Below are 109,598 nucleotides of genomic sequence, written 5' to 3'. Positions count from 1 at the left end.
TACGACCATCATCTATAAGGCGGCAACTCGCAGTCCGTCCCTTCCTGTAGGTCCACAGCTAAAGAAGCAAAACGAAGATGCAGCAAAACTAGGGGGCAGTCCTAATCCCAATCCCAAAGACCAAAAAGAAATTAGGAGAGTACTCAAGCAGTACGAATCAGTTCGCGACAAACAGAAACTATAATATGCTAACAAGTCGTGTCATACAATTCCGATAGGCTGTGCCCATCTCCATCGTATGCACTCGGCGTTAGGCGAAAGAATGAAATACATACCCCTCTACCTACTCTCATTCATTTTGATCGGTTGCACCACAGTGACTGAGTATTACGAGACAACCATTTCACTCACGGTACGTGACCAGACGACGAAGAAACCTTTAAAAAACATCACTGTCTACTTTGTTCATCACGACCCCTTCGGCGCAAATCATAGGTTCGGTCCATTCAGCACCGACAGCAAAGGCCAAGCGCACATTGAAATTCCATCAAGAACGATTAAAAACAAAGGAATTTCTTTCTCAGAAGATAGATATGAATTCGAATTCCTCCGAGATGGATTAAGAAAAGCCGTCGTACGAAACTATGATCCAGATTCTGGTCTAGATCCTGAGATGCAGATTGAAAATATAAAACAAAGAGTGCCTAACAAGGCGGTCGATACAACGGCGGCAAACGCTCGCCTCTTTGACGACGACACATCGAGGAGATCTACCAACCCAGACGCGGAGGCGACGACCTGAGCCGCCGCGTATCACCTCGACGATAGCTAAAAATGGAATTTAGCGATTGGATACACTGGCCTAAGCGAAACGCACTAAATGGAATTCACCATCCAGGTGTCTACGCTATTGCTATCTCGAATCGTTCCATCAACGAAAAGCCCTTCGATTACATTCCACAGATAGCATACTTCGGCATGACCAACTCTCAGGGAGGCCTTAAATCGAGACTCAAAGCTTTTGAAAACACGATAGCTGGAAAAACCGGACACGGAGGAGCACAACGATTCATCTTCAAACATAAGGATTACGATTCTCTGACTCCCAGGCTTTTCGTATCAATCCATCCAATTGATTGCGATGTGAACTCTAAGGAACCAAAAGATTTAAGAAAAATGGGAGACGTTGCTAAACTTGAATACGAGTGCTTTGCTCGTTTTGTCGAGCGATTCGGGAAGCTACCTGAATTCAACGATATGAAGCTATCACCAAAGAAATAACAGCTAACAAATCGGCTCACGCAACGAGCGCAAGCACTCGCCGTGTGGCCTCGACGTTGGCTAACAAAATGAAATCGAAACAGAAACTACCCCCGCTCTGGATAAAGATCTTCTCTTGGATCTTCCTTATGTTTGCACTGATTCCAGTTTCCTACCTATTGAACCGACCATTTGCATCGAGTGGAGGCAGGGTATCTGCTTTTGGGTTACGAATCGTCAACACCGGTGACGCTGAAGTTTGGTTCCTCAGCCTCATAGGCATTCTATTTCTAGGATCATTAACCGGACTTTTCATATTAACGAAACGATCTTTTGCATATGATTTCGGTCTGTTTTATTGTCTGACCGCGGTTGTAGTTACAATAACGGCACATGCAGTGGGCTTCAGCCCAAATCCCTTCATCCCCAAATATCACGTCTTGGATATTGCCGTTCAGTATCTCTTGTTATCTGCCTTCCTCTACCATCTTGCTATCAACCGATCAAATTGGCGAGCAACCTCAGCCAGCAAATCGCTTCAGGCAACGGGGACGAGCCCCGTCGCCTGAGCTTGGCGATTCGACGAAGAAAATGAAGAGATTAACGATAGCGACATGGATCCTAACGATCTTCACAGCAATCTCGTCGATACCAGCTTTCAACCAAAGAGATCAAGACGAACCATACTTACTGATCACACTAACGCTTTCGACATTTCTCCTGATTTTCATCTCCTATTACTGGATCCAATGCTTCAGAAAAAGTAAAGAAGGAAGCCTACCGTATTCCGCGCTAGGATTCTTGCCTGTTTGGATCCTATGCGGCCTGAATATCCCGATGAGTTTATACTGGTTTACTTTTGCAGGAATAAAATGACTAGGTCGAGCAAATCGCTCCAGGCAACTGCGGCAAACGCCCGCCTCTTTCACTACGACCCAATGAAGATCAACGACCCCAGAAATTTAAACCGTAACCTAGGCCTTGTCGCCTGAGCTCAGCGTTAGGCAGAAAAAATGGAATTCATAAAGTCAAAGGTGTGGCAAGAAGCCGAAAACGAAATCGCTAGCATATTCAAATATAAGATATGCCCAATGTGCGATGTCACAGCTTCAGCCCGAAAGGAAGAAATGGAGCTATCCGGATTTTCTACCGAAACAATTATCGAAGAGTTCAAGCGAGACGAACGCATTATTAAGAGGTTTAGCCAAAACTGGCTCATTAACTGCAAGAGAAAGAACTACGGAGACGAATGGAACCCCGAGGAAGGAAACCAGCAGGAAGATATCAACGCGAAGCTCGTAGGTATTGGAGAGGGATTTCTACTTATTCACATGCTTTTCTACCTTCACGCGAAACTGAAGCCTGACAGCCTTCTTGATTTCCTGAAAAAAAGAAGAATCCCACATGCCAAGAAAACAGCCAAAGACATCGTTAAAGTCTTTAATGAATCACTAAACGAAAAAATAGCCTAACAAATCGTAGCAGGCAACGAGCGCAAGCGCTCGCCGCCTGTACTCGGCGTTAGCCAAATATAATGATAGAACAAATCATAAGATCAATCGGAGGTCTAGCAGGCATTTTTAACATCCTCGGAGCTTTGTTTGTCATCTACCTAGCAATTCGCCACAAGAAGATCTTGGCGAAATACAATCATAAGCTTTCGATCCAGTTGGAGGCATTCAGGTCGACGCTTGAAACCGAGAAAACCAAACACTCAGTAGTTTTCACACGTCTCTACGAAAAGCGAGAAGAAGCCTTATTGAAACTCTGGAAAGCCTTGATACACTTGAGACGCGTATCCCTCGACGCGAGTGCCGTTTCACCACGTTGCACACTAAAAGAGTTCCTAAAAATCGCCCAAAAAACCAAGGAAGACTTTGAAATGGTTGAATTTTACTTCCCGAAAGAGTTCTGTGAAGACTGGTACAGTGCGATAGAAGATATCCAGAATTCAACATACCCAATTCTTCAGATGAGAGAAAAGCGAACAGACGACTGGGAAAAAGACAGGTTATCACTGAAGAATTCTGTCGACAGATTTATCAGAGTTTGGGATTCCACGAAAGAACCTCTTAGGCTACGAATTCAAGAACTGATAAAAGTAAAAGAATTGGGCTAACGAAGCACTCCAGAAAACGAGCGCAAGCGCTCGTCGTCTGAGCTCGGCGTTAGGCAGAAATAAAAAGGAAGAACATAGTCCCCAAAATCATCCTAGCTTGCGTAGTCGTGCTAGCTGGTGGAGTTGGGCTGTTCATCTACTCCTTCACGCTCTACGGCCTAACAACGAACGAAACCGACTCAGGAATCGAACTGCAGACTCTCTGGCTAGGAGACTACTACGCACCAGTTGAAATACTCGAAATTGAAGACGAAGAACAGAAGACGGTTTTACGGCTCACCCCTAACTCTGAGAATGCAATGCTTCACACCTTAGTCATCGATCTCGGAAGAAATGAATTTAAAGGCATGTATTTGAAAGACTACGACATTGAAGGAAGAGATTGCGAATTCCGAAGCGGCATCGAATACACTGCTTACGTCAAATGGCCTAAGCAGAAAGCAAAGACTATATTCACACTAAACTAATTAGACTAACAATGCGCAGCAGACAACGTCGGCAAGCTGCCGCGTCTGTGCTTAGCATTGGCAAAAAATAGATGAAAACAATCTTCTCCATCTTGTGGGCAACCTTCCTTGCGTTGAGCCTTACAGCATCCGCTTCGATTTACGCTCCTGACGTAGAAGCGCACAAAGTATTTCTCACGGTGGCTAAAGAAATAAGCGGAACCACTAGCTTTACGCTTTTCGTAGCAGCTAGCCGCTTTTCACATCCAGACGAGCTATTTGAAGGGAACGAAAACAAAGCGAAAGAAATAGATGGATATGTGTTTTACGAAGATCCGATAGAGCTTTCCCATTTAGACATTATTAGGATACAGGATCTATTTTCGAAGCCAGAGTACTTTGAGCCATATACGACTGGAAAGTTTTGCGGTGGGTTCTATCCTGACTACGCAATTTTCTGGAAAAGAGGTGGAAGAGGATTTGTAGCCTACGTCTGCTTTGGCTGCGGCGAGATAAAAGCAAAAACGGATAAAGGAAGCACGATGGTTGATATGACAAAAGAAGGACGAAGTGAGTTCGTAGAGGTCTTATCGAAATTCGGCAAACTTCACAAAAACCAAAAATAATGCCAACCAGACGGTGCAGACAACTCGCGCAAGCGCTCGCGTCTGACCTCGGCGATATGCAGGAGATAACAGACAAGTTACCCGACTGGGCGATTCGACTTCTTTGGCCAGCAGCTTGGCTGAGGCGCAAGCACGCTGGCTACTTCAACTACTACGGCGTCATCGGAAACTCGCGCATGCTCAGCCAGTATTGGTTTGAAAGCCGGCGTATCGCCTTCGCCAGCCTCAACCGCAGGAGCCAACGCCTCAGCTACAGCTGGGCAGGCTTCATTCAGATGTGGCAGACGCTGGGAATAGGAGGTCCGCGCATCGAGGAAAAGCCTCGCGCCAACCGTCCGCATTTAGCATTCTCCCAAGCATGATTCCGACCCGCCCGACCTGCTGCGCGACCGTCCAGAGGAGCCCTGTGCGAGAAAACCGCACGCAGGGATCTGCGAGGGGGCTAGCCGGTATCGGCTAGTCCTACCTTAATTCGAGAAAAGAAATGAAGTTCACCGCCACAGTCTGGGCCCAGCGCGTGCTCGGCGTCTCCGGCATTAGGTATCTGAGGTTGGAAAGTTGCTACTTACTCTAGCTGCCTCTTTGATTAACGCGTTTAGGAAGCGCTGATGAATGAATTTTGAACCCTCGCATTCAGATACTCCTGATGCACTTGTCCGAGCAATCGATTCGAAACGATCCTCGCCTAGGAGTGCGTGCATAAGCTCGAAAAAGTCCTCGTAGCCGGAAAATTGGATACCTTTTCTCTCTAGCTCCAAGATCTTGCTTTTTGAGAGTTTTTTTGATGAGTTGTGATGAGTTGACGGCTCAATCAATCTCATTTGAGAGGTGTATGACGTTTTCGTAGCGGTAGTTCGATCTTCTCTCGAGGCGACCCTCTCTTCCCAAAACAATAGCTTGTAGTCACGGCGATCAATTGTCTCTTTGATTGAGACGCGTAGCACTCCGTCTAAGGTTTCAGCTCCGTCCAACTGCCTAATAACTGAGGCGGAATGTTGTAGGAAGACCTTTGCTCTGCTCGATTTTGCTGGAGGAACGCGAGCGGACACCTGTTGCAGGATAGATTCAGCAGTGATTTCGTAGGGTGTGGATTTGGTTCTTCCAGCTGCTCGATATGGGATATAGGAGTATATTGCTTGTGCTAAGTTGCTCCTCATTGATTTTAGCACGTCTAGCCTGATTCGAGAAAGGTTACACCAGTCTTCCAGAAGATCAAAAAATTCGGGGCTGAGCGTTATTCGATCAAGTTCGAGATCGAGTTGAATGCCATCTGCCTCTTTAGCGTCGGAACGTCGAATACCCTTCTGGTGTACCTTTATGTCACCGATTATTGTAAACATCTCGCGTCTGGTTTCGTGGCCATTTCTCCACTCTCTTGATATCCAGGTGTCTCTAAGATCAAAGAGTATTTCCAAGAGGTTCCGACAGAACTTTCCTCCGCAACTATTTGCATACCGCCGGCTGAACTCGTAAATCGAGAACTCTATGTCGCGACCCTGAGCCCGTTCGCGAAATGAGAGAAGCGCGAAGCACGCTCGACCATGGCGAATATCCAATGCGGGCGATGGCCGATGATTGGTGGGGTGTTCGACGCCAATGCCCCACCGGACATCACCAATGTTGAGGTATCGAGGTTTATCTTGTGGTCTTGCAGCAAAAAATGGAGCAGATACTAAATCCTTAGGAACCCTAGGAGCGATGGATTCGTTCAGGGGTTCCTTGTTTTTGGAGATCATGATTTCAGTGGTGGAATAATACGAATAACTATTATCACCCCAAGGCTTATTGAAAGCCTAAAGCCTCCAATTTATCCGTTTTGAGGTGGCCTCAATGACATTGCGACAATCCATCCAATGGAATTTCACCAACTGTTTGTTAAAATACACCAACCGTTTGTTAAAATATACCAACTGTTTATTAATGAATTTGTAGGTAAAAATTGGATTTTGGAAATACACCAACCGTTTGTCACAAATATCGAACATAAGATTGAATCGCACACCAACCTCTCCTTGCAAAATGGATTTACCTCCCCTCGGAAGTCGTACACCAACCTATTTGCTCCGACACACCATGAGCGTTTTTGTGCAGGGTGACGCTTGAAATGTGAAGATCGAAATGGAGGGCGGGTCGGCGGGGGGAGTTTCTTGGCTTGGGGAACGGAGTTTTGCGTTGCTGTGGCAGTCGTTTGGTGGTTAGGTTTGGGGTCTATGATCGATGCCATTAAGAAAGTGATGCTCGCTGGGGTTGGCGCCGCGGCGATGAGTGCGGAAAAGGCAGAGAAGGCCTTGAGCGAGTTGGTCGAGAAGGGGAAGCTCTCCGCGACTGACGCGAAGGACGCTGCGAAGAAGTTGGCCGACGAGGGCAAGCAGGAGTTCGAGGAGGCTTCCAAGTCATTGGAGGAGCGTTTCGACTCGATGCTCAAGAAGTTGGGCCGCGGCCAGGCGGAGCGTATCGAAAGCTTGGAGACGAAGCTCGCTGCGGTGGAAGCTCGGTTGGCGGCGCTCGAAAAGGAGTCGCCCGCCAAGGTGGCCGACTAGGCTTTCCTCCGTCTCTTACGTGAATCCTTCTTTTGACGGCGTGGGGCTTGGGAGGCCTCGCGACGTGGTTGTTTTGTATCCTCTAGTCTACTTCTTATGTCGATAAAGCCTTTCGAATTCATATCCAATGCGGTGAGGGCCAAGGAGATCGTTACGGTTTTGGCGCGTTATGGATTTGCGGATTTGCTGCAGAAGCTGGACTTGCCGCCGCGCTTGCTGAGCGCCTTGGGGAAGATTGCTCCGGAGAAGCGTAGCCAGTGGGAGCGGCTGCGGATCGTGATGGAGGAGTTGGGACCGACCTTTATAAAATTTGGCCAGTTGCTGAGCATGCGGCCGGACGTGGTGCCGGAGGCGCTGATCAAGGAGTTGAGGAAGCTGCAGGAGGAGGTGCCGCCTGTATCCTTCGATCAGATACGTCCAATCCTGGAGGAGGGGCTGGGGCAGGACTTGAACACGGTCTTTTCGGATTTCGAGGAAGTCGCGGTGGCGGGGGCTTCGATGGCCCAGGTGCATCGGGCGCGACTTTTGTCGACCGGCGAGCGGGTTGCGGTGAAGATCCAGCGGCCTGGCTTGGAGAAGGTGATCGATGCGGACTTTGACATCTTGATGTGGCTGGCGCGGCAGGCCCACGAGCGGATCGAGGATCTGCGGCCGATCAACTTGCCGGATGTGCTGGAGGCGATGCGTGACGGATTGGAGCGGGAGCTGGATTTTCGCCGGGAGGCGCGGGGGCTTTCGTTTTTTTCGCGACACAACGCGTATCCGGAGGATGTCTGCGCCCCGAAGATCTACGACGACTTTTGCACGCGTCGGGTGTTGGTGATGGAGTGGATCGAGGGGCGGCGCTTGGAGTCGCTGGTACCCGGGAGCGAGGAGGCGAAGCGGCTTTCCTACGTGGGGGCGCGGTCGCTGTTTAACCAGATCATGATCGAGGGTTATTTCCATGCGGATCCGCATGCGGGGAATATCCGGGTGCTGCCGGACGGGAAGCTTTGCTTTTTGGACTGGGGGGCGACGGGGCAGCTGACGCAGCGCATGCGCTACGGCTTGGTCGACTTGTTTCGGGCGTTCGTGAAAGGGGATGCGGAGCAGGTGACGCGGATCGGCATCAACCTGGCGGATACGGGCGAGTCGATCGACAGGCGTCGCATGGAGCGGGACGTGAACCTGGCTATCCGGGAGCACTACAATGCGGACACGGGCGAGGGCGACGTGGGGCGGGCGATCTTGAGCTTGCTGTACGTCTTTGGTCGCAACGGGATCGACTTGGCCCGTGATTATTCCTTGATGGCGAAGGCGATCCTTTGCGTGGAGGAGACGGGGTCGACTTTGGACGAGTCCTTTAACCTGAAGGACGAGTTCGAGCCTGTACTGAGAAAGCTGGTACAGGAGAGGCGGAATCCGAAGCGGATGGCGGAGTCCTTCCGGGATAGCTTTTTGTTAGGAGTGGAGCAGTTGCAGGGGATGCCGGAGGAGGCCTTGCGAATCCTCAAGAAGATCGAGAAGGACAACTTGAAGGTGAACCTCCAGCATCGCGGGCTGGAGGAGTTGGACGACACGATCAGCGACGCGAGCAACAAGATAACGCTGGGCATCATTATCGGCTGCTTGCTGGTGGGCTCTTCCTTGATCGTGACCTCAAAGACGCCGCCGATCGTATTTGGGTTCCCGATACTGGGGATCGCTGGCTACGTGCTGTCTTTTCTTTTGGGGCTGTACGTGGCCTTCGATATCTTGCGCGGGCGGCCGAAGTGATTCTTTTGGGTTCTGGGTGAGGAGGGATCTTGCGGCTCGGTGGGGTGGCTCCATCCAGAATTTTCTTTTCTCGGGAGGCGGGGTGGGCATTGTTCGGAGCCATGGCGAATGCTCCCTTTATCTACGTTTCCGGTCCCGACGACTACTTGGCCAGTCGCATGGCGAAGGATATCTGGGCGGAGCTGAAGGCGGACGTTACGGATGACTTCTCGATCGAGGTGATCAGCGGCCAGGCTGGCAAGGTGGACGAGGTTGCGGAGGCGGTAAACCGTTTCCGGGACGCGGTCCAGACGATGGGCCTTTTTGGCGGTCGCCGGGTGGTGTGGCTCAAGGACGTGACGTTTTTGGCCGACAATCTGGTGGGCCGGGCGGAGAGCACGGTGAAGCTGTGCGAGGATCTGCAGGAAATCTTGGAAGCCATCAATCCGGAGGAGGTCGGGGTGTTGATTTCGGCCTCTCCCGTGGATCGACGGAAGCGCTTTGCGAAGTTTCTCGAGAAGTCGGGCGACTATCGTCCGTCGGGTGGCGTAGACTCCAAGGGCGGCGGCGTAGATACGCTGGTGGCGGCCCTGAATCGGGAGTGCGAGGCGATGCAGGTCACGATCGCTCGGGATGCGGTGGAGGTTTTGATCAGCAAGGTAAATGGGAATTCCCGCTTGCTGATCGAGGAAACCCGCAAGCTCGGGACCTACTTGGGCGAGCCGGGCAAGCAGATCACGAGCAAGCTGATCGAGGAGCTGACGCCGAATTTTGGCGAGGGCGACTTTTTCGAGTCGACGGAGGCGTTTTTCGCGCGGGACATCAATTGGACCCTTTCGGCATTGCGGCGGCACTTTTTTAGCGGGAACGACGCGAGACCGGTGATTGCGTCCTTGCAGAATCGCAATCGTCTTTTGATCCAGCTGCGGGCCTTGCTCGATGGCGGCGAGATCTCGGCAAGCGGGTCGAGCATCAGCAAGCCGATGTTCGAGAGGGCGGCGGCCAAGTATGCGGATTTCTACGACGGCTTGAAGACGAAGAGCGGGTACAACGTTTTTACGCAAAACCTTTGGTACATGGGTAAGCTGATCGGGGCAGGGAAGTTTCCGCCTTTGAAGGCTTTGATCGATCATCAGCTCGAGTTCATCCGGGCCTTCGAGGAGATCGTGGAGCGGCCCAACGAGCAGGAGGAAGCGTTGCGGGCGATGGCGATTCGCTGTCTGGCCTAGCGTCCTCGATGGGGACTTCGCTGTTTATCGACGGAAGCTGCGATCCGAATTCAAAAATCGGATACGGAGCTTTGCTTCGTCTGGATGCGGGCGATAGCCGGTCCTTGGTGGAATTGAAGGGCGAGGTGCGGGTAAGGCGTTTTTTTCCGTGCGGGTCTTCGTCTTTGGAACTGATGACCTTTCTTTGGGCGATTGGCGAGCTTGAGGAGGGGGCGGGGCGCGTGTCGGTTTTCACCGATTCGCAGACAATGGTTTCCTTGCTGGGGCGGCGGGCGGATCTGGAGGCGTCCGGGTTTTGCTCGCGGAGCGGGAGGGCCTTGTCTCAGGCGGTCTTGTATCGAGATTTCTATGACGTTCTAGACGGCCGTGAAATCGAGTTGGTCAAGGTGGCTGGGCATGGGCCGAAGGCTGGGAAGTCTCGAGAGGAGCTCCTGTTTGCGCTGGTGGACAGGGCTTCGCGGCGAGCTTTGAGGGAGTCGGCGCGAGCGTGAAGCTAGCGGGGCGGAGCTTGTCCGAACTGCTTCTGGTACCTGGATTCCAGGGCGGCGACTTCGTCGGGGCGGATGCGGGCTTGCTGGCGGACTTGGGCGAGCCATTTGTCGGCCGCTGGCTGGTCGGCGCGCAGGATGGCGTCGAAGACCATGGTGGTGAGAGCGATGGGGTTGTTGGGTTCGCGGAGGAGGGCTTCGCGCATCTGGGCGATGCCTTCTTCGATGCGTTCCTGGGCGAGGTAGGCTCGGGCGAGCTCGATGTAGCCGACGGCTTCGTGAGGGCGCAGTTCTATGGATTTTTCGAAGTAGGGCAGGGCTTGATTGAAGCGCTTGAGGGCGAGCAGGGCTTTGCCTTTTTCGATGTTGAGGGAGGGGGAGTTGGGTGCGGCGCGCAGGGCGGCTTCGAGGGTGCGACGGGTGAGGGTGGGGCTTTGGCGGCGCTGGGCGATGTCGATGAGGGCGAGCCAGGCGTCGGCGTAGTCCGGCTGGAGTTCGACGCAGCGGCGGTAGTGCTCTTCGGCGCGTTCGAGGTCGTCAAGGGCGAGGTAGGCGCCGCCGATTTGGTATTGGAGGGTGGCGTTGTCGGGATCGAGCTCGACGGCTCGCCGCATGTAGCGAAGGCCTTTTCTGAGGTCTCCTTGGTGGGCGACCCAGCCACCGGCGATGGAGACTTGGTAGGCGTCGTAGCAGTCGTCCATGAGGGAGAGGGACCAGGGGTCGGGAATGTCGGCGTAGCTGCCCCAAGCGGTGTTTTGCAGGACGCGGTTCTCCAGGTGGGGGAGGTTGAGCTTCTTGTAGACGTCGCCCAGGAGGTCGGCGCCGATTTGGTAGTTAGTCGTTTGCACCGCTTTTTCCAGATGGGTTCTGGCGAGGGGGTAGTCGTCGCGGGCGATGGCGACGCGGGCGAGCCCTACGAGGGCGTAGGCGTTGGCGGGGTCTTGGGAGAGTGTTTTCTGGTAGGCGGATTGGGCTTCTTCGAACTTGTTTTGCTTAAGGAGCGTATCTCCGAGGCGGATACGGGCGGGGGTATAGTCGGGGGCGAGCTCGCTGGCGCGAGCGAAGAGGGGACTGGCTTCTTCGAGCTGGCCGTAGCCGGCGAGGATGCGGGCGAAGAGGTAGGGCCAGCGGGCTTGGTCGGGCTCGGCTAGAACGAGGGCGGCGTAGCATTGCCAGGCTTCACGGGTGAAGCCGTTGGCATGGTAGAGGCGGCTGAGGGTGGCGAGTCCTTCGATAGGGGTGGGGCCTTCTTGGGCTTGTGTGGTCGCTTTTTGGATACGGGTGAGCAGCTCTTGGTTTTCGATGGAAGCGGGGATGGGGGGAGTCGCTTCGGAAACGAGGGCAGCGGTCTTGCTGGACTTTTGCCAGAGGAGGAATGCGGTAGCCAAGCCGGCGAGCGCGAGCAGGATGGGGATGAGTTTCTTCAAGGGGAAAGGGGTGGGGTGGGGTTATTGGGGCCGCCAGATCATGAAGCGGCTCATGCGTTCGTAGGGTTGGTAGGCGTGAAGTCCGCCGGAGACGATGCTGTAGCGACCGCTGCCGTCGAAGTCTCCGGCGTCGATGCTGAGGAGCTGGATGGGCTCGTGGGCGAGTACGGTGGCTTGGAAGTTCATGCGTCCGTCGTTTTCGTAGAGCATGAGGGATTCGGCTTGGGGATTGGACCAGTCGTTGAAGCTGGATAGGGCGAGCAGATCCGTATCGCCATCGTGGTCGATATCGAGGGCGACTGGCGAGTAGGCGCCGCCGAGGTCGGCGATGCGGTGGTACTTGAAGTAGCCGGAGCCCTTGTTTTCGAGCCATTGGATGCCGTGCCAGGGGCGGGGCCCGGGGACGGGGTTGGGGCCGAAGCCGTCTCCATTTGTGAATACAAGGTCGGGTTTGCCGTCTCGGTTGAGGTCGGCGGAGGACATGCCGGATACGGCGTAGTCGTCGTTGGCGGAGCCCCAGATGACGCGGCTTTTCTTGAAGCTTCCGTTGCCGTCGTTTTCGAAGAGGTGGATTTCTTCCCACTGTTGGGAGACGAGGGCGGCGAAGTCGAGCCAGCCGTCTCCGTTGTAGTCGTCGACGGTGACGTTGATGGTGCCGGAGAGTTGCAGGACGGTTTGGGACTCGAAGTTCCAGTTGCCGAGGTTTCGCATCCATCGGACTTCGCCTTGGTCGTATCCAAATTGTCCTACGACGAGGTCGAGGTCGCCGTCCTTGTCGAGGTCGGCGGCGCGGGCGTCGGTGACGCGGTCAACTTTTTCGAGCAGGATGCGTTGGGTGAAGTTTTGGGAGCCGTCGTTTTCCAGCACCATGAGGGTGCCGATCTTGTCGTTGTTGGGGAAGACGATGTTCATGCAGGAGACGAGCAGGTCGAGGTCTCCGTCGGCGTCGAGGTCGTAGGCTTCGGCGTGCACGGGGGCTTGAGCTTGGGTGGCGATGACGATCTCCTGGAAGCTGCCGTCGGGGAGCTGGCGCAGCCAGATCACTTCGCTGTCTTTGGCTTCGCAGCCGATGGCGTCGAGGCGGCCGTCTTGGTCGAGGTCGACGGCACGGACGTGGGTGACCCAGGGGCGTCGGTCTCCGATGGGGGCGCCGATCTCGCTGCCGGCGAAGCGCTGGAGGTCGACTTGGGTTTCGGCCTTGGGGGGCGGCGGGAGCTGGAGGTCTTCCTTGGAGGGAGCGCAGCCTCCGAGGGCGAGGAGAGCGGCGGCGATGCTGGGGAGCGTGGGGCTTATTTTCATAGGAAAGCGGGATGGTGGAGCAGGATCGTCGCGGTGTGAATGGAGAATTGGAGTTTTTTTTGCGGCGGAGCGGCTGGGGCGGCGCTGCGTTTTTTTGATCTGTAACATTTAGTTTCGAGGGTTGGCGCGGCCGTTGCTTTATCCGGGGTGCTTGGAGAACGAATCTCCCGGCGAAACTAAAACCAATTGAAAGGATATCAAATGAGCACGCACGCAGTTAAAGGGACCACAGTTGTAAACGGAACTTCCACCGTTGCGGCCCGACAAGCGAGCGACTTGAAGATGTCATTGAATCGACAGTTGATGGGGCTCCTGGACGCGACGATGCGCGAGACGTGGTTGCCGATGGGCTTTCGGGTTTTGGTGGTTCAGGAATTTCCGGCCATGAGGCGAACGCTCGAGAAGGGCCACTTTCGCAGCACGGCGCTTCGCTCCTATGTGGAGAGCTTGTTGGAGGAGGCGGAACCGTACCGCGTCTTCGCCAAGCGCTCGGCGGCCCTGCTTGCGCTGCGCGGCTTGCAGGCTGACTTGATGAGCGCCGAGCTTGCTGCCTAGCAGGTTGTATCGAATTTTCAGTTACGGGGTATAGTGGGTCGTGGCGCTGATGTGGCGCTGCGGCCCATTTTTTTTGTTTCATCGCCCAAAGCGGCGTTGCGGGGCGGATTCCACTGCTTTTGCGGATGAACGCAGTTGTTTAGAATTTTCCGTTGAGGGATTCGCTGTATCCGGTGAGTTCGGTGTAGGCGAGGCCGATGCGATTGCCGTTTTCGTCGAGGACTTGGCAGGTGCCTTCCCAGTAGACGAATTCGCCGATGCTGCCGATGAGCTCTTGGTCATCGGCGTAGGGTTTGATGCGCAGGCTTTGGTTGGCCCATGAAATTTCGTATTCGACGGGGTAGGACGCTCCGGACTTTTCGCTGCTCCAGTGGCGGATGGGCGTCCAGCGGAAGGCGTTGCCTTTGTATTCGGTTTTTTGGCCGTCGGGGGCGATGAGGGTGAGGCGTGAATTTGGGTCGATGGCGCCGTCTCGGCGGCGCATGACGTAGGCCATGAGTTCGCTGCCGTCGTCGAGGATGAGGCTGCTCCAGTTCCAGCCGATCTGTTCGGAACTGAGCTGGCTGGAGCTGAACTCGTGGTCCATCCAGGCGAGGCCGGTGAGGGGCGTCGAGGTTTGCTGATTTTTGAGCGTGCCGGTGACTTCGAGTCGAGTGAAGGTGATGTAGTGGCTGGCTGCTCCTTTTTCGTCACCTTTTTGCGAATAGCCGTTTTCGCCGAAGAGGGTTTTGGGTTTGGCGGGGGTGAGGGTGAGGTCGAAGCTGCCGATGTCTTTGAGGGAGAAGCGGGTTTTCATTTGCTCGCTTTTCGGGTCGAGCATGCGGAGGTACCAGTTTCCGTTGTAGAGGTCGAGGGTTCCGCTTTGGGCGGCGGCGTTCCAGTCGGCGGAGTTGAGGCGCTCTTCGTGGAGGAAGCGTCCTGTGCGCTTGTCGGTGACGGCGGCGTGGGCGAGGTAGATTTGGGTGGCGGGGGAGGTCGGACTGTCTTTTTGGGCGGAGCGGAAGAAGGTGATCTGGAAGCCGAGGGCGTGTTGGGGGGAGTCGAGGTGGCCGGTGATGTACCACCATTCGGTTTTGAATTCCGGGTGGCTGCTATGGTCGCGGGGAAATTCGAGCTGGGCTTCGGGGCGGGCGATGGCGAAGCCGGTATCGGCTTCGACGGGGAAGGGCTCCGCAGGGCTGGCGGCGGCGAGGGCGAGGCTGCAGAGCAGGGTGGCGGCGAGCTGTTTCATTCTTCGGTTTGCAAGGGGAGCTTGGCGGACCAGCGGCCTACGAAGTAGGAAACGGTTCCGGCGCCGGCGAGGGTGAGGAGGCTGAGTCCGGCTAGGGTTATCCAAGGAATGGATACATGGAGGGTCCAGCCGAAGGATTGCTTGTTGATGATGAATACGAGGGTCAGTCCGAGCAGGCAGCCTAGGAGGAGACCGGCCAGAATTCCGAGGCTGGCGAGGGCTAGCCCTTCCCAGAGGCTGGAGCGGGCGATGGTTTGCACGTCGAAGCCGATGCGCTGGAGGGTGCTGATTTCGCTGCGACGCTCGATGAGCAGGGAGGCGAGCATGGAGCCGAGACCGACGACGGAGATGAGCAGCCCGATCGCTTCGAGGGCGTAGGTGATGGAGAAAACGCGGTTGAAGATGCGCAGGGTTTCTTCGCGAAGCCAGCGGTTGGTCATGGTCAAGAGGGCGGGTTGGGCTTCGCGGAGCTCGCGTGCGTAGGCGTCGATTTGCTCGGGGTTTTCGAGGTGGAGGGCGACGGCGCTGGGGCGGGCGGTACCGGCTATGTTTTTGAAGGTTTCCTGATCGATGGCGAGGCTTCCGTTTTCGTTTCCGTAGTCGGCGATGACGCCGATGATGCGGAGTTCCCGCGGCCCTTGGGCGGTGGGGAGTTGGAGGGAGTCGCCAACGCCTTTTTGGAAGCGGCTGGCGAAAGCTTCGTTCACGGTGGCCGTTTTTCCGTTTTTGAGTTCGAGGAGATTGGTGGGGCGTTTGATCCAGGTGGTATGGTCGATGCGGTGCAGGTAGTCGGTGTCGAAGCCGATGAGCTGCGTGGGCAGATTTTGGATACGTGTCGATGTTCGATAGATCACGCCGGAATCGCTGACGCGGGGATCCTGTGTCAGCTTTTCGATGATTTTCGGGCTGATGCCGGGAACCTCGTGCGAGGCGCTGACGGATTTCGGGCGAATGAAGAGGTCGGCCTGCAAGGTGTTCCCGATCCAGGCCCGTACGGTTGATTCGAAGCTGCCGATGAGGAAGATCATGGAAGCGGTCATGCCGACGGAGAGGATGACGCCGGCGAGGGCGAGGCGGTGTCGGGTGACGGGAAGGCGAAACTGGCTGAGGGCCAGACGGAGGCTGGGTGAGCGCTTGCCAAGTTTGAGGCAGAGCTTTCCCATGGATTCGAGGGCGAGGGATGCGAGGCTGGCGACGAGTCCTATGAGGGTGATGGCGAGGGCGTAGCCGCCGACGGGAATGGCGTGTCCGTTTTCGGCTCTCAAGGGTGGTATCGAGTAGGCAACTACGGAGAGGATCGAGAAGGCGAGGGCGGCAAGCCAGTAGGACTTTCTGGAATAGCTGGAGCGATGGTTGCCTTGTCGTATGGTTTCGACGAGGGGCGCTCGGGCTGCTTGGCGAGCGGGCCACCAGCCGGCGAGGATGCAGAATAGGATGGTGAGGAACCAAGCGAGAGCGGCTTCGGGGATCGAGTATTGGTGGGAGATGGTGCCGGCGTTGTAGTATAAGGTGTTGATGGTTTGGCCGACCATTTCGGTGGAGACGCGGGCCATGGCATCGCCGAAGAGGAGACCGAGGCCGCCGCCGAGGAATCCGATGAGGCAGGCGTCTGCGAACCAGAGGAGGCGTGTGAGCTTTGTGGATACGCCAAGGGAGTGCAGGGTGGCGACTTCGCCTTGGCGGCGGGCGACGGTGCTGTCCATCGCTTGGAAGACGAGGCAAATGGCGACGAGGAGGGAGAGGACGGAGAGGGCGCGGAGGTTCATGCGCAGGGCGAGCGTCATGGTGGCTCCGGTTGCTTGGCGTTGGCGTTGGGATTCGATGACCCAATTGCCGGGATTAGCGTTCTGGAGGCGTTTGAGGGCGGCTTCGATTTCGCCGGCGGATGGTTCGGGATCGGTCCAGATGATGTCGACGCGGTTGGCGTGCAAGGGTTTGGAGAGCAGCTCGCTGAGGTCCCGCCAGTCCATAACGAGCACGTTGGAAGCGGCTTGCCTCTCTTGCTGGAGCTGGGGGAGTTCTCCGATCCAAGGGAGTTCCACAAGCTGGTCTTCGAGGTAGAGGCTGAGGGTGCTGGATGTGTCCCAAGAGAAGGCCCGGGACGTTTCGGCTTGGGCGTAGACGCCGCGAGGGCGTTCTTCTGTGGCGGGGCTGGCGTTGAGGAAGGTTGATTCTGCGTGATGGCGGAGGAGGAAGTTGGAGGCGGCCAGGAGGTCCATGCCGATCACGGTGAAGATTTCTTGGGAGGGGGAGATGTCGGGGCGGTTGGCGAGACGGGCGCTGGCGACGATTTGGGGAACGAGGGTGGCTTCCGTATCGAGCAATGCGATACGCAGGGCGCGGAGGTCGGCGAGGGAAAGTTCGGCAAGCGAGGGCGTGACTACGAGCTGGCTTTGGCCGGAGACGGTTTGGGCGAACTGGTCGAAGCTTTGGGTCGAGGCTCGGTTGGCTAGGCCAATAGCGAGGAAGGCGCCGGTACCGAGGGCGACGATGGATACGAGGAGGGTGAGCTTTATCCAGTGGCGTATCCAATAGCGGATACCGAAGCGCCAGAGCAGGCTGGCGAAGAGCGAGAGGTTCATCGCTAGTGGTTTGGGGCGGCTGTTTCGGTGAGGGCTCCGTCGACGAGGTGGAGCTGGCGTTGGCAGATGCTAGCGGCTTCGTCGCTATGGGTGACCATGAGCAGGGCGGCACCTTCCTCGTCGGTCAGTTCGCGCAGGAGTTGGAGCACTGCGGCGCCGGAGCGGCTGTCGAGGTTGCCGGTCGGTTCGTCGGCGAAGAGGATAGGCGGGCGGTGGGCGATGGCTCGGGCGATGGCGACGCGCTGCATTTCTCCGCCGGAGAGGGCGGCGGGAAAGGCGTCGGCGCGGTGGCTGACGCCCATGCGTTCGAGCAGGGCGTCGACGCGTTCGCGGCGTTGCTGCGAGGGGTGGCCGAGGAGCTGGAGGGGGAGTTCGATGTTTTCGCGAGCGGTGAGGGTGGGCAGCAGGTGGAAGAACTGGAAGACGGTGCCGATCTTTTGGCGGCGGCAGTGGGCAAGTTGCTCGGCGTCGAGCTGGTCGAGTCGCTCTCCTCCCAGCCAAATGCGACCCGAGTCGGCGGGCAGGACGCCGCTGAGGCAGTGCAGCAGGGTGGACTTGCCGGATCCGGAGGCTCCGAGGAGGGCGAGGCGTTCGCGAGGCTGGAGCTGGAGGTCGATCGCGGCGAAGAGGGGGCGCGGGCCGAAGGCCTTGGCGAGTTGCTCGCAGCGAAGCGGAGGTGGAGTGCTCATTTTTAGGATTTAGTTATTGTGAATCATGCATGAATCACGTAAAGCTGTTCGTTGTTGGTTTTTGTATGGCGATATTGCCCGTTGAATTCAAGAATGAATTAGGTATGAATAACTTTAGTCAATTGAAGAGGCGTGGGAGAAACGGGCATTGCGACGAGGATATCAGAGCGCGCGGGGAAAGGAATACGTGATGGTGCGGTTAGGGATGTTTTTGTTGGCGGTGTTGCTGCAGGGGCAGCTGCTGGGAGAGGCGGAGGCTGAGCGTTCTCTGGAGAGCGTTCGGTGGGAGCATCGCGTTTTGGCGTACGTCGTTTCGTCGGAGGCAGAGCGGATCGAGCTTGAGCAGGCTTTGGTTCGTGGGGCGGAGGCCTTGGAAGATCGGGACCTGCTGTTGGTGAGCTTGGGTGAGATCGAATTGGAATGGGATCGTTCCTTTCGGATGAGCGCCGAGGAAAAGTCGCGGTGGAGGGAGCGGTGGCAGATCGAAGAGGGCGTGAGCCAGTTCGTGTTGGTCGGCAAGGATGGCGGTACGAAGGCTTTTCAGAAGGGGGAATTGCAGCTCGAGCTGCTTTTCGAGCTGATCGATAGGATGCCGATGCGGGCGGCGGAATTGAGGGATCGCGAGGGCCGCACGGAAAAGTGATGGTCGGAATAGCTCTAGCAGGAGAGACGAATCGAAGCCAGTGGTTGAAAGCTGGATACGGATCTGCGGAGGTGGGCCTCGTCTCCTTGGAGGTCATGTTGCAGGTATATCTGCTGGAGCTCTACGTCTCTGCGGGGTTGCGTCCGGCTTTAGTGGGCTTGGCTTTGGCTTTGGCGGTGTTTTGGGATGCGGTGAGCGATCCAGCCATGGGGGTGCTTTCGGATCGGACCCCGGCGCGGGGAGCTCGGGGCAAACGTCTTGGATATGTCTTGTTGGGTGCTCCCTTGATGGCAGTGGCGTTCGTGTGCCTTTTTTCGCCGAGCGCGGATGCGGACGAGACAGCTCTCTTTTGGCAACTTTTGTCGTGGTATCTCATTTTGAATACAGCTTTCACCATGGTGGCGGTACCGTACCTCGCTTTGATCAATGACTTGGCGAAGGGCTCGAGGGATCGAGCGGGCTTTTTCGCATGGAGGTTGATTTTCAGCGGGGCGGGTTTGATCGTGGGCTTGTCGATTCCGCCGTTGGTGGCCTACTTCGCTGGGGTTCGTTTGGAAGAAGGGGCGGGGGCGCTGTTGTTGGAGAATCGCAGCGAGTCGGCTTGGTGGATTGCGGGGGTCGGGCTCTTTTTCTCGATGGTGGCGGTGGTAACGATTTGGCGGACTGCGGGTAGTTGTGTGTCGAATACGTTTGGAAAGGGAGGGAGAATTTTGGACGGGTTCAAGTCCGCCTTTGCCTCTCGGGGCTTTCGTTGGGTAGTGGTTGCGTTTGTGTTTATCGCGATGGGGCGGGCTGTGAATGGGAGCCTTGCCCTTATCTTCTACAAGGGGACCTTAGGGTTCTCGGATGGGGAGGTGGCGTTGGCTTTGATCGGCTTGTCGGTGACGGTGATGGCGGGTACGCCCCTTTGGGTGAGGTATGGGAAGCGATTTGGAAAGCTACGCTTGGCGGTTTTCGGCTCCCTAGGGCTGACGGTTATGACGGCGGTCGCCTATCCCCTGATGCCGCCGCAGAGTGTGGTTCCAGTATTGTTAGTGGTCGTGTTTGGCGGGCTGGCGGCGTCGAGCGTGGTCCTGTTGGAGGCCTTGTTTTCCGATGTGGTGCAAGAGGATGGGGATAGCTCGCAGCTGTCCTTGAACGGGGCGTACTACGGCCTTTGGCGCACGGCGACGAAGATGGCTCGGGCCTGCGGACTCGCGGTTTCGGGTGTGTTTTTGTGGGCGATCGGTTTTGAGGAAGGGGGCGTCGAGCAGGCTTCGTCGGTTTACCGTTCGGTGGCCTGGGCTTTTGGGCCGGGGGTGGCGGTGTTTTTTGGAGCGGGAACCTGGGCGCTTTGGTTCATGCGTCGGGAGGGAATTGTAGTGGAAGGAGATTCGGTATGAGCGAGAAAAATTGTTTTGTGGTGGTGGGAGCGAACGGGGCGATCGGGAGCGCCTTGGCTCAGCGTTTGTTGAAGGCACGGCATGCTGTGGTGGCTGCGGTTCGGGATGAGGAAAAGGCGCGGGAGAATGCTAGCCTGGAAGGAGCTCTGCTAGTTGAGCACGAGGCGACTGATTGGAATGCGTATCCAAACCTTTATGACAAGGCGGAGGATGCTTTTGGTTCGATTGATGGGGTGGCGGTTTGCGTGGGCTCGATTCTCTTGAAGCCGGCCCACTTGACTGGGCGGGAAGAGTTCGAGTCGGTGCTTTCGTTGAACCTGGCGAGCTGTTTCGCGGCGATTCGTTCGGTGGCGAAGCGCATGATGAAGTCGGGTGGTTCGATTGTATTTTGTTCGTCGGCAGCTGCCCAGCGAGGGTATCCGAACCACGAAGCGATCGCTGCAGCCAAGGCGGGAGTGATTGGATTGACGCTCTCGGCAGCGGCGACCTATGCCAGCTATGGGATTCGGGTGAACTGCGTGGCTCCGGGCTTGGTTCGTTCGAAGATGTCGGAGCCGATAACGGGCAATGAAATGGCGTTGAAAGCGTCGCAGTCGATGCATGCGCTTGGCAGGATCGGAGAGCCCGAGGAGGTGGCGAGCGGCATGGCGTGGCTGCTCGATAGGGAGCAAAGTTGGGTAACGGGGCAGGCGATCGGCATCGATGGCGGCCTTGGTTCGTTGTTTAGCAAGAAGCGTTAAGGGAGGAAGCGTTATGAAGTGGATTTTGATTTTGGGACTGGTGGCGTTTGCGGGCGTCTTGCTGTTGGCGTGTCGGAAGAGCGGCGGGGAGCGGCCGAACCAAGTTTTGGCGGAGTACGTCGACTTGGAGCGCTTTATGGGGACGTGGTACGTGCATGGGTACACGCCGACTCCCTTGGACAAGAACGCCTACAATGCGACGGAGACCTATGAGTTGGAGGAGGATGGCAAGATCCAGACCACTTATCGTTTTCAGAAGGGCGGCTTCGACGGGAAGTGGAAGACGATGAAGCCGCGGGGTTGGGTGCATGATACGGTTAGCAATGCGGAGTGGCGGATGCGTTTCTTCGGAGTCTTCACGGCCCCCTACTATATCCTGTATGTGTCGCCGGACTACAAGGAGACGGTGATCGGCCATCCGGACAAGGACCTGGCCTGGGTGATGACGCGTTCCGCGCAATTGGGGGATCGGGACTACGAGCGGCTGCTGCTCGAGTTGGCCCGCCGGGATTACGATTTGTCGAAGGTGGAGCGGGTTTCGCACAGCGAGCTGTAGATCTGTTTTGCGGGGAGGGGGCAGCCGTTGCCTTACGTTTGAGGTTGGCAGGAGCCCCGGATCGGATTTGTTTTGGTGGATGCCCGATCCTGCCGAAATTGTTGAGTCCTTTCCGAGCTTTTTGCCCTTGTTGATCACGTTGAGCGTGGTGGCGGGCATTTTGTTGGGGACGCGCTGGTACTTCACGAAGCGGGAGGCCAAGTTTGGGAAGCACGACAATTTCACGCGTCCTATCGTGATGCTGGTGATGACGGCGTTTGCTCTGGTGGCGGTCATCATTGCCCTTCCCTTGGACAACGGCACTAAGGATCAGCTGTTGGGCTTGTTCGGTTTGGTGATGACGGGGATCATCGGCTTGTCTTCCACGACTTTCGTGGCGAATGCGATGGGCGGTTTGATGATTCGTTCGATCGGGTCTTTTCGCTCGGGGGATTTCGTACGGGTGGGCGATACCTTTGGCCGCGTCTCCGCGCGGGGGCTTTTCCACACGGAGATCCAGACGGAGGATCGGGATCTGACGACTTTGCCGAACCTATACCTGGTGACGAATCCGGTGACGGTGGTGCGCAGCTCCGGGACGATCATCTCAGCCAGCGTTTCCTTGGGCTATGACGTGCATCAGGCGACGGTGGAGCCCTTGCTGTTGGAGGCGGCTCGCAGCACGGGCTTGGAGGATCCCTTTGTGCGCGTGATGGAGCTGGGCGACTTTTCGGTGGTTTATCGGGTGGCGGGGCTTTTGGTAGAAGTAAAGCATTTGGTGAGCCGTCGTTCACAGCTGCATATCAATGTTTTGAATACGTTGCACAATGCGGGGATCGAGATCCTGTCGCCCAGCGCGATGATGCAGCGGCCATTGAAGGATGGACAGCAGATCATGCCCAAGTCTGCGCCGATTCCAGTCGCTAACAAGCCGCCGGAGGACGTGCCGGAGCAGCGGATCTTCGACAAGGCGGAAGAGGCGGAAACGGTGGAGCGCTTGGTGTTTCAGCGCGATCAGCTTGTGAAGGAAAGGGTTGAGCTCGAGAAAGGTTTGAGCGGGCTGCCGGATTCGGAAAAGGAAGTGGCGGAGAAGCGTATACAGTTTTTGGAGACGGAAGTTCAGCGGATCGATGCTCACCGGGAAGCTCTTGAGGGGCCGAGCAAGGAGGGGGCATAGATGGTGGGAGGCTTTTGTTGGGGGGAGCGTTGCCTGAGGAGGCAAGGAGGATTTGTGAGGTTGAGTTGATTGTAAAGTGGTCTGACCACTATAAGGAGTGGTCAGACCACTGGAGGTTGCTTTTGCTTTTTGAGGGCATCGCCAGAAGCTGGGGAGTAGCTGTGGGGAAAGGTGAGGGGTATTTTGAAGGGCTGCGGCTTGCGGCGTGTGGCAAGTTTTTGTGGCGATGCGGGGTGTCGCGAACAGCCTTGGAGTTTTGGACTACGTCTCTCTGGGTGACAGCGTTGTGGGATCCTGCAATGCGGTCGCGGGCTAAAGCTCCGCGCTACGGGATCCTGCAATGTGGGATCGGGCTTTCGCGTTTGCGGCCATGCCTGTGGACAATGAGGGTGGCCTCGGAAGCTCCGCGCTACGGGGGGGGATTATTCGGTGGTGAGGGTGGGGGCTTCTTCGGGGGATGCTTCTTCCTCGATGGTTAGGACTTCGGATTCGGCTTCGAATTCTAGGATCTTGTCCATGAGGATGTGGGCGGCTGCGAGATCGTCGTCCCAGGAGAGCGCGTAGAGGAGCTCCGTTTTGGCGGCGTCGTACTCTTGGTGGAAGTAGTAGAAGTAGCCGAGGACGAAGTGGGCCTTGAAGTCGCGGGGATAGCGTTCCACCCACTGCTCGAGTTGTTGGGTGTGTCGCTCGAGATCTTCGGAGCGTGAGTAGATCTCGCTCAGGTTGACGTAGGCGTCGGCCCATTCGGGGAAGAGGTCCATGCCGCGTACGATGTCGTCGAAGGCGGAGCGGTAGTCCTTGACTGCGATCTGAGCTTGAGCGCGGGCGAGGTGAATGAGCGCGTTTTTGGGCTCGCTCTGGCTGGCTCGCTTGAATTGTACCAGCGACTCGTAGTAGCTCCCTTTGGCGAAGGCGGCGTAGGCTTTGGCGAGGGTATTGCTGGAGCGGAAGATGTCGGTGGGGGCACCGCGGTCGAGGTACTCTTGGTAGGCCCAGTCGGGGATGTTGCGGTTGCGGTAGTCTCCGAGGTCGACGAAGAAGTAGAGACTGTCGGGCCGGTTCATGGTGTAGTAGCTTCTTGGGTACGCGTGCCAACGACCGGAGAATTGGTAGTGGCCGCAGTTTGAACTGTGTACGTGTTTGTCGGAGCTGACGATGAGCCAGCGCCCTCCGTCGTACATGTGTTCGCAGTGGTCGGTGTGCACGTGGGTGTGGGGGAAGTCGTGCCAGCGGTTATCGTAATAGTAGTGCCCGCAGCCGGGACCGTGGATGTGGTAGCAGGAGGTGTTGTGCCAGAAGCCGTCGTAGTAGTAGTGCCCGCAGCCGATGTGGTGGCGGTGGCGGCTGCCGGAGTAGGTGAGCCAGACCCCGTTGTCGTAGAAGTGGCCGCAGCCGATTCCGTGGACGTGGCCGATGGAGAAGGAGATCCAGGCTCCGGAGTGGAAGTGGTGTCCGCAGCCGTCGTGATGGCGGTGGGCGCGGGGGAAGTCGTGCCAACGGTTGTCGTAGAAATGGTGTCCGCAACCGGCTCCGTGGCGGTGGTGGTGCTTGTCTACGTGGTGATGGCGCGTGGTGTGGTTGCCGTGGCGATCGTTGCGGGGATGGGTATCGGTGCGCTCGTGTTTGTTGCGCTCTTGCAGTTGTTGCTTGAGGGTGGTCTTGGGATGGGCGGCGGTTCGCTGGTGGTCGTGCTTGTGGTCGTGGGAATCGCTTTTGCTTTCTACATTGCGGAGGGCTTGCTGCCGTTCGCGTTCGCGTCGCTGGGCAACGGTGGTCTGGGTGGAGCGGCGTCGGTCGATATAGACGGTGCGGGCTACGTCGCGATTTTCATGGTAGCTTTTTTCGACGGTTTGCGGGCGGCTGGAGCGATTGGTCCTTTCATTCCTTTGCGGACCGATGTGGCTGCTCTGGACGTGGTCGCGAGTGGAAGTCCGCGTGGCGGCAGCGCGTGTCGTATTGACTGTTTGGGTACGGGTGCGGGTGGAATCGATGCTTTGGTTGCGGGATTGGGAGGCGATATTGGGGGAATTGGCGCTGCGGGAGTTGCGGTTTTGCGAGTCGCGATTGCCTCGGGAGGCGGAGGATACGGTTTCCCGGCGGGAGCGGGTGGAATCGGATTCGGCCCGGCTTTCGCTGCGTTGGGGGCCGACGCGGGTTTGGGTGGCCACGTTGCGGGGAACGGTAAGGGTGGGGGCAGTGCGAGGTTGGGTCCGTTGGACGGTGGTGGTTCGGGTCGTGGTCGTGCTGCGGGGTTCTTGGGTCCGGCTAGCCGAGGCTCGGTTTTGTGGAGTCCGATGGGTGTTGTTGTTTGTGGTGGCGGTGGAGACGCGCCGCTGTTGCGGCGTGGTGCGGCTCGGCGTGGCGCGAACTTCGGGGGCGCTTCGGACGGGGGGCGTGGTTCGTTGGCTGACGCGTGGTTGGCTGACGCGTGGTTGGCTGACACGAGGCTGGCTGACGGTGGGGGCGCTGCGAGTGGGCGGGGGAGTGCGAGTGGCTTGGCTGCTGGAGCGGGAGGGGCTCTGGGGGCGGGGAGGCGTTGGGCGTGGGGCGGGTTGGGCGCGACGGTGGGAATCGTTCGAGCTGTTGGAACTGGAGCGGGTGGAGCTGGAACTGCTGCGGTTGGAATTGCGGCTGTTGTTGTTCGAAGGGGGTGGAGTCGGAGGTGGAGTGGGGCGCGCTTGGGGGCGGCGTTGGGGGGCGCGGGAAGTGGAGCTTTGGGAAGTGTTGGACTTGCCTTGGGTTTCGCGGGATTTCCCGCCGGCTTCCAGGGCGCTGTAGGGGAGGGGCAGGAGCAGGGCGGCTAAGGCGAAGACTAGGAAGGCTTTAGGGGTGGCGAGAATGCGGTGCTGAGCGGGTGTGTGCATGGTTCGATGGGTTCCGTTTTTTGTGGGCCTTGCTGTCTCTTTAGGGTGGGTGAGGCTGGTCTCGTCGCGTGTTCGCATGGGGGCTGCGTTTCGACGCGGAGCCTAGTGAACAAGAGACGATGGCGCTGCGCCCTCTATTCACTAAAAAGCGGGAAAAGAACGCGGGGTGGCGGGCGCTGCGGATTGTAGAAGCGGTTCTACTTTTTCTTTCGCTTGGCCAGTAGGGCTACTTTTACGGCGAGGTCTTGGACCATGAGGGGGCTGGTTTCGCGGCCGTAGCGTTGTTGGGAAAGGGATTGGCGGGTCTCGATCCAGATGGGGTCCTGGGATAGCTCGTGCTCTTGCAGGAGCTGGTCGAGCTGAGCGAGAAGGCGCCCTGCTTGGTGGCGGAGCTGGAGTTCGGGAGTCGCGGCCTGTGGTTTCTTGAAGCGCATGAGGTAGGCGATGCCGGGAATTACGATAGCGAGGATGGCGAGCAATGCGAGCCAGGGTGGGTCTTGTTTTTCGGCGCTTGCTGGTGGAGTTGCGCTTAAGGCGTCGTTGGCCTGCGAAAGGGGAGTTTCCGGTGGCGGCGCGACACGTGGTTCGGATTTGGGGGACGTGAGGGTGGATTTCGTGGAGGAGGGAGGGATGGAGTCGGACGGGGATGGCGGGGCGTCTTGGGAAAGGGCGGACTGGACGAGGCTGGGGCTGGGGCGCGGTGCGGACACGGGATCCTGGGCGTTCCTTTCGGGGAGCGAGGGAGTTGAGGCCGCGGGAGGAGCTGCTGGGGCTGTTTCGTAGGGCGAAGCGAGGGCGTCTTCTTCAGGCGTTTCGGGGTCGACGGCTTGGCTTGCTCGCTTTTCGCTGAGCAGGAGCTGTCGGAGGCTCTGCGGGTTTCGGTCGTTTACGTATTGTTCGGCGCGGCGAATTTCGGCTTCGCTTATTCCGGGGGTCGGGTCGAAGCGTATCCATTGATTGGATTCGTCGAGGTATTCGACCCAGGCGTGGGCGTTGCGCTGGCGCATGATGAAGCGTAGTTCCTTGCTGTCGAATTCGTCGGAAGCGAAACCGCCGACGACGCGGGCGGGGATTCCCCGGCTTCTGGCGAGCAGAACGAAGGCGGCGGCGTAGTTGGAGCAGAGGCCGGGGCTTTTGTTTTCGAGCCAGCGGACGACGGCATGGCCGGGGCCGGGGGGAATGTCGACGAAGTAGGAGTAGGGGTGTCGATTTGCGAAGTAGTTGCCGAACCGATACGCGAACTGGCGGGTGGGCGAGCGGCTGCCGCCCACGCGTTTGGCTAGCTTTTCGAGATAGTTGCGATCCTCTTCGCGGAGCGGGATTTCGAGCATGCGTTGGCGATAGGCTTCGCTGGCGCTTGCCTTTGTTCGGTCGCGGTCGGTGACTTCGAGGTCGGCTTCGAAGACGCGGTAGGTGAGCGGCTCGGGGGAGCGTGGGGCGATGGCGACGCGTTCTTCGGGGTAGATGTTGAGGGTGGTTTCTTCGTAGACTTGGATCCGTCCGAAGGATTCGGGAAGCGGGAGGGTGGCGCTGCGTCTGCGGTCTGCGGTTATGGTGAGGGAGCTCGCTTCGCTTTTGCTTTGGCGAAAGCTGCGTAGGACGAGGGGGCTTTGGGGGTCGACGGGGATTGTGACGCGTCCGTCTTGGCCGCGGATGGCTCCGAGACCGAATCGGTCGACTGTATCCAGTACGTTGCTACGAAGGTAGAGGCGCCTTGGGGCGGCACGGGTAGAGTCGAGCTTGACGATGGCGAGGGCTTCTTCGTTGAGGAGGGCGGATACGTCGCTGCCTTCGAGGTTGAGGGCTTGGGTGATGGCTTTTTCCGGTTGCTCGAAGGCGTCGAGAAATTGCTCGAAGTCTTCGGTTGGGGAAGCGGGGGAGGCGCCGGGGTCGGGGCTTGTTTCGGAGCTGGAGGCGAGATCGAAGTTGCTGGCGGAGTCGGGAGTGGCGAATTCGTCGGGGAGGGCGTCGCCGTAGCCGATTCCGTCGGGGATGCCGGGATTGAGGCCGGCAGGGGTGGGCGGGTTGCTGGGGTCGAAGCTTCGGCCGCTTTCGGAGCGGGGGCCCGGTTCGGACAGGCGGGGAAACTGGGAAGCGATGTTGCCAGGCGTGGCGGGGGAGGGAACGCGGGAGCTGGAGTCGCCGGCTCGGTTGCGGGCGAAGGGGCCGAGTCGGTATTCGTAGTTGTCGGGGTCGTAGGGGCGGGCCTGGCGTTGCGGGGTGGCGGAGCTTTGCTCGGTTGCGGTAGGGCGGTCTTGTCTTTCGTCTGGGAGGGGCGAGTCCTCGCGAGGGGTGGATTTCCAGCTTTGGGCGATTTGCTCGGCCTTTTGCTTGAAGAATTGGGGATCGACGATCTTGCCTGCGGCTTCGCTTAGGGCTTCGTCGTCCAGGTTCGAGGCTTGGGAAAGGACGCTGGCTTTTTGGGCGATGGATTGGGCGAGGTAGGGGGCGTCGCGGGGTAGGAAGTCGCCCCAGAAGGGGACTTGCAGGGTGGCTAGGTAGAGGAGCGCGGCGAGGAGGAGAGGGGTCGCGGATAGGAGGCAGGTGGTGAGCTGCTTGCGGCGCGGCCGGGACGGTGGGCTGAGCAGGGTGGCGGGTTTGACTTGTTCGTTGGGGATTTTCGCGAGTTCGTGGTTGCGGATGAGGAAGGCGAGGATGGGGAGGGTGGAGAGGACGATGCCGAGGCTGAGGGAGGTGAAGCGGAAGCTGGCCACGAGGGCGAGGAGAAGGCCGAAGATCAGCTCGGGGTGCGGGTGGTCCTCGCTGTTGCGGAAGCGGGGCGAGAGGGCGATCTCCATGAGGCCGACGAAGGCGAGGCTGAAGCCCAGTTCCTCTAGGGGGGCTTCGAAGTGGAAGTAGAGTACGATGTTCCGGATGAAGAGAAGGAAGGCGATGGCTGCGATGCTGGTGACGCCGCGGCTGCCGCCGTAGCTGTAGTGGTTGAGGGCGGCCACGAGGGCGACGCCGAGCACCAGAGCGACGGGCGTGTAGTAGTAGGCTGAATACGGTTCGGGCCAGAGGGGGAGGAGGGCGGCGAAGTAGGCGACGAGGGTGAAGCTTGCTTGGGCGGCGTAGCGCAGGCGTTTGGGAATATTGGGGGATAAGGCGGAAAGGGCGATGGCTCCGAGCCCGACGAAAGCGGCGAGTAGCAGCTTTTCGGATACGATAGAGAAGGCGATTAGGGCTGAGCTGAGAGCGAGCCAGTAGCTTAGGTTTATGTCGGGGCGGCGCCAGAGCTTGTTGTTGGGAGGCGTCATTTGCTTGCCTCCTTTTCGAATAGGGGAGCGGATTGGGGGGCGAGGAGGATTTGGGAATTGGGGGCGGGAAGGATCCAGAGATGGAAGCGTCGCGGAGGGATAGGAAGGTCGGGCGTTCTGGGGCTGGGAGCTGAGGTGGCGAGGGCGTCGTAGAAGCGGATGAGCTCGCGGTTGCTGGTGAGAGGGTAGTGGGTGTGGTCGAGGGTGATCCCTTGTATGACTTTGCGTCGTGAAAGTTCGGATACGAGGGTGGTGACGAGGCGGAGCATGCGTTCGAAGGCTAGCTCGCTTGGCCAGAGTTCCTTGGAGGTTTCGAGGTGGAGCTCGTAGCGTTCCTGTCGTTCGTCGCGGGGTTCGATGATGGTGAGCTTGTCGAGCTTGGCGGAGAGCTTCCAGTTGATGCGAGATTTGGGGTCGCCTGGATGGTAATCGCGGATGCGGGCGGCTTCGATGGTTTGGGAGTGGATGGATTGCTCGCCGGAGGTTTCGAAGCGGAAGCGGGGCGGGTCGTTGAGGAGGGAATCTACGTCGAGGGGAGAGGGGCGTGGCCAGGCGATGATTTCGGGGGAGGTCGATCGGGCCTTGGATTGGGCGAGGTGGAGGGCGAAGGGGAAGTGGGAGCGTGGGGCGAGGGCTTCGAGGTGCCGGAGTCCTCGGACTCCGAGGGTGGGGTCGATGCTGAGGGATACTTCTTGTTGGGGGTAGACGAGGCCTTGGAATTGGAAGGTTTGGGCGCGGCGGGTGTTTTTTTCGCGAACGGTGACGCTAGGGTAGTAGATAGGGAGGATGCGGTTTTGGTTCTTGAGGTAGAGGCGGGCGTCAACGGGTTCGCCGCAGCGGGCTCGCAGTTGCTTGGTGGAGAGGGTGAGCCGCAGGCCGGAGAGGGAGGCGCGGGCCAGGCGCGATGAGGAGGCGTAGACGGCGAGTAGGGAGCAGGCGGCGAGGGCGAGTAAATCGATTTGCAGGAGGAGGTAGGCGACGAGGGCGAGGATGCCGAGGCGCAGCACGACCCGCCCGGAGTCTTCGGGGGCGACGGTGATGCTGGGCGCAGGGGCGGGGGACATTTTGTTAAGTGGTGAGGAGCGTGGCGGATTGTGGGGTGGGACACGGAGCGCGGCGCTCGGTTCGGGGGTTAGTCTTTTTGGTGGGGTTGGGGGATCTCGGTCAGGATTTCGCCGATGAGGTCGGCGGCGGCGTGCCAGTCGAGGTCGAAGCCGTGCCGTTCGTGGAGCCGGAGGCGGTGGGCGAGGCAGGGCTTGGCGAGGCGGCGGATGTCGTCGGGGGTGACGTAGTCGCGGCCGTCGACGAGGGCGGCGGCTTGGATGGCGGTCTTGAAGGCGAGGGCTCCGCGGGGGCTGACTCCGACTTCGACGGCGTGGTGGTTGCGGGTTTTGGTGACGATGTCGTGGATGTAGTCGTAGGTGGAGTCTTCGATGAAGATCTCTTTGGCGAGGGCCTGGAGGTCGGCGATGTCTTGTTTTTCGACTACGGGGGCGATGTCGATGTCGTCGTAGTGGAGGGCGCCGGAGCGCAGCATTTGCTTTTCGGATTGTTCGTCGGGGTAGCCCATGGAGATGCGCATGAGAAAGCGGTCGAGCTGGGCGTTGGGGAGGGGGAAGGTGCTTTCGAAGTCGACGGGGTTTTGGGTGGCGATGACGATGAAGGGTCGCTCGATGGGGTAGGATTCTCCGTCGACGGTGACGAGCCCGCGCTCCATGGCTTCGAGGAGGGCGGATTGGGACTTGGGGGAGGAACGGTTGATTTCGTCGGCGAGGACGACGTTGGCGAAGATGGGGCCGGGGTGGAAGACGAAGCGGTTTTCCGGCTTTTGGTAGATGGAGACTCCGATGATGTCGGAGGGGATGAGGTCGGAGGTGAATTGGATGCGGTTGAAGGCGCTGTGCAGGGCACGGGAGAGGGCGTAGGCGAGGGTGGTTTTTCCGACGCCGGGGACGTCTTCGATGAGGACATGGCCGCCTGCGACGAGGCAGGTGATGACTGAGTCGATGGCAGCGGGCTTGCCGTGGATGTGGGTGGTGAGGGATTCGCGGATAGCGACGATTCTTGGATCGGGCATGTAACGAGAGTGAGGGTTGAGGCGGGTTGGGTGAAGGCTGAATTGCGGAGGAGATGGGAGTTTGAGCGGCGCAGGCGCTTAGGCAGCCTTGGGCAGCGCGGGGGCGTGGAGGGTGGGCTTGCCTAGAGGTCCGGCTCCGGGGTCTGTGGGTAGTCTAGGGGGAATGCCTTCGTTTGGGGCGTGGGGTGATTGAGTTCCATTCTCTAAGGCGGAGGGGTTTATCTCGAAAATGTCAGTTTGTCTGGGGTGAAGGACTGAGGGGAATGCGGGCGGCGACGTTGAGGAGGAAATCCAGGTCCGCGGGCGGGCCTGGGCCTTTTGCCATGGTTTCATCTGTTTCCTTTTCGAACGCGACTATCCGTTATGCGCCGACTTCCTATCAGAGTCGGATGGGGTCGAGCGGGCACAAGTCCGAGGGGACGGACGGCTATCGCGAGCTCTTGTCGCAGGTTTGGCGCTTGCGCAAGGAGGTGTCGAATATGGAGGAGGCGATGCGGGCGGAGGTGAAGTTGGCTGGCCGCGGAGGGAAGAGCGCTGCTCAGGTAGCGTCGTCGGACGTTTTATCGATTTCGACGGCTGCGGCTGCGGCGACGCTGCGTTCGCGGGAGGAGGTCAACACGGAATCCGGCTTGAACACGTCCCATGCGACTCCCTCGCCGGCTTTCGAGGGAGCTTCGACTTCGCAAGCGACGATTGGCGGAGCCTACGATGGCAGTTCCGGCAACGATACTTTGAGCTTCACGGTCACGAAGGCGGGGAACGTGGGCGGGCCCAACACCGGGGCCTTGGGCCTCTTGCCGGCCGACTTGGAGCTGGAGGTGCGGGACGGGGCAGGGGAATTGCTCGATACCCTCCAGTTTACGGAGGAATCGGTTCCGGACACGGAGATGGCTCTGGGGAACGGGCTGACCGTATCGTTTTCCGCCGGTTCGTTGGAGCTGGGGGATTCTTTCGACTTGGGGGTGGCCCATTCGGTCGCGGGGTCGGCAGCGATCGACGAGCCCATGAACGGCCGAGGCGGAGACGACGCGAATTTCGATTTGGGCGAGCGGGTGGTGGACGGTTCCTTCGAGGTGAATGGGGTGAGCATTGCGGTGAACGCCAGCGACAGCATCCGGGAGGTGCTCGAGCGGATAACGGCGTCGGCTGCGGGGGTGTCGGCTGCCTTTGACGCGGGGAGCGACGAGGTGGTTTTGACCCATAAGACGGTCGGGGCAGCCGGAAACATCGTGCTTTCGGGCGACAGTTCCGGGTTCTTGGCGGCGAGCAAGCTGTCGGGGGCAGCCCAGGTGGATGGGGAGGACAACGAGTTTTTGGCTGCGATCGATACTGTGGGAGCGCTGTCGGGCCTGAGCTCGGGGACCTTTTACGTGGAGGGGCAGGAGTTCAGCATCGATACGAGCGTGGATTCCCTGTCCGACATCCTCGACTCCGTCAACGAGGCCCAATTAGGGGTGAGGGCGGCTTACACGGGGAGCCGGATCGTCTTCACGGCGGAGGAGGCGCAGAACTCGTTTAGCTTGGCGGAGGGCACGAGCGGCTTCTTTGCCGCGTTTGGCATCGAGGTGGGCTCCTTCAAGCCTGGGGAATTGAGCGGCCCGGCAAGCGGGGTGAGCCGTCCGGGCAAGTCCCCGGGAAAGGTGCGCAGCGCCAGCCAGTCCATCGAGAAGCGCTTCGGGGCCTTGAAGGAGCGGCTGCAGGAATTTTTCGGCGAGGAGTTGGGAGGCTCCGCTTCGGCCAAGGCCATGCGGAAAACCTTGCGTTCTTCGATGGGGTCCGCCTTGCGCGGGGTTTTGCGGGAGTCGCTGGACCTGAGCGCGTCCCAGGTCGGGCAGGGGACGGTGGATACCGGCTTTGGCCTGGTCTTCAATTTCGATGCGAACGGAGGAAATCCGTTCCTCGATTTGCGGGAGTCGGAGATCTTCGAAGGCGTTCGCAGGAACCAGGGGGAGGTGAAGGAGTTCCTGTTCGGCAAGAAGCTGGGGAAGGAGCAGCAGGGCTTCTTCGCAGCGGTGGATGCGGCTCTCGCGGCGAGCCAGAAGAGCTTGGCCTTAGTGGCAGGAGAGAGCGTAGGCACCTTGTTTGTGGCGTACGCTTGAGGGGGCGGAAGCCTGGCTGCGGAGCCCGGCAGGATTCGGAGCTTGCCGGGTTTTTCGGGTGGTGGCAGATTTTGCGACTTTGTTTTCCGGAGCCCCTCCGCTGGAGAACGCCGTGGTCACACATGAGAATTTGCCTTTTTACAGATAGTTTCCTGCCTTACATATCTGGCGTCAGTTCAGCGGTTTACAACCAGGCGAACGAGATGGCGCGGCGGGGTCACAGCGTGAGCATTTTCCATCCGCGGGCTAGCAAGGCGGATTCCTTCGAGACGATTCCCGGCTTGGATCCGAGCGTGAGCGTGTACGGTCTGCCGTTTTCGGTGCCGACTTTCAACATTCCCAAGCTGCGCTGGTCGATGCCCTTGTTCCTCTACTCCTACCGGCGCCTGCGGGAGGATCCGCCGGACGTGGTGCATGTGCACACGGAGTTTGGCTGCGGGCTGGAAGGGATGCTGCTGGCTCGCTGGAAGGACGTGCCGATCGTGGGCACTTTCCATACCTTTTTCGCGGAGCCGGATTACCTGCGGCAGTTTTACCTGCCGGCCTTTGGCTGGACGCAGAAGTTGATGTGGAAGTACTCGGTAGGCTTTTTCAATCGCTGCAACCAGATCGTGAGTCCGTCGAAATCGGTGCGGGACCACTTGGTTTCGCGGGGCATGTTTCGTCCGGCTACGGTGCTATCGAACGGGATCGAGCGGATGACGCTGCGGGCTCCGGAGGAGATCGCGGCGTTTCGGAAGTCGTTGGGGATCGAGGACTTCGCGTTCATCTATATCGGACGCGTCTCGCCGGAGAAGTCTCTGGAGGTGGCCCTGGAGGCCTTTGCCTTGACCTTGGAGGCGAACCCGAAAGCCAAGTTCGTCCTGATCGGCAACGGTCCGGGGGACGAGGCGGTAGACGCCAAGATAGAGGCCTTGGGCATTGGCGACTCGGTGGTGCGCACGGGACGCATCGAGCGCGACGTTTTGATGAAGCAGAACTATCCGCTGCTCGGGGACGTTTTCGTGACGGCCAGCAAGACGGAGAACCAGCCGGTCAGCATTTTGGAGGCTTTGGCCTTCGGCTTGCCCTTGGTGGGGCCGCGGGCGAAGGGGATTCCCGAGCTGGTGGACGACGGGGTGAACGGCTTGATTTTCGAGCCGGACGACGTGCGGGAGATGGCGGAGCGAATGACGCGCTTGATGGAGGATCGGGAGCTGCACGCTCGCATGCGGCAGGCCTCGCTGGATACGGCGGCGACGCATGACCTGCAGAACGTGGGAGATCGCCTGGAGGCTATCTATCGCTTGGCGATCGAGGAGAAGGCCCGGGAGATCTAGCTGCAGGGGGTTGGATTTTTGGCTCTTGGAGCGGGAGCGGGGATTGGAGATTGCGAAGCGGGCTGTGTGTCCCTAGGGGTGGAGCATGAAATCATTGCCGCTGCTGTTGACCGCCTGTTGCCTGGTTTTGTGCTCCTGCCAGAGCGCCTACTACGGAGCCATGGAGAAGTTTGGCGTGCACAAGCGGGACATCCTGGTGGACCGCGTGGAGGAGGCGCGGGAGGCGCAGGAGGAAGCGAAGGAGCAATTCGAGAGCGCCTTCGAGGAATTTTTGGCGGTTTCGGAAGTGGACGTGGGAGAGCTGAAGGCAGTTTACGATCGTTTGCAGGCGGCTTTCGATGCGAGCGAGGCAAAGGCGAAAGCGGTGCGAAGCCGGATCGAGGCGATAGACGAGGTTTCGAAGGCTCTTTTCAAGGAGTGGGAAGGGGAGCTGGAGCAGTATACGAGCCGGGAGCTGCGAGCGGTGAGCGCGGGTCAGCTGGAATCGACGCGGGAGCTATCCAAAAACTTGATACAGGCGATGGATAGCGCCGCGGCGAAAATGGATCCGGTGCTGAATGCCTTTCGCGACCAGGTGCTGTTCTTGAAGCACAACTTGAATGCTCAGGCCATTGCGGCCTTGAACAAGACTTCCTTGGCCTTGCGCGAAGAGGTGGAGGTCTTGATCAAGCAGATGGAGGCTTCGATCGACGAAGCGAACGCCTTCGTGGCCCAGATGCGATCCTAGCTGGGGCGTGAACGCTCGGTTCGGAAGCTGAGGTATCCTTATTGTGGATACTTGGCGTTGATCTCGTCGAGCAAGGTTTGCTTGGATTCGTCGAGGCTGGGGTGGTCTAGCTGGGCGATGAGCTTGCGGGCGGCGGTGTGGTGGCCGAGCTCGAAGCGGACGCGGGCGGTGTAGAGTCGCACGACTTGTTGTTCGTATTCGGAGCCGGCGGCCTTGTAGAGCTCTTGCCAGACGCCGAGGGCCGTTTCCCAATTCGGGTTTTCGATGTCGAAGAAGGCTTGGGCGTAGCGCATTTTGTAGGAGATGTCCTTGGGGGCGCGACGGGTGGCGGAGCGGAAATGCTTGATGATTTGGTCGTCGATTTCTTCGGGGGCGAAGAGTCCGTCGGCGAGGTAGTACTTGCGGTAGGCGACGAGCAGGTTGCCGAGTTGCAGGTGGTAGAGCGGCTCTTCGGGGGCGAGATCGCGGGCGAGCATGTAGAAGCCGTAGGCCTCGGTGTACTTGCCTTCTTCGGCCATGTAGTTGCCCAGCTGGTTTTTAACCACGGGCTGCATGGGGTCGAGTTGATCGGACTTGAGGAACATGGCGTTGGACTCGTCGCGGTTTCCGGTGCGGTTGAGCATGAGCCCGAAGGAGGTGTAGGCGGGGGCGTAGTTGGGGGAGTCGGCGATGAGGCGCTCGTAGCCGTCGATGATGGACTGGAGTTCGCGGCGCACTTGGTCGACGTCTTCTTCGGCGACGGCTGACTCGTAGCGGGCGTAGGCTTCCTGCTCGCGTTCGTTGAGCTGCTTGAGGAGGTAGACGGCGAGGTTGGTGCTCTCGACGGGGTCCTTGTCCTTCTTCTTGGCTGAAAGGGTGTGGGGGAGCAGCGTCAGGAAGGCGCAGGCGATGAGGGTGGCTGTCTTTTTCACGTGATGATTAGACCTTAGCGGGAGGGATTGTTGCGCGTCGAACAGATTGTTTTCCGGTGGGGATTTCCAGGTCCTTTGGGGACTGGTTGCACCCTTTGAACCAATGGTGAACAAAGAGACATCATGCAGCGATCGCGGGAACGCTTTTTGAACTACTTCGATAGGGGAGGTCAATCTAGGGGAATCCTGTCGGGTTTCTGTTTAGGGTAGAGAAATCTGAGTAATGTTGGGGCATGGAAGTCGCAATATTGCTGAACAGGTTATGGATTCAGGGGAGGCTGGGGTTGCCGATGTATATAGGAGTAGATGACAGAAATGCTCCCCAAGGATATGGCCTGTGAAGGCTCCGCTAGGTTGGGCTCCTCGAAAATGCGTCGCAAGGCGTTGTTGATGGGGGGCTTTTCTCTTTGGGCGGCATCTATTTCGATCCCGCTGGGGCTTTTTTCGGCGGCCCATCAGGCGGTTTTACCGGTTGCTCAACAGTCCTTGCGGGCGGCTTCCGCGGTTGGGGACGATTGGTCGCTGGTGCATGTGGTGGCGGAGGACTGCGCCTGTTCCCGCAGCGTCATGGACTACTTGGTGGAGCGTGGCGTGTCGTCGGACTATTCCGAGGAAGTAATTTTGGTAGGGGGTGGCGAGACTTTCGCCAGCCGTTTGGAAGCGGCGGGATTTTCGGTGTCCGAAGTGGAGGCGGAGCAGCTTTGCTCGGTTTCCGGGGCGGAAGGAGTGCCGTTCTTCCAAGTGGCGCGGGGCGCAGAGGAACCGTCCTACAGCGGGGCGTATTTCGCATCCGCGTTTCGTGGCGGCAACGGATTTCTAGATTTGAGCACGGCGGACCGTCTTGCGGCGGGCGGCTTGGTTTTGAGTCGGCCGGTCTATGGCTGTCCGACTTCCGAGAGACTGAAATCTATTTTGGACCCGTTCGGACTGAAGTAGAGATAACCCATTTTTAATGATGACCAAAGAGACTGAAATTGAAGCCAAGTTTGATGATCGAGTTCATAAGCTCGCGGTAGGCGCCTTGGTGGCCCACTTGCCGGTGATGCTAGGCATGGGGCTCTACTTTGAAACGGGCGTCGTGCTGGCGGGGCTTTTGACGGTGGCGATTTGCGCGGGACCGGTCGCTCTTTTATGGGCGAGCCCACGTTCCTTGTTGGTGCCGATTTCGATTGGCATCGCCTCCACCTCGCTTTCGGCCCTGCTGATCCATCTGAGCCGGGGAATGATCGAGATGCATTTCCATGTATTCGTGTCCTTGGCGGTCTTGATCGGTCTGGGCTCGCGCTCTGCGATCATCGCGGCGGCGACGACGACGGCGCTGCATCATATCGCCTTCTTTTTTATCCTGCCGGAAAGCGTCTTCAACTACGACGCCGGGTTTGGCGTGGTCGTTCTGCACGCGGTTTTCGTGGTGCTGATTGGGGTGCCTTCCGTGTTCATATCTGGGCGGTATCGCAGTTTCGTAGGAGCGCAGGGCATTATTTCCGAGTACCTCAGCGAGATCGCGACTTCGGTGGAGAGCCAGACGGGGCAGTTGAGCCGGTCTGCGCGGGAGTTGGCCTCGGGCGCTAGCCGCCAAGCCGCTTCGATCGAGGAGACGAGCGCTTCGCTCGAGCAGCTCGCAGCCTCGACTCGGGGCAACGCTCACAACGCGAAGGAAGCGAACGAGCATGCCTCGCGAGCTCGAAGCATATCCGAACAAGGTGCGGCCGAGGTGGAAACTTTGACGAATGCGATGGACGACATCCGCCACTCCAGCGGTAGCATCGCTACCATTTTGAAGACCATCGACGAGATCGCCTTCCAGACGAACATCTTGGCTCTCAACGCGGCGGTCGAAGCCGCTCGGGCTGGCGAAGCGGGTACGGGTTTCGCAGTGGTGGCGGACGAGGTTCGGAATCTTGCCCAGCGAAGCGCCAAGGCGGCGCAAGAGACGGCGAAGCAGGTGCAGGACGCGGTTGCCAGCAGCGAGCGTGGAAGCGAGATCAGCCAGTCGGTGGCGGAGCGTCTCAAGGATATTTTCAAGCGAACCTGCGAGGTGGACCGCTTGGTGGCCGATATTGTGGAATCTTCTTCGGAGCAGAGCAGCGGTATCGAGCAGATTTCGCAGGCGATGGGGGAGATCGACAAGGTAACCCAGCTGGCAGCCTCCAATGCCGAGAGGACGGAAGCGGATTCCGGCGAGCTGAATGTTCTCTCCAATCGCCTGATGGGAGCGCTCGATCAGGTTGAGCGTCGTCTGGGAAAGGGAGGTTCTGCGGCTGTCGCGAAAGCGGATACGTCCCATGTAGTTAAAAATCGGGTACGGACCGCGCCTATGGAAAGCGCTGGGCTGGACTTCGCGAAGCGCGGTAAAACCGTTCCGGCGACCGACGACGACGCGGTTCTTTGGCGGTAAGGGAAAGGCGGAACTGCGAGGGGGACGCTTTCGCGGTCTTTGCATGCTGTGATCCGTTTCGCGCGTATTGAGCGTTGTGTGGGACGCCGAGTCGCTGCAGGCTCGGGCTCTCTCAGCTATCAAGTCCTTGTTGCGAACCATGAATCCGAAAAACCAAGTTATTGTTAAGAGTTCCGAATCTTTCGCTCTCGAGCCGGTGGGCGCGGGAGAGGGAACGAGCCGTTCGGTGCTGATCGGGCCCGGCGACGCGCCTCATTTCGCTTTGCGAAAGTTTGTAATGAAGCCGGGCGGCGGCATGCCGCGTCACACCAACACCGTCGAGCACGAGCAGTACGTGCTAAAGGGCGGCGCCGCAGTAGGCATCGGCGATGAGGTCTACCAGGTGAAGGAAGGCGACGTGGTCTTCATCCCTCAAGGAGTGCCGCACTGGTACAAGGCGGATGCGGAAACCGGTTTCGAGTTTCTCTGCATGGTCCCGAACAAGGAAGACCGCATCGAGATCTTGGACGAAGGTTGCTAGGGGCGTTCGATGAACGACTACCTGTGGATCGTTTTCGTGGTGGTGGTGGCGGCGCTTCTGTTGTTGAGGCGTCGCGGTCAAATCTCGATCGAAGAAGCGCGAACCTATTTGGACAAGGGAGCGGTGCTTCTCGACGTGCGCAGCTCGCAGGAGTTTGCCTCCGGCTCCCTCGAGGGGGCGGTAAACGTTCCGCTCAATGGAGTGGCGCGCGGGGTGAGCGAACGGTATCCGGACAAGGATACGGTGCTGCTTTGCCACTGCGCCAGCGGGGCGCGGTCCGCTGCGGCGGTGAGCCAACTGAGGGCGGCGGGCTACGTGAACGCGCGAAACTTGGGCGGCTTTGGGCGAGCGGAAAAGGCGCTTCGCTAGCTGTCCGAAGGAGGGCTGGCCGTTCCCGCGCGATGGTAGAAGGAGCCGTATGGAGCTAGAGAGTCGAGTGTGCTTGCCAAGCGGCGCCGCTCCGGTTTTGTGGGGGCCATGAACAACGAGTCCGTCCTGCAATGGTTCTGTCGGGTCGCCTTCTGGGAAGGCGTTTCCACCGTTATTTTGTTCGGTATCGCGATGCCCTTGAAGTACTTCGCGGACATGCCCGGAGCGGTGACCTACGTGGGCTGGATCCATGGGCTGCTTTTCATGCTCTACTTGCTCTTCCTGGCCCTGGCCACGCTCAAGCTCGGCTGGAGGCTTAAGCGAGTGGCTCTCTTCTTCGTGGCCTCTCTCGTTCCCCTGGCCCCGTTCTTCGTCGAACGCTCGCTCCGCAAGGAAGCCGTGGCCCGCTAGTTCCGCCGCCGGGCGGGCCGTATTATTCGAAAACGCGCTGCAAGTGATAAGAAATCGTAATTAAACACCTAAAGGTAAGTTTATCGTCGATTAGGCTGAATGTTTCTGAAACTGTCTCCGTATAAATTGAGTTAATGCAGTAAACAACGTACGCTCTGCGCTTAGGGCGTCGTTTTGCTATCAGGAGACAAGTTGCAGTGCCTATCATCGAAAAACAGGAACCCGAAACCGAAAACGCGGACGCATCCGGCTCACATCCTTGGAGGGGATTTCAGCCGGGCGACTGGCAAGCGGACATTGACGTTCGCGGCTTCATCCAGGCCAACTACAAGCCCTACACGGAGGATTACTCTTTCCTGTCCGGGCCGACCGCTCGCACGGAGAAGCTTTGGGAGGACTTGAAGGTATTGCTCGAAGCGGAGCGCCAAGCGGGCGGAGTGCTCGATGCGGACGACAAGGTAGTCGGTACGGTTGCGTCGCACGGAGCTGGATACATCAACAAGGAGCTTGAGCAGGTCGTTGGCGTACAGACCGATAAGCCTTTGAAGCGGGCCTTGCTTCCCTACGGCGGCTACCGTATCGCCCAGAAGGCTCTGCAGGCCCATGGCCGCGAGATGGATCCCGGTACGTTGGAGATTTTCCAAAAGCATCGCAAGACGCACAACGATGGGGTGTTTGCTTGCTACACTGATGAAATCCGCAAGGCGCGGAGCGCGGGCATCGTCACCGGCCTTCCCGACGGCTATGGCCGAGGACGGATCATCGGCGACTATCGCCGGGTGGCGCTCTACGGCGTAGACCGTTTGATCGCGGACAAGGTTTCCGTATTCAAATCTTCTGACAGCGAAGACTTCAACGAGGACTGGGTACGGGAGCGCGAGGAGATCCAGAATCAGATTCAGGCCCTGAAGGATCTCAAGACCATGGCGTCTGCCTACGGCTTCGACATTTCCAAGCCGGCGCAAAACGCTCGGGAAGCGGTCCAGTGGACGTACTTCGCCTACCTCGGCGCGGTGAAGGACCAGAATGGGGCGGCCATGTCCTTCGGGCGTACGGCGAGCTTCTTCGACATCTATTTCGAACGCGATTTCGCGGAAGGCACGCTCAACGAAGAGGAGGCTCAGGAGATCATCGACCACTTGGTCATGAAGATGCGGATCGTGCGTTTCATCCGCACTACGGACTACGATGCCCTGTTTTCGGGCGACCCGACGTGGGTGACCGAAAGCATCGGCGGCATGGGCGAGGACGGTCGTCCGCTGGTTACCAAGAGCAGCTTCCGCGTGCTGCAAACGCTCTACAATCTCGGTCCGGCGCCAGAGCCGAACCTCACTGTACTTTGGTCGGAAAGCTTGCCGCAAGGCTTTAAGGACTACTGCTCCAAGGTTTCAATCGAGACTAGCTCCATCCAATACGAGAACGACGACCTGATGCGTCCGTATTGGGGAGACGACTACGGCATTGCCTGCTGTGTTTCCGCGATGCGGATCGGCAAGCAGATGCAGTTTTTCGGAGCTCGGGCAAACCTAGCGAAGGCCATCCTCTATTCGATCAACGGTGGCGTTGACGAAAAGAGCGGCAAGCAAGTAGCTCCCGCCAGCGAACCCTTCACGGGCGAGTACCTCGAGTACGACGACCTGGTGGAGCGTTTCGACAAGATGATGGACTGGCTCGCCAAGACTTACGTCAAGGCTCTCAACATCATCCACTACATGCACGACAAGTATTCTCCGGAAAACATTATGATGGCGCTGCACGATCGCGTCGTTTTCCGGACCATGGCTTGCGGCATCGCGGGACTCTCCGTGGCGGCCGACTCCTTTTCCGCAGTGAAGCATGCGAAGGTGAAGGTGATCCGCAACGAAGCTGGCATCGCGGTCGACTACGAGGTCATCGGCGACTATCCTAAGTACGGCAACAACGACGACGCGGTTGACTCCATCGCCAACCAGCTCGTCGAAACCTTCATGGACAAGGTCCGGGCCCAGCCGACCTACCGGAACTCCGTTCCCACTCAATCGGTGCTGACCATCACCTCCAACGTGGTGTACGGCCAAAAGACTGGCAACACGCCGGACGGCCGCAAGGCAGGCGAGCCCTTCGCGCCGGGAGCGAATCCCATGCATGGGCGCGACACCAAGGGGGCGGTCGCTTCCATGGCCTCGGTTGCCAAGCTCCCGTACGAGCATTCGCAGGACGGCATTTCCTATACCTTCTCCATCGTGCCGAAGGCGCTTGGGAAGACGGAAGCGGATCGCGTGGCGAACCTCGGTAACTTGCTCGACGGCTACTTCGCGGAGCAGGGCCACCACATCAACGTGAACGTTTTCGAAAAGGAAACGCTGCTCGATGCGATGGACCATCCAGAGAAGTATCCGCAGCTGACGATCCGGGTTTCTGGATACGCGGTGAACTTCATTAAACTCACTCGCGAGCAGCAGCTCGACGTGATTAATCGGACGTTCCACGAACTCCTATGAGCTGTCCTATCGGACGTGAGGAGGACAGTCCTATGTCAACCGTACTCGCAGATCCAGAGGTACAGCTATCCACCGAGGAGATACTTCAAACGCAGGGGCATATCCACTCCGTGGAGACATGTGGAACGGTGGACGGGCCGGGGTTGCGCTATGTGCTCTTTTTGCACGGTTGTCCACTTCGCTGCCAGTACTGCCATAATCCAGATGCCCAGGGAAAGCCTGCGGGCAAGGTGTCGACTGCAGGGGAGGCCTTGGCGGATATCGTCAAGTACAAGAACTTCATTAAACGTGGCGGACTTACCATCAGCGGCGGCGAGCCGCTGATGCAAGCCGACTTCGTTCACGCGATCTTTCGGGGAGCTAAGGAGCAGGGGCTGCATACTGCGCTCGATACTTCAGGCTTTCTTGGATACAAGGCGACAGACGCTTTGCTCGAGCACGTTGATCTCGTCTTGCTCGATATCAAGAGCTATGACCCAGTGACCTACAAGACAGTGACAGCCGTGGATCTGAGTCCGACGCTTGCGTTCGCAGAGCGCCTTGATTCGCTCGGTATTGAGGTTTGGATACGATTCGTGCTGGTACCGGGCCTCAATGACGCGGAAGACAATATCGACGGGCTGGCCCGTTTCGTTTCCGGTTTAGGGAATGTCGCCAAAGTGGAGATCCTCCCATTCCACAAGATGGGCGAGAGCAAGTACGCGCAACTGGGCATGCCGTATAAGCTAGCGGATACGAAGGAACCGACCGCTGACGAGGTCGAACGAGCTCGTTCGATTTTCGCCCGCCATGGAGTGACCGCGATCTAGGTAATCGACGTGACAGGAGAATTTGAGCCACCTCTTTGAAGATGAAAAAAGTTAAGAATCGTTGGTTGATCGCGGCGTCGGGCGTTGGTGTGCACGTTTCGATCGGAGCGATCTACGCGTACAGCGTATTCAAGAAACCTTTGCTAGTAGAACTCGGTTGGGAGACGTCCCAGACGGCCTGGGCCTTCAGTATCGCAATTCTGTTTTTAGGTCTGTCTGCAGCTTTTCTAGGTCCCGCGGTAGAGCGCATGGGACCGCGGAAAAGCGGGATGCTTTCGGCCGTTTTCTACGGAGCGGGGCTGGCTGTGGCAGGTCTAGGCGTTTCGACCGGTGAGATTCTTGTATTCTATCTTGGATACGGAGCTATCGCCGGAATAGGTCTCGGTATGGGCTACATCTGTCCGGTTGCGACTTTGGTTCGCTGGTTTCCGGATCGGCGGGGCTTGGCGACGGGCCTGGCCGTTATGGGCTTTGGTTTCGGCGCTTTGCTAGCGAGTAGCCTGATTCAGCTACTTTTGGTAGCGGTAGGCGTCGCCAGCTCTTTCTATGTTTTGGCCATTTGCTATTTCGTGATCATGATGGCCGCGGCCCAGTACTTGGAGAATCCTCCGGAGGGTTGGGTGCCGAAAGGCATGCGCGACGGGCAATCGGCGGGCGGATCGAAGCGAACCGAAGATCTGGCGGAACTCGACTCTTTGGAGGCGTTGGGAACCCTGCGTTTCTATTATCTGTGGGTTATGCTGTTCATCAACATCACCTGTGGAATCGCGGTCATCTCGGTGGCTTCTCCCATGTCGCAGGAAATCGCGGGGCTGACTCCAGCTGCTGCGGCCGCGATGGTAGGATTGATGGGGCTTTTCAATGGATTGGGTCGCATCGCTTGGGCCTCGCTTTCGGACGTCATCGGCCGGCCGCTGACTTACACGGCATTCTTTTGTATCCAGTTGGTGGCGTTTTTCGCGCTGCCGAAGACGACGAATTTCCTGGCTTTCCAGGCATTGGTTTTCCTGATCGTAAGTTGCTACGGGGGCGGCTTTTCTTCGACTCCCGCCTTTATTGGCGACGTCTTTGGTACGAAAAAACTTTCGGCAATCTACGGCAACATCCTTACCGCGTGGGCCGCGGCCGGACTGGTGGGGCCGTTGATCGCGGCTCGGGTTCGCGAGAGCACGGGCAGCTACGAGCAGACGCTGCAGATTTTCGCCGGCTTCTTCGTCTTCGCCTTGATCTGTTCGGTGTTGATGCAGTTCAACATCCGCAAGGTCCGGGCCCTGAAGTTGAGTCAGGCATAAGAATGAGGTAGAATTGTTTTCTTGTTCACCCCACCCGTTATGGGCGGCTCGTTATAGGCGCGAGCCGCCTTTTCGTTTGTCGGGCGGATGTTGCGCGTTCTTCCTTGCCAAAGGCGGGACGATGCGTGATGCAGGCCGGATGCAATTTGAAAACGTAACTGCAATTGCCGAAGCAAACATCTATTTCGACGGAAAGGTCGTCTCCCACACAATCGTGACCGCTGAGGGCGCCAAGAAAACCTTGGGCGTCATCTTGGGCGGCAAGTTCCACTTCGACACGGTGGCCGCTGAGCGCATGGATATTCCCAGCGGCTCCTGCGTGGTGACCTTGGACGGAGAATCGGAATCGAAGACTTACGAGGCAGGTTCCTACTTCGAAGTCGGCGCGAACTCTGGATTCACCATCGAGGTGGCGGATACCTGCCAATACGTTTGCAGCTACCTCTAGTAGTTGGAAAGAGAATACATTAGCCGATCCGTTGCGGTATCCAAGCTACCACGGAAAGGCTTTTGCTGAAGAGAATGCTCGAGTGCTGTTCCCCGATCGGGAAGGCGTCGAGCATTCGGTTTTTATGGATCTCGCATGCGGCCCTTTGAAGGGGCCACTTGGGGTGTTGGACGTCCGCCCGGTAGAGATGGCCGGCTCCGCTTTGGGCGTAGAAGCAGTAGCGTTCAGTGGCCCAGTGCTCGAAGCTGCCTGGACTGGCTGTTCCGGTATCGAGAGGATGGTAGGTCGCGGAGAAAGCCCGGTCGTTGCGGGTAGAGCGGTAGCGTGTCTGGCCGTTCGCGTTTTGCACGTCCATGTCTGCGAGAAAGTAGGGGAGGTGGAAGAAGGCGCGGGCGATCCAGACGGGTAGGCGATGCGGGACGTCTAGACTGAAGAACCAGACTCCCGGCTTCCCGTCCTTTATGACGTAGGTGCGGACGTTTATTTCCGGAAAGTCGCAGAAGGATCGTGGCTTGGGGAAGCCTCTGGGGGCGACGCCTTTCATGGAGAAGGGGACGACGGCTAGCCAAGCTCGTCCGTCATAGGTGTCGATTTCGAGATTGGCGGGGATGGTGGGGCGGAGGGCGGTGACGTCGATTTCCCAATGCAAGAAGAGGAGGTCGTGCCATATCTGTTGGAGAAGCCAGGGGCGCTTGGGGAGGGGCCAGGGGCGGTGGCCGGTCTGCGAGAAAGCGGGGTGAGGGCTCATGCTTGATAGTGGCGGACGAGGCTTTGAGCGAAGAGAAGGGTCCAAAGGGTTGTACGTATCCAGTTGCTAAGGACGAGTTTTCGTATCGTATTTTGCTGATTTCCTTGGCGTTCCAAGTGCCGATGTAGGGGGACGGAAACGAGGAAGGTCACGAGCCAAGTGGCTGCCGCCCCGCAGGCGTGGAGTCCGTTTTGAAAACTGCTTTGGCTCGCTAGGAGACTGAGGCTAAGCCCCAATTGGGCAATCATCAGAGGGGCGACGATGTAGCCCATGCGTTGGGTGTAGCCTCTGTGCCAGCTCTTGAAGGAGGCGGCTTCGATGTGTACGAAACTTGGATACACTACCGTCTGCACTATCCATATGAGACTGAACAGGGCGGCATCTACTGCAAGAGCGGTTGTTTGGAGCGAGTCCAAGTGGGTGGGCTATTTCACGACGAGGACGCCCTTCATGAGTGCCCAGTGCCCCGGGAATGAGCAGATATAGGGATAGGAGCCCGGTTCGGCCAGGGTGATTCGGATCGAATCCTTTTCTCCAGGGCCGAGCACTTTTGTGTGGGCGACGACTTGTGATGCGAGTTCGGGTTGGGTCGGAATGTATTCGTTGGCGGCAGCGGCAACCGCTGCGTTGCCGAAGGCTGCGAGGTCGGTGCCCGGCTTGAGGAGGACGAAGTTGTGTCCCATGGCGGCCTTGGGCAGTTTTCCGAGGTTAGTGAAGATGATGGTCGTTTCTTGCCCGGCGTCGGTATGCAGTTCAGCGAGATTGAACTTCATGCTGTCGTCTGCGGTGATGTCGAGTTCCTTGGCTGTTGCCATGACTGTTGCAGCGAGTAGGGCGATCGTGGCGAGTAGTTTTGTCGGGGTGATTTTCATGGTGTCTAATGGTTGTGTGTTCCCTCGAGAGGACGGGTGGCTTCGCTTTTTTGTTTCTTTTGAAAGGGAGGTATTAGTTGGCGCGAACCTAGCCATTAGTTCGAAGGATCGTCCCTGCTCCATTTCTAGGGGGCAAAAGAAACGCGGACGGGGCGATGGCCCGCGTCCGCGTCGTTGCGAAAGTTTGCTGCGCTTGGAGCTTCGCCTACTTTTGCTGGAAGAGGTGAACGTCGCGTTGCGGGAAGGGGATGGTGATGTCTTCTTCGTCGAAGCGGATCTTGATCTGCTCGTTGAATTGGAAGAAGAGGTCCCAGTAGTCTTCGACCTTTACCCAGGGGCGGAAGGCGAAGTTCACGGAGCTGTCGGCCATTTCGGCTACGCCAACGAAGGGCTTGGGCTCGGCCAGCACGCGCGGTTCGGCTGCGATGATTTCCTCGAGCACCTTCTTAACCTTGCGGATGTCGTCGCCGTAGCTGACGCCGGGCACGATATCCAGTCTGCGGATACCCTTTGTGGTATAGTTTTCGATGACTCCGCTGGTGGCGACCGAGTTGGGAATGATTTGGGTGCGGTGGTCGAGGGTGACCACGGTGGTGGTGAAGATGCCGATGTCTTCGACTACGCCTTCGGCTCCGCTGGCAACGACGTAGTCGCCCACGCGGTAGGGCTTGAAGATGATGATGAGCACGCCGGCGGCGAAGTTGGAGAGGGAGCCTTGCAGGGCGAGACCGACGGCGAGGCCGGCGGCGCCGATGATGGCCACGAGGGAGGTGGTCTGGATGCCGATACGGCTGAGGGCTGCGATGATGACGAAGGTCATCAGGAGGGCGTGGGTCAGTCCGGTGGCGAAGCCGACCAAGGAGGGGTCGATGTTTCGCCGCTCCATGACGCCGCGGAGTCCCTTGGTGGCTAGGTTCGCTATGAAGCGACCCACCACGAAGATGACGATAGCGGCGAGGATGCTGAGTCCGTAGAGGGAAACGGTTTCGGTGATCTTTTCTCCGATTGCGTTGAGGTCGACGCCGAGGAATTCGGAGGTCGTGTCAGCGACTTCGGATGCGACGCTGGTAGTTTCTGGGTCTTCTGCTGCCATTTATTGGGTTGTTTGCTTAGTTGGAAGGAAAGGTGGAATTACCTGATGCCGAAAGTGTTGCGATTTGCAACCTGCGCGCAATGCGGATTCGCGGAAAATCGGTGAACAAATGGTGACGGGTCTCGTCGGGACGCGAAAAAGCCCCGTCGCGCTTCGACGCGGAACGGGGCTGGGAAAGGGATCGGTTATATGAAGGGGCCGCTATAGTCCCTTGAACCACTCTTGGAAGTATTCGCCGACGAATGGCACTTGTTTGCGGGAGCCTTCGATGGCGCTGATCAGTCCGATGACCCAAAGGATAAAGGCGGCGATCATGCCGATAGGCCAGATGAGCAAGCCGAGCAGAGGGATCGCGGCCAGGATGCTGGCGGCTACGCTTAGCAGGATGATCCCGAGCATCTGTCGCAGGTGGAAGGAGGTTTGCTCGTCCTTCGGGTTGTTGGTGACGAGGGCGATGACCCAGCCAATAATTGTGAGGTAGGCTACGATGCCGCGAGTCTTAGGATCCATGATTGTTTATGGGTTGGATTAGCAGTGGTTCAGGATTCGGCCCTATGAAAAGGATTTCTGCGGGCTGCTCAACTCTGAATTGCGGCGGGTTAGGGTACTTCAATTCGCTGTCAATCGGTAGAAAACCGCTCCGTGGTCCTTTATCGGCATGCTGTAGCGCACCTCGCTGGGCATTTCCTTGATCTTCGCGACGGGGGTCCAGCGTTGCAGGTCGGTGGACGTTTCGAGGTAGTAGCTTCCGGAGCTAGTGTCTGGAAATGCAACTACAGGTTCGCCTGCGGGGCCGTCGATGCGGAGATCGGGAGCAGGCGGTGACGGAGAAAGGTGGAGGGAGGCGGTATTGGGGCCTCCCGGCTTGAGGGGAAGGGGAAACTGATGGACTGAGTCTCCTAGTTGAACGGTGACGAGGTAGTCGCCGTAGAACCCGCGCGCGGCGAATGTGCCCTTGGCATCGGTTTTTCCCGCGAAGTCGTTCCACCAGGTTTCTTGGGTCATTTCTCTCCAGGCGACCGCATTGGGTTTCTCGCGCCAGTCAGCGGTATACATGGCTGCGGAGGGGCGCCAGTGGGCGTTTTCCCAGAAACCCCAAGCTTGCACGCCAACGGTAGCGGGGTGGCTGAACATGATGGTGAGGAAGTCGCGCGTATAGTCCGCCTGCATGTCTTCGTCTTCGGTGCTGACGTCGAATTCGGTGACGCGAATGTTGAGTTTCGGGAAGGCGTGGTGGAAGCGCTCGAGAATGCTGTAAACCAGTTCGATGCCGGTGGGCGAGGAACTGAAGTGGCCTTGCATGCCGATGCCAGTGATGGGGGCGTCGTTGGAAACCAAATACGAGATGGTATCTTCGAAGTGCTGTTGGTGGGCGAAGTCACGTCCGCCGCCCGAGAGGATGCTGTAGTCGTTGATGTAAAGGCCCTGTTGCGGGAGGTGGGCGCGGGCGCGGTGGAACCAGTCTAGCATGACTTGGTTGCCGAAGGCGTCCATCAGGTAGTGGTTGTCGTAGGGTTCGTTGAGCACGTCCCATTCGTCGATCACCGGTTCGCTGCGGCTGGCGACATCGTCGATGTGGTCGAGCACGATTTGTTTGGCGGCGGGGTCGGCATTGGCGGGATCGCCTTCGGGCAGGTAGCTTTGGATGAGGTTGGGCAAGTTGCGCTTGGATGGCCAGACCATGACGTGGCCGCGGGTATAGATGTTGCGATCTTGCAGCCATTGCATGGCGTCGAGGGTTTGTTGGGCGTTGAAGCTGCTTCCCCATTCGCCAGCCCACGGTCCCCATTTGAAGTCGTTCTCCGGTCCGCTTTGGTTGAAGAGGTCGAGGAATTTCTCGCGGTAGATAACGTCGTCTGGGTCATCGCTGAAAAGTCGATGAGCTACGATGACCGAACCGAAATGGTAGGCGTGGCGAACGAAGGAGACGTTTACCTCGGCGTCGGGAAGAGGGGCTCCGTTTGTATCCAAAACGTGGATCTTGAAGTCACCTTTCCGATACTTCTCGATACGGGCTGCCGCTGCGGAGCGCCAGCTCGCGTCGGGGTCGCGCCCGGCGTAGGTGGGGCGAGTGACCGGAAGGTCGGCGACTGCCAGTGTCTTTTTGTAGTTGAGAAACTCGATGCCGCCGATTTCCCACGTCTGGGTTTTCGAGCCGGCGCCGGCTCCGATTTGCAAGCTTAGCGATCCAGTGGGATGGTCCTCCGTTATCTCGAAGGGAAACAGGTACTCGACCCATTGCGAGCCAGCGGTGATTTCGCGCTGCAGGTACTTGGTGTAGCTGGGGCCGGGGCCTTGGGCGAAGATCGTGGCGAAGCCGACTCCGGATTCGTCCTTGGACTCGATGGAGCGAAAGAAGGCGCGGACGAAAAGTACGTCGCCCTGGGAAACGCTGCTGGTGCTGCCGACTTGCAGGGCTCCGTTCCAGTACTGGCCGGCCGGGTTGGTAACCGTTACCCGCAAGGCTTGCTCGAAGTCGGGATGGTCGGCTGAGACGATTTCAGCGCTAGCGACTGGGCTGTCGTTGTAGCTGCCTGGCCAGAAGTTGCTGGCGAGGGGATTGCTCGGAATAATGCTGACGCCTCCCTCAGGCGCGGCGGTTTTGGTCCATGCCGGGCTGCCTAGAGCGACACTGAGGGCGAGCAGCAAGAAGGACCTGAAGATGGGGGTGGCATTCATGGTATTCGGTATCTCGGGGTGGTATTAGGATACCAGACCTAGACACCTCCGCAAATGTTGGAAGCCGAATCGGGCGGTTCTTGTGTGTGAGCAAAATAATGGGGTGGCGGCGGGGCCGGCATCCGTCCCTGTATCCAATTTAAGGATGCTGGATTACTTCGGAGCGAGACGGTGAACGCAGATAAGTCCGAGGACGCAGCCGATCGCGTAGGCGAGCAAGTCGTAGGGATCGAATCCGGAACCCAACGCTAGGCGACCGGCGAGGGTTTGGCGAAAGCTGTCGATCCAGGGGGCGTGGTAGAGCTGGCTGAATTCCACGCAGGCCGCGGTGGTAGCCGCTAGGAAAAAGTGTAGGCGATAGGGACGATGCGGCAGCAGGATTGCCCAGAGGAAATAGACCAAGGTTGCCCAGAGGGCGTCGCCCGGGTAGTTGCCAGCGATGGGGAAGCGACGCGAAAGCAGTCCGATCGCAATCGTGAGCGCGGCTAGGAGAACGAGGCGGGCGCGTGGGAGCGGTTTCGTTGAGGAGTCGGGATTCACTCCTGCGAAGCATTCAGAAATCGTTTGCTCCGGCAAGCGCTTGTTGGATCAGGCGAGTCCAAAAATTGGATACGAATTTAGAAAACCGTGGGGTCGGGATTGGCGAGGATGCGGAGGAACTCGGTGGAGAGGTCGGGCTGTATGTGGTTGGTGTTAAGCTGCAGCGTGGGGGGCTTGGGGGCGCGGGCGCGGTGGAGGCAAGCGTGGAAGGGCTCCCTGGAAAGGTCCTCGAAAGCGATCGCGTAGCCGAGGTGGCGAAGTTCGAGCAGGCAGTAGGGCCCCAGGTGGAAGTCTGGCTTTTCCTCTTCGTAAAAGGTCGTCCCGTCTTCGTAAGCGTAGGCGAAGTAGTAGTGTTCGGATTCGGGGAGGATTTGAAAGCTGTGGTGTCGCTGGCCGGTGATAGGGTGCACGACGGTGAATACTCGCTCCTTGATCAGGTGTTGGGTGAGGTGGTCGAGCTCGAAGCGCAGGCCGGTCGGTGTTTCCCAATAGGGAAGGATTTCGCCGTAGCGGTGGCTGAGGTAGCGAAGGAGGGAATCCGAGTAGCCGTGCTGGACGGCGGAGTCGATAGCGGCTTGGAGAGGAATCTCGAAGTGAGCCTGCCCGCTGAACTTGAGGATCGTGCCCGATTTGTGGATACTGAGCGGACTCCTTTGGTGGTGTTCCGCGTGGAGCTTGTTTTGCAGGATCCGCAACCTCGCCTGCTCCCCAACCAATGCGAGGCTGAACAGAAAGGATCCCCATAAGATCGCCTTGAAGTACATATAGTACTACATATGTAGGAATAGGAGTTTCGCAACTGGATATCCGCTTTTTTTGGCTTATCACCCTTTTGCGGGGAGACGCTCTCGAGTGTAGGGCTGGCGCTCGCGCCACGCCGCAATGCAGGATAACAGTGCAGGGATCTGCGGCACGTCGCAAGCAGCCTTCGCACTTTGAGCTTCGTCTCCCACGGCGGCGGCCCTACAGGTAAACGGCAATCCCTCTTCTTTTGGTAATGATTTTTTTGGGGGGGAGGGAGGTTCAAGCACTAGGCTAGTGATTAGCGAAGTCTTAGGCGTCGGGTTGCGAGGGTGAGAGAAAGAAGGCAAGCGCCTAGCAATCCTATTGTTGAAACTGAATCTGAGACATGTACGGCAGCGATGCTAAGGTGCACCTGTCCGATTTCGCTACCTTCATCGAATACGTTACCTCTGAGTCTGGCTCTTGTTAGAAAGTCATGGTGCTCGAGGTGGGGACCATCGTCTAGGGGAGAGTTTAAAGTGATCTGCCCCTGTTCGTTTACGAGATTTGCGATCGAACTGGTATTGAGATCGAGGTTGAAAAGGAAGGAAAGCGGGGGGCCTGGATTACCTAAGTTTTCGTGACAAAACTCGTCTCGATGTTGGACTGTACCCGAAATTTCAAGACGATCTTTTTTGACGAAACCTTCAGCGGCCTCTATCACCAATGAGCCTTGCCAGTATTGGTTCCAGGCAATGTTTTTCTCGCTGTAAGTGTAGTTCCCGTATGGTCCGCGAAGATTGTTGATAGAGAGGGTGAGGCTGCAAGGATCATCATTTGTTTCGATGATGGGTGTGGGCGCTGTGTCGCCGAATAAGTCTTTTAGTTCTGCCGCGACTGCGATGATGGTGCGGAGTTCGATTGTCACTGCCTGTGAGATACTTGGATACAGGAAGATCAGGAAGGTTATGATAGCTTTTTTCATGGCCGGAGTAGGGGGTAGGATGTTACGAATTCCAGCATCTTAGGAACTCGTTAAAGGGGGAAATGATTGTCCTCCTTGTTTATGGGAAATGGGAGCGAATCGTATCAGATTTCGTCGTCATAAGTCTATAGGTTGGCACCTTCGAGTTGTATGAGGAAACAGATGAGGTGAACCTAGTTAAGGGTATTGTGATCTTGCGTTGGGCTTTGCGGAGGTGGGGTAAAGATCCTCGCAGTCGGGTGGCGCTTTGGATTGTTTGGGGAGGAATGAATTTCAGCGCCTTCAAGTCTTTGCCTGGAAACGTCTGGATCCTGGCTGCCAGCCAATCGTTGGCTTTGAGCATGGTGCCGATGATGATCTTGGTGAGCGGCTTGTTGGCGGCTAAGGTGGCGGAGGACGAATCCTTGGTGACCTTGCCGGTGGCCTTGATGGTGGTGGGAACGGCTTCGGCTACGGTGCCGGTTGCGTTCGTCATGAAGCGATTGGGGAGGAAGCGGGGTGGATACGTCGGTTTCGGCTTCGGCTTGTTGGCCTGCGGGTTGGGGTTTTTGGCGGCGCGGGAAGTGTCGTTCGCCCTGTTGCTGGGCTCTTCTTATTGCATGGGAGTCGCCTCGGCCTTCGGTCAACAGATTCGTTTCGCCGCTTTGGAGAGCGTACCCGATCCAGCCAATTACGGTCCGGCTTTGTCGGCGTTTATGACAGGGGGCTTGGTCGCGGCCTACTTGGGTCCGGAGGTGGGGGCCCGGGGGCGGGACTGGCTGGAGTCGCCTTACGGCTTTGCAGGTTCCTTCGCCTTGCTGGGAGGAGTGCTGCTGATGGCTATTGCGGTATTTTCCTTTTACAAGGAGCCCGTAAGGCGACTGGAGAGAACGGAGGTCGCGGATCGTCCTTTGGCTGGAATCGTAAAGTCGCCGGCGTTCCTGATCGCGGCGGGAACGGCGGCTCTCAGTTATGCGGTGATGAGCTTTATCATGACGGCAACGCCCATCACCATGCATGAGCTTTGCGGTTTCAGCTTGGACGATACCAAGCGAGTGATCCAGTGGCATATCGTCGCGATGTATTTGCCGAGCTTGTTCGCCGGTTGGTTGATGAAGCGGTTTGGTCCGGGGAAGCTGATGCTTGCTGGTTCCTTGGCTTACGGGATTGTATTGATCGTAGCCTTACAGGGTGAGGCTTTTGCCCATTTCTGGGGCGCCTTGGTGTTGCTGGGGGTAGGTTGGAATTTTCTCTTCGCCAGCGGTACGGCTCTGCTGCCGCGGGCATACCGGGGGAACGAACGCTACAAGGCTCAAGCAGCCAACGATTTCGCGGTCTTTGGCTGCCAGGCGGTTGTTGCTTTGTCGGCTGGCTGGTTTCTCTTTCGGTTCGGGTGGTCGGTGTTGCTGCTGAGTTGTCTGCCGTTGGTCGTAGTCGCTGGGATTGTATCTGTTGTGCAAATACGTAGGCGTTGAAGGCAGCTTAGCGATTCACGATTTCGAAGAGCTCGATCTCGAAAATGAGGACTGAGTACGGTGGAATATCTCCTTGCTGACTCCCTCCGTAGCCAAGCTTGCTGGGCAGGTAGAATCGATACTTGTCGCCGACGTTCATCAGTCTGATTGCCTCGCGGCATCCCGATACCAGTTTGCTGATAGGGATTTCGACTGGCTTAGGGCGGTGGAGGGTACTTTCGAATACGGTCCCGTCGGTGAGCTTTCCTTCTAAGTGTACTATGACGGTGTCGCGTCTTTTTGGATACTCGGTTCCGGTGCCCTTTTGCAGCGCTTCGTATTGCAGTCCTGATTTGGTGGTGACGACTCCAGGCCTGTTTGCGTTGGATTCGAGGAATGCCTTCTCGAGGGCGCGCTTGCTTGCGGGACGGGCGTGCAGGCTGTAGGTGGAGGCGAAAAGGAGGGTGAAGACGAGAAGCGGGTGAAAGAAGCTTTGCAAGCGACGGAGCATGGTCGATGAGACCATGCCGAGGCGGCGAATGGCCAGTCCTTAATTGTTCCGGGCTCCTCCGGCTTCCGCGAGCTGGCGACTCGGGAAGCGTTGCCGTTGTATCGGGAGGCTGCGCTAGACGCCGAGTTCATCGAGCACATCGTTGGCATCGTAGTCAGATCTGCCTTTGAGAAATCTCGGCAGGTCGCGCAGGGTGCCGGAAGTCACGAGCGGGTACTCGATGCCGCCGCTTTTCATGGCGTGGGGAAATCCGGCTGTCGCCAAAAGTCCATTACAGAGGCAGCGGCGCCCGACGCAGTCTTCGGCGCTTCCGCCTTTGCGCACGTAGTCGGCTTCAGGCTCGGCAGCGCAGCGCCAGCCGATGCTGCCGTCCGCTTTTTGGTAGGCGGTGCGCAGGTATCCGTGATTGCAAGGTTGGCGTTCGCGGTCGGCGGCGTCACGCCCGCCCTCGGTGCCGTTGAGGTTGAGGGTCTTGAAAGGGTAGCCGGTGGGGGAGCCGCGGCCTTCGGTGCGAGTGGCGACGTCTTCGGCGAGAGCGTAGGCGATAGCCCGGCGGCGCAGGGTGGGCTCCATGCCAGAGTCGGAGCAGAAGGCGAATGCGGTACCGACTTGGATGCCGGCAGCCCCGAGGGCTTGCGCTTCGGCGAGGGAGGTGGGGGAGTCCATGCCGCCTGCCAGCCAGAAGGGAAGTCCGAGGGACTGGATGCGGGCGAGATCGATTTCGTCCTTGGGGCCGTAGATGGGGTCCTCGCCGCTTTCGACCTTCCAGCCGCGGGGTCCTGCGTTGTGTCCGCCGGCGATGGGGCCTTCCACGACGAAGCCGTCGACGCCGCCGGAGCGGGCCAGTGACATGGCGAGGACATGGGAGCTTACGATCGCGAGGAATTGGGGGCGGGGGAGGGGCGCGAGTTCAGCCTGGACGATTCGAGGGTCGAAAGGGATTTCTACGTCCGCTCCGTTCTCAACGTTGAGGCGCAAGGAGCAGGCTTCGTGTTGGCAGAGTCGATCGAGCAGGCCGGGGATTTCGCGTGGGATTCCGGCTCCCATGAGCACGGTATCCACGCCGGCAAGCAGGGCCCCGTACAGGATGGGGAGAGTGGGGGCTTGGATTTTCTCGAGCAAGTTGATGCCGATGGGGCCGGTGGCTTTGCGCTTGGCCAGCCAGACCTCGCAGAAGGAGGCGAAAGTGGCCAGCTCGAGAAGGGCCTTGGGAGGGTTGACGCTGAAGAGGGGGACCGGCTGGTAGGTGCCGGGGCGGTCGAGGCCGTTCGGCTTGAACCAGCGCTGGAGCACGCGGGTGGCGAGGCCTTGGTCGGGAAACGTTTCCGCGGCTTTTCGGATGGAGCCGCCTTGGTCGCCTTCCTGCAGGCGGCAGGCGACGACGCGATCGATAGCGGTGCCGGAAACGACTCCCAATTGACCGCGGCTGGCGACTGCTCGGGCGAGTTTCCAGCTTGAAATAGCGATGCCCATGCCGCCTTGGATGAGCTGCGGCAGCGTGGTGGGGGACAGATCTGTAACCATGGGTCCACTCTGAACCGGGCGGCTTGCTAATACAGTGAATAAAATACAAAATGGTAAGTATTAGAGGAGGCAATAGGCTTTAGCAGTTCCTAAGGAGGGAGCCGGGACTTCTACGGGTCATTTTTGGAACAGTGGTCAGACCACTGGGCTTTGGCGGGGGCGGTGGGGGCTTGGCGGATTGTTTGGGGGAAAACCTGAAGGGGGTGCTTTGGGCTAGGCTCGCAGGGGGATCGGCGCTTTACTCGTTTTTAGCGTTTCGCGTCCGGCGAGCGCATCGTTCTTCCACCCACGCCGCCATGAGCCTTATTCGCACGTTTCGCCTTTCTTTGCTCGGTCTGCTTCTTTCGTTGTTTCCATTTCCTTCCTATGGCGACTTCGAGTCGGAGGCGGTTAGCGAGGCGATCAACGCGCTGGACCATTTCATGCAAGCGGGGGCCGAGAACAACGCGCGGCGCGGGGCGGGTTTGCTGGAAGCCTTCGATGTGAACGAGCGTAGGGCGGAGTACGATACGCGGCTGCTGTATCGTCGCCAGCACGAGTTGCTCTCGGGCTACGTATCCATTTCAAGCGACCTCTATGGCTACGAAATCCAGCGCGGCTTCCTGGGGACGAGCGTCAAGCTGGAGGGCGGTATCGAAACGCTTTCCGGCGTGACGGCGGAGTTCAAGGCGCGGGTTGTCTACAAGAAGAAGCGCTGGCGGATCGCGGACTTGGAAATCGATTGAGGGGACCGCAGGGAGGTCGGCTTCGGTAGGGGGCGCAGTTTTCTTATCAACGTTGATATCTTTTTCGCGCGGGGGATCGGAGGGGGATGCGAAGGTGGCGGATGGAAATTGAAAGAGGAGAGCTCGTGGGAGCTCTCCTCTTTTTCGTTTTCCAATGGATCTGATGGACGGTCTAGGCCTCGAACTTGAAGCTGATCGCGATGCGAGCTTTGACGTTCTTGCCGGCGACTTGGGCGGGCTTGAACGACCATTTGCGCATGGCGTCGATGGCGGCTTCCTCGAGCGCTTCGTGGGTGGACTTGGAGACGGCGGCGCGGCTGACCTTGCCGCTTTCGTCCAAGATGACCTGCAAGCTGACGAGCCCCTTGAATCCCGGGGAGCTGAGTTGCGGTGGAGTCACTGCGACGCGGCTGCGCACCACGCTGGGCTTTTGGTCCCAGACCGAGTAGACGCCGCTCAAGTCCGGATTGGCTTCCATCCACGCTTGGACTGCGGAAGCGCTCTCGGGAGCGAGCTCGGCGATAGCAGCGGTGGCGAAGGCGCCATCACTGGTTTTGAAGGTGACTTCTTTCTCGTTCGCGTAGTCGATGGTGCCCTCGTAGACGGATCCGTCTGTTGAGTGGAAGGTACCTGCAACCAAGCGTGTGAGAGAAGCCAGAGTTAAGAGAATAGCCGCGAGCGCGACTCTTCTTAGCTGAGTTCCCATAGTAGACATCTTTTTGAATTTGCCGCTGCGGATTTCGCAAGGCAGTGCCTAGATCGGTCGGGAGGGGCCCGACTTTACGGGGAACTTAGGGTTTCTGGCTATGTTTATTTCGTATCCAAAATTCGACTATGAGTATCGTTTTTGGAAGGGGGCGCGTTCCATGAATGTTATATGGATTGCGGCGGGCTGGTGGCGAGCTTTTGCGCGTGAAAAGGGCTGCTAGCGGCTGGCGTCGATGCGGTACTGGAGGTCGGCCTTTTCCCAGAGGGCGACGAGTTGGGATAGCTTTTGAGGGTGTGTAGTGGAAAGGTCATTACGTTCGGCTCGGTCGAGGGCTAGGTTGTAGAGTTCCCAGTGGTTTGCGTTGTCGCGGCGCATGACGGCTTTCCAATCGCCGAGGCGGTAAGCCTTGTTTCCGGAGTGCTGGAAATAGAGTCCTCGGGCTTCCCATTCGGGATCGGCGGGGAAGGTGGGCTGCAGGCTGAGCCCGGGGAAGGGCGGAGCTTGGTGGGAGGCGGGGAGGGGCTTGTCGAATTTGGGCCCGGGGGTGTCGAGTCCGCTGGCTTCCAGGAGGGTAGGGACGATGTCGACGATGTGGGTGGGGGTGTGGCGGAGTTGGCCGGGGGCGTCGAGGTCGGCGGGCCAATGAACGATCAGCGGGCTGGAGATGCCGCCTTCATGGTTCCAGTGCTTGTGGAGGGATAAGGGCGTGTTGGCGGCGGTGGACCAGCCGGGGCCGAGGGCGAGGTAGGAGTCGGCGCTGCCGGACACGGCGCCGAGGACATGGCGGTCGCCGCGGTTGATTTGCTCGGCGGTGGCTCCGTTGTCGGAGAGGAAGAGGATGAGGGTGTTTTCGAATTGGCCGGCGGCCTTGAGCTGGTCGATGACGCGGCCGAGTTCTTGGTCGAGTCGGTCCACCATGGCGGCGTGGACTTCCATTTTGGAGGCTTGGAAGGCTTTTTGAGCGGGAGTGAGGCTGTCCCAGGCGGGAGCGGTGCGAAGTTCGGCGGGATCGATTTGGGTTTCGAGTTCGCTTTGGTTGAGGCTCCAGTGGGGAACCACGTTTTCTTGTCGCTGGGCGAGCGGACCTTGGTAGATGCCTTGGGCTTGCAGTCGCTCCAGTCGCTCGTGGCGAAGCTGGTCCCAACCTTGGTCGTAGCGGCCTTTGTATTTGGCGATGTCTTCCGGCTTGGCGTGGAGGGGGAAGTGGGGGGCGGTGAAGGCGAGGTAGAGCAGGAAGGGGGAGTCGGCGTGATCGCGCTGGTGTTCCTGGAGGAAGTCGATGGCGTACTGGGCGGTGTCGATGGTGGCGTAGCGGCCTTCGTCGCGGGCTACGGGGGGAAGTTGCTCGGAGTCGAGGTAGTGTTTTTCGGGGCTGAAGAAGCGGTTGTGGTCGGCGAGCTGGTAGGAGCGGTCCCAGGCGTTGGCGGGATGGGAGGCGAGGTGGCGCAGGTGCCATTTGCCGCTGAGGTAGTTGCGGTAGCCGGCTTGGCGGAGTCGCTGGGGCAGGAGCTGGGTCCAGCTCGGCCATTCTTTGCCTTGCCTTGGGTCCATGCCGACTTGGGGGGCGTAGTAGCCGGTCATCAGGGAGGCGCGGGAGGGCCAGCAGCGGCCGGTGTTGTAGAAGTTCGTGTAGCGCAGGCCGTTTTGGGCGAGGGCATCGAGGTTTGGAGTTTGGATCTCGCCTCCGTAGCAGCCGAGGTCGGAGTAGCCGAGATCGTCGGCGAGCACGATGAGGATATTGGGGCGTTCGGCGGCGACGGCGGAAGCCGCGAGCAGGATAATGGGAACGAGGTAACGAATCATGGGGCGCGTAGCTTTGATGGGAGGCACGGGTCGGTGGAAGGTCGGGGGATGCCTACCAGTAGGATTGAGCGACGCGGTAAGGTTTCTGGCAAGGGAAGCTTTCCGGAAATTCTGGTAGCTTTGACTCGGCCGCTCGCGGGGCGGCTGGGTCTCGAGGGCCTAAGGACGACCTTGGAATTGCGCTCGGAGAAACGTATCGATGTGGTTGATACGTTCTTCTGTGTAGAAGGGCGCTCCGCCGTGGGCGGCTCCGTGGAGAACTTTGAATTCGCAGGGGAGGTGGTGGGCTTCGTACTGGCCTTGCAGCTCGTGGGATTGGTTGATGGGCATTTGGGGATCCTGGTCGCCGTGGACGAGGAGAAGGGGCGGATCTTGGGTGTCGATGTGGAATACGGGGCTGGCGAGCTGGGCGGTTTGCGGGTCGTCTTGAGGCTGGGCGCCGAGGAAGAGATCGAGGGCTGGGACTCGGACCTTGAGGCCGTGGGGCGTGGATTGCTTGAGGATGGTAGTGAGGTTGCTGGCTCCGAAGAGGCTGACGATGGCTTGGACCTCGGAGCTTTGCTGGAGGTGGTGGCCGACCTTTCCTTCGAGCTGGGGGTGGTGGTTGGTGACGCCGACGAGGGCGGCGAGGTGGCCTCCGGCGGATTCGCCGGCGACTACGATGCGGGTGGCGTCGTAGGGGAGATTCTCCGGGTTGGCTCGCAGGTAGCGGATGGCGGCTTTGATGTCGTGGATCTGGGCGGGGAATTTGGCTTGGGGCGAAAGGCGGTAGTCGACGCTGGCGATGGCCCAGCCTTTTTCGAGTAGTGGATTTATGGGTACTCTTTTTCTACTGCCGGCCCGCCAAGCTCCACCGTGTATCCAGACGATGAGGGCGGGAGCGTCTCGTTGCTCGGGGAGGTGAAGGTCGAGTTGGAGCGGGGTGTCGTCGACGCGGGCGTATTCGAGGGTTGCGGGCTCGGCCTGGGCGAGGGTGGCGAGGAGGGAGAGGAGGATGAGGGGGAGGCGGGGCATGGGGTGGTATTGATCCTGCATTAGGGTCGCGGGCTGAAGCTCCGCGCTACGGGATTACGGGGCGTAGTTGACGTGGATGGGGCGGCCGCCTTCGGGGATGGGGACGCCGCGCTTTTGCATGACGGCTTTGATGGCGTCGATGGTGGCGAAGTCGGGCTTGAAGTTTCCGGGACGGTAGCCTTCGGCGATGAATAGCGGGGTCCAGCCGTTTTCGTTCTTTGTATTCCAAATTTGGATATCGGCACCTTGTTCGTCGAGGTAGGCGATGACTTGGGGCGCGTTTTTGTAGGCTGCGCCGTGCATGGCGGTGTCGCCGTTGGAGGCGACGGTGTCGAGCTTGGCTCCGAGGGAGACGAGGAACTTGACGGCTTCGAGGCATTCGTCGGGGGTGCCAGCTTCTTCTTCGGGGGCTTGGCTGCCGACGCCGGCGGCGACCATGAGGGAGGTGGTGCCGTCTTCGTTGGGGATGGAGTAGTCGGCCCCGAGCTCGATGAGCAGCTTCATGTAGGGGAGGTCGGCGGTGTCGGCGGCGAGCAGGAAGGGGGTGCAGCCGATCATGCTGAAGCGGGCGCCGTTGGCTTTGCGGCCGGTGGTGAGGCGGGCGTTTACGTCGGCCCCTTTTTCGACGAGGGCGCGGACGAGGGTGAGGCTATCGACGGAGCCGGTGACGAGGGGAGGCGGTTCGCCGTCGATGCCTTCGCCGCGGTCCGGTTTGCGGACGCGGACCATGGTGTGCAGGGGGCTGAGCCCGGTGCGCATGTCGTTGGGATCGGCTCCGCGTTCGAGCAGGTCGAGGGCGAGGTCGAAATGGCCGTTTTCCATGGCGAGGATAAGCGGGCTAGTGTTGCTCTTGGCCAGCTTGCCACGGGATCTCTCGATTTGCATGGCGGCGTTGACGTCGGCCCCGAGGTCGAGGAAGAGCTTGACGAGGTCGCGGTGGCCTTGGCGTACGGCGAAGAAGAAGGGGGTGTATCCGGAGTTTAAGGACCGGTTCATGTCGGCTCCGGATTCGATGAGGAGTTTGACGACGTCGACGTGGCCCTCATCGGCTGCCCACATGAGGGCGGTTTGTCCATTGCGTTCGGTGGCTTCAATGGTCGCTCCTGCCTTGAGAAGGGCTTGCACGGACTCGATCTTGCCGACGCGGGCGGCGGTCATGAGGAGGGTTTCGCCGCCGTTTAGGGTGGTGTTGGGGTCGGCCCCTCGTTGGAGGAGCTCCTTGAGGATCTGGCTGTTTCCGTTCTGGCAGGCAATGGAGATGGGCGTGATTCCGTATCGGGTTTTTGGTGACGGATGGGCACCGGCCTCCAGGAGGGCGAGGGCGGCGGGGGTGTTGTCGTGGTAGCAGGCCCAGTGCAGGGCGGTCATGCCGTCGACTTGGGCGGCGTCGAGGTTGGTCTCGCTGGTGAGAAGGGAGGCGAGGGCGGCGGTGTCGTTGGCTTCGGCGAGGTCGGGGAGCGTGGTGGGGGCTGTCTCGGCCAGGGGGCTGAGGCAGAGGAGGAGGGCGGCCAGTGGGGCAAGGCGTCTCTTGGGCATGGGGGGTGAGTGGTTTCGTCGGGCGGCGCGAGCGCCGGTCCTACAGGGTGACGGGTTGGAAGAGTTCGGAGATCATGCCGTCGGAGTCGCCGAAGGATTCGATGGGGACGCCGACTTTGTCGAGGAGGGTGAGATGGAGGTTGGCCAGCGGGGTGGGCTTGTCGTAGCGGATGTGGCGGTTGCCTTGCATGCCTGCGGCGGCTCCGCCGGCGACGATGGTGGGGAGGTTGGTATGGTCGTGGTTGTTGGGGTTTCCCATGCCGCTGCCGTAGAGGATGAGGGAGTTGTCGAGCAGGTTGCTGTCGCCTTCGGGGGTGGCTTTGAGCTTTTCGAGGTATTCGGCGAAGAGGGAGACGTGGAAGGCGTTGATCTTGGCCATGCGGGCGATCTTGTCGGCGTTGCCTCCGTGGTGGGAGAGGGGGTGGTGGGGATCGGAGACTCCGATTTCCGGATAGGCGCGGTTGCTGGTTTCGCGGGCGAGCTGGAAGGTGGAGATGCGGGTGATGTCGCCTTGGTAGGCGAGCAGTTGGAGGTCGAACATGAGGCGGGCGTGATCGGCGTAGGCTGCGGGCACGCCGGTGGGGCGGTCGAGGTCGGGCAGCGGGTTTTCCTGGGTATCCGACTCCGCTTTTTGGATACGGCGTTCGACTTCGCGGATGGAGTCGAGGTATTCGGTGACTTTGTCTCTGTCCTGGGCGCCGAGGTCGCGTTTGAGGCGGCGGATGTCGTCGGCTACGGAGTCGAGCAGGCTGGCCCGTTTCTTGAGGGCGGCGCGGCGTTGTTCGGGGCTGCCGCCTTCGCCGAAGAGGTTTTCGAAGACGAGGCGTGGGTGGGCTTCGGCGGGAAGCGGGGTGGTGGGGGAGGACCAGGAGAGGTTGTTTTGGTAGACGCAGGCGTAGCCGTTGTCGCATTGGCCGACGGTCTGGAGCAGGTCCATGGCGAGCTCGAGGGAGGGGAGCTGGGTGGATTGGCCGATGTGTTTGGCGGCGACTTGGTCGGCGGTGGTGCCGAGGTAGTAGTCGGTGCTTTCGGTGACCTTGGCTCGGGCGGCGGAGAGGAAGGCGGAGTTGGAGGTGGCGTGGGAGCCGGGGTAGGCCGGCTTGAGCTCCATGTTGGTGAGGACGCTGATTTGGTCCTTCACGTTGGCGAGCGACTCGAGGATGGGGGAGAGGGTGTCGAGGTTGCTTTCGCTGCCGGGGGTCCAGCGGGTGATGTCGCAGCCCATGGGCATGTAGACGTAGCCGAGGCGTTTGACGGGCTGGGTGAGGGCGCGGGTCTTGCCGAAGACGCTGGCGGCGGGGACCATGGCGTCGAGCAGGGGCAGGGCGAAGGAGGCGCCGACGCCTTTGAGGAAGGTTCTGCGGGGGATGGATTTCTTGGTGAAGAATTTCATAGGGCGAGCGCTCGGGGGGTTGGTTTTGTGGGCTTGGGGGAGTGGGTGAGTTCAGTCTTTAGCAGAAAGGTAGTGGTCGTGGGTGGATCGCATTTGGAAGGGGGTGCTGTTTACGATGCCGAGGACGAGGGAGGAGAAGCGGTAGTCGTCTTGGGCGGCCTCGCGCACGACTTGGCGGATGGCGGGGGCGTCGAAGGCTTCGACGCCGCGGCCGAGGGCGAAGGTGAGCAGCTTTTCGCTGAGGGTGCGGGCGAAGAGGTCGGGGCGCTGGAGCAGGCCGTCTTCGAGGTCGGCGATGCCGTTGGCTATCTGTCCGTCGGGCAGGCCGCCGGAGGCGTCGATGGGGCGGCCGTTTTCGAAGTCGCGCCAGCGTCCGACGGCGTCGTAGCTTTCGAGCACGAATCCGACGGGGTCCATGACATCGTGGCAGCTGGCGCACTGGGGGTTGGCTCGGTGTTCGGCGAGGCGCTCGCGCATGGGGAGCTCGAAGTTGACGGTGTTGTCCTCGAGGTCGGGGATGTCGGGTGGCGGCGGTGGCGGCGGGGTGCCGATGATGTTTTCGAGGATCCAGTTTCCGCGGATGGTGGGGGAGGTGCGGGTGGCGTAGGAGGTGACGGCGAGGATGCTGCCGTGGCGAAGGATGCCGCCGCGGTGGTGCTCGGGCTGGAGTTGGACCCGGCGGAAGCGGCTGCCGAAGATGTGGGGGATGCCGTAGTGTTTGGCGAGGCGCTCGTTGAGGTAGGTGTAGTCGGACTTGAGGAGGTCGACGATGGGACGGTCTTCTTGGATGACGCTTTCGACGAAGCGTTCCGTTTCGGTGCGGAAGGCTTGGCGGAGGTTGTCGTCGAAGTCTGGATACAGGCGAAGGTCCGGGGTGAAGGATTCAAGGTTTCGGAGGTAGAGCCACTGGCTGGCGAAGTTGTTGGCGAGGCTTCGGGAACGCGGGTCGGCCAGCATGCGGCGTATTTGCGCGTTCAATACGTTGGGATCGCGTAGGCGTCCGGCGATAGCGTGGTCGAGCAGTTCGTCGTCGGGGATGGAGCTCCAGAGAAAGAAGGAGATGCGGGAGGCGAGCTCGAGCTGGCTGATGGGGTAGGCTCCGTCGGCGGGGGGATTTTGGGGGTCGCGCTCGATGCGGAAGAGGAATTCGGGGCTGACGAGGATGGAGTTGAGGGCCATCTCGATGCCGGCTTCGAATCCGGCGTCTACGGCGGCTTCGCGGTAGAAGGCGAGGGGCTTCTGGAGGTCTTGCTCGGCGATGGGGCGGCGGTAGGCCCGTTTCATGAGGGTGGAGAGTATTTCCTTGGCGGCGGCTTCCTCGTCCTGCGGTCCGGTGGGGAGGCGGGTGAATATTTTTTGGCGGCTTGGCGTATTGGCGGCGCCTTGGCCTTGGTAGGGGCCGGTAATGGAAACTGAATACACGGCGGGAGCGAGCCGGGGGTGGCGGTGGAGGTTGAAGTGGGACTGGTGGGGCTTTCGCTTGTTTTCGAGCAGGGAGTAGGATTCCTGCACGAAGGTGACGCCGAGGTCGCGGGGGCCGGCGGGGATGAAGGCACGCACTTTTAGGTGTTCGTCGACGAGGGAGTGGTCGCGGCGGCCGTTGTCCGGTCTTTTGACGGTGAAGCTTTGCAGGAGGTCGCGGTCGAGCAGGATGTCGAGCTGGTGTTCTCCGCGCAGGCCTTCGACGTGTTCGTTGCGGTCGCGGGTGAGGCGGACGGTGATTTCGTATTCGCCGTCTTGGGGGAATGTGTAAGGGATGAGGGCGCCGCCGCGGGTGCCGAGGGGGAGGCCTTCGATGTGGCGTTCTTGGGTGAGGTCGGCGGGGACGCGGTGGACGTGGCCTTGTACGTGGTCGTTGGGGGTACCGATGGCGAGGCGGGTGATCTTTTGGGCGGCCGTGATGTAGCGGTCGAGCAGGGTGGGGGAGAGGTTTCCGACGGTGACGTTGTCGAAGCCGTGGCTGGATTCGTCTTTGGGGAGGAGGCTGGCGGCGTCGATTTCGACGGCGAGCAGGTCGCGGATGGCGTTTTGGTATTCGGTGCGGTTGAGGCGGCGGAAGGTGTCGGTGCGGCCCGGCTGCGGGTGGGCAGCGGCTTGGGCGTCGAGGGCGCCGACGAGGTGGGCGAGGACTTCCTGGTAGCTTTCTTCGCTGGGGCGCTTGCGGTCGGCGGGCGGCATTTGGCGGGCGTCGAGGCGTCGGACGATGTGCTCGAAGAGCTCCGGGTCGTGGGTGGGGTCGTCGAGGGTGACGTTTTCGAGGACGAGGCCGGCTTCCTTGTCGTCGGCGTTGTGGCAGCTGACGCAGTTCTGGGCGATGAAGTCCTTGTCTTCGGTATCGGCCAGCGGCGGCTCCATGCTGTCGAGGGCGTCGGCGAGGAAGGTGGTGAAGCGTTGGTATTCGGCTTCGCTAGGGCGCTTGAGCGGGGCTTCGCCTGCTTCGTCTTCCGGCGGCATGTCGCGGTCTTCGAGCATCCAAAGGATTTCTTCCCACTTGCCGTAGTGTTGGGAGGAGTCTGCTTCGAGGAGGGGGAGGAGGTCGAACTTGCCTTTCTTCTTGTCCGGGTTGTGGCAGTCGATGCAGTACTCTTGGGCGAAGTTGCGGAAGGATTCGTCCGGTAGCTGGGCGAATAGGGGCAGGCAGAGGGCCTGGCTGGCGATTAGGGGGGCTAGGTAAAGGCGCATGGGGTGGCGTTTTCGAAGACGGCGGAGCCATCTTCGTCCTTCGGGGGTTTTTAGGGGGCATTAACTAATGCGCATTATAAGTAAGATAGGGAGCCTGTATTTGTCCAGCTCATGAGGGCCGGGGGACTACCCTCTAAATTGATGGTAGGGGAAGGGGGCGAAGAATGAATAGGATGGCGGCTTGCTGCGTCTCAGCGGGAAGCCTAGCTTGGCCAGGTTCGTTTTTACCCGAGTGCCTTCATGAAGTTTCCAACGACTGAATTTTCCAAGTACCTCTGTCTTTCTATCGCCCTGCTCTGTGGGCTGTTGGCGCTTGCCGGTTGCGAAACGGGGGAGTCCGCTTTTCGGCAAGGCGACTTCGCGGAGGCTGCTCGGGTTTCGGCGGATCGCTTGGCTCGCAAGCCGGACAACGAGAAGGCGGCTGAGATTTTCTTGCGGGCCTATCCGCAGGCTCGGGCGGAGTGGCTGGGGCGGGCCCGGCAAGCGCAGGAGGACGGGAGCGACCCGTTTCGCTGGGAGCGGGTTCTGTCGGCCTACGAGGTGCTGCAAGGCTTGTCGTCGCGGGCGGCCTTGACGCCGTTTGCAGGGAAGCGGGGAATCGAGATCGTCTACTACCATGCGGAAATCGAGTCGGCTCGCTCCGAGGCGGGGAAAGGGCGTATCCAGTTTGCGGATGCTTTAATGGAAAGCGGCGATCTTTACGATGCCCGAGAGGCGCATGAGCATTATTTGGCGGCGACTCGATTCGTCGGGCAGCGGGCCGATGTTTTGCGAAAGGCGGACGAGGCGCGGCGGGCCGGAACCTTGTTGGTGGGGATCGACGGGGTGACGGCTCAGGGGCATAGCTTGAACCCAGAGCGTATGATGGCTGCTTTGGTGGAGGAGCTGGAGCGGCATCCGCCGCATCGCTTCGTGGCCTTCGTGCCCAGTTCGGAGCTGGGAGAGCGGGAGGCGGTCCAGTATCTGGAGTTGAGCATTGGAGAGGTTTCGGTGAGCCGCAGCGAAGCGGAAGTAGGGGAGCGGTCGTTTCGGCGCGTATTGACTATGCCGGTACAGAATTCGGAGGCGGAGTCGGTCGAGGTGAAGGCCAAGGTTTTCAAGCGGGAGAAGACGTTCGATCTTTTCTGTCCGGCCCGGGTGCTCGTTTTCGAAGGGTCCGGCTGGGACGCGGTTTTCAATCGGGAGCTTCCGGGGCGTAGCGTTTGGGCGGCGCAGTGGGATGTGCTGCAGGGAGACCGTCGGGCGATCGAGGGGCAGGAGCTCTCCTTGAGTGAGCCGGCTGATCCGGAGCATGCGAAGCTGATGCAGCAGTTGACGGAGTCGGTCGCGGCCCAGGCGAGGGACGCCTTGGCGAGCTTTTACCGGGAAGGCTGAGGGACATAGGGCGTGGCTTGTTTATTTAGCGTCCCACCATCAAATCGAGCGGGATTTGCTGTTGGGCTGGCTCTCGCGCCGCGTCGTGTTGGAGGAGATGGAGTCAGGGACTTGCGGCGCGTCGCAAGCAGCCTTCGCTCTTTGATCTTCGTCTCGCACTGCGACGGTTCGACCGAAAAAATCGAATTCGACTGCTTGAAGTGATGAACCTGTTTTTATCGGTAGGGTAACATGGAGGTAACATGTGGGCGCTAGAGTAGCTCCATGAAATTGTTACCGATTGCTTTACGATGTGGCCTGTTGTTGACGGCCTTGTGCGCTGCAACCTTGCTTCCTGCCTCTCCGCCGGTGGGCCTTTGGAAGGGTGAACTGAAGGTTCCTGGAAGCGGACTGGCGATAGAGGTTAGCTTGGATTGCAGCGAGGAGGGCGTCTGGTCGGGAACGATCGATATCCCAGCCCAAGGACTGCGGGGATATGTCTTGGCGAAGGTGGAGGTTGGCGAGGTTGAGATCGGCTTCGCGATGGAGGGAGTTCCAGGGACGCCTCGGTTTAAAGGCTTGTACGAGGCGGAGACGCAGCGGATAAGCGGTGACTTTATTCAGGGGGGGCAGCAACTGAAGTTCGAGTTGAACTTTGCGGGGGCTGAGGCTGGACCAGATTCGGTATCCGGAAAAGGGATACCCGGAGTAGGGGTTGTGGGCGAGTGGTTGGGCGAGCTGAAGGCTGGCCCGATGATACTGCGTTTAGCGTTGCATGTTCGAGCTGAGGAAGGCGGTGGGCTTGCGGGCGAGATGGACAGTCTAGACCAAGGCGCGAACGGGCTGCCTTTAAATTCGGTAAGCTTCGAGGCGGGTGCTTTTGCGTATCGCATCGATCGTGTCGGTGGTTCGTTCGAAGGGGCTTTGAGCGAGGATGGCAGTCAGCTCGTGGGGCATTGGGTTCAAGGTGGGCAGGAGTTGCCGTTGGTGTTTCGCAGGCTTGCGGAGCCCGCGGCTCTGCGACGTCCGCAGGAGCCGCGCGGGCCTTTTCCTTACGAGGAGCGAGAGGTTCGGTTTCGCAACGAGGTAGACGGGTTGAATTTTGCGGGAACCTTTGCGCGCCCGGCTGGCGAGGGGCCGTTTCCAACGGTGCTTTTCGTAAGCGGATCGGGGCCTCAGGATCGCGACGAAAGCCTGATGGGGCATAAACCCTTCGCGGTGATCGCGGACGCTTTGGCCCGGCGCGGTGTTGCATCGCTGCGCTACGACGATCGTGGGGTCGGTGGCTCGGAGGGGGATTTGATGGATTCGGAGACTGCCAGTTTCGCGAACGACGCGATTGCGGCGATCCGTTTTTTGGAGACGCTTGGGGAGGTGGATGTGGATGCCTTGGGCTTGATCGGGCACAGCGAAGGAGGATTGGTGGGGCCGATGGTGGCGGCGCGTGAGCCGCAGTTGGACTTTCTCGTTTTGCTTGCTCCTCCGGGGGAGCCGCTCGATCGTTTGCTGTTGAGGCAGTCTAGGGCCGGCCTGCGTCTGAAGGGGGTTGAGGAGGAGTTGGTCCAGCGGTTGGAAAGGGATTCGCAGGGCGATATGGAACTGATCAAGAACCGTGCGCTTTCGCGGGAGGAGCTCGTGGCGGCTTTGCGGAAACGGAGCGAAGAAGTTCGGGCTGGCTACGGAGAAGGCGTTTTGGAGTCCTTGGGTTTTACTGATGCGGTGATCGAGAATTCGTTGCAGGTTGTATCCACAAAATGGTTTCGATCGCTCATGAACATCGATCCTAGAGTGTATCTGGATCGCTTAACCCTGCCTACCTTAGCTCTCTTCGGTGAGAAGGACGTGCAAGTGGCGGCGGAGGTGAATGCGGCGGTTGTAAGAGAGTCTTTCGAGTGCACGGGGAATGCGGATGCGTTGGTGTTGATTCGACCGGGGTTGAACCACTTGTTCCAAAATTGCGATACGGGAAGCGTGGAGGAGTATGGCCGCATCGAGGAGACTTTTGACGTGGAGACTTTGGAGTTGCTCGGCGATTGGATTCTGGAACGGGAAAGCTGAGGAGAAGGTTTTCGGTGGACCTGAGTGGGTTGAGGCGGCAGGGTTTGAGCTTATGAGACGATGCGTCTGTTTTCTTTTGGCGATGGGTTTGGTTGGCTCCGTTTGTGCAGCTCCGGAGAAGGCTCGGGTCTTGTTTTTGGCGGGGGAGCCTAGTCATGGTTGGAACGAGCACGAGTTCCCGGCGGGCTGCGAGCTTTTGGCGGATGCCTTGAATGGGAGCGGATTGGCGGTGGAGGCCGCCGTGTATCGAGGTTGGCCGGAATGGGAGGGGGCCTTCGAGGGCGTGGACGCGGTGGTGATCTACTGTGATGGCGGAGCGAAGCATTTGGCCGAGGGGAAGGTTGAGGCGTTGCGCGAGCTCCGAGATCGCGGGGTCGGGTATTCGTTCTTGCACTACGCTTTGGAGCCAGAGTCGGAAGAGTTGGCAGATTTCATGAGCGAGGCGATCGGGGGATACTTCGATTTGAACTGGTCGGTGAATCCGATCTGGGAGCTGAAGGATTCACGGTTGGCTGCGGAGAAAATCGCAGCGGGGGTGTCGCCCATCGAGATCAAGGACGAGTGGTACTACCACATGCGCTTTCGGGAGGACGGGGATTTCGAGCCGATCCTGTCGGGCTTGCCGCCGCTGGAGAGTTTGGGCGAGGATGGGGCGCGTTCCGGAAACGCGGCGGTGCGGGCTGCCTTGGAGGCGGGCGAGCTGCAGCATTTGGCTTGGCGTCGCATTGGCGAGCAGGGGCAGCGCGGCTTTGGGTTTACGGGCGGGCACTTTCACCACAATTGGAACGACGCGGATTTTCGGAAACTGGTATTGAATGCGATCGCCTGGACGGCGGGTATCGATTTTCCGCAGACGGGCATTGTATCCGATTTTCCGAACATCGTAACGTACAAGACGATTGAGGAGGCGATCGCTCGGGATGACTTGCAGGATGTCAGGGTGCATTTGCATCGCGATCCCCAGTTATTGAATACGCCGGGGCGAGGCGGTATGACTCTACTGCAGCAGGCGGTCATGCGCAAGAAGAGCGAGATTGCCTTGTTTCTCTTGCAGGAAGGGGCTGATCCGAATGCGAAGACGAAGAGTGGTCAGACCACTGCCCATTTGGCGGTGACCCGGAATTTGCCGGAACTGTGTCGGGCCTTGGCTGAGGCGGGGGTCGATTTGGGGGCTCGCGACAAGCAGGGCTGGACGGCGCTGCACTTGGCGGCGGCTAAGAATCAGGCGAGCTCGGTGCGAGCGCTGATAGAGTCGGGCGCGGATGTGAATGCCTTGAGCGAGGCGGGCGGCACGCCGTTGCACGAGGCGGCGGCCAGTGGCGGCGAGGAGGTTTTGAGCTTGTTGCTGGAGGCGGGAGTGGACGTCAGCGTGGTTTCGTCCCATGGGGTGACGGCCTTGGACTTGGCGAAGGAGTACGAAAATGCGGCAGCCTTGAAGCTGCTGCAGTAGGGCAGGCGGCTGCCTTGGCGGCGGAGCTTAGTCGAGGGTGAAGGTGCGGACGCGTTGGTAGTGTTCGACGTCGATGCTGATGCGGTCGATGGATACGATCTTCGCTTCGCCTATGGTATCGCCGACGCCGACGATGCGGCCGTTTACTTGGGCCTTGGCTCCGGTGCTGCGCTGGAAGATGGCTCCGAGTTGGATCTCGGGGAAAGGGGGAGGTGGCGGTGGCGGCGGCGGTGGCGGTGCGGGTTCCGGATCGGGAGGGGTGGCAGCGACTTCCGGGGCGCTAGGGGGCGGCTTGGGCTTGGATTCGAGAATTTCTTTGAGGATATCCTCCCGGGATTCGATGCCTACGGCTTTGCTTTCGCCGGTGTCGGGAAGGGAGGCGTGTGATTGGGCGGGGGCGTCTTTGATGGAAGTGAGGAAGTAGATGCAGCAGAGGCAGCAGATGATGCCGGCGGCGAAGGCGAGGGTAGCGTTGGTGTGGCGTTCCCGAGGCTCGGGGCTGGGCCCGTTGCGTTTTATGTCTTCCTCTTCCATGCGTTGGGAGAGGGCCTGGTGGGCGACGGCGGTAGTGGTTATTTGGGGACGCGGCGCTTCGTCCGGCTTCTTCGCCAGCTTGGGCTTGAGCTTCGCTTTGTTTTGGGACGGCGGGGTTTGTCCGATGGCGATGGCTTCCCAGTCGGCCCATTGTTCCGCTTTTCCAATTTCGACGAGGAAGTTGGTGATGGGGATGGCGTCGGCGTGCTTGGGATTGCGTCGCTTGCGCACGATGGCGTTGGCAGCGTGTACGGCGGCGAGGGTGGAGAAGGTTTCCTGGCAGCTATTGGCTGGCCGGTGGTGCAGGGCCACGGCTTCGCAGAGGCTTTCCGGCAATCCCCAGCGGGAGAGGAGGTAGCCGCCGGCTTCGGCGTGGTCGCAGCCGATGAGCTTGAACTCGGCTTGCCAGGGGGAGTGGGATTCCTCGCGGGAGAGGCGCTGGGCTTCGATGTAGCGGTCGGGAACGACGCCCAGCAGGACCAGTTTTCCGATATCGTGGAGGAGTCCAGCGGAGTAGGCTTCGGCGGCGGCTTGCTGGCTTTTGGTTTCGTGGAGGCTGATGCGACGGGCGGCTCCGGCAACGGAGATGCTGTGGTGCCAGATCTCTTTGACGAGGGTGAGATGCTCGGGGTCTTGCCCGACTTGGGTGAAGAGGTGGGCGGCGAGGACGAGGTCCCGAACGCAGGAGAGGCCTAGGATGGAGATCGCTTGCTTGGTGTCGGAAACGTTTTGGCCGAATCCGTAGAAGGAGGAGTTGACGGTTTCGAGCAGCTTGGCGGTGAGGGAGAGGTCGTTGGCGATGGCTTCCGCGACGTCGTCGACGGAGCAGTCGGGGGAGTTGAGGGCGGTGACGATGCGGTGGTGGTGGGAGGGGAGGCTTTGGAAGTCGGCCCGGCTGGCGACGACCTCCTTGACGACGGGATTGTCGAGCCAGGAGTCGACCGCGAGGCAGCGCTGGAATTCCAGTAGGAGGCGATCGGCGGGGCAAGGACGGGGCAGGTAGCGGCATCCGCCTTCGAAGGCGGCGGCTAGTTGGGGGCGTTCCGTCTCGGTGGCGGCGATGAAGGCGTGGGCGAGCGGAGCGGCGTCGATGGCTTGGGAGAGGAGCTTGAGGCCTTGTCCTTGCTCGAGGCAAAGGGCGGAGACGATGATGTCGGGATCCACTTTCTCGGCGAGGGAGAGGGCTTGCTCGGAGGAAGTGGCGAAGTGGGCGGTCCACGAGGAAGCCTTGGGAGCCAGAGCCTTTTGGTAGGCTTCGATGGCTTCCGGATCCGGATCGATGATGAGGAGGCTGGCGCTCATGACTACAGTTGTCTTAGTATATGGATATCAACGGCTGCCGCAGGTCCAGCTTGAGCGGGGCGGGGCGAAGATACGGGTATGCTCGCAGGAAGGGCGGCGGAGGGAGGCCTTTTCCCTTAAAAACCCTGTTTAAAGCTTAGGGGCTTGCTTGCAAAGGACCTCATCTACCCTAGTTTTTGGGGCTCGCCTTTTTTTACGCTTTGATCGGAGCTCGGCTCTCGAATTTGAAATGAATTGCCCCAAGTCATCCCCGAGCGGGTTTTTCGCTGCCCTGTTTTTCGTTGCTATCGTTGGCGTTGCTTTGGGCCAGCGCGACCTGACGCGCCTGCGTTTCGAGGCCTTGACGGAGCGCTTCGAGAGCTCGGGCGGAGAGATCCATCGCATCGTGGAGGGGCCGTCCGGTTTCATTTGGTTCGGCACGAACCGGGGGGCTTTGCGCTACGACGGCTACGAGGTGCATACCTACCGCAACAAGGCGGAGGAGCCGACCTCTTTGATCAACGATGTGGTTTGGTCGTTTTTGGTGGATGCGCAGCACAGGTTCTGGATCGGAACGCAGATGGGGATAAGCCGTTTCGTGCCGGAGATGGACGCTTTCGAGAACTACGTGCTCAATCCGGTGGATATGAACAACAACCTGAACAATCGCTGCAACGCGATCGTGCAGGATAGCGAGGGCAACGTGTACGCCTCGGCGGAAAGCGGGATCCTGTATCGCTTCGACGAGCTCGAGAATCGTTTCGAGCCCATGAATTCGGCCAGTTTCGGGGTGATCAAGTCGATGGCTTGCGACGAGCTGGACCGGATCTGGATCGGCTCCAACAGCGCCGTGTACCGTTTTGATGCGAAGACGCGGGAGACGCGGGCCTATGTGGAAGGGTTTCAGACGGAGGGTGGAACGAAGCGTAACTTCATCTACTCGATCGACGTGAGCGATCCGGAGAAGATCTGGCTGGGCACGGCCTACCAGGGCGTGGTGGTGCTGGATCCGAAAACGGGGGAGGCGAGGCCGTTGCCAGTACGGCATCCCAACGAGCGCCGCGTGCACTTCCTGCAAGCGGCTGACGAGGACCGCATCTGGATTTGCCATGGGCGGGGGCTGACGCTGATGAGGCGGAACGAGCAGCGTATCCAAGATTACATGTCGTCCAAGCGGGTGGATTCCTTGCCCTCGGGCAGCATTCGTTGCTTGGCGATGGATCGGCAGTCGAATGTCTGGGTGGGCTCGGCCAAGTACGGGGTTCATGTTTCCACGAACAACAAGATGTTCGACCGCAACTACCTGGAGAAGGCGGTGGAGCGCCCTGGAGTGACCCGGGTGGTGTCGCGCGTCTTGTGGACCAAGGACGGCAGGCTTTGGCTCGGCTACTACAACGGAGGGATCGACGTGTTCGCTCCGGACGGGTCCCATGAGTTCGAGTTTCTGCACGATCCCGACGATGCGAGCTCGATCGGCAGGGGGGCGGTCTACTCACTGATGGAAGACTCGCGCGGCGAGATCTGGGTAGGAACGTTTACGGCGGGACTGATGCGCTTCGATCGCGAGCGGCGGGTTTTTCTCAAGTACGAGTCCGATCCCGATACGGAGGGGGCTATTCCGGGGGGCGACCCGCGGGCGATCGCCGAAGACGAGGAGGGTAACCTTTGGATCGCTCTGAAAGGGGCGGGCATCGCGAAGTACGACCGAGAGACTGGGCTTTTCGAAAGCTACAAGTCGGATCCGTACAATTCGAAGCTAAGCCTTTTGGACGACTGGCCTTCGGACATCCTCTACGATCCTTCGGGCTTGGTATACGTCGCTACGCCGATCGGTCTTTCCGTTTTGGATACGAAGACGAAGCGCTTTACGAACTACACTCCGGAGGAGGACGATGCGTTTAGCTTGTCCAATGCGCTTTGCCATACGCTCTACCGTGATGCGGCCGGCAAGATCTGGGTAGGCACGGGCAATGGCTTGAATCGCTTCGATCCCGAGACGAAGCGTTTTCGTTCCTATACGATGAAGGACGGCTTGCCGAGCCATCAGGCCCTTTGCGTGACGCAAGACCGCGACGGCAACATTTGGGTAGGGATGGACAGCGGACTGGCGCGGATCGATCTGGAATCGGATACGATCAAGAGCTACGGAGTGTTGGACGGCCTGATGACCAATGCTTTCTTCCGCAACTCGGTGGCTCGCTCGCCGGACGGGGATATCTATTTCGGGCAGACGGGCGGCTTGACGTTTTTCGATCCTGCGGAGATTCGGGAAAACTTGATTCCGCCTCCTGTATTCATCACGGACGTACAGGTTTTCTTTAAGTCGCTTAAGGTGGATCCGCAGGACCCGGATTCCTTGCAAAAGCATATTTCGGAATTGGACGAGCTGGTGCTGTCCCACGACCAGAAGGTGTTGTCGATCAGTTTCGTGGCACAAAACTATATTCAGCCGCAAAAAAATCAGTACGCGTACTTTTTGGAGGGATTTGATTCCGACTGGAACGAGGTGGGAACGCGCCGGGAAGCGAATTATACGAACTTGAATCCCGGATCCTATGTCTTTCGGGTGAAGGCCTCGAATAACGATGGGGTCTGGAACGAAACCGGAGCTTCGTTGCGTTTGCGCATTTTGCCGCCGTTTTGGATGACTCCCTGGTTCTTTGGGCTAGTGGCTTTACTGGTTGGCTTGATCGTGTATTCGTTTATCTGGTACAGGGAGCGGAAGCTTAAGCTGACGCAGCGCTTGCTCGAGGAGAAGGTGCAGAGCAGGACCAAGAAGATAAACGAGCAGAATCTCGCCCTGGAGGGGCAGCGTAGCCAGCTCGAGAAACAGCGCGACGAGCTGCAGGAGTCGAGAGAACTGCTGGAGCATAAGGTGCAGGAGCGCACCTCGGAGCTGGTGAAGGCGAAGGAAAAGGCGGAGGAGTCGGATCGCCTGAAGTCGTCCTTCCTCGCGAACTTGTCGCATGAGATCCGCACTCCGCTCAATGCGGTGGTTGGCTTCTCGTCCTTGCTCAAGGAGACGAAGGTGAGCAAGGAGGACGTGGAGAACTATATGGGCTTGATCATCGAAAACTCCGATTCGCTGCTGCGCTTGATCGACGACATCCTCGACTATTCCTTGATCGAGGCGAATCAGGTGACGGCGGAGGAGAGCGAGTTTTTATGGGACGAGTTCATCAATCTTGTTTATGCGAGCCATAGCGTTTTGCCGCGCGAGCCCGGGGTTGAGCTACTCTGCGAGAACGCTCTTAGCGGGCAAGGCTATGCGATGGTGACAGACCATCAGAGATTGCGGCAGGTGCTGGACAACCTTTTGACGAATGCGGCCAAGTTCACCAACCAGGGGCGGATCGTTTTGGGCGCGAGGATCGAGGACGAGTCGTTCTGTATTTTTGTTAAGGATACGGGGAAGGGAATTCTGCCTGAGTTTCAGCAGGCGATATTCGACCAGTTCTATAAGCTGAGGGAGGACGACGTGCAGGCGAGGCGTGGGGTTGGCTTGGGCTTGGCGATCTCCAAGCGTTTGGCCGATATGCTGGGCGGAAGCCTGTCGGTGGAATCCGAATACGGAAAAGGGGCGACGTTCAGCGTGCGGTTTCCGGTATCGGTCCTCAAGCGGTCGCAGCCAAGGAAGTTGCCTGAGATCCACGCACGGGAGCTTCCGGAGAAGCTTGTTAAGGCTCAGGCGGGACGCATCTTAGTGATCGAGGACGAGAGGAACAACTTTTTGCTGTTGGAGGCGATCTTGAAGCCGACCCGCTTCGAGGTGCTCTGGGCGGATCGGGGAGAGGACGGGGTACGAATGTACCGGGAGGAAGGTCCGTTCGACCTGGTGCTGCTGGATATCAAGATGCCGGGGATCGATGGGTTCGAAACGATCAAGCGCTTGAGGGCTATCAACCAGAACGTATTGGTGGTGGCTCAGACCGCTTATGCGATGGCGGAGGACAAGATCCGCATTTTGGAGGCTGGGTTCAGTCGCTACGTTTCGAAGCCGATCAATGCCAAGGAGCTGCTGCGGGTCTTGGCGGAACTGTTGCCGGGCGACTAGGGGGAGTCTGGCTGAAAGGCGACGCGTTACCTGTTTTTGGGGGGGCGAATCAGACGTTCCGACTGGGAATCTTCTTTTGGCGATTGCTAGGGAAGGGGCCGGGATCTAAGGGAGGTAGCTATGACTTATCGCCCCTCTGAAGACAGATACTCCAATGCGGATTTGTACCGTCGCTGTGGCCGCAGCGGCTTGAAGCTTTCTCGCCTATCGCTGGGCTTGTGGCAGAATTTTGGAGACAACCGGGATTTCGAATCGCAGCGAGCTCTGGTGTTGGGAGCCTTCGATCGAGGCATCACGCATTTCGATTTGGCTAACAACTACGGGCCGCCTCCCGGATCGGCGGAAGCGAATTTCGGTCGCATGCTGGTCTCCGATTTATCGCAGCATCGGGACGAGTTGGTGGTGTCGACCAAGGCGGGTTACCACATGTGGAACGGGCCGTATGGCGACTGGGGCTCGCGCAAGTATTTGGTCTCTAGTTTGGACCAAAGCTTGAAGCGGCTGGGGCTGGAGTACGTGGATATCTTCTATCATCACCGTCCCGATCCGGAAACGCCGGTGGAGGAGACCATGGCGGCGCTCGATCACATCGTACGTTCCGGCAAGGCACTCTATGTAGGGCTTTCCAACTACAGCGCGGAGCAAACGAGCGAAGCTTTGGCGGCGCTGAAGTCGCTGGGAACGCCCTGCTTGATCCATCAGCCCCGTTACAATATGTTCGATCGCTGGGTGGAGGACGGATTGCTGGAAGTCTTGGGCGAGAATGGCGTGGGTTGCATTCCGTTCTGTCCATTGGCTCAGGGGCTCCTGACGGACCGTTACTTGAAGGATATTCCCGAGGATTCGCGCATCGCGAAGGGCTCTCCCTTTTTGAAGGCGGATGCGATCACTGCGGAGCGTATCGCGGTGCTCAAGGAATTGAACGAAGTAGCGGCGGCCCGCGGGCAATCGCTGGCTCAGCTGGCCTTGGTTTGGGTTTTGAGGAACCCGGTGGTTACCTCGGCTTTGATCGGCGCCAGCAAGCTGAGCCAGATCGAGGACAATCTACGGGCCCTGGAAGGCGCGGAACTGTCCGTGGAAGAGCAGGCGCGGATCGAGGGCATTCTCGCGGGCGAGTAGCGGGAAGGCGTGGACCTGCCGAGCGAGGTTTTAGCGGAACTGGTTGGCTTCGGGCAGGTATTCGTAGTCCTCTGCGGCAAGGGCGCGGCAGAGGGCTTCGCGGTCGACGTCGTGGGACTTGCAGAGGTCCTCGAGCGAAGCGAAATGGTTTCGCAGGGCGGTATTCACGATTCCAACCAGGAGGTTGGGGTCCATGTTTTCGATGTTGTTCCAGTCCATGTTTCTCGGGCTTGATAGTACTTTGCGGGGGCGGGCGTTTGTCAATGCGCTCCACGGTTAGCCAGCCTTGTGCTCTAGAATGAATTTCCTTGGGGTGGCGGAACATGTTTGGAATGCTGCCAAAGCTGATGGAACGATGAGCTGTATCGAGGAATTGTATACGCGGGCTTTGCTGGAAAGCCTTTGCGCGGCTCCCTTGCTGGTGGGGGATTTGCCGGAGGCGCCCGCGTGGGAAGCTGAGTTGCAGGTCGCTGGGAGGTCGCCCGCTTTGAACTTCGAGCAGAAGCTCGGGCATTTGTACGAGGATGCGCTGGCGTTGTTGATCGAGGGGAGCGAGCGATGGGAATTGCTTGCCAAGAACCTGCAGGTGCAAGGGGAAGGGGGACAGACTTTGGGAGAAATGGATTTCTTGGTGAAGGACCGGGAGAGCGGGTGGAGCTTCCAGCTGGAGCTCGCGGTCAAGTTTTACCTTTCGGTTTGGGAAGAGGACGGAAGCGAGCGCTATCCGGGGCCCGACCCGCGGGATAATTGGATCAACAAGCTCGAGCGGATGAGGGAACGGCAGCTGCGCTTGGCGAAGCGCCCCGAAGCCCGCCGCCTGCTCGAACAGCGTTTTGGCCTGGACGAGGTTTCGGTTTGCCAACGCGTTTATGGATTCATCTTCGATCCGATGGGAGAGGCGCGGCTGTCGGCGCCTCCGAAGGTTCGCGCTTCCGCGCGCCGGGCGAAGTGGCTGAGGGTGAGCGAGTTTCGTCGCTGGTTTCCCGAGCTCGAAGCGGTGAAGCTCGTTCCCAAGTGCCTTTGGCCGGCCTTGCTGGGGGAGGAACTGCTGGCGAGCCTGGCCTCCGTTCCGGTGGGGACGCTGCTGGGAGAAGGGCAGCAGCGTTGCACCCTGTTTTGGGCAGGAGAGAGCGAAGGCGTCGTTTTTTTGGTGCCGGATCGCTGGCCGGAATACGGCTGAAGCTGCTTGCTGCCAGCGGCTTAGGGCGCTTTTAGCTGACGCTTCCGTTCGCTAGGGAGAGAGGTAAGGCTCGACAAAGCCTCGAGCTTATAATTATAAGTTTCATTTTATATTTAACACCCCTATCGACCGATTCGCATGAAGACACCATCTGCCCCGGACACGCATGTTCTGCTAGCGCGGCTCAATTCCATCGTGGAGAGCCCGTTCGAGTCACTGGAGGCCTGCCTGGCCTTTTACCGCGAGGCGCTTCCCCGCCGGGTGGGCGCCTACCATCAGGAAGAGGTGGGGCCGATCTACCATCATGACTTGCCGGGCGAGGCGGACAAGTTCGTGGCCAAGGTCTTCCATTTGGGCGAGGGGACGGTGGACATGTCGGCTGGCTTGGACTGGTACGCTACGGCCACGGGCGACCTCGAGTGGAACGGCGGCTTGGTGCGGCACGGTTACTTCATGTTGCTGGCGGAGGAGTATCGGAAAACTGGAGACGAGAAGTATGCGGAGGCGGTGATCGAGCACATGCTTCATTACATAGAGAATGTTCCGCCCTTCGAGCCGGAAGGGAAGCCCTATTTGGAATACAAGAAGTCGACGTGGCGACCGTTCGAAGCGGCGGGGCGGGCGGCGGAAACTTGGCCGGAAGCCTTGGCTAAGGTGATAATGTCGCCGGCTATGACCCCGGAGGCTTGGGCGACGATCCTGTTGTCGGTGCACGAGCACGCGGTCTTCTTGCGCAAGGAGCATTGGAAGACGGGGAACCACGCAACGCTGGAGGTTGCGGCGGTGGGAATCATCGCCATCTTCTATCAGGAGTTCAAGGAGTGCGAGGACTGGATCAGCTATGCGGTGTCCTTCCTCGACGACATGTGGAGCGACCTTTTCAATCCGGACGGCTATTCCAAGGAAATGTCCGGCGGCTACCATTGGGTGGCGATGCGGAGCTTTTTCACCTTTTACGAGGTGGCTTTGCAGAACGGTTTGGAGGACATTTTTCCTCCCCGTTACGCGGAACGCTTGATCAAGAACAGCTACGCCGAGTTGTACCAGGACAAGCCGAACTTCTCGACGCCCATCAGCAACGACTCGAACACGCGGATCAATCGCCGCGAGCAGTTGGAGCGCATCTACAAGCTTTTCGGGATTCAGGAGATCGGCTACTTCCTTTCTGAGGGAAAGAAGGGGGAGGAGCCCGATCGCACTTCCTATTTCTATCCCGATTCTCGGATCGCGATCATGCGGGACGGATGGATGCCGTATTCGAATTATTTATACTTCGACATGGGAGACTGGGGCGACAATCACATGAACCAGGACCAGCTCTCCATCGAAGTTTACGCGAAGGGGCGGCACTTCCTGGTCAATGGCGGAAAGTGGCGCTATACGACTTCGGACCCCGATGCGGAGTGGATGGGCTTGGCCAAGTATTTCAAGAACACGCCTTCCTACAATTGCGTATTGGTTAATGGGTACGAACAAGTGTTTGGCGACGCTCGCGGTACGATGGTGTCGGGGAAGGACTTCGACTACGCGGACGGAATCTTCGACGCCGGGTTTGGCGAAGAAGGGCCGGGGCGCGACGAGAAGCTCTTTCGGGAGCGGGGTTTGTCGACCCTGATGGTCAATCGCTTGCCGGGAGCCAGTCATCGCCGACAGGTCTTTTTCGCCAAGCCGCATTTCTGGATCGTGCGGGATACGATCGCGGGGGAAGGCGTGGAGAAGGCGGAGCAGCTGTGGCATTTCTACGACGGGGCGATTGCGCCGGTCGAAGCGGCGGACAATCCCGCCTGGGCAACCGGTTTCGAAGACGTCAACTTGATCGTGAAGACGATTGGCGGGAGCCCGGTTTCTGCCCAAAGCTACGAGGGGCAGAAGGAACCGTTCATCGCAGGTTGGCATTGCCCGTACTACGACGTTATCCGTCCCGCTCCGGAGCTTCGTTTCACTCAGGAAGCGAAGGGCGAGATCGTCTTCCATACCTTGCTGCTGCCGGTCTCTGGATCGGTGGAACGAGTTCCTGTATTCACTTTTGAAGACAATTGCTACCGAGTTGAGATCGGCGACAAGCTGTATTCCATAGACACGTCGGACGACTCCTTGTGGTCCCTCGTCTAGTTTAATTTCAACCCCCTCTCTACGAGTCCGAACGATGTATAAGAAAATCGATATTTCCTCAAATTGGCAACTGTTCTCCCATGACTTGGACATGGGGCTTTTCGGCAACGCGGGTCGCGCCTACCAGCGTGGATACCAGCCGAAGGACGCGATCGAGGTGAGCTTGCCGGTAACCGCTCCGGCAGCGTATCTGGAGGCCGGCAGGATCGAGGATCCTTATGTGGGCATGAACAGCCGCGACATCCTTTGGATGGAGAAGAAGGAGTGGTGGTACATCAAGGACTTGGACTTGCCGGAGGAGGGCGGAGTGTACCGCTTGAGCTTGCACGGGGTGAACTACCGGGCGGACGCATGGCTGAACGACGTGCAGATCGGCCGTTGGGAAGGAAGCTTCCTCAACAAGCAGATCGATCTCGATCCCACCTTGGTCCGCAAGCAGGGGAATCGCCTCGCCATTCGCGTACGTTCCCAGGAGCGAGCCTGGGAAGACGGCACGCAGCCGGATCCGCGCGGCTTCCAGAACAGCTCCGCTCACATCCGTACCCAAGGCCCCACGCCGCAGTTTGCGTACGGATGGAATTGGTCGCCGCATATGATTGCGGTTGGGATCTGGCGTCCAGTGGAGCTGGAGTGGATGTCGGGGGCGCGCTTCGAGGATACGCGAATCGATTCCGTTCTTTCCGATGACTTCAAGACGGCGACCTTTAGCTTCACCGGGGAATTGAAGAACCTGACTGGCGCGGCGCTCGACGCTGAGGTCGAACTGGTCGTGACCGGTCCCAAAAAGACCAAGCTTCGAAAGAAGGTATCCGTAAAGAAGATACGCAAGAGCGGAAGCAATGGCGTCAGCCTTTCGATCGAGCTGGATAAGCCAGAGCTTTGGTATCCAAATGGGTATGGCAAGCAGCCGCTATACACGGTAGAGGCCCGCTTGCTGGTGGACGGCGAGCTGTGCGACACGCGTACCCGGAAGCAGGGGATTCGCAAAATCGAATTTATCCAAAACACGAATGCGGAAGCGGTGCAGGCCGAGTCGGGGCAAACGAACCGTATGTGGTCGATCGTCGGAAAGCCGTATCCGTGGACGATGGTCGTGAACGGGCTGCGGATTTTCTCGAAGGGCTCGAACTGGTGTCCGGTGGATAACTTGTATCGCAATCGCGATCCGCATGTGCGCCGCCAGCTGGAGCTGGCCCGCGATGCGCACTATGTTTTCATGCGGGTCTGGGGCGGAGGGCTCACGGAGTCGGACCACTTCTACGATTGTTGCGACGAGATGGGAATCGTTTGCTTGCAGGAGTTTTGGTTCGCCTGCGGATCGGCTCCGGCCATGAACTACGACGCTTTCCTTGAAAACGCCGCCAGCGAAATTAAGCGCTTGCGGGAGCGGAGCTCGATTGGCCTTTGGGGTGGCGGCAACGAGTTCAATCCCGACAACCACGAAAATCGTCCCATCATCGACTTGATCCACCAGTTGGTCGACCGTCTCGACGGCACGCGGGAGTTCCGCCGCGGTTCGCCGTATCGCGGCGACCGCCATGGCGGTCTTGTATCCACTCCTCACCGTACGACGAACAAGTACCGGGATTTGCTGCCCGGCCGCAAGCGGCTGGTGCTGCTGCGTTCCGAGTGCGCGGTGGGGCGTTCTCCGACGCGTCCAGCGAACATCAAGAAGTTCGTGCCGGAGAAGTCGCTTTGGCCGATCGATTGGGAGGTGTATCAGAACCACCACGCCCAGCGGCCCGAATGGGAAAATGTGACGAAGCCGTTCGGAAAAGCGGATACATGGGAAGCGGAGCTGCTTCATTCGTCGGTCTTCCACTGTATCGACAGCCGGATGAACATGGAGCATGCCCGTTCGAACAAGTACGAGAGCTCCGGATGTTGGACCTGGCAGATCAATGCGTCGTGGCCTTCTTTCCACCGCGAGCATGTGGATTGGTACGGGCAGCCGAAATCGGTCTACTACTGGTACAAGAACGCGTGCAAGCCGGTGATCGCCTTGGCTGATTTCGAGCGCTTCGTTTACCATCCAGGCGAGAAACTGGCTCCGGAACTATACGCGGTGAACGACACGCACAAAGCTGTATCCATTTCTTTGGACATCAAGGTGATCTCGTACGATGGGACCTTGCTGCATCAGGAGTCTCGTTCGACGAAGATCGGGCCCGACGACCGAAGCTTGTTGGGCAAGCTAGACCTGGTGATTCCCGAGGAGCTCGCGGAAAAGGCCCTCTACTTAGCCCTCGAGACCAAGCAGGGCAAGAAGGTGGCGCATCGCAACACCTACTACGTCGCCATCTCTCCGGACGACCGTTTCAAGACGGGGCAGGCTCTCGGCGAGAACTTGCAGCTCGACTATATCGGCAAGAAGAGCGTGGTCAGCGCCCCGCACTACTATACGTTGGCGGAGATCGTGGACGAGCCGACGGAGCAGGACAAGGAGATGAAGTCCGCGTCCAGCCACGAGCTCGACGCGGTTTACACCAAGACTTTCGACCTCGACGCCTCCTTGAAGGGCAAGGCTTTGGAGCTGTTCTTGCCGGGGATGACGGCGGAAGACAGCGTCTATCTCAATGGCAAGAATGTGGGCAGCGGCAGTATCGATCCGTCCAAGGAACGCAACTACGAGGCGGACCCCTTGAAGTGGCCGACCTTTACGAGTCGCCACTATTCCGTGTCCAAGAAGCTGATACGCGAATCCGGAAACGTATTGGAAATCCGCCTTTCCGGTCAGCGGATTGCGGATAAGACCGATAAGCGCTTTGGGCTGTCGGAGATGATCTACATCCGCGAAGCGACTCCGAAGGCCCTGCAGAAGAAGATTGGCAGCTACAACCGCAAGATGGAGTTCTTCACGCCGATCAGCCAAGGCCCCCGCGCCAAGCTCAAGGTTTCGGCTGAGAAGAGCAAATCCGGCTACACGGTAACGGTAAGCAATGTGGGCAAGGTATCCGCGGCTTTCTTAGTTCTGGACGTGGAGAACGAAGGCACGGCCCGTTTCACTTTCGACGAGGCGGCTCCGTCGGGGCTGCATGCCGGCGAGTCGATCGCGGTCGACCTCAAGATCGAAGGAGCGCTGCCGAAGCGGGCCAAGGTTAAGGTATCCGCTTTGAACATACGCCCTGTTTCCGCCAAGCTCCCCTAGCCGCTAGGCTGAGGGGGCAGCGCTCGCTGCGGCCGGCTTCTTCCTCGCTGCTCTGAAGGCGAGGAAGAGCAGGGGCAGGCTGGCGAGGGCGATGAGGGAGATGCGTTGAAACATTTCCGGGTAGCCGTAGCGGTCTGCCCAGGTTCCCATCAGGTAGGAGCCGACCATGGTTCCCGCCATGCGGATGGCTACGATGAGCGAGACTGCGGTGGCCCGTCTCTGAGTTCCCAGGAGGGAGATCATGAGGATGAGGGCCCCGACCTCGCGGCCGGCCCAGCCGAAGGCATGGCAGAGGTGGGAGAGCCAGAGCCAGTTCGGGTCGCTGAGGCTGGAGATGACGAAGGGACGGATGGCTTGGGAGAAGAAGCCCAGGCCGAGGACCCAGTAGAGTCCGCGAGCGTCGACCCAGCGTCCCATGGCGGGGAGCGATACGAGGGCGATCAAGCCGGTGAGGGCCGAGTACCAGCCCATCAGCTTGGGGGACCCTCCGAGCTCGCGCACGTAGTCGTTGAGGAAGCCGAGGTTGCCCGGCTCGGTGATGGAAATGATGAAGTGGGCCGCGAGGAAGATCCAAGCCGCGGCGGGGATGGGCGATTTCGCTTCCCCGTTTTGGCCCTGGTCGCGCCGTGGCGGGTTCTCGAGTTGGAGCACGAAGTAGAGGGAGAGGGGGAGCAGGCAGGCGCCGGCGATGAGGATGTGTTCGATCTTTTGGAAGATGATGGGGAAGAGAAAGGAGCCGGACATGAAGCCGATGGAGCCGAAGATGCGATAGGCGCTGAAGCCTCGGCCCGGGGAGTTCGAGGCGAGGTTTGACATCGCCAGGGCGGTCATGGTGCTGGACATGGCGGTGAGCAGGAGGCCGCGCAGGCAAACGTAGATGGCGAAGTCCGCGATGGTTTCCGAGCGGGAGAGCCAGTAGAGGGCGAAGGCGAGCCCGAGGGCGCTGCCGCTGACCAGTTGCTTGTAGCAGGCGAAGCGGTCGGCGAGCCAGCCCCAGAGGGGAGCGGAGGCGAGTAGCAGCCCGTTTTCGATAGCGAGCAGGATGCCGATGGCGCTGCCGGAGAGCCCCTTGTTCGACATGTGGGTGACTTCGTAGATGGTGAACATGCCGACGCAGGCCACCTGGATGAGGCTGGAGCCGCGAGCGTGGGAAAGTTTGGAAAGCGTAAGCATGGTGGTTGCTCTATAGAAGGGAATCTAAGGTCCCAAGACGATTCGAATCGCGTTTCCGTCGCCGCGTTTCCGGACGAGACCTAGCAATTTCGTTCATGCAATTGGGCCGAAAAGTTAGCCAGACTTTTACTTGGTTTGGAAGCGCGGAGGCGCGGGAACTGCTAGATGTTGGCTTCCGTTTTATATTTCAACCCGTTGGAAAAGGGGGATCGAGGAGAGTTGATCCTTTCGCCCTTTTTTCGCGTACCTCAAACTTTTATGGGCGAAACATCTTTAGATCTACTTTGGGTCGTCATCTGTGCGGCTTTGGTCCTGCTGATGCAGGCGGGTTTCCTGTGCTTGGAGAGCGGTTGGACGAGAACCAAGAACAGCATCAATGTCGCGGTGAAGAACCTGACCGACTTCGGGATTTCCGTAATGGTATATTGGGCGTTTGGATTCGCCTTGATGTTTGGGCTTTCCCGGTCAGGGGCTTTTGGCGGCAGCGGCTTTTTCTTCGAGTCGGCAGGGGCCACGCCTCAGGTCGTCGCCTTCTTCTTCTTCCAAGCGATGTTTTGCGGTACGGCGGTGACGATCGTTTCGGGCGCGGTAGCGGAGAGGATGAGCTTCAAGGGCTATTTGTTGATATCGGTCTTCGTATCCGCTCTGGTGTATCCTATCTTTGGACACTGGGCGTGGGGCGGGGCCTTGGGCGGCCAGCCAGGTTGGCTAGCGTCGCTGGGGTTCATCGACTTCGCCGGATCCTCGGTGGTGCACAGTATCGGCGGTTGGGTGGCCTTGGCTGGGGTGGTGGCGCTGGGGCCGAGAATTGGTCGCTTTGGCGAGGGCCAGGACGGTCGATCGAGGAGTATTCCAGGCCAGAGCTTGCCGACTGCTTTGCTTGGCACCCTGATTTTGGCGTTCGGTTGGATCGGTTTCAATGGAGGCAGTTCTTTGGCATGGGGTGGGGACGTTCCCTTGGTGGTGACTCACACTATTTTGGCGGCTACCAGCGGCATGGTCACGGCTTTGCTGGCGAGCCTGGTATTTCTGAAGTATCCGGACGCCAAATACATCACGAATGGCTTGTTGGCCGGTTTGGTGGCGATCACGGCGAATTGCCATTTGGTTTCCTCAGGCAGCTCGGTCCTGATCGGAGCGGTCGGGGCCCTGGTGATGATGGCGGCGGACCGGTTTTTCGAGCGCTTGAAGCTGGACGATGTGGTGGGAGCCTTTTCGGTGCATACGGCGGCGGGGATTTGGGGGACGCTCGCGGTGGCTTTGCTAGGGGACGCCAGCGCGTGGGGCGAGGGAGTGAGCCGCTGGGATCAGCTGGGCGTCCAGGCTCTGGGCGTAGTGGTTTGCGCGTTGGTGGGCTTTCTGCCCGCGTATCTGTTCCTTTCGGGACTGCGCATGACGATTCGACTGCGAGTCAGCCCTGAGCAGGAGGTCATGGGCTTGAACGCGGCGGAGCATAAGGTATCCACGGAGCATCTCGACTTGCTGCGCGAGATGGAGCTGCAGTCCCAGAAGTTCGACCTGACGCGTCGGGTAACTGTGGAACCGTTTACGGAAGTGGGGCAGATTGCCCAAAAGTACAACGAGGTCTTGGATTCGCTCGAGCAGACTGTGGCTCGTAACGAGATGGTGATCCGCGATACAAAGGACGCTATCTTTACTTGCTCCAAGGAGGGACGAATTCTGAGCGCAAACCCAGGGGCTGAACTGATGTTTGGATACACGGTCGAGGAGTTGGAGTCGAAGTGGATCTGGAACATCATTGCCACGGAATCGGAGATGCGTTTCGATTCCTTGGAAACGCTTCTCGAGCACATCGGGACCAAGAACTACAAGCTTGAAACGATACGACTGTCTGGGGTTCGCCGTTCGGGAGCGCGTTTTCCTTCCGAGATGGAAGCGACGGCGGGAAGGATTGGCGATAGCGATGTATTTACTTTGAAGATACGGGATCGGACGCAAGCGGAGGTTTACCAGGAGGCCTTGCGGACTACCAAGCGAGAGGCGGAAAAGGCGAGAGACGAACTGGAGGAAAAGGTGCGTCAGATCGAGTCGTTCAACGGGATCGCGATCGATCGCGAGATGCGAATGGTGGAGCTGAAGGGCGAGATCAACCGTTTGTGTTCCGAGCTGGGGCGTAAGGCGCCTTTCGGCGAGGAAGTCGCGGCGCGGAATTTGGAGACCTAGACGACCGTGGAATTTGCTCTGCTCTGGCTCTTGTTGTTTGCTCTCGGTCTCGCCCTGGCTGCCCATGTGGTCGCCTTGAGGCGAAGCCGGCGGGCCTATCGCGAATCGAAGGCGCTTTGCGAGCTGGAGCAATTGCGGTCGAGTTTGCTGGAGCGTCTGGTGGCCGAAGGGAGCGATCGCATGAGGGCTTTGGAGCGGGAGAACCGCGAGGCCCGCGCGCTTCTGAGTTTACGCAAAGCCGAGATGAAGGACTTGGAGCGCAAGGTTGCCAAGAACAGCCAGATGGGCCGGGCGATGTTGAATATATTGGACGATGCGCAAACGGCCCGCAAGGCGGCGGAGAATGCCAATGCGGCGAAGAGCCAGTTTCTCGCCAACATGAGCCACGAGATTCGCACTCCGATGAATGGAGTTCTCGGCATGATGCAGCTCCTTTTGGATACGGACTTGAACGAGGAGCAGCTCGAGTATGCGGAGTCCTCTTTCTCCTCGGCGGAAGCCCTGTTGGTTATCATCAACGATATACTGGACTTTTCGAAGATGGAAGCGGGCAAGATGAAGCTCGATCCGCATGCCTTCGATTTGATCTCGCTTGTCGACGGGGTGGTGGGTTTGCTCGCGAGCCGCGTCTTCGAGAAGAACGTTGCGATCCAAACGGATATCGATCCTGCGGTGCCGAGCCTCTTGATCGGGGATAGCCATAAGCTACGTCAAGTGCTTCTCAATATTGCAGGCAATGCAGTCAAGTTTACAGCTGAGGGCACGGTCGAGATCAAGGCGCGTTTGGTCGAACGCGCCGGTCGCGATATTGTAGTGGAATTTAGGGTACAGGATTCGGGAATCGGCATCCCGGAAGAGAAGATGGGGAATCTGTTCAAGTCGTTCATGCAGGTTGACGACTCGCATACGCGAACGTTTGGAGGCACGGGATTGGGGCTGGCGATTTCCAAGCGGCTCGTGACCTTGCTGGGAGGTTCGATTAGGGTCGAGAGCGTCTTGGGAGAAGGCTCGTGCTTCTCGTTTACGATTCCCTTGAAAAAGCAGCCCAAAGGGGCGGCTCTCGAGCATGTCATGCCGCGAGCGATGTTGAAGCGACGGTTCTTGATTCTGACGGAGGAGGCGTCCTTCTTTGGGGATTCGATCTGCCAGCACTTGAGAAGTTGGGGCTGTTTCGATTTGCAGGTGGTTACGGTTGACGCTGCAGAGAGTCAGCCTCGTCGTTTTGAGGAGTGGTTCGAAAGTGTCGATATCGTGGTTTCGGACCTGGATGCCTATTCGGAGGCGATTTCGCATTTAACGTCGCAGCGGGACCGCGGTCTTCCTGCTCCTCGGTTGTTGTTGGCGGAAGCGTTTGGGAAGAAGTTGGATCCAGCCCTTGTTTCGCGAACGGACGGTGTCATTAGAATGCCGATACGGCAGAGCCAGCTGTTGAGGGCCTTGGAGTCATTGCTGGATTCTGGGCGGGCGGAGAAGCCGGTTAAACCGAAGCCGGTCGAGAGCAAGGCGGTGGATCGTTCGGCGGGCACTTCAGGCAAGGTCCTGGTGGTGGACGACAATGCGATCAACTCCAAGATAGCGGCCCGTTTTCTCAAGAAGTTGGGGTACGAATGTGGCGCGGTTCAAAATGGGGAAGAAGCGTTGGCCGCTGTGGAAGGGGAAAACTACGACTTGGTTTTGATGGATTGCCAGATGCCGGTGATGGATGGCTACGAAGCCTCGCGGCGCATTCGGAAGTTTTCTTGCGACAAGCGAAAGATTCCCATCGTGGCTTTGACGGCGAATGCCTTGGAGGGCGATCGGGAGAGGGCCTTGGAGTCGGGGATGGACGATTACCTTGCCAAGCCGATCAAGGTGGATCAGCTGAAGCGTGTCTTGAGGCACTACCTGCCCTTGCAGGAAAGGACGAACTAGGCGCTTTATTCGATGGTGGCTGGAGTTGTAGTTGGAATTTGGATGCTGAAGAATCGCTTCTCGCTGTCTGGTTCGAATTCGATGGGAACTGTGATGAGATCCCTGAAATCGTCGAGTTCTCCGGCTTGGTAGGTCGCGTCGCTTACTTCTTCCCACTCTAGTAGATTCTCTGAGGAGAAGAGGGCGAGCGCTCCGTCGCTCAGCTGCTTGCGTCGCGGAAACGTGATATCGAAGGACCCTGCGGGTAGGTCGGCCGTGGGCTGGATGCTGAGGAGTCCGTAGTCGTGGGAGAAGGGATCGGCTCCCATGAGCCACTCGAGCGCCGCCCCGTAAGCGTCGCGATCGGGGTCCGCGTCGGAATCGATTTGGGACCAGGCGAGGAAGCTATCGAGGTCCTCTGCTTTTTCTTCGGGGAAGAATTCCATGGCGAAGTGTTGCAGGGGAGCGATGGGGGTGGGGCCGGCGACGTCGGTGGTTTCCTCGAAGCTCAGTTCGGTGATGGTGTAGCTTAGGGAGCCGGCTCCGGTGCGCACCTCGTCGCCCCCTTCGAATAGGCTTTCTTGGCGTACGGAGAAGTCCGGCAGCGAGCTGGTTGCCACTTGTCGTGGGTAGACGAAGAAGGATCCGCTGGTAGGTTCTGCTGCGTCGGCTCCCCGGGCCGCTCCGCTGGCTGGGTGGAAGCGGGCTAGGCCTTCCCAGGGGATCATGCTTGCGGTACGGTGGAAGGGGCCGGCGTCGTCCTCGCTGGCGGCGCCTTCAGGCCATGGCAGGAAGGAGGAGGAGCCTCCGTAGGCGAAGAGCCCGTCTCCGCCGTCGGCGAGGGCTCGGATGTGATCGCCGGCGGAACCGGCGTGTATTGAGAATCTGCTGACGCCAAGGTTTTTGGAGACGCGGGCGGTAAAGGCGGAGGAGCCATTGAGGTAGCCCAGTCCGCTATTGAAGAAGCCGATTTGCCCTCCGATCCAGAGAGCTCCGTCCGCCCAGACCATATCGTAGGTCACGTCTTTGAGCGATTGCCCGCCCTGGGGCAACTTGCCGCTGAGGGTGACTTCCGCTTCGGTCCCGATGTCAGGCTGTTCGTGGCCGAGAAGAATGCTGTCGATGTATTGCCCATCGGGGGAGAGCTTGCAGAGCAAGTTGGAGGGGATGGTGTCGTAAACTACGAGGAGTACGCCGCCTCCTAGGTAAAGGTTGCCTTCGTCGTCTTCGGCGAGGGTATGTATTTCGGCGATACGTCCCGTTCCGATAACGGTGGACCAGAGCACGTCGCCGGTTTCGCTGTCGAGCTTGAGGACGAAGGGATTGTAGGTGAGGTTTGGATTCTCGCTGATGAGGTCGCCTCCATTGGGGATCTCGATGTTCGCGTATGTGGTTCCCGCTAGGGCGAGGTTTCCGTCCTGGGTGACGATGATCTCGTTGGGCTCGAAGTGCTGTTCGTCGGGGGAGGTGGTGTAGACGCGGCTCCACTGGGGGATGCCATTGGCGTCCAGTTTGGTGACGGTGGCGTGTTTGTTGAAGGGGGCTCCGAAGATGCTGCGACCGAGGACGAAGTATTCGGCGGCTCCGGACTCGGATTCGCCTCGGGCGAGGCTCATGTTGTCGTAGGTGTAGTAGCCCGAGAGTTTATGCGACTTTTGCCAGATTTGGTTTCCGTCACCGTCGATATTGGTCAACTGCACGCTGGAGCTGCGTTGGCTGAGCACGGTGAAGCTGCCGTCCGGTTCCGCGACGGCGGAAATAGGGCGGAGGGTGGTGGCCTTGAGAGCCCAGCGGAGTTCGCCGGTACTGGTGTAGGAGACGATTTCCCCGTTTGTAGTGGTAGAGCCTCCCGCTACGAAATGGTCGGTGCCGGCGAGGGAAACTGCGAACATGTCGGTAGTGCCGCTGGTATTGCTCAGCGGTTGCAGGGCGCGTATCCAGCGAGTGGAGGCGCCTTCGAGCGGCCGCAGTCCTGGGTTGTCGGGAAGGACGACTTCGCTGGAGGGATTAGCGGCGGCCAGCGGCCCGCCGGAATCCAGCTCGACGACGGGCAGGGTGAGGAGGGTTTTCTCGGCGTCGATGAAGCTGATGATTTCGAGGATTTCCAGTTCTACGCCGCCGCGCAGTTCGAGGTCGGCCTCGATCTGCCATGCCGGGTCGGCGAGCGGGGTGAGGGAAAATTCGGTATTGAGAGCCGCGCCGAAAGTGGGGCCGACTTCGACAGGAGCGCTCGGCGGATAGATCTTGAAGGCGACTTCGGTGAGGGCGTCGATCTCGATGCCGACCCCGCTGTCTTCGTGGATTCGCGGGCGGGAGATGCGGGTCGGCACGGGGGTGGCTTGGCAATCGTAGACGGCTTCGCCACGATCCCAGCCGCCTTTGAAGGTTACCTCCAGCCCCGTTTCGAAGGGGAGGGAGAGGCCGGCTTGGGCTTGCGCGGATACGCCCACCTCGAAGGAGAGCTCGGGTTTGAAGATGAGGCCGGAGGGAAGGACGATAACGATGAGGGGCACTTCGGCGAGAGTCTTGCGATTTTCCGCGGCGCTTCCTTCGCTTTCGGCGGAGCCGGAGATTTCGATGAGGAAGTTGGCGTCGATGTTGAGTTTGCCCTCCACGATGAGGGCTCGCAGGAGCCCCGATTCGAATTCGGCCTTAACGCCTAGGTCGTTCGGGCGAATGGCGAACGATCCGCTTGCCTCGATGGTATCCGACATAGGGATACGGTTGAAGTGAATGGGGTGAGTGTAGTAGTCCGGAGAGGTGACGCCGATGGGGCCGGTCGTGTCTACCCCGCTACGTGCGTAGGAGGTTTCGAGTGTGCCGTGCAGCGTGTACTCGAAGAGGTTGATTTGCTCGCCGTTAACGAGAAATGTTCCGGTCGATTCTTCGGACTGTTCGATGCTTTTGACGAGAAAGGGGAGGGCGGAATCGAAGCCTTGGTAGAAAAAGCCGGTTTCGTTGATTTGAACGGTTGGGGGAACGTAGTAGGAAGGTTCCGAGTAGATGATGTCGCCGACCGAGACGTTCGGGAGCATTTCGAAGGTGATTGAGTTGGGGCCGTAGCTGAGAAGTTTATCGACCATGCCGTAGTCGACGACGACGATCGGGTTCGTGAAGGAGACCAGCTCCCGTCCGTTGGTCTGCAGGCGGGATCCGTCTAGGATGCTGGCCTTGACGGACTCAGAGTCGGCGTTGGCTACCACGACCTCGATGAACTCATCTTCGGCGGGCGCGTTGGAGGAATCGGGGTCGAGGTTGCCGAAGTAGGCGTCCCGAGTCGCGGTGAGGGAGGGAGCTCCCTCGCTTTCGGCGACGGCTAGCACTTCGGCTCTTTGCCAGAAGCAGGCGCTGGTGTTTTGCAGGTCGACCGAGAATTGCAAGCGAGTGGTGCCGTCTCCTAGGTCCGTTTCAGATAGTAGAGAAATATTGGATACGACGAGCTTCTCCGAGTCGGTGAACTCGGTGAATACCAGGTCGTTGGTGAATCCGCCTGGAGGAGTCTCGGGACTGGTGGGGTCGTCGACTTCAGGCTGGTCGGTGTAGTGGATGTCGAGTTGGTAGGAGGCGGTAACGCTGGGCCAGGATCCGGAGGAAGCGTAGGAGGTGTAATGGCTGACGCCGACGTGAAGCTCGTAGTCTCCGGCCTCGAGCGTGCTGGATACCGTGATGGGAAGCTTTGCATTGAAATTGGTAGTAACCGTTGAGGTGGGACCGTTTTTTAGAAGCAGTTCGGCGCTGCTGGAGGAGAGCGTGGTGTCGTGATCGAAATTGAGGGTGAAGTCTGCGGCGCGCTCTAGGTTGAAGCGGATGATGATGAGGTTGGTGCCGAGGTGGGAGGTGGTGTCTTGCTCGGCATCGATTTCGGCTTCCGGCCGGGATCCGTCATCGAGGGCGCCTTCCGAGGTGGCGTAATACTCGCTCGTGCTGCGTCCGCGTATGAGGAGGCGTCGACCGCTGGGGGATTGGCGTTGCTGGTACTCCGCGCTCATTTTGCCCGAGATGGAGGCTGACCATGGGAATCCGCTGGTGTTGGTACCGCTGGCGGATTTTTCGAAGTCGAGGTCGTTGTTGGCCACGGCCACGGTCCTTTCTTCGACTGTACCCAGGGAATCGATACCGAGGCGATAAGGCATCGTCATGATGCGCTCGTCGCCGGTTACGGTGATGGTGGCCTGGAGCGGGGTGGCGAAAAGCAGGAGCAACAGGAGTAGAGGGGCGAGAGAAGTACGGGCTGGTTTCATGAGAGGTGTGAGTCGAGAGTTTCGGTTCGACGGCTTAGTTGAGGGCTTGGTCGAGTTTGGCGAGTTGGCTCTTTAGCCTTTCCAGAAAGTCTTTTCCGCAGGTACGGTTGATTTCGTCGGCGATCCCTTGGGAGATTTCGATCATGGTTGCCATGAGATGCTCGCCTCGCTGGGTCAGGCAGACCAGCTTGGCGCGTCCGTCTGCCGGGTCGGGCCGATGGGTGACGTATCCAGAATCCTGTAGGTCGGACACGATGTAGGCCATGCTTTGCTTGGTGATGCCGGCTTGCTGGGCGAGGTCGGTGAGGCGGCTGCCCTCGGGCGCGATGGTGCGCAGCAAGGAGGAGTGCGAGAAGCGGATTTCCGGAAAGCCGCGCTGGGCCAGTTCGCCGTAGATGCGGCGAGAGAGTTTCTCGTAGGGAGAGCGCAGGAGGTGTCCGAAAGAGCGGGCGGCCTCGGTGTAACTTTGCTTCTGGGTCATAGAGATCTTGACTATAGTCAGACAGACTGACTAAATACGGTCAAACTTAGAACGTATGAATATGCTGGCAACTTCCTTCTTTCGCAAAGTGGACGAACTACCGATTCTCGACGTCTTGGGGCTAGAGGTTCGGGTGCTCGCGGGTGGGGACGAGACCGACGCGCAGAGCTGTATCACGCGCATGTCCTGTCCGCAAGGGGTGGGAGCTCCCTTGCATCGGCACCCGCACGCGGAGAACTTTTTCGTGATGGAGGGGACCTTGAGCGTTCAGCTCGGCGAGGAAACGATAGCTCTGGGACCGGGCGAGTTCTTCCACGTGCATGCGGATGCTCCGCATGGCTTTCGCAACGAGGCGGCCGAGCCGGCGGTGTTTATCAATTGCGCGACTCCCGCTGGGCACGAGGCCTTTTTTCGGGACATGGATGCGATGAGCAAGCGCGGCCACTACGACCTCTCGGAGGTGGCGGCGGTGTGCGCGAAGCACCAGATCGAGCTGCTGGTGTAGCGGAAATGTAGGGATAAACCAAATACGTGTGCCAGGTGAAGCGAGATCGCTTTCCTTTTTCTCATTCACGATCAAGCGGCAAAAGCTCGATGTTGCGGAACCAGACGCCTTGGCCTTCGGCTTGCAAGGCGATGTGGCCGTAGGAGAGCTGGAGCGGGGCGCCGGAGGCGAGGAGTGGAGCGGCGGCTTCCACGCCGTCCGCGGGGTCGAGCTGGGGCTGCTGGTAGCGGAGGACTTCCTGGCCGTTGACGCGGTGGATGACCTCGTCGTTGCCGCGTACTTCGATTTCGATGGCGACCCACTGCTCGGCGGGAAAGGTGGGGGCGGAGGATTTTACGATGTGCTGGGTGACGAGCTGGCCGTCGATGACGAGGTTGGTGCCGGGGGTACAGACGTTGCCGGTGGGGCGGGGGCCTTTGCCTTCGTCGGCGAGGAACTGGAACTCGAGGCTGACGGGGAAGGATTGCTCGAGCTCCATGCTGAGCGGAGACTGGGAGTGGATCATGACGCCGCTGTTGAGATTAACGTAGTGCGGGGCGTCGGGCATCATTTTTCCTTCGAAGCGGTATTCCATGCGGAGGCGGTAGTGGGAGTACGCTTGGTTGCTGTAGAGGTGTCCGTATTGGCCGGCGAAGCGGTCGTATTGGTCGTAGGAGACCTTGAGGATGCCGTCCTCGACGCGGAAGGTTCGGTGGGGATTGGCCTCGAGGGGGTGGCCGGCGAACTTCGGGGTCCAGCCGTTGAGGGTTTTGCCGTCGAAGAGGGGGATCCACTGAGGGGTGTCGGCGCGAAGGGCGGCGGCGAATGGGAGGATTGCGGCGAGGAGGGCGAGGGGAGCAAGCTTCATGGGCGTGGCGAGGGTGGTTGGGTTTTGCGGCCTGTCGCTTTGCGGTTTCGCTGAAAACCTCAGGGGGCGACAGAGCTCGGTTTTGAGGTAAATTGGGTACCTTGCGGGCGGCTGTCGATATTCGAGTCGGGTGGCGAGGTTGAGTTATTTGGCGGGTTTTGGGTGCGGGTGGCGCATGATAGGGCAGCGGCGATCCGCGCGATCCTGCGGCCGCGCTTGCTTTCAGGCGTTCGCATTTTCCTACCCATCTTACTCCCCAAAAAACGTAACCTATGAGGCTTCTCGTCAGAGCGACCATCTCCCTTCTGTGCCTGTGCAGCGCTGGCGCTGTGGTATCCGGGCAAACGCCGTCTTTCACGCGCAACGCGTCGGTGCACGATCCGTCGGTGATCAAGGTGGGCGATCGCTTCTACGTCTATGGTTCGCATGGCGCTTCGGCCTGGACGGAGGACTTGATGAACTGGACGCAAGTGGCGACTTCGGTGTTTTCCGGAAACCCGCGGCACTTTTCGAGTTTTAGCAGCGAGCTCTCGGAACTCGTTTCCTGGTCGCAGGCGAACACCTTGTGGGCAGCGGACGTTTACCAGCTGGAGGACGGAAAGTTCTACTACTATTACAACGTGTGGACCAACCATCTCAGCTATCGCAGCTACATGGGGCTGGCGGTTTCCGATACGATCGAAGGTCCGTATTCGAACGTGGGAGAGATTCTCAAAGGCGGCACGGGGGTGGCAGGATTCGATCCTGCTTTCGACCCGAATACCATCGACCCCACGTTGTATCGAGATACCGAGGACAGGCTTTGGATGGTCTACGGTTCCTATTCGGGCGGTATCTTCGTTTTGGAGATGGACGACACGACCGGTTTTCCAAAGCCGGGGCAGGAGTGGGGAACGAAGATCTTAAACGGGCGCGGCGCTTTGATCGAAGGACCCTTTATTGAATACAATGCAGAGACGAAGTATTTCTACCTTTTCCTTTCCTATGGGGGATTGAATTCGAACGACGACTACAACATGCGCGTATTTCGTTCGCGCCAGCCGGATGGGCCCTTCCTCGATCCAGCGGGCAACGACCCGGCGACCGCTCCCGTCTCTGGCTGGAAGGACTATGGCCAGGCCTTGGCGGGTGGTTGGCAGTTCCTGCCCGTTCCGGGCGAACTGAACCAGTCTCCGGCGGGTTACCTTTCTCCGGGGCATAACTCCGTGATCAAGGATCCGGATACGGGAAAATGGTTTAATATCTTCCACACCCGCTTTCTGGGCAGGGGGGAAGGGCACGAGGTTCGCGTTCATCAGTTTTTCTTCAACGAGGATGGCTGGCCGGTGATGGCTCCGCACCGCTACGCTGGCGAAACGCAAGGGAGCTACACGTCTGAGCGAGTGGCCGGTTCCTACAAGACGATCCTGCACCCGAAGGTGATCAACCACTCCTCTTGGGTTCCCGGCGGCGACCCCGATCCCACTTGTTCCGAGGTGGTGGCCTTGAGCGGCGACGGCTCGGTATCGAGCGCTGACGGTGACACCTGGAGCATGGTGGACGGGCGGAACATCCGCATCACGATGGACGGTGCGCTGTACAAAGGGGTGGTCTGCGAGCAGTGGGACAACGAGAATCGTATGTGGGTGATGGGCTTCACGGCGGTGGGACCGGAGGGGCGTTCCCTGTGGGGGAGCGAGCTCGCGCTTCCGGATCGTTCCGCCGACTTGGATCCGCCCGAGCTCGAAGCGATTGCGGATGTCGCGCTTCCGATGGGCGACTCTCTCGACCTGACGCTCGTCAACAAGGCTCCCAATCCCGAGCTTACGCTCGAGTACAAGATCCTGCAGGCTCCGGAAGGCTTGCTTGTCGATTCGCTCACCGGAGCGATTCGATGGACTCCCTTGGCGGCGCAGATGGGGTCGATCCACCCTGTGCGCATTCGAGTCCACGACCTGTTTGACCCGAGCCTGGCGGATGAGGTGGATTTTTCGGTGTATGCGGCCGGTGGATACGAGTTGCAAGAGGCTCTGTTTCCCTTCGATGCGGTAGGCCTGACCGGCATTTCCGACCGTAGCGGGAAACGGACCGGCCTCACTGCCCGACTGAGCGGGACGGGATCGGGCTTTGCTGGCAACGATCCTAATCTCGCGCTCGACGAAGCGAGTGGCCAATTGGAGCTCCGTTCGAGCCAGAGCGACTTCAACGGTCAAGCCGGCATGGGGCTCGTTTCGGCGGTGGGAGTCAACTTTTCCAAGCTCGGTTCCACGGGGGCGGAGGACTTTTCGGTAACGGCCACGTTTGCTCCGATCGAAGGTTTGGGCGATGTCGATCAGGTAGGCGTTTTTGTGGGGGCTTCGGCGACGACGCTTACGCGTGCGGGCATCTTCCAAGGCGCCTCGCCGCAAGGATTGGCGGTGCATACGCAGTCGGGCGTCGATGCTAACGCGAGTTTCGATCAGTCCGGTTACGATCTGAGCGACGGCTTGACGGTAGTGATCGCTAGGGAGTCGGGGCAGTGGAGCTACCTGGTGGACGGCGTTTCGGTAAGCCCGCAGGCGCCCGACGCGACTTTCCTCGATGGCTTGAGCGACCTTACGGCTGGCGTGTTTGCGATCAATCCGCTCAACGCCAACAGCAAGACGGTGGGGGTTGATTCGCTGCGGGTTGCGATCCTCTCAGATGAGCTTCGCCTGACCCGTATCCAGGAATGGAAGACAGCGAATTTCGGCGAAAATCCAGCCGACGGGATTGCTGGGAATGACGACGATCCCGACCAGGATGGCCGTAGCAATCTCGTTGAATACGCGCTCGGAACGAACCCGACGGTGGGCGATGCGGACCCGAACGGGAAGATCGAGCTTGTCGACGGGAAGCTGGTTTGGACCTTTACCCAGTTGGCCGATCCTGCCTTGAGCTATGCAGTGCGGTCGAGCTCGACTCCCGGCGACCGCAGGGCGTCGGCGGTTTGGAGCAGCTCGGTGGGGTCTAACCAAGAAGGGCCGGTCGCGGTGGAAGTCGCGATTCCAAGCGAAGCGGGAGGGAAGGTTTTTCTGCAGCTCGAGGTGGATACGGTCGAGTAAGGCTCCTCGCGACGCGATATCGCGTATTGACTGATTGGCGACGATTCGCGAGTAGGGTTGCCGTATGAGAAGGCAGCCCTTGATCGCTCTCCTAGAAACCTATCGCTCCCGTTGGCCAGACGAGAGCGCGACCTGCGAGCGTTATCTCGAGTTCGTATCCAGAAATCCAGACTGCTTCGAACGCAGCTTGCAGGAGGGGCACGTGACGGGCTCGGCTTGGATCGTGAATACGGCCGGCACCCATGTGCTGCTGACGCATCACCGCAAGCTGGGGCAGTGGTTCCAGCTCGGCGGGCACGCGGACGGCGAGACGGATGTGGCCAAGGTGGCGATGGCGGAGGCTCGGGAAGAGTCGGGGCTAGCGGAGCTGCGCTTCGTGAACGACGAGATTTTCGATATCGACATCCATTTGATTCCCGCCCGCAAGAGCGATCCCGAGCATTATCACTACGATGTGCGCTTCGCCCTGCAAGCGGTCGGTTCGGACGCCTTTGCGGTGAGCGAGGAGTCGCTGGACCTGGCCTGGGTGGAGCTCGACAAGCTGAGCGACTACACCACCGAGGAGTCGATGCTGAGGATGGCCCGCAAGTGGCGGGAGCTGATGCAGGGTTAGGGTTGCGGCGGAGGTCGAATAAGTCCGTGGGAGTGCGGGTGCGTGGACTGACGGCTTGCAAAAATGAATTTTCTATTATGAATATTCGGTTATGGATATTCATAAAAACTCTTTTGAGCCGACGCCATCGCAGAGGAAGGTCTTGTTGGGGGTCGCTTTGCTGGCCTTGGTGGGGCCGAACGGCCTTTATTTGTATTATGCCGCCACGCAGCCGGAACTGAATGCGGAGGCCCTGCGGAATCCGGTTTCCTTGGCCTTCATGATCGAGGCTATGCTGTTGTTGGGATTGTTTCTCTGGTACGTGTTCAAGACGACCGGTTCTTGGGGTAAGGTGTGGCTTTACTTGGCGTTGTCCTTTTTGGGCAGCTTGGCCTTCAGTTTCCCGTTGTTCCTTTCGCGCAGGGGGCGTCGTCGTTGATGGCCCGGCCGAGAACGGGAGACAAGGACGGCAAGCTGGTGGAGGCGGCGATTGCGTTGTTTCTGGAGCGAGGCGTGCGGGGGACGACGATGCAGGATATCGCTCGTGGGGCGGGCGTCGCGGTCGGGACGGTGTATTTGTACTACAAGGACAAGGCTGCGATTGTGCGGCGGGTGGCTTTGGCGTTCGCGGAACGGCACGATGCGTTCGTGGCGGAGGTGCTGGGCACGCGCCGCGGGGCGAAGCGGAAGCTGCTGGATTACGTGCTCGGGTTTTACGACATGTGGCAACCCTTTGGTCAGAACAGCCAGGGGCCGGTGGAGCTGGCGGAGGCGGTTTTGGCGCATGCTCCCGAAGCGCCGCGGCTGGCCCAGGAGAGGTTCATCGAAACCGTGGCGGTCATCCTGGGCGAGGCCAAGGAGGCTGGCCTGAAAGTGGAGAATTCGAAGGCGGAGGCCCGTTGGATCGCCTTATGCACGACCGCGTTTTTCCCGCTGGCTGGCACGCCCTCCGGGCATCCGCTGCAGCAGTCGCTGGGACGCGACGAGCTCGAGGGGCTCCTGAAGTGGATTCTAGGCAAGCTGGAGGGCTGATGGGAAGGCTCCGGCTCGGTCCTCGCTTCTCGGAATTTCTCTTGGTATGGGGTTTGCTAGGGGTCGAGGAATGAAAATCCTGTCTTCATTTTTGGCGCTATTTGTTTGTTTTGAGGCGCTCGGCCAGAGCGAGGTTCTGGACTTGGACTACATGCCGCCGGCTCATGCGGAGCAGGTGGAGGCCATAATGCCGGGGGCGGCCGTGCTGAAAGGAGGAGTGCGCTTCTTGGAGCTGGAGGCGGGCGAGGGTGAGAGGATCGAGAAGGGCGACCGGGTGGAAGCAATCTACACGGGACGGCTTTTGGACGGGAGCATTTTTAATCAGAAGACGGGGCGCTGGCATACCTATCGGTTCGAAGTGGGGGCGGAGCCGCGTCAGGTGATCCAGGGCTGGGAAATCGCCTTGCCGCGCATGCAAAGCGGCGGGAGGTACCTGGTGGCGATCCCGTCTCAGTTCGCCTACAAGGACAAGGGGCGTTACGGGCAGGTGCCGCCCTACGCGACGGTGACCTTCGAGATCGAGATCTTGGGGGTAAACTGAAGTTTGGGAACTTGGGTTCGGGCCAGGCTAGGTCTGGGGCAGGGAGAGGCCGAGTCGTTGCATGAGCTGCTGCAGGTCGTTGGCCAGCGGGGCGGAGAATTCCTTGGTGTCGAGGGGAGCGGTATCGGGAAAATGGATGCGGGTGGCGTGCAGGGCTTGGCGAGGGTGGAGGGTGCAAGGCGGGGCGGTGTACCATTCTTCGCCGAGCAGCGGATGTCCGAGGTGGGAAAGGTGGATGCGGATCTGGTGGGTGCGGCCGGTGAAGAGCTGGGCTTGTAGGAGGGCGTATCCGTTATTGCGTTGCAGGAGGTGGAAGCGGGTGTGGGCGGGTTTGCCGTCTGGGGTGACGCCGAGGCTGCGCTCGTCGACTTTGCCGATGGGGGATTCTTCGTCGATGCGGTCCCAGGCTGGTTCGCCTTTTACGATGCAGAGGTAGTCTTTGCGCATGGCGGGATCCCGCCAGATGGCCTGCAGGTCGGTGACGAGTTGTTTGTCGAGCGAGAAGAGGCAGAGGCCGGAGGTGTCGGCGTCGAGCTGGTGCACGGCCCAGACCATTTGGCCGAAGTGTTGCATCATGTGGTACTGCACGCAGTCGTCGTCCTGCAGCGAGCGGCCGGTGGTGGGCCAGTCGTAGGGCTTGTTCAGCGCGATCAGGTCGCCGCGCTGGGCTAGGATGAGGGGAGCAATGTCGAGGGTTCGCATCTATCGTGCAATAGACTTGTCCTCGGTACGGACGTGTCAAAGCGGAAGCGCTTGAGGGCGCTTCGTCTCAATTCGAACGCTGTGCGCGTGCTCTTGTTTGGCCTAGGGGTGATACATGCCGTCGTGAGAGTAGTCGGGCAGGACAACCTTGTATTTGGGTTGTAGATACTGGGTGATATCGACGAGCTGGCGTACCGTGAGGTTTTCGGTGAGATCGGGCATGGGCGATTGGCTGACGGCGTTGCTGTCTGTGGTCGCGTGCGAGGGATAGATGATCGAGGTGACGAGTTGGGCGTAGGTTTTTACGCGCGGCACTTCGCCTCCCAGCTGCACGGTGAGAGCTCGTGGCATCTCGGGCTCTGGCAAGCTGTCTTTGAAGACGGTGTGGCACTGCATGCAACCGACTGCTACGAAGGCCTGTCGGCCCGCGTCGGGATCCCCTTTGGGAAGCCTGAATCCTTGTGGTGAGTTTACTTGGCTGCCGCACGCGGTCATGAGAAAAAGAGCGAGCAAAGCAGCGGCTTGGCTGAATCGATTATTCATAGTCCCTCCTTTGTTGAACAAAATAGGGTACTCTGAGATCAGGTTGGTAGCAACTTTATACGGCCTGCCTTGGCGTTGCAGAGGTCGTTTATAGGCTAGCTGATGCTCGCTATGGACGGCTGTAATGGACCGCATGAAGCTGGCCAGAGATTTGACTTCGTATCCCTGCGGATAGATTGCGCCGTTTTTAATTTACTATTAAGTGCGAACACCTAGCTTTGCGTGGTGGTAGCTGAAGTTGGATCATATTGGCGCAAGGAGGCGCGTTCGCTCGCTCGCTGGGTCAACTTGTGGTGGTGGCTCGACCGGACGCTTCCGCTTTGGCTGGGATTCAATTGCGCGGTTGTGGTGGCGGTGTTGTTGCTGCGGCGTTGGTTCGACTTGGGGGCTTGGTTTTACTGGGGATACGCTTTGGGCGTTTTGCTCTTCGGCGTTGTCGGCTACGTTCGTTCTCGCTCGAGGTTCATCGGTTCCGACAAGGCCTTGGCTTGCTTGGACCGAGCTCGCGGCTTGCAGGGAGCTCTCTACGCGGCGAGTCGCGGAGCGGTTTCCTGGCCGCCAGTGGCTGGCAAAGGGGAGGCGGTTTTTCGTGTCTCCTTCAATCGGATACACGGGAGCTTGTTGCTTTCCTTGCTCTTTTTAGCGGTCGGCTTGTTTCTGCCGATCGAGAAGTATGTGAAGCGTTCCCAGTTGGAGATCGTAGCGGGGCCTAATGCGTGGGCGGAGATGGAGGAGTGGCTGAGCGTGATGGAGGCCAGCGACTTGGTGGAGGAGGAGAGCCTTGCGAGCTTCGAGGAGCAGCTCGACTCCTTGGTGGATCAGCCGCGGGAGGATTGGTTTTCGGATGGGAGCTTGGAGGCGACGGACTTCTTGGCGGAGCAGTCCAAGGATTCGACGCTGCAGTTTTTGGAGTCGCTGGACATGGCGATGCAGAGCGCTTCGCGCTTGAGCAGCGCGGGCGAGGGGATGCTCAGCGAGCGGGACATGCGGGAGCTGAGCAAGAGTATCGAAAATTTGGATCTTGGAACGCTCGCCTTGCGGGAGGACTTGATGAAGACCTTGAGCGAGATGGCGGAGTCGGGCCAAAGCTCGGTGGATCCGCAAACCTTGCAGGACATGCTGGACCGGATGCAGGAAGGTGCGCAGACGGTGCGGCAAGGCATGGGAATGCCACGCTACGAGATGGGCCCGATGTATTCGGAATCGGATACGCGTCCCGAAGCTGGCAACGGCAGGGATGGCGAAGGCGGTCCGACGCCCTTGACGGTTAGCGAAGAAGCCAGTCCGGAATTAGCGGGGAATCTAGAGGGGATTTCGAACGACGATCGCGAGCGAGCGATTTTAGGGGATACGGCATTCACGAGCGAGGTGAGGATCGAGGATTTCGAGCCGGAGGCGCGCGGAATGCAGGCGGGCGATCGAGCTCACAACGTGGGCCAAGGCGGCTCCGCGGTTTGGCAGACTCGTTCGCGCCCCAAGGAACAGATTTTATTGAAGAACTATTTTGGCAATGAGTAGCGCAAGTACCCCAACCCCTATCACGGAAGCCCGCGTGCAGGCGATCCAGACGAAATTGAAGGCTCTGACCGGAGCTCTGAACCAAGTGCTTTTCGGGCAGGAGAAGACGGTGGAGTTGGTCGTGGTAGCCCTCTTGGCTCGGGGCCATGTGCTCTTGGAAGGACTGCCGGGTCTGGGCAAGACGGAGCTGGTGAAGGGACTGTCCAAGGCGATCCAGCTGAAGCAGAATCGCGTGCAGTTCACGCCGGACCTGTTGCCGGGGGACATCACGGGCAATCCGGTGCTGCAGGAGTCGCCGACCGGCGAGCGAACTTTCGTTTTCCAGAAGGGGCCGCTTTTTGCGGAACTGCTATTGGCGGATGAAATCAATCGAGCTTCGCCCAAGACGCAGTCGGCGCTTTTGGAGGCGATGCAGGAACGCAGCGTTTCGGTGTTTGGAACGAGCCACGCTTTGCCGGATCCGTTTTTCGTATTCGCGACGCAGAACCCGATCGAGCTGGAGGGGACCTATCCGCTGCCGGAAGCGCAGATCGACCGTTTCCTCTTTAAGCTTCAGATGGAGCGAGGAGATCGCTCTGTCATTGAAAAGATAGTACAGCACCGAGACCTGGGCGGGGAGGTTTCCGTTTCCCAAGTGATGACCCGGGAGGACTTGTTGGAGGCCAGCTCGATGACGCGCGAGGTCTTTTTGCCGCCGGAGGTGGTGAGCTATATCGCCCGCTTGGTGGAGGCGACGCATGCGGGGATGTCGCAGGCGGCGAGCGGAGTGCGTTTCGGTTGTAGTCCGCGAGCGGCGATCAGCTTGGCCGCTTCGGCTCGGGCGAGGGCTTTGCTGAATGGCCGTGTGTATGCGAATTTCGAGGACGTGCAAGCTCTAGCCAGCGCAGCCCTGCAGCATCGCATCGTGATGGACTACCAAGCCAAGGTCGAAGGGATCTCGGGCGAGTCGGTGGTGAAGATGCTGTTGGAGGAGATCTCTCCGGATGGAGTGGAGGTGCCCGGTTCGCTGAAGTCCGCTAAGCTGTAAGGGGTATCATGATACGGAAATTTCTAAGTCTGCTCGTATTTGTTGCGAGCGTCGTTCCCTTTGCGGCGGCCCAGTCGCAAATCGCTAAGATCGACAACGAGGAGCTGAGCGGGACGGTGTCGCGTTTGTACGACGAAGTGGTGATGGGAGGCTATCTGCCCTTGCAGGTTCGTCTGCAAAACAAGACGGATCGACCTCAGAAGTGGGGATTGGTGGCAAGTAGCAGCATCGACGAGAACCGCGGTTCCGTATTGGACTTTTCGAGACAGTTCGAAGTCCCTGCCAAGGCCATGGAGACCTTTGTCGTATTGGTGCCGACGCCAAGCCTTGTCGATTTCGAGGCGGTGCGAAACCAAGGCTATTATTATGGCTACTCGTCGGTGACGGTGCGCGGAAGGTTGGTGGGGCCGAACGAAGAGCGAACCTTTAACTGCTATTCCTCGGGAAAGACCGATTTCGATTCCTTGCTTTCGTCGCTGTCCGGCAGGAATGGGGTGGACATCGTGGGGTACGGGAAGCAGGTGAAGCCGTTTTTGCCGGAGCGCTATTTCGAGGAAAGCAAAGGGTACGTGCCGCCGCATGAGCGCTACGAGATCCAGCTAGTGGAGTTGCAGCCGACCACCATGGTGGCGGACTGGCGGGGCTACTGGGGATTTGGCTTGATCGTTTTGTCGACGAACGAGCTGGTCTCCCTGAATCCGTTGCAGCTGCAGGCTTTGATGAACTGGGTGAGGGCTGGGGGCGTGCTGACGCTTCCGGACTGGTCTTGGTCGAGCCGCAAGGGTATCCAAGAATTGGAGCGTGATGATTTCGAGAGGGGCGTTTGCTTCTACGGCTTGGGAAGAGTGCAGGTTGGTCCGATCGCGGGAGGCTACAGCTTCGTTGCGAACGAGGTGGGCAAGGAAGGTTCGTTTCCGCTCAACAAGCAAAGCGTGTCGGGCGTTTTAGGATACGCTTTCGAGGAATTCGCCAGCGCGGGCGGCTACTATGTGGTGCTCATGTGTTTCATCGTATTGGTGGGGCCGGTGAACCTAATGGTATTCTGCCGCGGGCGGCGGCGCTACCGGATTTTTCTGACGACTCCTTTGATCGTGGTAGCGTGCCTGACCCTGATAGGCTTGTATTCGCTTTTGCGTGACGGCGTGGGCGGCGAAGGGGAGCGATTTCGCATGTCGGTGTTTGGAGGAGAGGCGAATCAAGCGTTGCGGATCCAGTCGCAGGGATCGCAGGTGGGCATGATTTTCGATCGATCTTTCGAGGTCCCGGGAAAGGCCCATGTAGAGCGTTTCTTTATTCCCGGCGGTTCCCGCAAGCGCTTCGAGGTCGAGGAGGGCGCCCGTGGGGGAGACTGGTTCGTGTCCCGCTCCAAGAATTCCCATTTGATCGCATGGACGGAGTCCTCTCGGGAGCAGATAAGGCTAGAGAGTTCGGGCGCGGGCGGCGCGGTGGTGGTGAGCTCTCGAGTTAAGGGGACGCTGGAACCCTTTGTCTTCAAGGATAAGGATGAGCGCTACTGGTACGCGGAGAGTTTGTCTTTGGGAGAAACCAAGACGCTTGTTCCCATCGATGCTCAGGAGGTGAAAGGGCACCGGACGCAGCTCGCTGCAGGAAAGGCAGCCAAGCTTTACGCGAAGATGATGGAGCGCCAGCTGCGAGGAAAGCAGGTCTTCTTTGGCGAGTTGAAGAACGGCCCTACTCCCGCATGGGATACCTTGGGCTCGGTGGCTTGGGAAGACGGCGGGCACTTGGCTCTCGGGCGAGTGGTCGTTTCCGGAAAGGAGGGAAAGTAGGATGAATTTGGATACGAATCAGGACGTGGAACCAGCGATCTGGGTGGAGAACCTTGAGCGTAACTTTGGCTCGCTCAAGGCGGTGGATGGAATCTCTTTCTCGGTGGAACGCGGCAAGGTGGTTGGCTTCATCGGCGCCAATGGCGCGGGCAAGACCACGACCATGCGGATTTTGTCGACCTTGGACGTTCCCGATGCGGGGACGGTGCGGGTGATGGGCTACGATGTGGTTTCCCAGGCGGCGGAGGTGCGGCGGAGCCTCGGCTGGATGCCGGACGCGTTCGGAAAGTACCGGAATCTAGACGTGAGGGAGTACTTGGATTTCTTCGCTCGGGCTTATGGACTGAAGGGAGAGCAGCGGCGGAAGCGGCTGCGAGAGGTGAGCGAGTTTACGGAGTTGGACCGGATCGCCCAGAGCCCGGTCTTCACCTTGTCGAAGGGGCAGAGCCAGCGCCTGAGCTTGGCCCGCACTTTGTTGAACGACCCCGCGGTGTTGATCCTCGACGAACCGGCGGCGGGCTTGGACCCGAAGGCGCGGGTGGAGTTGAAGCGGTTGGTGCGCTTGCTGGCGTCGATGGGCAAGACTCTGTTCATCAGCTCTCACATCCTTTCCGAGCTCGACGAGGTCTGCGATAGCCTGCTGTTCATCGAGGATGGAAAGATCCTTTTCCAAGGCAAGTCGGACGACCTGAAGGGGCAATCCGAGGAGCGTTTGTTGGTGGAGATCGAAACGGAGGGCGACCCTGCAACGCTTTTGGCCTGGCTGCATTCGCATCCAGCGGTGCAGGTGGATAGGGAGCTTGGAAAAACCTGTTTCGTGTCGATCGATCTTGCGGAGCTTGGGCGACGGGAGTTGCTGCGCGGCTTGATCGCGGACGATATCCCGATCGTGGGATTCCGCAAAACGGAGCGCAAGCTGGAGGAGGCATTTATACATCACCTAAAGGTAGCGGGAGAAAGGAAGGTAGGATCATGATCGAGCGAATAGTGAGGAGCATCGACTCCTATGTGCCTTCTGTAGTGGCGAAGGAAATACGCCAGGGCTTGAACGGCTGGGGGTTCTTGGCTCAGTTTTATGGCGTGCATGCGGTGATGGCCTTCGTGACGCTGGCTCAGATGGCGACGCTCAGCCAAGGGCATCCGAACTCGTTCCTGATCGAACGCGGCGTGTTCTGGTTCATGTTGGGCGCGTATTTCCTGTTCCTCGTTCCCTTGACGAGCATCAACGCGATCTCCTCCGAGAGGCAGGGCGGCACCATCGAGCTGATCCGGATGACGGGCCTAGGAGCTCGCGGGATTGTTTGGGGCAAGTGGGCGTACCAGGCTCTGTATATCCTGCTGGTCGGAGTATCCGTATTACCTTATATTGTTCTCTACCATTTCGTTTCCGGTAGCGATGTGGTGGAGGAAAGCTTGCTGCTATTGTTTATGATGGTGGGTTCGCTGCTAATTCTTGGCGTATCGGTTGGGGCATCGGGATACGGGACCAACCATTTCAAGTCGCTCTTTTTCGTGGGGATCTTGCTCACCCTGTTTTTTGGGGGAGTGGGGCTTTATCATTCGATGTTGCGCGGTGGAATGGCATTGCTCGGTTGGGAGGGCTTGATCTTGCTGCTGGGGATCGGTGGCGTCCTGATGGTGTTCATGCTGGAAGTGGGAGCGGCGCGAGTCGGCTCGCGGGTGGATGGGCACTCCTTCGTACTTCGTTTCCTCGGCTTGATGATGCTGCTGGTTCCGATGGGACTGATCCTGCTCGATTTCTTTCCGGAGTTTTGCTTGGCGGCTTCCATGGTGGCGGTTTTGGTGGTGCCGTGGTTTGCCTTGATGGATGGGCCGGTAATGGTGCCCGGGCCGTATCGGCGCTACGTGCGCTTTGGGAGAATCGGCCGCTGGGCGGGTCGCTACCTTTTCTATCCCGGTTGGGTGAGTGGTGCCGTTTACGCTGCTATTCTGCTGTTGTTGTTCAACGTTGGCCTCTTTGTTGCGGCTGAGTTTGACCTCGCGGATATATCGATGAAAGACGCGAAGGAGATTTCGTATGTTATGTCGGCCTTGGCGACGATTCCCTTCCAAGTTTGTTTGGTGAGGGCGCTCTTCCAGAAGCACGAAACGGATTGGGCGGTTTCGAAGGTGGTGGTGATCAATGTGGGGCTTGTGCTGATGGCCTTTGCCTTTGGGGTGGTGAAAGTCTATTTCGGGGTCGATGTGACGCCGTGGACTTCCTTCCTTCCAAGCAGCGCCATAATTTACGCCTTTTTTGGAGCTATCAATACTGGGGCTGGGAACTTCGAAGCCCATCAGTACGTGTCGGCCATCGGACAGTTTGTAGTTGTGGTGCTGGTACTGCTTGCGGGACAGCGCTATTGGAGCCGCTATGATGCGTTGGAAGCGAAGGCGGCGGAGATCAATCGTTCGCGTTCGAGCGAGAGGTAAGCATGCCGATGGATGCGAAGGAGCGAGATTGTTTTTTGGAGGAGCGGCGTACGCAGGGCGCCGGCCTGGCGCGGCGGTATCGATTGAACTTGCGACAGCCGAAGGTATCGGGGGCGAACGGGAACTGGCTCGGTGTGGGGATCGGGAGTTCGGTGGACTTTCAGGATCACCGTCCCTACGCGGTCGGAGACGATCCCCGCTATATCAATTGGCAAGCCTATGCCCGCTCAGGCGAATACACGATGAAACTGTATCGGGACGAGGTGAGCCCGGCGGTTGACCTGGTCTTCGATTGTTCGCTTTCGATGTGCGTCGCGCCCGAGAAGTTGGGGGCGGCTTTGGCCTTGTTCTACTTTTGCGCGGAGAGCGTGGTCGAGCAGGGAGGAGCGCTCAAGTGTTACGCGGTCGACGAGAATGCGTGTCGGCCCTTGAGCATGGAATCGGTTTTGGGAGGGCGTTGGCTGAAGTGGGCTGAGGGCGAGGCGAAGGGGCTTTTGCCGAAGTTCGAGTCGATCCCGTGGCGTCCGCAGTCGGCCCGTATCCTGGTTTCGGATCTATTGTATCCAGGAATGCCTAACGAATTGTTGCCTCGCTTCGGCATGGGCGCGTCTTGGAAGGCGATTGTGCGGGTGTATTCGCAGGAAGAGGAAAATCCTTCGTGGAATGGAGGCATGAAGTTGGTGGACAGCGAAACGAAGCGGGAGCGGATCTTGTATTGCGATCAATCGCTATTGGAGGCGTATCGTTTGAACTACGAAAAGCATTTCTCGCTTTGGAACGACTATGCTCGTCGCAATGCGGTGGCGTTGCTGAGCGTGAAGGATGATTTGGCCTTGGCGGCGCAGTTGGGACGTGCGGGAGTCGCGAGCGGATTGATCGCGGTATGAATTTGTATTTGGCAAACCCTCTGGGCCTCTTGGCCTTGCTGGCGATTCCTCCTTTGGTGTATCTGCACTTCTTTCGTCGGCAGACGCGTAGGAGTATTGTGAATACGTTGTTTCTTGTGGACAAGAGCGCGGTGAACCGAGAGGCGGGCAATCTGTGGGACAAGTGGCGGCATTCGGCTTCCTTTTGGCTGCAACTGATCGGCTTGCTCTTGCTGTGTTGGCTTTTGTCGGAACCCCGTTGGGCGAACTCGCAGGCGGTGGGGAAAGT

Annotated in this window: 91 protein-coding genes (1 of these 91 only partly in view); 55 read left to right on the top strand and 36 right to left on the bottom strand. The window is 59.1% G+C overall.

Annotation, left to right across the window (positions count from 1 at the left end; genetic code table 11):
* The 8 genes from QEH57_RS18710 to QEH57_RS18675 form a co-directional block, all read left to right on the top strand.
* On the top strand, window positions 1-184 hold a 184-nt coding region (locus QEH57_RS18710; RefSeq protein WP_309008304.1), incomplete at its 5' end, for a hypothetical protein.
* Window positions 185-262: 78 nt separating this feature from the next.
* Window positions 263-742 carry a hypothetical protein gene (locus QEH57_RS18705; RefSeq protein WP_309008303.1) on the top strand — a complete coding sequence of 160 codons (480 nt, stop codon included), beginning with the start codon at window positions 263-265 and terminating at the stop codon, window positions 740-742.
* A 32-nt stretch (window positions 743-774) separates the two neighbouring features.
* Entirely contained in the window at window positions 775-1,221 is a 447-nt protein-coding gene (locus QEH57_RS18700; protein WP_309008302.1) for a hypothetical protein, read from the top strand.
* A gap of 992 nt (window positions 1,222-2,213) precedes the next feature.
* Window positions 2,214-2,672, top strand: coding sequence for a hypothetical protein (locus tag QEH57_RS18695; RefSeq protein ID WP_309008301.1), 459 nt, complete (start codon window positions 2,214-2,216; stop codon window positions 2,670-2,672).
* 62 nt (window positions 2,673-2,734) lie between these two features.
* Window positions 2,735-3,319 (top strand): hypothetical protein, encoded by a 585-nt coding sequence (locus tag QEH57_RS18690; protein WP_309008300.1) that lies wholly within the window; start codon window positions 2,735-2,737, stop codon window positions 3,317-3,319.
* A 107-nt stretch (window positions 3,320-3,426) separates the two neighbouring features.
* Window positions 3,427-3,786 (top strand): hypothetical protein, encoded by a 360-nt coding sequence (locus QEH57_RS18685; protein WP_309008299.1) that lies wholly within the window; start codon window positions 3,427-3,429, stop codon window positions 3,784-3,786.
* A gap of 71 nt (window positions 3,787-3,857) precedes the next feature.
* Window positions 3,858-4,391: a hypothetical protein gene (locus QEH57_RS18680; RefSeq protein ID WP_309008298.1), complete on the top strand. Its 534-nt coding sequence runs from the start codon at window positions 3,858-3,860 to the stop codon at window positions 4,389-4,391.
* Between the two features lie 56 nt (window positions 4,392-4,447).
* On the top strand, window positions 4,448-4,753 hold the full coding sequence (locus tag QEH57_RS18675; RefSeq protein WP_309008297.1) for a hypothetical protein: 306 nt from the start codon (window positions 4,448-4,450) through the stop codon (window positions 4,751-4,753).
* A gap of 174 nt (window positions 4,754-4,927) precedes the next feature.
* On the opposite strand, the gene QEH57_RS18670 is transcribed toward QEH57_RS18675, so the two are convergent.
* On the bottom strand, window positions 4,928-6,127 hold the full coding sequence (locus QEH57_RS18670; RefSeq protein WP_309008296.1) for a hypothetical protein: 1,200 nt from the start codon (window positions 6,125-6,127) through the stop codon (window positions 4,928-4,930).
* A gap of 474 nt (window positions 6,128-6,601) precedes the next feature.
* Here QEH57_RS18670 and QEH57_RS18665 point away from each other — a divergent pair, with 474 nt between their 5' ends.
* The 4 genes from QEH57_RS18665 to QEH57_RS18650 all read left to right on the top strand — a co-directional run bounded on the left by QEH57_RS18665 (window position 6,602) and on the right by QEH57_RS18650 (window position 10,385).
* Entirely contained in the window at window positions 6,602-6,931 is a 330-nt protein-coding gene (locus QEH57_RS18665) for a hypothetical protein (RefSeq protein WP_309008295.1), read from the top strand.
* Between the two features lie 96 nt (window positions 6,932-7,027).
* Window positions 7,028-8,686, top strand: a complete 1,659-nt coding sequence (locus QEH57_RS18660; RefSeq protein WP_309008294.1) for an AarF/UbiB family protein — start codon at window positions 7,028-7,030, stop codon at window positions 8,684-8,686.
* Window positions 8,687-8,787: 101 nt separating this feature from the next.
* Window positions 8,788-9,894 carry a DNA polymerase III subunit delta gene (gene holA / locus QEH57_RS18655; RefSeq protein ID WP_309008293.1) on the top strand — a complete coding sequence of 369 codons (1,107 nt, stop codon included), beginning with the start codon at window positions 8,788-8,790 and terminating at the stop codon, window positions 9,892-9,894.
* Window positions 9,895-9,902: 8 nt separating this feature from the next.
* The gene (locus tag QEH57_RS18650; RefSeq protein ID WP_309008292.1) at window positions 9,903-10,385 is read left to right on the top strand and encodes a hypothetical protein; all 483 of its coding nucleotides are present in this window, start codon (window positions 9,903-9,905) and stop codon (window positions 10,383-10,385) included.
* A 2-nt stretch (window positions 10,386-10,387) separates the two neighbouring features.
* Here the strand turns inward: QEH57_RS18650 and QEH57_RS18645 are convergent, their stop codons facing one another.
* Entirely contained in the window at window positions 10,388-11,809 is a 1,422-nt protein-coding gene (locus QEH57_RS18645; protein WP_309008291.1) for a tetratricopeptide repeat protein, read from the bottom strand.
* 21 nt (window positions 11,810-11,830) lie between these two features.
* Complete coding sequence (locus tag QEH57_RS18640) at window positions 11,831-13,108, bottom strand: VCBS repeat-containing protein (RefSeq protein ID WP_309008290.1); 1,278 nt, start codon at window positions 13,106-13,108, stop codon at window positions 11,831-11,833.
* Window positions 13,109-13,309: 201 nt separating this feature from the next.
* Here QEH57_RS18640 and QEH57_RS18635 point away from each other — a divergent pair, with 201 nt between their 5' ends.
* Window positions 13,310-13,663: a hypothetical protein gene (locus QEH57_RS18635; protein WP_309008289.1), complete on the top strand. Its 354-nt coding sequence runs from the start codon at window positions 13,310-13,312 to the stop codon at window positions 13,661-13,663.
* A 139-nt stretch (window positions 13,664-13,802) separates the two neighbouring features.
* Here the strand turns inward: QEH57_RS18635 and QEH57_RS18630 are convergent, their stop codons facing one another.
* The 3 genes from QEH57_RS18630 to QEH57_RS18620 are packed head-to-tail and all read right to left on the bottom strand — an operon-like array spanning window position 13,803 to window position 18,165.
* Window positions 13,803-14,894 carry a lipocalin-like domain-containing protein gene (locus QEH57_RS18630; protein WP_309008288.1) on the bottom strand — a complete coding sequence of 364 codons (1,092 nt, stop codon included), beginning with the start codon at window positions 14,892-14,894 and terminating at the stop codon, window positions 13,803-13,805.
* Window positions 14,891-17,476 (bottom strand): FtsX-like permease family protein, encoded by a 2,586-nt coding sequence (locus tag QEH57_RS18625; RefSeq protein ID WP_309008287.1) that lies wholly within the window; start codon window positions 17,474-17,476, stop codon window positions 14,891-14,893. Before QEH57_RS18625 ends, QEH57_RS18630 begins: the two co-directional genes overlap by 4 nt.
* A gap of 2 nt (window positions 17,477-17,478) precedes the next feature.
* Window positions 17,479-18,165 carry an ABC transporter ATP-binding protein gene (locus QEH57_RS18620; protein WP_309008286.1) on the bottom strand — a complete coding sequence of 229 codons (687 nt, stop codon included), beginning with the start codon at window positions 18,163-18,165 and terminating at the stop codon, window positions 17,479-17,481.
* Window positions 18,166-18,355: 190 nt separating this feature from the next.
* On the opposite strand from QEH57_RS18620, the gene QEH57_RS18615 reads away from it, so the two are divergent.
* The 5 genes from QEH57_RS18615 (at window position 18,356) to QEH57_RS18595 (ending at window position 22,642) form a co-directional block, all read left to right on the top strand.
* A complete protein-coding gene (locus QEH57_RS18615) occupies window positions 18,356-18,808 on the top strand; it encodes a DUF4174 domain-containing protein (RefSeq protein ID WP_309008285.1) in 453 nt (150 codons plus the stop codon).
* Entirely contained in the window at window positions 18,808-20,190 is a 1,383-nt protein-coding gene (locus tag QEH57_RS18610; protein ID WP_309008284.1) for an MFS transporter, read from the top strand. Before QEH57_RS18615 ends, QEH57_RS18610 begins: the two co-directional genes overlap by 1 nt.
* Window positions 20,187-20,930, top strand: a complete 744-nt coding sequence (locus tag QEH57_RS18605) for an SDR family oxidoreductase (RefSeq protein ID WP_309008283.1) — start codon at window positions 20,187-20,189, stop codon at window positions 20,928-20,930. The genes QEH57_RS18610 and QEH57_RS18605 overlap by 4 nt, the downstream gene beginning before the upstream one ends.
* Window positions 20,931-20,943: 13 nt before the next feature.
* A complete protein-coding gene (locus QEH57_RS18600) occupies window positions 20,944-21,486 on the top strand; it encodes a lipocalin family protein (RefSeq protein ID WP_309008282.1) in 543 nt (180 codons plus the stop codon).
* A gap of 79 nt (window positions 21,487-21,565) precedes the next feature.
* Window positions 21,566-22,642: a mechanosensitive ion channel family protein gene (locus QEH57_RS18595; protein WP_309008281.1), complete on the top strand. Its 1,077-nt coding sequence runs from the start codon at window positions 21,566-21,568 to the stop codon at window positions 22,640-22,642.
* 422 nt (window positions 22,643-23,064) lie between these two features.
* Here the strand turns inward: QEH57_RS18595 and QEH57_RS18590 are convergent, their stop codons facing one another.
* From QEH57_RS18590 to QEH57_RS18575, 4 genes are all read right to left on the bottom strand, one after another.
* On the bottom strand, window positions 23,065-25,506 hold the full coding sequence (locus tag QEH57_RS18590; RefSeq protein WP_309008280.1) for a hypothetical protein: 2,442 nt from the start codon (window positions 25,504-25,506) through the stop codon (window positions 23,065-23,067).
* A 197-nt stretch (window positions 25,507-25,703) separates the two neighbouring features.
* On the bottom strand, window positions 25,704-28,763 hold the full coding sequence (locus tag QEH57_RS18585; RefSeq protein ID WP_309008279.1) for a transglutaminase domain-containing protein: 3,060 nt from the start codon (window positions 28,761-28,763) through the stop codon (window positions 25,704-25,706).
* Window positions 28,760-29,827, bottom strand: a complete 1,068-nt coding sequence (locus tag QEH57_RS18580) for a DUF58 domain-containing protein (RefSeq protein ID WP_309008278.1) — start codon at window positions 29,825-29,827, stop codon at window positions 28,760-28,762. The genes QEH57_RS18585 and QEH57_RS18580 overlap by 4 nt, the downstream gene beginning before the upstream one ends.
* A gap of 68 nt (window positions 29,828-29,895) precedes the next feature.
* Entirely contained in the window at window positions 29,896-30,840 is a 945-nt protein-coding gene (locus QEH57_RS18575) for a MoxR family ATPase (protein WP_309008277.1), read from the bottom strand.
* A 323-nt stretch (window positions 30,841-31,163) separates the two neighbouring features.
* On the opposite strand from QEH57_RS18575, the gene QEH57_RS18570 reads away from it, so the two are divergent.
* The 3 genes from QEH57_RS18570 (at window position 31,164) to QEH57_RS18560 (ending at window position 34,985) form a co-directional block, all read left to right on the top strand.
* A complete protein-coding gene (locus QEH57_RS18570) occupies window positions 31,164-32,939 on the top strand; it encodes a hypothetical protein (RefSeq protein WP_309008276.1) in 1,776 nt (591 codons plus the stop codon).
* Window positions 32,940-33,061: 122 nt separating this feature from the next.
* Window positions 33,062-34,258 (top strand): glycosyltransferase, encoded by a 1,197-nt coding sequence (locus tag QEH57_RS18565; RefSeq protein ID WP_309008275.1) that lies wholly within the window; start codon window positions 33,062-33,064, stop codon window positions 34,256-34,258.
* 85 nt (window positions 34,259-34,343) lie between these two features.
* A complete protein-coding gene (locus tag QEH57_RS18560; protein ID WP_309008274.1) occupies window positions 34,344-34,985 on the top strand; it encodes a DUF2959 family protein in 642 nt (213 codons plus the stop codon).
* Window positions 34,986-35,023: 38 nt separating this feature from the next.
* Here the strand turns inward: QEH57_RS18560 and QEH57_RS18555 are convergent, their stop codons facing one another.
* Window positions 35,024-35,896, bottom strand: coding sequence for a hypothetical protein (locus QEH57_RS18555; RefSeq protein WP_309008273.1), 873 nt, complete (start codon window positions 35,894-35,896; stop codon window positions 35,024-35,026).
* A 306-nt stretch (window positions 35,897-36,202) separates the two neighbouring features.
* Here QEH57_RS18555 and QEH57_RS18550 point away from each other — a divergent pair, with 306 nt between their 5' ends.
* From QEH57_RS18550 to QEH57_RS18510, 9 genes are all read left to right on the top strand, one after another.
* The gene (locus QEH57_RS18550; RefSeq protein ID WP_309008272.1) at window positions 36,203-36,832 is read left to right on the top strand and encodes a hypothetical protein; all 630 of its coding nucleotides are present in this window, start codon (window positions 36,203-36,205) and stop codon (window positions 36,830-36,832) included.
* A 16-nt stretch (window positions 36,833-36,848) separates the two neighbouring features.
* Window positions 36,849-38,294, top strand: coding sequence for a methyl-accepting chemotaxis protein (locus QEH57_RS18545; protein ID WP_309008271.1), 1,446 nt, complete (start codon window positions 36,849-36,851; stop codon window positions 38,292-38,294).
* 139 nt (window positions 38,295-38,433) lie between these two features.
* On the top strand, window positions 38,434-38,814 hold the full coding sequence (locus tag QEH57_RS18540) for a cupin domain-containing protein (protein ID WP_309008270.1): 381 nt from the start codon (window positions 38,434-38,436) through the stop codon (window positions 38,812-38,814).
* Between the two features lie 9 nt (window positions 38,815-38,823).
* Window positions 38,824-39,183 (top strand): rhodanese-like domain-containing protein, encoded by a 360-nt coding sequence (locus QEH57_RS18535; protein WP_309008269.1) that lies wholly within the window; start codon window positions 38,824-38,826, stop codon window positions 39,181-39,183.
* Between the two features lie 108 nt (window positions 39,184-39,291).
* On the top strand, window positions 39,292-39,594 hold the full coding sequence (locus tag QEH57_RS18530; RefSeq protein WP_309008268.1) for a DUF3817 domain-containing protein: 303 nt from the start codon (window positions 39,292-39,294) through the stop codon (window positions 39,592-39,594).
* A gap of 203 nt (window positions 39,595-39,797) precedes the next feature.
* Entirely contained in the window at window positions 39,798-42,074 is a 2,277-nt protein-coding gene (pflB, locus tag QEH57_RS18525; protein WP_343224813.1) for a formate C-acetyltransferase, read from the top strand.
* A 32-nt stretch (window positions 42,075-42,106) separates the two neighbouring features.
* The gene (gene pflA, locus QEH57_RS18520; protein ID WP_309008266.1) at window positions 42,107-42,883 is read left to right on the top strand and encodes a pyruvate formate-lyase-activating protein; all 777 of its coding nucleotides are present in this window, start codon (window positions 42,107-42,109) and stop codon (window positions 42,881-42,883) included.
* A 41-nt stretch (window positions 42,884-42,924) separates the two neighbouring features.
* Window positions 42,925-44,175 carry an OFA family MFS transporter gene (locus tag QEH57_RS18515; protein ID WP_309008265.1) on the top strand — a complete coding sequence of 417 codons (1,251 nt, stop codon included), beginning with the start codon at window positions 42,925-42,927 and terminating at the stop codon, window positions 44,173-44,175.
* Window positions 44,176-44,314: 139 nt separating this feature from the next.
* Window positions 44,315-44,623 (top strand): pyrimidine/purine nucleoside phosphorylase, encoded by a 309-nt coding sequence (locus QEH57_RS18510; protein WP_309008264.1) that lies wholly within the window; start codon window positions 44,315-44,317, stop codon window positions 44,621-44,623.
* A 19-nt stretch (window positions 44,624-44,642) separates the two neighbouring features.
* Here the strand turns inward: QEH57_RS18510 and QEH57_RS18505 are convergent, their stop codons facing one another.
* The 9 genes from QEH57_RS18505 to QEH57_RS18465 form a co-directional block, all read right to left on the bottom strand.
* A complete protein-coding gene (locus QEH57_RS18505; protein ID WP_309008263.1) occupies window positions 44,643-45,371 on the bottom strand; it encodes a DUF2071 domain-containing protein in 729 nt (242 codons plus the stop codon).
* The gene (locus QEH57_RS18500; RefSeq protein ID WP_309008262.1) at window positions 45,368-45,787 is read right to left on the bottom strand and encodes a hypothetical protein; all 420 of its coding nucleotides are present in this window, start codon (window positions 45,785-45,787) and stop codon (window positions 45,368-45,370) included. The genes QEH57_RS18505 and QEH57_RS18500 overlap by 4 nt, the downstream gene beginning before the upstream one ends.
* A gap of 9 nt (window positions 45,788-45,796) precedes the next feature.
* Entirely contained in the window at window positions 45,797-46,243 is a 447-nt protein-coding gene (locus QEH57_RS18495; RefSeq protein WP_309008261.1) for a plastocyanin/azurin family copper-binding protein, read from the bottom strand.
* Window positions 46,244-46,448: 205 nt separating this feature from the next.
* A complete protein-coding gene (locus QEH57_RS18490) occupies window positions 46,449-47,336 on the bottom strand; it encodes a mechanosensitive ion channel domain-containing protein (RefSeq protein ID WP_309008260.1) in 888 nt (295 codons plus the stop codon).
* 201 nt (window positions 47,337-47,537) lie between these two features.
* Window positions 47,538-47,846 (bottom strand): hypothetical protein, encoded by a 309-nt coding sequence (locus QEH57_RS18485; protein ID WP_309008259.1) that lies wholly within the window; start codon window positions 47,844-47,846, stop codon window positions 47,538-47,540.
* Window positions 47,847-47,945: 99 nt separating this feature from the next.
* Window positions 47,946-50,015 (bottom strand): endo-1,4-beta-xylanase, encoded by a 2,070-nt coding sequence (locus QEH57_RS18480; RefSeq protein WP_309008258.1) that lies wholly within the window; start codon window positions 50,013-50,015, stop codon window positions 47,946-47,948.
* Between the two features lie 153 nt (window positions 50,016-50,168).
* Window positions 50,169-50,555, bottom strand: a complete 387-nt coding sequence (locus tag QEH57_RS18475; RefSeq protein WP_309008257.1) for a DUF2809 domain-containing protein — start codon at window positions 50,553-50,555, stop codon at window positions 50,169-50,171.
* A gap of 77 nt (window positions 50,556-50,632) precedes the next feature.
* On the bottom strand, window positions 50,633-51,319 hold the full coding sequence (locus tag QEH57_RS18470) for a hypothetical protein (RefSeq protein WP_309008256.1): 687 nt from the start codon (window positions 51,317-51,319) through the stop codon (window positions 50,633-50,635).
* Window positions 51,320-51,597: 278 nt separating this feature from the next.
* Window positions 51,598-52,263, bottom strand: coding sequence for a hypothetical protein (locus QEH57_RS18465; protein ID WP_309008255.1), 666 nt, complete (start codon window positions 52,261-52,263; stop codon window positions 51,598-51,600).
* 266 nt (window positions 52,264-52,529) lie between these two features.
* Between QEH57_RS18465 and QEH57_RS18460 the strand changes: the two genes are divergently transcribed.
* Window positions 52,530-53,717 (top strand): MFS transporter, encoded by a 1,188-nt coding sequence (locus tag QEH57_RS18460; RefSeq protein ID WP_309008254.1) that lies wholly within the window; start codon window positions 52,530-52,532, stop codon window positions 53,715-53,717.
* A 7-nt stretch (window positions 53,718-53,724) separates the two neighbouring features.
* Here the strand turns inward: QEH57_RS18460 and QEH57_RS18455 are convergent, their stop codons facing one another.
* A complete protein-coding gene (locus tag QEH57_RS18455) occupies window positions 53,725-54,222 on the bottom strand; it encodes an FKBP-type peptidyl-prolyl cis-trans isomerase (RefSeq protein ID WP_309008253.1) in 498 nt (165 codons plus the stop codon).
* A gap of 99 nt (window positions 54,223-54,321) precedes the next feature.
* Window positions 54,322-55,731 (bottom strand): nitronate monooxygenase, encoded by a 1,410-nt coding sequence (locus QEH57_RS18450; RefSeq protein ID WP_309008252.1) that lies wholly within the window; start codon window positions 55,729-55,731, stop codon window positions 54,322-54,324.
* A 296-nt stretch (window positions 55,732-56,027) separates the two neighbouring features.
* Here QEH57_RS18450 and QEH57_RS18445 point away from each other — a divergent pair, with 296 nt between their 5' ends.
* Window positions 56,028-56,456, top strand: coding sequence for a hypothetical protein (locus QEH57_RS18445; RefSeq protein WP_309008251.1), 429 nt, complete (start codon window positions 56,028-56,030; stop codon window positions 56,454-56,456).
* Between the two features lie 172 nt (window positions 56,457-56,628).
* Here QEH57_RS18445 and QEH57_RS18440 read toward each other — a convergent pair whose 3' ends face one another.
* The 6 genes from QEH57_RS18440 to QEH57_RS18415 form a co-directional block, all read right to left on the bottom strand.
* The gene (locus QEH57_RS18440) at window positions 56,629-57,171 is read right to left on the bottom strand and encodes an energy transducer TonB (RefSeq protein ID WP_309008250.1); all 543 of its coding nucleotides are present in this window, start codon (window positions 57,169-57,171) and stop codon (window positions 56,629-56,631) included.
* Between the two features lie 210 nt (window positions 57,172-57,381).
* Window positions 57,382-58,968, bottom strand: coding sequence for an arylsulfatase (locus QEH57_RS18435; protein ID WP_309008249.1), 1,587 nt, complete (start codon window positions 58,966-58,968; stop codon window positions 57,382-57,384).
* Between the two features lie 159 nt (window positions 58,969-59,127).
* The gene (locus QEH57_RS18430) at window positions 59,128-59,982 is read right to left on the bottom strand and encodes an alpha/beta hydrolase (protein WP_309008248.1); all 855 of its coding nucleotides are present in this window, start codon (window positions 59,980-59,982) and stop codon (window positions 59,128-59,130) included.
* A gap of 54 nt (window positions 59,983-60,036) precedes the next feature.
* On the bottom strand, window positions 60,037-61,518 hold the full coding sequence (locus QEH57_RS18425) for an ankyrin repeat domain-containing protein (protein WP_309008247.1): 1,482 nt from the start codon (window positions 61,516-61,518) through the stop codon (window positions 60,037-60,039).
* Window positions 61,519-61,558: 40 nt separating this feature from the next.
* On the bottom strand, window positions 61,559-62,911 hold the full coding sequence (locus tag QEH57_RS18420) for a DUF1552 domain-containing protein (RefSeq protein WP_309008246.1): 1,353 nt from the start codon (window positions 62,909-62,911) through the stop codon (window positions 61,559-61,561).
* Window positions 62,912-62,962: 51 nt separating this feature from the next.
* Window positions 62,963-65,593 carry a DUF1592 domain-containing protein gene (locus tag QEH57_RS18415; RefSeq protein WP_309008245.1) on the bottom strand — a complete coding sequence of 877 codons (2,631 nt, stop codon included), beginning with the start codon at window positions 65,591-65,593 and terminating at the stop codon, window positions 62,963-62,965.
* A 240-nt stretch (window positions 65,594-65,833) separates the two neighbouring features.
* On the opposite strand from QEH57_RS18415, the gene QEH57_RS18410 reads away from it, so the two are divergent.
* The 3 genes from QEH57_RS18410 (at window position 65,834) to QEH57_RS18400 (ending at window position 70,454) form a co-directional block, all read left to right on the top strand.
* Window positions 65,834-66,967 carry a hypothetical protein gene (locus tag QEH57_RS18410; protein WP_309008244.1) on the top strand — a complete coding sequence of 378 codons (1,134 nt, stop codon included), beginning with the start codon at window positions 65,834-65,836 and terminating at the stop codon, window positions 66,965-66,967.
* A 327-nt stretch (window positions 66,968-67,294) separates the two neighbouring features.
* Complete coding sequence (locus QEH57_RS18405; protein WP_309008243.1) at window positions 67,295-69,004, top strand: alpha/beta fold hydrolase; 1,710 nt, start codon at window positions 67,295-67,297, stop codon at window positions 69,002-69,004.
* Window positions 69,005-69,056: 52 nt separating this feature from the next.
* Entirely contained in the window at window positions 69,057-70,454 is a 1,398-nt protein-coding gene (locus QEH57_RS18400) for an ankyrin repeat domain-containing protein (protein WP_309008242.1), read from the top strand.
* A gap of 27 nt (window positions 70,455-70,481) precedes the next feature.
* On the opposite strand, the gene QEH57_RS18395 is transcribed toward QEH57_RS18400, so the two are convergent.
* Window positions 70,482-72,290, bottom strand: coding sequence for an HDOD domain-containing protein (locus tag QEH57_RS18395; RefSeq protein WP_309008241.1), 1,809 nt, complete (start codon window positions 72,288-72,290; stop codon window positions 70,482-70,484).
* A gap of 229 nt (window positions 72,291-72,519) precedes the next feature.
* Between QEH57_RS18395 and QEH57_RS18390 the strand changes: the two genes are divergently transcribed.
* Together QEH57_RS18390 and QEH57_RS18385 are read left to right on the top strand one after the other, a co-directional pair.
* Window positions 72,520-76,323, top strand: a complete 3,804-nt coding sequence (locus QEH57_RS18390) for a two-component regulator propeller domain-containing protein (protein ID WP_309008240.1) — start codon at window positions 72,520-72,522, stop codon at window positions 76,321-76,323.
* Between the two features lie 120 nt (window positions 76,324-76,443).
* On the top strand, window positions 76,444-77,442 hold the full coding sequence (locus QEH57_RS18385) for an aldo/keto reductase (RefSeq protein WP_309008239.1): 999 nt from the start codon (window positions 76,444-76,446) through the stop codon (window positions 77,440-77,442).
* Window positions 77,443-77,472: 30 nt separating this feature from the next.
* Here the strand turns inward: QEH57_RS18385 and QEH57_RS18380 are convergent, their stop codons facing one another.
* Entirely contained in the window at window positions 77,473-77,661 is a 189-nt protein-coding gene (locus QEH57_RS18380) for a DUF4250 domain-containing protein (RefSeq protein WP_309008238.1), read from the bottom strand.
* A 136-nt stretch (window positions 77,662-77,797) separates the two neighbouring features.
* On the opposite strand from QEH57_RS18380, the gene QEH57_RS18375 reads away from it, so the two are divergent.
* The 3 genes from QEH57_RS18375 to QEH57_RS18365 all read left to right on the top strand — a co-directional run bounded on the left by QEH57_RS18375 (window position 77,798) and on the right by QEH57_RS18365 (window position 83,882).
* On the top strand, window positions 77,798-78,622 hold the full coding sequence (locus QEH57_RS18375) for a DUF1853 family protein (RefSeq protein WP_309008237.1): 825 nt from the start codon (window positions 77,798-77,800) through the stop codon (window positions 78,620-78,622).
* Between the two features lie 138 nt (window positions 78,623-78,760).
* Window positions 78,761-80,734 carry a heparinase II/III family protein gene (locus QEH57_RS18370; RefSeq protein ID WP_309008236.1) on the top strand — a complete coding sequence of 658 codons (1,974 nt, stop codon included), beginning with the start codon at window positions 78,761-78,763 and terminating at the stop codon, window positions 80,732-80,734.
* Window positions 80,735-80,768: 34 nt separating this feature from the next.
* Window positions 80,769-83,882, top strand: a complete 3,114-nt coding sequence (locus QEH57_RS18365; RefSeq protein ID WP_309008235.1) for a hypothetical protein — start codon at window positions 80,769-80,771, stop codon at window positions 83,880-83,882.
* A gap of 3 nt (window positions 83,883-83,885) precedes the next feature.
* Here the strand turns inward: QEH57_RS18365 and QEH57_RS18360 are convergent, their stop codons facing one another.
* Window positions 83,886-85,055, bottom strand: a complete 1,170-nt coding sequence (locus QEH57_RS18360) for an MFS transporter (RefSeq protein WP_309008234.1) — start codon at window positions 85,053-85,055, stop codon at window positions 83,886-83,888.
* A 258-nt stretch (window positions 85,056-85,313) separates the two neighbouring features.
* On the opposite strand from QEH57_RS18360, the gene amt reads away from it, so the two are divergent.
* A complete protein-coding gene (gene amt, locus QEH57_RS18355) occupies window positions 85,314-87,239 on the top strand; it encodes an ammonium transporter (RefSeq protein ID WP_309008233.1) in 1,926 nt (641 codons plus the stop codon).
* Between the two features lie 6 nt (window positions 87,240-87,245).
* Window positions 87,246-89,150: a response regulator gene (locus QEH57_RS18350; protein WP_309008232.1), complete on the top strand. Its 1,905-nt coding sequence runs from the start codon at window positions 87,246-87,248 to the stop codon at window positions 89,148-89,150.
* A gap of 5 nt (window positions 89,151-89,155) precedes the next feature.
* Here the strand turns inward: QEH57_RS18350 and QEH57_RS18345 are convergent, their stop codons facing one another.
* Both QEH57_RS18345 and QEH57_RS18340 read right to left on the bottom strand, forming a co-directional pair.
* On the bottom strand, window positions 89,156-93,370 hold the full coding sequence (locus tag QEH57_RS18345) for a hypothetical protein (RefSeq protein ID WP_309008231.1): 4,215 nt from the start codon (window positions 93,368-93,370) through the stop codon (window positions 89,156-89,158).
* A gap of 34 nt (window positions 93,371-93,404) precedes the next feature.
* Entirely contained in the window at window positions 93,405-93,851 is a 447-nt protein-coding gene (locus tag QEH57_RS18340; protein WP_309008230.1) for a MarR family winged helix-turn-helix transcriptional regulator, read from the bottom strand.
* A 55-nt stretch (window positions 93,852-93,906) separates the two neighbouring features.
* Here QEH57_RS18340 and QEH57_RS18335 point away from each other — a divergent pair, with 55 nt between their 5' ends.
* Window positions 93,907-94,356 carry a cupin domain-containing protein gene (locus QEH57_RS18335; protein ID WP_309008229.1) on the top strand — a complete coding sequence of 150 codons (450 nt, stop codon included), beginning with the start codon at window positions 93,907-93,909 and terminating at the stop codon, window positions 94,354-94,356.
* Between the two features lie 61 nt (window positions 94,357-94,417).
* Here QEH57_RS18335 and QEH57_RS18330 read toward each other — a convergent pair whose 3' ends face one another.
* Entirely contained in the window at window positions 94,418-95,203 is a 786-nt protein-coding gene (locus tag QEH57_RS18330; protein WP_309008228.1) for a DUF1080 domain-containing protein, read from the bottom strand.
* A gap of 272 nt (window positions 95,204-95,475) precedes the next feature.
* On the opposite strand from QEH57_RS18330, the gene QEH57_RS18325 reads away from it, so the two are divergent.
* The 5 genes from QEH57_RS18325 to QEH57_RS18305 all read left to right on the top strand — a co-directional run bounded on the left by QEH57_RS18325 (window position 95,476) and on the right by QEH57_RS18305 (window position 100,430).
* On the top strand, window positions 95,476-98,265 hold the full coding sequence (locus QEH57_RS18325) for a glycoside hydrolase family 43 protein (protein ID WP_309008227.1): 2,790 nt from the start codon (window positions 95,476-95,478) through the stop codon (window positions 98,263-98,265).
* Window positions 98,266-98,329: 64 nt separating this feature from the next.
* Window positions 98,330-98,878, top strand: coding sequence for an NUDIX hydrolase (locus QEH57_RS18320; protein ID WP_309008226.1), 549 nt, complete (start codon window positions 98,330-98,332; stop codon window positions 98,876-98,878).
* Window positions 98,879-98,969: 91 nt separating this feature from the next.
* Window positions 98,970-99,296: a hypothetical protein gene (locus tag QEH57_RS18315; RefSeq protein WP_309008225.1), complete on the top strand. Its 327-nt coding sequence runs from the start codon at window positions 98,970-98,972 to the stop codon at window positions 99,294-99,296.
* Window positions 99,296-99,889 carry a TetR/AcrR family transcriptional regulator gene (locus QEH57_RS18310; RefSeq protein ID WP_309008224.1) on the top strand — a complete coding sequence of 198 codons (594 nt, stop codon included), beginning with the start codon at window positions 99,296-99,298 and terminating at the stop codon, window positions 99,887-99,889. The genes QEH57_RS18315 and QEH57_RS18310 overlap by 1 nt, the downstream gene beginning before the upstream one ends.
* 70 nt (window positions 99,890-99,959) lie before the next feature.
* Window positions 99,960-100,430 carry an FKBP-type peptidyl-prolyl cis-trans isomerase gene (locus QEH57_RS18305; protein WP_309008223.1) on the top strand — a complete coding sequence of 157 codons (471 nt, stop codon included), beginning with the start codon at window positions 99,960-99,962 and terminating at the stop codon, window positions 100,428-100,430.
* Window positions 100,431-100,457: 27 nt separating this feature from the next.
* On the opposite strand, the gene QEH57_RS18300 is transcribed toward QEH57_RS18305, so the two are convergent.
* Window positions 100,458-101,132, bottom strand: a complete 675-nt coding sequence (locus tag QEH57_RS18300; protein ID WP_309008222.1) for an RNA pseudouridine synthase — start codon at window positions 101,130-101,132, stop codon at window positions 100,458-100,460.
* Between the two features lie 102 nt (window positions 101,133-101,234).
* On the bottom strand, window positions 101,235-101,675 hold the full coding sequence (locus QEH57_RS18295) for a c-type cytochrome (RefSeq protein ID WP_309008221.1): 441 nt from the start codon (window positions 101,673-101,675) through the stop codon (window positions 101,235-101,237).
* Window positions 101,676-101,897: 222 nt separating this feature from the next.
* Between QEH57_RS18295 and QEH57_RS18290 the strand changes: the two genes are divergently transcribed.
* The 7 genes in view from QEH57_RS18290 to QEH57_RS18260 are tightly spaced (at most 8 nt apart) and all read left to right on the top strand, a layout consistent with a single transcriptional unit that may run on beyond the window.
* On the top strand, window positions 101,898-103,193 hold the full coding sequence (locus QEH57_RS18290; RefSeq protein WP_309008220.1) for a hypothetical protein: 1,296 nt from the start codon (window positions 101,898-101,900) through the stop codon (window positions 103,191-103,193).
* Window positions 103,186-104,220 (top strand): MoxR family ATPase, encoded by a 1,035-nt coding sequence (locus tag QEH57_RS18285; protein WP_309008219.1) that lies wholly within the window; start codon window positions 103,186-103,188, stop codon window positions 104,218-104,220. The genes QEH57_RS18290 and QEH57_RS18285 overlap by 8 nt, the downstream gene beginning before the upstream one ends.
* 8 nt (window positions 104,221-104,228) lie before the next feature.
* Window positions 104,229-106,010: a hypothetical protein gene (locus tag QEH57_RS18280; RefSeq protein WP_309008218.1), complete on the top strand. Its 1,782-nt coding sequence runs from the start codon at window positions 104,229-104,231 to the stop codon at window positions 106,008-106,010.
* A 1-nt stretch (window position 106,011) separates the two neighbouring features.
* Entirely contained in the window at window positions 106,012-106,986 is a 975-nt protein-coding gene (locus tag QEH57_RS18275) for an ABC transporter ATP-binding protein (RefSeq protein WP_309008217.1), read from the top strand.
* Window positions 106,983-108,443: a hypothetical protein gene (locus QEH57_RS18270; protein ID WP_309008216.1), complete on the top strand. Its 1,461-nt coding sequence runs from the start codon at window positions 106,983-106,985 to the stop codon at window positions 108,441-108,443. Before QEH57_RS18275 ends, QEH57_RS18270 begins: the two co-directional genes overlap by 4 nt.
* Before the next feature lie 2 nt (window positions 108,444-108,445).
* The gene (locus tag QEH57_RS18265) at window positions 108,446-109,330 is read left to right on the top strand and encodes a DUF58 domain-containing protein (protein ID WP_309008215.1); all 885 of its coding nucleotides are present in this window, start codon (window positions 108,446-108,448) and stop codon (window positions 109,328-109,330) included.
* On the top strand, window positions 109,327-109,598 hold the 5' end (the start) of the coding sequence (locus QEH57_RS18260) for a BatA domain-containing protein (RefSeq protein ID WP_309008214.1). The gene runs 1,474 nt beyond the window's last position; the window shows 272 of its 1,746 coding nt (coding positions 1-272); its start codon is at window positions 109,327-109,329; its stop codon lies off the right edge, out of view. The genes QEH57_RS18265 and QEH57_RS18260 overlap by 4 nt, the downstream gene beginning before the upstream one ends.

This window comes from Pelagicoccus sp. SDUM812005 (genome assembly GCF_031127875.1).
In the GTDB taxonomy this organism is placed as follows: Bacteria; Verrucomicrobiota; Verrucomicrobiia; order Opitutales; family Opitutaceae; genus Pelagicoccus.
The sequence above is the reverse complement of the archived record's forward strand: the minus strand, read 5'-3'. Positions and strand labels throughout refer to the sequence as shown.

Excerpts from the sequence above, each read along its gene's own strand:
- QEH57_RS18560 (WP_309008274.1), top strand. The coding sequence starts at position 34,344 with ATGAAATCATTGCCGCTGCTGTTGACCGCCTGTTGCCTGGTTTTGTGC.
- QEH57_RS18705 (WP_309008303.1), top strand. The coding sequence starts at position 263 with ATGAAATACATACCCCTCTACCTACTCTCATTCATTTTGATCGGTTGC.
- QEH57_RS18535 (WP_309008269.1), top strand. The coding sequence starts at position 38,824 with ATGAACGACTACCTGTGGATCGTTTTCGTGGTGGTGGTGGCGGCGCTT.
- QEH57_RS18695 (WP_309008301.1), top strand. The coding sequence starts at position 2,214 with ATGGAATTCATAAAGTCAAAGGTGTGGCAAGAAGCCGAAAACGAAATC.
- QEH57_RS18510 (WP_309008264.1), top strand. The coding sequence starts at position 44,315 with ATGCAATTTGAAAACGTAACTGCAATTGCCGAAGCAAACATCTATTTC.
- QEH57_RS18345 (WP_309008231.1), bottom strand. The coding sequence starts at position 93,370 with ATGAAACCAGCCCGTACTTCTCTCGCCCCTCTACTCCTGTTGCTCCTG.
- QEH57_RS18565 (WP_309008275.1), top strand. The coding sequence starts at position 33,062 with ATGAGAATTTGCCTTTTTACAGATAGTTTCCTGCCTTACATATCTGGC.
- QEH57_RS18300 (WP_309008222.1), bottom strand. The coding sequence starts at position 101,132 with ATGCGAACCCTCGACATTGCTCCCCTCATCCTAGCCCAGCGCGGCGAC.
- QEH57_RS18670 (WP_309008296.1), bottom strand. The coding sequence starts at position 6,127 with ATGATCTCCAAAAACAAGGAACCCCTGAACGAATCCATCGCTCCTAGG.
- QEH57_RS18545 (WP_309008271.1), top strand. The coding sequence starts at position 36,849 with ATGATGACCAAAGAGACTGAAATTGAAGCCAAGTTTGATGATCGAGTT.
- QEH57_RS18335 (WP_309008229.1), top strand. The coding sequence starts at position 93,907 with ATGAATATGCTGGCAACTTCCTTCTTTCGCAAAGTGGACGAACTACCG.
- QEH57_RS18360 (WP_309008234.1), bottom strand. The coding sequence starts at position 85,055 with ATGCTTACGCTTTCCAAACTTTCCCACGCTCGCGGCTCCAGCCTCATC.
- holA (WP_309008293.1), top strand. The coding sequence starts at position 8,788 with ATGGCGAATGCTCCCTTTATCTACGTTTCCGGTCCCGACGACTACTTG.
- QEH57_RS18575 (WP_309008277.1), bottom strand. The coding sequence starts at position 30,840 with ATGCCCGATCCAAGAATCGTCGCTATCCGCGAATCCCTCACCACCCAC.
- QEH57_RS18410 (WP_309008244.1), top strand. The coding sequence starts at position 65,834 with ATGAAGTTTCCAACGACTGAATTTTCCAAGTACCTCTGTCTTTCTATC.
- QEH57_RS18310 (WP_309008224.1), top strand. The coding sequence starts at position 99,296 with ATGGCCCGGCCGAGAACGGGAGACAAGGACGGCAAGCTGGTGGAGGCG.
- QEH57_RS18680 (WP_309008298.1), top strand. The coding sequence starts at position 3,858 with ATGAAAACAATCTTCTCCATCTTGTGGGCAACCTTCCTTGCGTTGAGC.
- QEH57_RS18420 (WP_309008246.1), bottom strand. The coding sequence starts at position 62,911 with ATGAAATTCTTCACCAAGAAATCCATCCCCCGCAGAACCTTCCTCAAA.
- QEH57_RS18460 (WP_309008254.1), top strand. The coding sequence starts at position 52,530 with ATGAATTTCAGCGCCTTCAAGTCTTTGCCTGGAAACGTCTGGATCCTG.
- QEH57_RS18630 (WP_309008288.1), bottom strand. The coding sequence starts at position 14,894 with ATGAAACAGCTCGCCGCCACCCTGCTCTGCAGCCTCGCCCTCGCCGCC.
- QEH57_RS18370 (WP_309008236.1), top strand. The coding sequence starts at position 78,761 with ATGAAGACACCATCTGCCCCGGACACGCATGTTCTGCTAGCGCGGCTC.
- QEH57_RS18315 (WP_309008225.1), top strand. The coding sequence starts at position 98,970 with ATGGATATTCATAAAAACTCTTTTGAGCCGACGCCATCGCAGAGGAAG.
- QEH57_RS18400 (WP_309008242.1), top strand. The coding sequence starts at position 69,057 with ATGAGACGATGCGTCTGTTTTCTTTTGGCGATGGGTTTGGTTGGCTCC.
- QEH57_RS18600 (WP_309008282.1), top strand. The coding sequence starts at position 20,944 with ATGAAGTGGATTTTGATTTTGGGACTGGTGGCGTTTGCGGGCGTCTTG.
- QEH57_RS18380 (WP_309008238.1), bottom strand. The coding sequence starts at position 77,661 with ATGGACTGGAACAACATCGAAAACATGGACCCCAACCTCCTGGTTGGA.
- QEH57_RS18635 (WP_309008289.1), top strand. The coding sequence starts at position 13,310 with ATGAGCACGCACGCAGTTAAAGGGACCACAGTTGTAAACGGAACTTCC.
- QEH57_RS18455 (WP_309008253.1), bottom strand. The coding sequence starts at position 54,222 with ATGGTCTCATCGACCATGCTCCGTCGCTTGCAAAGCTTCTTTCACCCG.
- QEH57_RS18615 (WP_309008285.1), top strand. The coding sequence starts at position 18,356 with ATGGTGCGGTTAGGGATGTTTTTGTTGGCGGTGTTGCTGCAGGGGCAG.
- QEH57_RS18415 (WP_309008245.1), bottom strand. The coding sequence starts at position 65,593 with ATGCGCCTTTACCTAGCCCCCCTAATCGCCAGCCAGGCCCTCTGCCTG.
- QEH57_RS18330 (WP_309008228.1), bottom strand. The coding sequence starts at position 95,203 with ATGAAGCTTGCTCCCCTCGCCCTCCTCGCCGCAATCCTCCCATTCGCC.
- QEH57_RS18305 (WP_309008223.1), top strand. The coding sequence starts at position 99,960 with ATGAAAATCCTGTCTTCATTTTTGGCGCTATTTGTTTGTTTTGAGGCG.
- QEH57_RS18660 (WP_309008294.1), top strand. The coding sequence starts at position 7,028 with ATGTCGATAAAGCCTTTCGAATTCATATCCAATGCGGTGAGGGCCAAG.
- QEH57_RS18435 (WP_309008249.1), bottom strand. The coding sequence starts at position 58,968 with ATGATTCGTTACCTCGTTCCCATTATCCTGCTCGCGGCTTCCGCCGTC.
- QEH57_RS18595 (WP_309008281.1), top strand. The coding sequence starts at position 21,566 with ATGCCCGATCCTGCCGAAATTGTTGAGTCCTTTCCGAGCTTTTTGCCC.
- QEH57_RS18375 (WP_309008237.1), top strand. The coding sequence starts at position 77,798 with ATGAGCTGTATCGAGGAATTGTATACGCGGGCTTTGCTGGAAAGCCTT.
- QEH57_RS18325 (WP_309008227.1), top strand. The coding sequence starts at position 95,476 with ATGAGGCTTCTCGTCAGAGCGACCATCTCCCTTCTGTGCCTGTGCAGC.
- QEH57_RS18550 (WP_309008272.1), top strand. The coding sequence starts at position 36,203 with ATGACAGAAATGCTCCCCAAGGATATGGCCTGTGAAGGCTCCGCTAGG.
- QEH57_RS18385 (WP_309008239.1), top strand. The coding sequence starts at position 76,444 with ATGACTTATCGCCCCTCTGAAGACAGATACTCCAATGCGGATTTGTAC.
- QEH57_RS18480 (WP_309008258.1), bottom strand. The coding sequence starts at position 50,015 with ATGAATGCCACCCCCATCTTCAGGTCCTTCTTGCTGCTCGCCCTCAGT.
- QEH57_RS18340 (WP_309008230.1), bottom strand. The coding sequence starts at position 93,851 with ATGACCCAGAAGCAAAGTTACACCGAGGCCGCCCGCTCTTTCGGACAC.
- QEH57_RS18700 (WP_309008302.1), top strand. The coding sequence starts at position 775 with ATGGAATTTAGCGATTGGATACACTGGCCTAAGCGAAACGCACTAAAT.
- QEH57_RS18580 (WP_309008278.1), bottom strand. The coding sequence starts at position 29,827 with ATGTCCCCCGCCCCTGCGCCCAGCATCACCGTCGCCCCCGAAGACTCC.
- QEH57_RS18450 (WP_309008252.1), bottom strand. The coding sequence starts at position 55,731 with ATGGTTACAGATCTGTCCCCCACCACGCTGCCGCAGCTCATCCAAGGC.
- QEH57_RS18320 (WP_309008226.1), top strand. The coding sequence starts at position 98,330 with ATGAGAAGGCAGCCCTTGATCGCTCTCCTAGAAACCTATCGCTCCCGT.
- QEH57_RS18280 (WP_309008218.1), top strand. The coding sequence starts at position 104,229 with ATGATACGGAAATTTCTAAGTCTGCTCGTATTTGTTGCGAGCGTCGTT.
- QEH57_RS18650 (WP_309008292.1), top strand. The coding sequence starts at position 9,903 with ATGGGGACTTCGCTGTTTATCGACGGAAGCTGCGATCCGAATTCAAAA.
- QEH57_RS18485 (WP_309008259.1), bottom strand. The coding sequence starts at position 47,846 with ATGGATCCTAAGACTCGCGGCATCGTAGCCTACCTCACAATTATTGGC.
- QEH57_RS18605 (WP_309008283.1), top strand. The coding sequence starts at position 20,187 with ATGAGCGAGAAAAATTGTTTTGTGGTGGTGGGAGCGAACGGGGCGATC.
- QEH57_RS18515 (WP_309008265.1), top strand. The coding sequence starts at position 42,925 with ATGAAAAAAGTTAAGAATCGTTGGTTGATCGCGGCGTCGGGCGTTGGT.
- QEH57_RS18440 (WP_309008250.1), bottom strand. The coding sequence starts at position 57,171 with ATGTCTACTATGGGAACTCAGCTAAGAAGAGTCGCGCTCGCGGCTATT.
- QEH57_RS18465 (WP_309008255.1), bottom strand. The coding sequence starts at position 52,263 with ATGAAAAAAGCTATCATAACCTTCCTGATCTTCCTGTATCCAAGTATC.
- QEH57_RS18530 (WP_309008268.1), top strand. The coding sequence starts at position 39,292 with ATGAACAACGAGTCCGTCCTGCAATGGTTCTGTCGGGTCGCCTTCTGG.
- QEH57_RS18285 (WP_309008219.1), top strand. The coding sequence starts at position 103,186 with ATGAGTAGCGCAAGTACCCCAACCCCTATCACGGAAGCCCGCGTGCAG.
- QEH57_RS18470 (WP_309008256.1), bottom strand. The coding sequence starts at position 51,319 with ATGTACTTCAAGGCGATCTTATGGGGATCCTTTCTGTTCAGCCTCGCA.
- amt (WP_309008233.1), top strand. The coding sequence starts at position 85,314 with ATGGGCGAAACATCTTTAGATCTACTTTGGGTCGTCATCTGTGCGGCT.
- QEH57_RS18265 (WP_309008215.1), top strand. The coding sequence starts at position 108,446 with ATGCCGATGGATGCGAAGGAGCGAGATTGTTTTTTGGAGGAGCGGCGT.
- QEH57_RS18610 (WP_309008284.1), top strand. The coding sequence starts at position 18,808 with ATGGTCGGAATAGCTCTAGCAGGAGAGACGAATCGAAGCCAGTGGTTG.
- QEH57_RS18495 (WP_309008261.1), bottom strand. The coding sequence starts at position 46,243 with ATGAAAATCACCCCGACAAAACTACTCGCCACGATCGCCCTACTCGCT.
- QEH57_RS18270 (WP_309008216.1), top strand. The coding sequence starts at position 106,983 with ATGATCGAGCGAATAGTGAGGAGCATCGACTCCTATGTGCCTTCTGTA.
- QEH57_RS18295 (WP_309008221.1), bottom strand. The coding sequence starts at position 101,675 with ATGAATAATCGATTCAGCCAAGCCGCTGCTTTGCTCGCTCTTTTTCTC.
- QEH57_RS18425 (WP_309008247.1), bottom strand. The coding sequence starts at position 61,518 with ATGCCCAAGAGACGCCTTGCCCCACTGGCCGCCCTCCTCCTCTGCCTC.
- QEH57_RS18665 (WP_309008295.1), top strand. The coding sequence starts at position 6,602 with ATGATCGATGCCATTAAGAAAGTGATGCTCGCTGGGGTTGGCGCCGCG.
- QEH57_RS18540 (WP_309008270.1), top strand. The coding sequence starts at position 38,434 with ATGAATCCGAAAAACCAAGTTATTGTTAAGAGTTCCGAATCTTTCGCT.
- QEH57_RS18640 (WP_309008290.1), bottom strand. The coding sequence starts at position 13,108 with ATGAAAATAAGCCCCACGCTCCCCAGCATCGCCGCCGCTCTCCTCGCC.
- QEH57_RS18620 (WP_309008286.1), bottom strand. The coding sequence starts at position 18,165 with ATGAGCACTCCACCTCCGCTTCGCTGCGAGCAACTCGCCAAGGCCTTC.
- QEH57_RS18275 (WP_309008217.1), top strand. The coding sequence starts at position 106,012 with ATGAATTTGGATACGAATCAGGACGTGGAACCAGCGATCTGGGTGGAG.
- pflA (WP_309008266.1), top strand. The coding sequence starts at position 42,107 with ATGTCAACCGTACTCGCAGATCCAGAGGTACAGCTATCCACCGAGGAG.
- QEH57_RS18490 (WP_309008260.1), bottom strand. The coding sequence starts at position 47,336 with ATGGCAGCAGAAGACCCAGAAACTACCAGCGTCGCATCCGAAGTCGCT.
- QEH57_RS18675 (WP_309008297.1), top strand. The coding sequence starts at position 4,448 with ATGCAGGAGATAACAGACAAGTTACCCGACTGGGCGATTCGACTTCTT.
- QEH57_RS18365 (WP_309008235.1), top strand. The coding sequence starts at position 80,769 with ATGTATAAGAAAATCGATATTTCCTCAAATTGGCAACTGTTCTCCCAT.
- QEH57_RS18430 (WP_309008248.1), bottom strand. The coding sequence starts at position 59,982 with ATGCCCCGCCTCCCCCTCATCCTCCTCTCCCTCCTCGCCACCCTCGCC.
- QEH57_RS18505 (WP_309008263.1), bottom strand. The coding sequence starts at position 45,371 with ATGAGCCCTCACCCCGCTTTCTCGCAGACCGGCCACCGCCCCTGGCCC.
- QEH57_RS18590 (WP_309008280.1), bottom strand. The coding sequence starts at position 25,506 with ATGCACACACCCGCTCAGCACCGCATTCTCGCCACCCCTAAAGCCTTC.
- QEH57_RS18625 (WP_309008287.1), bottom strand. The coding sequence starts at position 17,476 with ATGAACCTCTCGCTCTTCGCCAGCCTGCTCTGGCGCTTCGGTATCCGC.
- QEH57_RS18690 (WP_309008300.1), top strand. The coding sequence starts at position 2,735 with ATGATAGAACAAATCATAAGATCAATCGGAGGTCTAGCAGGCATTTTT.
- QEH57_RS18390 (WP_309008240.1), top strand. The coding sequence starts at position 72,520 with ATGAATTGCCCCAAGTCATCCCCGAGCGGGTTTTTCGCTGCCCTGTTT.
- QEH57_RS18585 (WP_309008279.1), bottom strand. The coding sequence starts at position 28,763 with ATGACGCCTCCCAACAACAAGCTCTGGCGCCGCCCCGACATAAACCTA.
- QEH57_RS18395 (WP_309008241.1), bottom strand. The coding sequence starts at position 72,290 with ATGAGCGCCAGCCTCCTCATCATCGATCCGGATCCGGAAGCCATCGAA.
- QEH57_RS18570 (WP_309008276.1), top strand. The coding sequence starts at position 31,164 with ATGGTTTCATCTGTTTCCTTTTCGAACGCGACTATCCGTTATGCGCCG.
- QEH57_RS18445 (WP_309008251.1), top strand. The coding sequence starts at position 56,028 with ATGAGCCTTATTCGCACGTTTCGCCTTTCTTTGCTCGGTCTGCTTCTT.